Origin of the sequence: Chryseobacterium sp. S90 (assembly GCF_047444895.1) — a bacterium.
Classification (GTDB): Bacteria; Bacteroidota; Bacteroidia; order Flavobacteriales; family Weeksellaceae; genus Chryseobacterium.
Window position 1 is genome coordinate 1 of record NZ_JBLGCX010000006.1, and the last position, 115,343, is coordinate 115,343.

A 115,343-nucleotide genomic window follows, 5' to 3' on the forward strand; every position below is an offset into this window, starting at 1 on the left:
TTAAAATAGCAGAAATATAATTCACCTTAATTAAAATGCTTCGACTCAGCTCAGCATGACACTGCTAATAATAACTGATAAAAAAATCTTAAACATTATCCTGCCAGCTTACTTCTTTTAAAGGCTCTCATAAAGAAGTTTGGATTCCTGCGGAATGACACAATGGGGACAGAGGTTTATACTCACTAACCTCCTTCCATAAAAATCAGGAAGATGAAAATTCAACACCAATGTTCCTTTTCTACATAGAAAACCGAAAACCGAAAATCATCATTCATCATTCATCATTCATCATTCATAATTTATAATTTATAATTTATAATTGACCTCCCTCCCCTAGCACTGATAGGAATGGTTACCCCGCAGCATATGTAGGAGAGCCGGTGGGTGTGAGCATAGGAAAGCATCGGCGTGAGGAGTATGAATGGATAGCAGGATGAAGCTCCTGAAAAAGATTGTATATATAATAATGAATAGTAAAGGTTATATCTATATATAGTATTGAAAGATATTAAATAAAAAAAGAAATTACTGGCAGTATCCTTTGTTTCCTTTCTATAATGGGCTTTTCATTCTTATGATTTACCTTTTCAACTATCACCATAGATGTAATAGTGATAAAAAGCGGTCAACATTTTTTTTGATTTCATACATTTGTAGTGCATTCCGGATTCTAAGGAGTGAAATGAGTTTTATATGACAGACAGAAAATATAAGGAAACGGTTCATACTGATAAAAACCAATACGAATATATTACAATAACACACGACGAAAATAACGTCAGAATCTATACTTTGAAAAATGGGCTGAAAGTTTTTCTTGCTCAAAATTTCGATGCTCCGAGGATACAGACTTTTATTCCTGTAAGAACCGGAAGCAATAATGATCCGGCTGATAATACAGGACTGGCCCATTATCTAGAGCATATGATGTTTAAAGGAACTTCAAAAATCGGGACTCAAAACTGGGAAAAGGAAAAAGAACTTCTGGACCAGATCTCAGCATTGTATGAAGAGCATAAAGCAGAACAAGATCTTGAAAAGAAAAAAGAAATCTATAAAAAGATTGATGAAGTTTCTCAGGAAGCCAGTCAATACGCTATTGCGAATGAATATGACAAAGCCATTTCTTCTTTGGGAGCTACCGGAACGAATGCACATACCTGGTTTGATGAAACAGTATATAAGAACAATATCCCAAATAACGAGCTTGAAAAGTGGCTGAAAATAGAAAAGGAAAGATTTTCTGAAATTGTACTTCGTCTTTTCCATACGGAGCTGGAATCTGTATATGAAGAGTTCAACAGAGCTCAGGATAATGACACAAGGCTGGTAAGCTATGAACTGATGGATGCTCTTTTCCCTACTCACCCTAACGGCCAACAGACAACGCTGGGAAGACCAGAGCATTTGAAAAACCCTTCTATGAAGGCTATTCACAAATATTTTGATGAATATTATGTTCCTAGTAACTATGCAATGGTGCTGGTTGGTGATCTTGATTTTGAAGAGACTATTCAATTAGTTGATCAATATTTTGGCACCTTACCTTATAAAGAGCTTCCGAAAAAGACACCGATTATTGAACAACCCATTACAGAGATTGTCACAAGAACGGTGAAAAGCCCTACTACTCCACGCACTCAGCTGGCATGGAGAACGGAAAGCTATGGAACAAGAAATGCCATGCTTGCAGATGTTGTTGCGAATATCCTCAGCAACAGAGGCGAGGCAGGATTATTGGATTTACATATCAATCAGACTCAAAAAATGCTTTGGGCCCAGTCATTTTCTGTAGGGTTAAGACAATATGGATATTTTTCTATTGTAGCTGTACCTAAAGAAAATCAAACTCTGGAAGAAGCAAAGAACATGGTTCTGGAGGAAATTGAACTGATAAAGAAAGGTGATTTCCCTGACTGGATGCTGCCGGCAATCATCAATGATTTCAAAATTCAGAGAATGAAAGGCCTTGAAACGGCCGAAGGACTTGCTACGACTCTGTATGATTCTTATATAAAAGGGAGAACATGGGAGCAGGAACTGAATGAGATGGATGAGTATGCTGCTTTTACGAAGGAAGATGTAGTAAATTTTGCCAAGGATTTCTTCAAAGAAAATTATGTTGTTGTCAATAAAGAAAAAGGGGTCAATGACACGTTAATCAGAGTTGAAAATCCAGGTATAACGCCTGTTAAAATCAACAGGGATACTCAGTCTGAGTTTTTAAAAGAAATTTTAATGGATAAGACGGAGGATATTAAGCCTGAATTTATCGACTATCAGAAAGAAATTGCCACTGATCAGCTTAACGGAAAGAAATTAAGCTTCGTCAAGAATAAGTATAATGATATTGCACAGCTGCATTTCATTTTTCCTTTTGGAAGTGACAATGACAGAGATTTAGGAATTTCCACTCAACTGCTGCAATATCTGGGTACGGATACTCTTTCACCTGAGGATTTAAAAAAGGAGTTTTTTAAAATTGGGATTAGCAATGATTTCAAAACCACGAATAACCAATTGATTATCTCTCTAAGCGGACTGGAAGAAAATATAGAAAAGGGAATTGCTCTTCTGCAGCATTGGATGCATGATGTAAAGCCAGATCAGGAAGTCTACAATCAGTTTGTGGGAACTGTACTGGAAAACAGAGAGGCTATCAAGAAGGATAAAAACCGTATTATGACAGCGCTAACCAATTATACCAAATTGGGCGTTCACTCACGTTTTACGGATGTTATTTCCAAAGAGGAACTTGAAGGCAGCAATTCTGAAGTATTCACTGACAGAATGAAAAAGCTTTTCAAATATCCATATCAGGTATTCTTCTATGGTAAAAACTTTGAGAATTTCAAGGGATATATTGGTCAGTATATAGAAACTGAAAGTCTTCAGATTCCGGAAGCGAAGCAATATCCAGAGCCTGCCACCGGAGGAAATGTAAATTTCATCAATTATGATATGGTTCAGATGGAAATGAGCAAGATTGGAAAGGGAAATCTTGTGAATCCGCTTCATTTTGGAAAGATCAATGTATTTAATGAATATTTTGGACGGGGATTATCTTCAATTGTTTTCCAGGAGATGCGTGAAAGTAAGAGTCTTGCATATTCTGCTTATGTTTCTTATGCAGCCAACTCCGAACTTAACCATCCTGATTATGTAACAACTTATATCGGAACTCAGCCTGACAAACTTATGATCGCTGTAGATACTCTGAATGAACTGATGAATGAACTTCCTGAAGTGCCTATTCAGTTTGAGAACGCCAGAAATGCCGCTCTGAAACAGATTGCCTCAACAAGGGTTACCCGAAATAATATATTTTTCAACACCTTAAGATTGAAGAAACTGAATATTCATCATGATTTCAGGAAAGATATTTACAAGCAGATTCAGGATCTGAAATTTGAAGATATCAGACATTTTTATCAGACAGAAATAAAATCCATAGATTTTAATACAGCCATTATCGGTAAAAAAGAAAATCTGAATATGGAAGCCGTCGATAAAATGGGAACATTTAAAGAAGTAAGTCTTAAAGATATTTTCGGACATTAAAAAAACAAACCGCCTGATAATGCTATCGGGCGGTTTGTTTTTATAAATGATAATTGATCAATGATAATTCATCATTTATAATTTATAATTTATAATTTTATTACGTCATCATACAATCTCCGTCTCCATCCTGATAGTTAGGATCAAAATTATCGGGAAGCAACTCCAGCAGCTGTTGATGAAACAGATATTCTCTTTTAAAATCACGGTTATAGATATGGGAAAACGCTTTTGATTCCTGTATTGCTTCATTTAGTCTGGTCTGATAACTTGTAAACCCTTTCATTTTATTGGTTACGATGAAGTAATTTAAAAACTGAACTACCTCAGCTAAGTCAGAAGTTGAAAAAAGGTAAGGAATTTTTAGGTATCCATCGCGGAGCTGCAATAGTAAGCAAGCTTTGAGGTGATTATTCTGATCGAAAATCTTAATCCAAAAATATTTAAATGTACCCGCGAAACTTGAAAAGAGATATCTTTCATCTTTTTTGCCTTCCAAAACCCATGGATAGTCTACAAAAGTATTGATTTCATCTGCATTGCGTACCCCGGAAAATTCAGTCATAAAATCAGCACTTTCTTTGTCAATACGAGGAAGAACTTCATATTTGAAATCCGGTTTCTGTACTGGTAAATTTTTTATTGAGATGAATACATTGGCAGCAACATCCAAAGTCTGAAAAAGTGGTGTCAGTGGTTGTGTTCCCGGTTTTTTTTCAGGAATCATTTTAGCGGCATCAGTTCTGAAGTAATACCTCTTCCCCTCTTTAGGAAAGACATATTCAAAAACACCCATAATATTGTAAAGTGCTTCTGCTTCTTTGGTAAATTCTGTAATGGCAATTCTGCCTTCGTATTCTTCAAAAACTTTTTTGAGCAATGCCTTTGCGGGTCTTTTTTTCCGGTATTCAGGGTTTGCATACAAAGTGCTCAGCCACGCATATCGGATTTCTTTTCCATCAATGATAAAATAATCCGGGAAGCATCCTACATAACCGATCAGTTTTTCTTCAGAGAAAGCCAGAATAAGAAGGGTATCTTCCTCTGATGCTTTAGGATTCCGAATATGTGATAATGCACGATGTTTCGTAACAGGAAGAAAATCATACTGCAAAAATGCTCCGGATGATATAAAATCTTCCAGTTCTTTTCTGTTGAATGTTTTCAGCGTTATCATTTTCTCAGGATCGTATTTTTATTAATCAGCCTTTTCAGTTTGAAGTATGCCATTTCTTTTTTCAATATCTGTTCTCCGCTCTCTCCCATTTCCATTGGAATTCTTTGAAAATTCTTCTTCACACTATCCAGCTTTATTCCTGCACAGCCAAAACTGCAGTAGATTTTTTCATTTTTAAAAAGCTCATCAAAAAAATCTTTCTGAACTTCAAAATCAGTAAACGGAAATGCAAAACTTTCATAGAGGAAACCATTTTCTTTCAAATAAGCAAAAGTTTTATCCGTAGTTTCCATCTGTTCTTTCAAAGATAAGTCTCCGTATTTCGGGTGGTCCCAGCTGTGAGAAGAGATTCCGAAACCTTTTCTGGTAAGTTCTTTTAACTCTTCTGTACTTAAATAGGGTTTGAATTCTTTTGAATAGGCGTTAAAATCCACTTCAAGTTTTTCAGCAAACTGATCCAGAATATCTTTTTCCTGATAATTTACAGATAAAATTTTTTTCTTTAAAATGCTTCTATCGGCGTTCTGCAGCGATAGCATAAAATAAATTTCAGGATCAATGGTTTTCTTTTTTTCAGCAGCATCCGCAAGCAGGCTGGCCTTACATCTGAACATCATATCTTTATTGTCAATGAAAGCTGGATTTACAAAATTGCAGGCATAAATTCCCTTTCGTTCCAAAATAGGAGCCGCAACATCATAAAATTCTCTGAAACCATCATCAAAAGTTAGTAAAGCAATCTTTTTCTTAGGTTTGAAATTTCCGGATGTAAATTCTTTAAACTCCTGCCAGTCCACAAACTGAAAATTCTTTGCAAGATGATCGAGATCTTCTTCAAACTGTTTTGTATTCTTATAACGGATCACATGTTTTATATGGGGAAGCTCTCTGTCTGAAACACTGTGATAAAGCGGCAAACAGTAATCCAGCGGAAAAGATTTCCCGATATTATCAGATTCAAAAGCGGCTAAAACATTGATGATTCTGTCTTTCATCTTATCTAAAATAAAAAAGAATCTATTCAAAACTCAGTTCAAATAGATTCTTAAAGGTATAACTTTTAAAAATTATTTTATAATTTTCATTTCATCAACAAGCCACTTTGAGTCAGCGAACTTTTCAATGATGAAAAGGATATATTTTGTGTCTACCATGATGTTTCTGCTGAAACGTGGATCATAGTTGATATCACTCATTGTTCCTTCCCACTGTCTGTCGAAATTCAATCCTACAAGATTTCCGTTGGCATCAAGAGCAGGGCTTCCTGAGTTTCCTCCGGTTGTGTGGTTCGTTGCAGTGAATCCTACAGGAACGTCACCTGTTTTATCTTTATAGTTACCAAAATCTTTCTTGTTGTAAAGGTCAATCAGTTTCTTTGGAACATCAAATTCGTAATCTCCAGGAACATATTTTTCCATTACTCCTGCAAGGTGAGTCTGGTATCCGTAAGAAACTGCATCTCTAGGTGTAGATCCTTTTACTTTACCATACGTCACACGAAGCGTTGAGTTAGCATCCGGGAAGAATTTTCTGTCTTTATCCGTCTGCATCTGCTGTGCCATGAACTTTTTCTGTAAAGCATCAATTTTTGCCTGCATTGAAGTATACTGTGGATCTGCAGTTTTCATATACGTTTCTTTCATAGAAACATACAACTGATAAATAGGATCTTTCTTTAAAGTCTTGATCAGTTTATCCTGGTTAGAAAATGCTTTATCAATATCTGCAGTCAATGTTCCCCCATTCACAGCAGCTCTTCCTGTGATGATCGAATTTTTAGACATATCTTCTATTACAGGAATATTCGGGCTTTCATCTTTATATTTGCTGAAACCAGCCGGTAAAAACTGTGGTGCTGTTTTATTAACGTATAAAGCCAATAATTTTGCGGTTACTTTAGCATCAAGCTCTGCACTGTAATCTTTGTAGAAAGAGGTTAATTTTGTTTTTAACTTTGTAAGTTCCTTCTCATCCATTCTTCCGGCCTCCACAGAAGCTACGAAATCATAATAATCACCGGCAAGCTTCAATGTTTCTGCATTTTTTACGACTTCCGTGAAATAAGCATTGTTTAAAGCATAAGGAGCCTGATCATTGTATAGTTTATTCAACTGATCCAATGTATTTTTGATCTCCGGATTTTTAGCTACCAAAGAACCTTCGTACATTACTTTCTTCTCCACAGCATTGGATTTTTTCAATCCTTCTACTTCACCGATCCATTTTTTCCAGTAGTTCGCTACAGAAGCGTATTTTGAAGCGTATTTGATACGTGTTTCATTATCAACACGCATTTTTTCGTCCAATGTTTTTAAGGCAACATCACGTACAGCAATTCTTGCAGGATCAATATCCTTCATGATTTTCTCTACACCAACTGCAGGAAGATATTCTGTAGTTTTTCCCGGGAATCCGAATACAAAAGTAAAATCGTTTTCGTTTTTATCTTTTATAGAAACCGGTAAGTAATGTTTTGGAACATAAGGTACGTTGTCTTTTGAATATTCTGCAGGTCTGTTATTTTTGTCTGCATAAATTCTGAACATAGAGAAATCTCCGGTATGTCTAGGCCAAACCCAGTTGTCTGTATCACTTCCGAATTTCCCAATGCTTTGAGGCGGAGCTCCTACAAGACGGATATCTTTATAAGTTTCGATGGTGTAAGCATAGTATTTGTTTCCATAATACATAGGCTTAACCATGATCGATTGGTAAGATTCAATTTTCTGAGAGTTTTTATAAACCTCAATATTATTGTTGATCCTTTTGGTAAGCTCCGGTTCCGTCAGGTTATCTGTGGCTTCCAAAATCTGATCAGTAACTTCTTTTATATCTACAATAAAGTCTACTTTTACGCCTGGATTAGGAAGTTCTCCCTGTGTATTTTTTGCCCAGAATCCGTTTGAAAGAAGGTCATTCTGAACGGTAGAATGCGCCTGAATCTGACCGAAACCACAGTGGTGATTGGTTAAAAGCAGTCCTTTAGGCGAAATAATCTCTGCAGTACATCCGCCGTTAAACTGTACTACTGCATCCTTTATGCTTGGTTTCTGAGGGTTGAAAATATCTTTTGCAGAAATCTTCATTCCCAAATCCTTCATTTCCTTTTCATTCAGCTCAGTAGGAATCCACATTCCTCCATATTGTTGTGCAAATGCCATTGCAGCTGGCAAAAGAAATACAGATAAAAGTATCTTTTTTGTCATAATCAAAATTTTGCCCGAATTTACAAAGAAAAATAAGAATAGACCTTATAAAACAAACGGAAAAGTTGTTAAGAGTAGGTTTTTGTAAAATGTAAAGAATAAAATGTATTAATGAAGAGAAAGCAGAAAATTCATTTAATGTATAAAGTAAACCCGAACCGTATACTGACAACTATCAACCAGCAACATTAAACTTTAAACATTAAACTTTAAACATTAAACTCCCACCTCCCTCTGGCTTAGTTTTTGTTGATTGGAAGTAACTTTATTATTAAAAACATACTTAAATCAATTATTATGATGAAAAGCAAAATGCTCATGTTGGGAATGGGAGCGGTTTTATTCCTTGCTTCATGTTCTAAAAAAGAAACGACTGAAACAACAGGTACAACCTCGGACTCCACAACAGCTGTTCAACCAGCTGCTACAGACAGTATCACAAAAGCTACTCCTACAGCAGCTGGTGACACGTCTGAAAATGCACTGGACTGGGCCGGTACTTATGAAGCTACAGTTCCTTGTGCTGACTGTCCGGGAATCAAGACTTCATTAACATTGAATAACGATAAAACATTCAGTATTTCTGAAGAATATCTTGACAGAAATTCAAAGAATCAGGATAAAGGCTCTTTTGCATGGGATTCTACGGGAAGCATGATTACTTTGAAAGGAAAATCTGCCAATTATAAATATAAAGTGGGTGAAAATATGCTGATCCAACTGGATATGGAAGGAAAAGAAATTGATGGCCCCAACAAGGATCTTTATGTATTCAAGAAAAAATAAAAATAAAGGCTTCGGCCTTTATTTTTTTGCTTATATCTCATCTAAAACTGGTAGGCTTTAATTTTAGAGTCATCTACCAAACGTCTGATTACTTCTTCATGACGGGTATTTTTTCCGGTTAGCCGCCAGATAACCGTTAAACTTTCCGGTGAATACTGTTGTTTAATCATCAGGTATTTTAGGTGATGTTCTTTAAAGATATTTTCACAATATTGAATATCCGCAGAAGCCGTAACAGCAATTTTATATTCCCTTACTTTATTATAATTATCAATGAAATTCTGCAGGTAAGTCAATACACTCAAAATGATTAATACCAAAGCAGTTCCCAACATGGCAATGTATATATATCCGGAACCTACTGCCATTCCAATAGAAGCCGTTGCCCAAATAGTAGTTGCTGTGGTAATTCCTTCAATTTTATTGTCACCTTTGAAAATCACACCCGCACCCAGAAATCCGATTCCGGTAATGATATTGGCTGCGAGACGATCCGGATTTTCAACGCCAATTTTTATGGAAAGAATAGTAAATAGACAGGCCCCAAAACAAACCAATATAAAGGTTCTAAGACCCGCAGATTTATTACGGTATTCACGTTCAGCACCAATAAACAGTCCTAAAATAACAGAAATAAGAATGAGTAATAATTCATTTTTGACAGCATAATGGTCCTGAAGAAAATCCATTTTTTATAATTTAAATGTAGAATAAAATTACGATAAAAAATTTATCTTCGGGGCTATCAATGAACTTTGTTTAGGGTAAGAAGATTTTATTTGACTGAAAACTTTCGTAATATTACAGATTAAATGTAAAAGCCAAATACAGGAGTTATGGAACCTACATTTTTTTCGACAAAAGAAGCATTCAGAAAATGGCTTGAGAAGCACCATGAAGATGAGAAAGAACTTTTAACAGGATTCTACAAAACCGGAAGTGGAAAACCTTCAATGAGCTGGTCTGAATCTGTAGATCAGGCTTTGTGTTTTGGCTGGATAGACGGTGTGAGAAAATCAATAGATCACGAAAGTTATTCTATACGTTTTACACCAAGAAAACCATCCAGCATCTGGAGCAACATCAATATAAAGAAAGTTGAAGAGCTCACCAAAGCAGGACTAATGACTCCAGCAGGGCAAAAAGCATTTGACCTCAGAAAAGAGAATAAATCCGGAATTTATTCCCATGAAAAAGCAGAAGTTGCTCTTGATCCTGTTTATCAGCAACAGTTTACAGATCATCAGACTGCATGGGATTTTTTTGAAAGCCAGGCCCCTTCCTATAAAAAGGTTATCATACATTGGATTATGAGTGCCAAACAGGAAAAGACAAGACTTTCACGGCTTGAAAAAGCTATTGATATAAGTAAACAATCAAAAAGATTAGAATAAAAAGATTATTATGGATAAAGAAATTTCACACTTCTGGTTAGGGTATTTCAAAAATGAAGAAGATTTTTATAGTTTCATAGAAGAGGATGAAAATTATTATATAGAAGAGGAAACTGATGATCAGTATGTTTCAAAATTCGCAGAATCACAAAACATCAAATGGTTTGATGATGACTTTATAGAGTATGGTTTTGAAGATGAAAGGCTTAGTCTTTATGACAAGTTTGCAGAATATTCTTATGCTGACCAGTGGCTTCCAATCCTGGAAAATAAACTGAATGAGCTAAGTCTGGATACTCCCGTGAATGCTATCATTTTTGCAACAAGATTTGTAATTCCCAATCCTGTTTCTGTAGAAAATGATGATTTTTCACTGCATTATGTGGGCGAAATAGAATATGATATTTAATATCAGTGATTTTTCCCATTGATAACAAGTGACTTCATTTAGGTATGGAGTCACTTGTTGTTAATAAAAGAAATAGAAGTAATTTAGCATCTGATGAAATTATATTCTACCTTACAAATCGGGGATTATCACATTAATCATTGTGAAGATTATTTACTTATTAAAAAGATCGATTCTGATAAAATTGTATGTGCTGTAATGGACGGCTGCTCTACAGCGATGGACAGTCATTTTGCCTCGGCACTTTTTGGAAAGCTTTTACGTAAAGTGATCATTGAGACAGGTTATAAATCTTTATACGAAAAAGATATTCAACGCAGCCTGGACGAAGATCTCAAAGAAATAGTTGAAGGCTTATTCAAAGAACTTGTATTTAGTAAAAATCATATGATGCTGGATGAAAAAGAGCTGTTAACCACTCTTACAATCTTGATTTATGACAAAGTAAAGGACGAAGGAATAATCTTAGCCATTGGTGACGGCGTTATTTGCATCAATGGAAAGATCACGGAATTTGATCGTAATAATAAGCCAGATTACCTTGCCTATCATCTTCATGAAAACTTTGAAGACTGGTATTCTATCCAATCTCAGAAAATATTTTTTAATGATCTGAATGATATTTCCATTGCGACTGATGGCATTTTGAGCTTTTCAAAAATTAAAAAAACAGATTCTGATGAAATGGTCGATTGTATGGAATATTTGATGATTGACCGTCAAAATAGTGATACTGAAGAAATGCTTAACAGAAAGCTTAAACAGATGGAACATCAATATGGAGTAAAACCTACAGATGATCTGGCGATAATAAGAATGATAAAATAAAGCTATTCTTCCAATTCTTTTTACATTAAAAAAAACAAAAACTTCCGCCCCAAAAGACGGAAGTTTTTTATTTAAGATATGATTTATAGTATTGATTAATGTGCTTCCAGCCAGTTGTCTCCTACTCCAATCTCTACTAACAACGGAACTTGTGTTTTTAAAGCATTTTCCATTTCAGTTTTGATTAGTTTTGAAGCGGCTTCAATCTCGTCAGCAGGAGATTCGAATATCAATTCGTCATGTACCTGAAGCAGCATTTTTGTTTTTAACTGTTGTTCTTCAAGTTCCCTGTCTATTTTAATCATGGCAAGCTTTACAACATCTGCAGCACTTCCCTGAACCGGTGCATTTACAGCATTTCTTTCTGCATGTCCTCTCACCACGAAATTGTTGGAATTGATATCTTTCAAATGACGTTTTCTTCCTAATATAGTTTCTACAAAACCAAGCTGGCGTGCTTTATTCACCTGCTCGGCCATGTATTCCTTCAGTTTTGGATAGGTTTCAAAATACGCTTCGATCATCTGCTTGGCTTCTGTACGGGATAATCCGGTCTGTTCTGCCAATGCAAAAGCTCCCTGTCCGTAGATAATACCGAAGTTTACGGTTTTTGCCTGGCTTCTCTGGGTTTTGGAAACTTCTTCCAAAGGAATTTTAAAGAGTTTTGCTGCTGTGGAAGCATGAATATCTTCTCCATCCTGGAACGCTTTGATCATATTATCTTCTCCCGAGATTTCAGCAATTAAACGAAGTTCAATCTGTGAATAATCGGCAGAAATAATTTTCTTTCCTTCTCCTGAAACAAAGGCTCCACGGATCTGCTGTCCTCTTAAAGTTCGGATCGGGATATTCTGCAGGTTCGGATTTACACTTGCCAGACGGCCTGTAGCGGCTGTAGTCTGTGAGAAATTGGTGTGTACTCTGTTATCTTCTTTATCAATCTGTGAAGGCAGAGCATCTACATAAGTTGATTTTAATTTCTGATAGGTTCTGTATTCCAGAATATGCTTGATGATTTCATGTTTTGAACTTAACTTCTGAAGAACATCTTCTGAGGTTGCATATTGTCCCGTCTTTGTTTTTTTGGCTTTCGGATCCAGCTGCATTTTTTCAAACAGGATTTCTCCCAGCTGTTTTGGTGAATTCATATTGAATTCTTCTCCGGAAAGTTCAAAAATTATGGTTTCTAATTGCTTCAGGTCATTTTCAAGATCTACACTTTCCTGTGCCAGCCATTTTTCGTCCAGAGAAATACCTGCCAGTTCCATTTTTGCAAGAACTTCCATCAGAGGCATTTCAATATTGAAGAAAAGCTCTTCTAGGTTTTCCTTTTTCAGTTGTGGTGCAAAAAGCTCATACAACTGGAAAGTAATGTCTGCATCTTCTGCTGCATAATCTGTCTGTGTTCTCAGATCTGCATCTCTGAAGCTTCCCTGTTTCTTACCTTTTTTCCCGATGATGGTTTCTATAGATACCGGCTTGTAGTTCAGGTATACCTCTGAAAGGTAATCCATACCGTGTCTTCCGTCCGGATTCAACAGGTAATGGGCAATCATGGTATCAAACATTGCTCCTTTAACGGTAATGTCGTATTGTTTTAAAACTTTATAATCGTATTTCAGATTGTGAGCAATTTTCAGCAGGTCTTCTTTTTCAAAAAACGGTCTGAAAATCTCTAATGTCTGCAGCACTTCAGCTCTGTCTTCAGAAAGCGGAATATAATAGGCAAGTCCTTTTTTATAGGAGAAACTCATTCCCACCAATTCTGCCTCCAGTTCGTTTAATGAAGTGGTTTCCGTATCAAAGCAAACAACCTTTTGCTGTAACAGGTTGTCGACCAGTTTTTTCTGCGCTTTTGGATTATCAATAAACTGATAGAGATGATCGTTCTGCTCAATAGTCGATTTTGTAGAAGTAGCCTGTTCCAGCTCTTCAAAATTGGCAAAAAGATCAAGCTGCATCACCTGTCCTTTGATTTCTGTACCTGCCGGAGTCTGCTTCACTTCTACCTCGCTCACCACTACCGTTTCTGTTGGAGCAGGAGCAAAAGCCCTGTAAAGATTTTCGTAAAGTCTCCTGAATTCTATTTCATCAAAGACTTCTTTTACTTTTTCGAAATCCGGAGTTTCCAGGTCATATTGTTCCTGATGAAATTCTACAGGGGCATCACAGATAATGGTTGCTAATTTTTTAGATAAAATACCACGTTCTGCGGAAGCTTCCACTTTCTCCTTCAGTTTTCCTTTCAGCTTATCGGTATTGGCTAGTAAAGTTTCAATATTTCCAAATTCTTTCAGGAACTTCATCGCCGTTTTTTCTCCCACGCCTTCCAGTCCGGGAATATTATCTACTGCATCTCCCATCATGGCAAGAAAATCGATAACCTGTTTAGGATCTTCAATCTCATATTTTGCCTTTACTTCTTCTACTCCAAGAATTTCGATATCACCACCTTTTAAGCCTGGTTTATAGATCTTAATTTTATCTGTTACTAACTGAGCAAAATCCTTATCCGGTGTTACCATGAAAGTGGTATACCCTTCTTTTTCTGCTTTGCATGCAATAGTACCTATTACATCATCCGCTTCATATCCTTCCACTCCCAGGCGTGGAATATGCATAGCTTCAAGAATTCTGTGGATGTATGGAACAGCAATTTTAATAGCTTCAGGAGTTTCGCTTCTGTTGGCTTTGTAATCTGAATAGTCATCAGTTCTTACACTCGCCTGTCCTACGTCAAAAACTACTGCCAGATGGGTAGGCTTTTCTCTTCTGATCAATTCGATCAAAGAATTGGTAAAGCCAAAGATCGCAGAAGTATCCAGCCCTTTGCTGGTAAGTCTCGGATTCCTGATTAATGCGTAATATCCTCTGAAAATCATCGCATAGGCATCGATGAGAAACAGCCTTTTATCTTGTGTTGCGTCCATATTTTGAATAATGAACAAATATAAGAAAATAGGAGTAAAAGTTGGCAGTTTGAGGAAGGGTTTCGGGGATGGAGATTCGGGGTTCAGGGTGGAGGTGTATAAAAACACAAGAACAGTATACTGTTGGTATACTGTTCTTTTTTTCTTTACATTGTATTGGATTATTTACCTGTTGAAGGCCATAGTCCTGCATACTGAGAAGTACCGTAGTCAATAGTTTCAGCACTGATTACGAAGCTGATCAGCATACTGTTGCTGTCTACTGCGTCGAAATCTACTTCGTGCTGGATTACATATCCGTTTTCCCATTTCAAAGTAATCAATGTTCCTTCTTCGTGAGATTTGTTGAAAGTGATTTCTCCTACTGTTGGCTTGTATTTACCATTTAACAAGCTTTCTAGGATGTCTGACTTTTCAGTAGCTTCTACTGTAACTTTGATTAATGCGTTAGAAGGATCTGATGCTACACGTCCTGATACGTCTGTAGATCTTGATACACTGTAGTTCATTTTTAACAGTTTCTGTCCTTCACCGTTGTTGAATTTTAAGATTCCTCTTGAATTTCTTTCTGCCATGATTGTAAATTTTAGTCGTTAGTAATAAATTGTTATTCAATAATTATATAACAAAGATAACCCCCTTGGTTTTGAAAAAAAAGCATTTGAACAGAAATATGAAAAAGTGTAGTAATTATACGATTTGGTGTAGTAGTTCTACGATTTCATGTCGTAATTCTACGACAAAAGACTTAAAACAAATCATAACACATTATAAATAAATATATTAAACCTTGTCATAAAATAAGAAAATCCTACTTAATATTACACATAAAAGAGAAATAATATGTTAAAAAGACAACTTTACAGGAATCAAAACCACTCTGACCATTTACTATAAACACGCACAGGTTGAGACTTGAAAACACTCATTATTTTGTTACATTGTCATAAACGGCTTGATCTTATAAAAAAAAACAGAACAGTAAACTCGGGTGAGTATACTGTTCTGTACCAATTTTATTTTTACTAAGATGATGAATAGGCTTAATTACTACCTGTAGAAGGCCATAGTCCAGCGTATTGAGAAGTACCGTAGTCGATAGTTTCAGCGCTGATTACAAAGCTGATCAGCATACTGTTGCTGTCGATTGCATCGAAGTCTACTTCGTGCTGGATTACATATCCGTTTTCCCAGTTCAAAGTGATTAATGTTCCTTCTTCGTGAGATTTGTTGAACGTAATTTCTCCTTTTGTTGGCTTGTATTTACCGTTTAACAAGCTTTCAAGGATGTCCGATTTTTCAGTAGCTTCTACTGTTACTTTGATCAATGCGTTAGAAGGGTCTGATGCTACACGTCCTGATACGTCTGTAGATCTGGATACACTGTAATTCATTTTTAACAGCTTCTGTCCTTCTCCTCCGTTGAATTTTAAGATTCCTCTTGAATTTCTTTCTGCCATGATTGTAAATTTTGATCGTTAATATTTTGTGATTCGGTGATTGTTTAGCAAAGATAGAGGCTCTTTATTGCTAAAAAAAACTTTTCAATATAAATCTGAGAAATTGTAGTAGTTCTACGATTTCTTGTCGTAATTCTACGACAATGGATTTAAAAAACCTATTCAAAATACTACCAGCAAAGGGTTTCAACTTATTGAAAAACAATAATAAAAATAAAAATTTTCCACCTGAGTGAGAAATATTAAGATTCCTTTAATATAAAGTTGGCCTTTTTTTAACAGATAAGTTATTGCATAAAAAAAGCAACCAACTGAAAATTGATTGCTTTTTTATTTGTATTTGAGATTATTTACTGTTGGATACTTGCTCCTTCTTTGATGGAACGAACCAGTATTTTATTTTTTCTTAATAGAAAATCCGGCATCAGATCTACCGGAAGATAGAAAGGGCTTTCTCCTTTTTTCTGAAGCTCTTCAACGATACCAGGATTCCAGGTAAGGATTTTATCCATGTCTACATTAAGTTCATCAGCAACAACTTTAAGATTGAATCCGGCATTGATTTCTGTTTCTGAAAGCGCAGCAGTCATCACTCTTCTGTTTCCGTCCTCAAAGAAAATCTTGTTGATCCTTGAAGAATTGTAATTGCTTAAAACACTCTGAAGTTCTCCTGTAGCATAACATGCATTGAGGTATTTCTTCACGTGATTAATGGTTTCTCCGGGAAGATATTTAGAAAATTCGTGATATTGAGAGGAGCCTGCTGCTTCCATTGCTTTGGCAATATTTCCTTCACCGCAGTTATAGGCTGCTACAACAGTCACCCAGTTGTTATATTTTTTATAAAGGTTTGCTAATGAGATAACCGCTGTTTTCGTACTTTTATAAACATCGGTACGATTTTGTTCTGTAAGTCCGTATTGGTTGGCATGGGCAGTCATCAGCTGCCATATGCCTACGGCTCCGGCTCCGGAAGTAATATTCCTGTCGAAATGGGATTCTATCAGGGCCAGATTTCTCAAATGCTTGGGAAGTCCTTTCTGAAGGAGTAACTGTTCAATGAATTCTACAAGATCTTTATTGGCATTAATGATGCCTTTATATTTTCTCACACTGCTTTCTGAGGTATCGGAGGCAGCAAGAAACTGTCCGTTTACACTGATAACAGTTCCCAATAATAGTAAGCCTGTAAAAATATTTCTGACAATGGTTTTCATTTTTTTTGTATTTATAAGCAAAAAGGCAAATGTATTTTTTTACCTTTTTGCTTCCTAATTAATCTACTTTCCAGCTTGGTTTTTCTTCCTCTTTATTCCAATCTACATGAATGGTCTGGCCGGATTTTACTTCTTCTCTGACAATCATTTTAGAGATCGGTCTGGCAAGCTGTGCACGGATTACTCCTGAGATCTGTCTTGCTCCATATTTGCTGCTGAATCCGCCTAATGCAAGGTTTCTTACTGCATCATCACTGATCTTTAAAGTGATTCCCAATCTTGTCAATGAGGTATGCAATGATTTCAGCTGAATATTGAAGATTCTTTCTGCAATAGATTCTGTGATCGGTGCAAAAGGAATGATCTCTGTGATTCTTGCTAAAAACTCAGGTCTGAATCTTCCTGAATTTGACATAATCTGCATCAGTGAAGATGATTCAGGAACTTTTCCTTCTTCAAACTGTTTTACAATTTCTTCACTTCCGATATTGGAGGTAAACAGGATCAATGCATTGCTGAAATCTCCTTCTTTACCTAATTTATCGTGAACTTTTCCTTCGTCCATAATCTGAAGGAACACATCAAAAACTGAGTGGTGGGCCTTTTCAATTTCGTCAAATAAAACAACGGTATAGGGCTGTTGTCTGATTTTATTGACAAGCATACCTCCTTCTTCGTATCCTACATATCCCGGAGGCGCTCCGTATAATAAGGCTGCAGAATGTTCTTCTTTAAATTCTGACATATCAAAACGCACCATTGCCTTTTCATCATTGAAAAGTAATTCTGCCATTGATTTTGCCAGCTCTGTTTTACCTGTTCCTGTAGGTCCCAGAAGGAAGAATGACCCAATTGGCTGCCCTGGTTTATTCAATCCGCTTCGGTTTTCAACAATAGCATCGGAAAGGATTTTTAATGCGTGATCCTGTCCCACTACTCTGTTTAGCAGAAGAGATTCCATATTCAGGAGTTTTTCTTTTTCCTGAGCCTGGATCTTTCCGATTGGAATATTGGTTTTTGCAGCCATTACAGCGGCAAGTTCAAGTCTGTCTACTTTTTCTCTTTTCTTCGCAGCATGCTGCAGAAGCTCGGCATAAGTATCTTCTATAATCTGCTGAATCTGATCTACCGGCATCGAGTTATCAATGGCAGGCTGCTCACTCAGCGACCCCCAAAGAATTGGGCTTATTTTATCCCTCAGGAGATTATATGTCCAGATCAGTTCGTCTGCTTTATCTTTGCTGTCTGCATATTCTTCTTCTAAAATAGCATCATAGCTTTCTTTCCAGCTGCTCAATTCTTTTTCTGACAATTCATCAAGCATTTTGATGGCTGCCATTGTTCTGTCTAATAAATCAATAGCGGCATCGGGTAATTTTTTTCCTTTTGCATATCTTTTAGCCAGACGTACACATTCCGGAATCGCAGTTTTTTCGACTTCAATGCCATGGTGTTTTTTATAGCCTTCAAGAAGGACATCAATCATTTTCACGCAGGTCTTTTCATCCGGCTCATGCACGGTTAAAACCTCAAAACGACGGTTGAAAGCCTGTTCCGGTTCTATAATTTTTCTATATTCTTCCTGGGTTGTAGCTCCAATTACGGTAATTTCACCTCTGGCAAGCTCAGGTTTCAAAAGGTTGGCAACATTTCCGATGCTTCCTTTAGGGTCTAAAAGGGTATGAATCTCATCAATGAAAAGAATGGCTTTTTCAATTTTCTTACATTCATTGATGACTTTTTTCAGACGGTCTTCAATTTCACCTTTATAAGAAGTTCCGGCTAGCAATGCTCCGGTGTCCAGTTCTAAAAGGGTACCGTTTTTAAGCATTTCGGGAACATTTCCTTTGATGATTTCAGTAGCAAATCCTTCTACCAATGCTGTTTTTCCTACTCCGGGTTCCCCGATGATGATCACATTCGGTTTGCTTCTGCGGCAAAGAATTTCTACCAGCATTCTGAGTTCTTTATCTCTACCGATGATATTTTCAATTTCTCCTTTTCTCGCCTGTGCCGTTCTGTCTACACAATAGCTTTTAATGGAAGGAAAAGAAGAGTCTGAATAATCTGAACCGTTTGAAAATAATGATGAGAAATCACCATCTTCTGAAACGGTAAACGGTGTATCTTTTCTATATAGATTGAATATCTCATGTTCTCTCAACGGAAGTGATTTCAGCTGTTGAAGTGAGAATACAACCTGTGGTTTCACAATTGCTGTCAGAATACAGATAGGAGTAATCTCATCCAATCCTAATTTTAAACGGATATCGTCAGCTTCTTCAATAAGATTATCTATCGCATCATCCTGACCTACTTCATCGGGAAGATGATTTGTCTTAGGGTATTCTTCAATACGTACATCTGCCCATTCATAGAAATATCCGGGATCTTTATCTATACTTTTCAGAAATTCATTGAGTCCGATATCTTTATGCATTAAAGCCTGCAGAATATGCGGGCCACCATAGGTTCCATTATAATTTTCCTTCGCTATCGACTGAGCAATGTGAAATAGTTGCTTTACGGTTTCGTTGGTTACTAGTACTCCCATTTATAATTTTCTTATATTAATATATTTGCGTTCTGTTGTCTGTACTTCAGATTTGATGGTATTTGATCTACATTTTTCATCCCTGTCTCAAAGAGATTCAAAAGTCATTTTTTGTGTAGCTAAAATTAATTATTTTATTCTAAACGAGATAAAGATAGTTAATTCTTCAATTAGAGATGTAACAATGGCTTTTTTTTGTTTTTCAACATAGTTCTGATGGTGAAGTTTTGTGATAAATTACTAACCTAAGCCTTCTTTTTTCTTTTATATATTCAAAAAGTATAATAAAATCAAACTGAACCATTGAAGTCCGATGTAGATATAGAATAACATGGCCGAAGGTTCTGCCAGCTCATACAGTTTTTCAATCAGAGTAGTTTTTATAATTTTGGAAAAATCTGCATTATCATCTCCCAGATTCAATTCATCGAACTTTATTTTATTTAAAGCATAGCCTAAAATACGTTTGAGTATTTTGTTTTCAGAACTGTTTCTAAACTCATTCAGCAGCTTTACTTTAGCGATTGTAAAATCAGCACTTGTACGGATAACGGTTGGCTGTTTAGCTTTAAAAATACTAATCACCTTATCGACAAACGGAATTACAATTGTTTTGGAATGATCCTGAAGCAGCTTGCTGATCACTACTGACATTGCATATTTTGAAGCAAAAACAATTGTTAAAAACGGAGCAATAATCATCAACAAATAAAATATAACCGCCGAAACAGGTTTTGCTTTAATTGTGGTTATTATAAATGCAACTGCTCCTGCATGTCCTAATGATGGGCCTAAACGATCAGATAAAATATAAATCCCCAATACCAGGGTAACAATCGTAGAAATAAGTCCTATTGCATAAATTTTAAATATACTGAGGATGAATGCTGCGGATAGTTTGGAGAAATATTTCAGGTGATCCGTGATTTTGTTCATTGATGTTGAAGGTTATTTAGTTTTATGAAATGCTTATACAAGCCGTTTTATGTTGATTGTTTATAGTTAAGAGTTATTTAAATAATTGCTGAAGATATACATTTTACAGAAATTTAATAATAAAATATTTGTACTTCTGATGTGTTTTTTTGGGTATTATTAATTTCTTTCTGGGTTATTCTTCCGTTATTATCCAGTGTAAACTTGATTTTTTCACCGTTGGTAAGTTCTTTATTTACTTCTGTTTTACCATTTTTAAAGTGATTGGAAAAATTGTAAGTATTGATTTCTGTAGTAATTGCTCCTGGCTCGTATTTATATTTTTTTTCAATTCCTGACAGCGGTGTTTCAGATTCTTCTTTAAATTTTTTCCAGCCTAATGTTTTCTGTTGTTCAACAGTTATTGGAGTCCATTTTTTATCTACAAGAACCGAAGCGTTTACGATCGTATATTCATACTTTTTCTCTTCGGTAATCTGATCTTTAGTATAGCTATAGGTTGTTTTCGTAAAATGATTTACCCATTTTTTATCATCAGATTTATCCGGAGCTCCATAGTATTCAACAGCACTCATGAGTTCATTACCAGCCAGGTCATACTGAAATTCAACAATATGATTTTCATTTTCAGTATACTTCCTTGCGATTTGCCCTTTATTATTGTATTGATAAAGTAAGGTATAAACTTCATCTTTTACTACTTTTCCGTTAGGTGCTATTTCTTTTTCTTTTATGTTTTCTTTTAGAATATGATCATTTTTATCATAAGTAAATTCTCTTTCTGACTGTATATTTTTGGTAACTTTCTTTTGAGAAATAAGCCTTCCGTTTTCATCATAAGTATTCTCCAACAGGATTTTGTCAACCATTTTATCTTCAGCTATCCGCAGCAACTGCCCATATTTATTGTAGTAATATAAATATTTGTTTTTAGCATTCGGGAGATTCTTTTCGACACTTTTAATGAGTCCAAGTTCATTAAATTCTATGAGTGTAAAAAAGTCACCTCCTGCCGTTCCGCTTCTTCCAATAGGATATTTATAAAAGGTAGAATACTTTTTGGGAGAAAAATGTTTGAGATGGCTAATCTCCAGCAGGTCATCAGTATCCAGAAATTTTGAATTTTGTATATCAAAAATATGGGATTTCAGATCAACCTTCGCGTATATTTCATGCTGTTTGCCAGGTGTGTAAAACAATACAATATCTCCATTCTTTTCATAAGAAATCTTCTGATTTGGGTACAGTTCTTTAGTATTAAACTTCTCAACCTCTTTATTATATTCCTGCATATTTTGACTATTTGAATGACAACTTATTACTATGCCAATAAAAACTAACATCTTAAAGATGATTGACTTCTTATTTTTCAGTTTCATTTTTTTTCGATTTATCTATTGCTTTCATATCATCTGTATCTTTATGAATTCTATCCCACTGCCACTTCCAAAAAGTGATCAGTACATCTCCATAAATATAATCCATTACATTTTCTGTAGCCCCTTTTTTAAACAGGTGGCCTGATTTGAAGGCATCTTCAACGAAGCCTGCGAATTTATTGGATCCCATATCAGGGAAAGAATGAGCCAGACCTAACGAGTGAGCAACTTCATGAGGAATCGTTATCCAATCTTTTTTTGCCATGATTGCAGGTCCTACAATTACATTATCAGCTCCTGCAAATATACTTTCAGATTTGCCAAATAAATTATCAATATCAAAAGGAACAAAAAATACAATGGTATCTTCATAATCAGGGTTACTTTTCCTGTATATTTCTTCTAAATAGTTCTGCACATATCCCGCATCTCCTTTATCTGAAAAAATACCGTCTTCCATCAATTCCCAGCTTGCACCATTTTTTTTCAAATACAGATCATCATCCATATCATCGAAATCTACCTCCATATATTCATCCTTATCTATTTTGAAATGACTTAATGTCTGAGCAAAGGTATCTTTAATCTTTTGTTCATATGTTTTTAGAAATGAGCTGCTAAATTTAGTTTCTAAAGTATTAAATTCGTAGGTATTCAAATCCTGGTTTATTTTTAATCTCGCTTTATTCTGAATATCAATTTTAAGAATAGCTTCTTTTTTTTCTGCAATTTTCTTCAACAATGTTTCTTCGCTGCTACTGAGCCAGCCTGTTTTACCACTTTGCACCTCTGCCAATTCGGCTTCAAGTTCCGCTTTTTGTTTCTGGAGTTTCTGCTGTCTTTTAATAATATCTTTATCTTCAAAATAATCTGGTGTGGCAGTCCCGTTTCTTTTTGACAGATATATTTTCTCATCATATCCATCCACTTTGATCCATCCTTTAAAGTGAACTTTTACATAGCGGACATTCAAATCATATTCGATACTGTTGTTATACACATTAAGTATTCCCATCAATTCACCGGCAGTTATATAAATAGTTGGCATAGAGCTAACTGTTTTCCCTGCAGCCTTGTCTTCCTTCCATTGCTTTTCTTCGGCTTTTTCCTCTTCAGACTTTTTATGAAACGTAATGATTATACATGTATTTTCCGTTATATAATCTAAAAATGTTATTTTAATATTTTTACTAAACTTGTTAGGAGTACTTTCAGAAATCTCAAAACCAGAACTACTTTCATCAGTAAATTCTAATTCTATCCCTTCATTCCCACTATCTATTTCGATTCTTCCTTCAACAGGTTCTTCAATATTGAAAAAAACTTCAAGTTCATAGCTCTTGTTATTATCAGATTCATCCTTTGCAAAACCAGAAAACCAAGGAACATAATAGGGCTTTCCATTTATATTTAAACCAGATTTCCCACTATTAGAACCTGCATTAATATAACCAAATTCTCCTAAAGAAATGTATTTTAAATGAGGTGTGTATTCTTTTTTAAGACTATCAACCCCATCCAATACCAGACTTTCGTAATTAAGCGGTTCGGCATAGGCTGTCTCGTAATTTTCTCCGGCATACCAATCAAATCCAAACTCAGGTTTATTAACATAATTACTTTTTCTCCGAAAAATAGCCAGTCCTTTTATTGAGTTTTTAACTTTTCTTTCATCTCCCGGAGGGTTTGCATAAGTAACCCCTGCCTGATCTCCTTTTTGTTTAACGAATCCCGAAGCAAAATTGCTTATAAAGTTTCCGGCATTATTTTCAATCTCCTGGGTTGATAATTCAGATATCTTTCCACCTGCTATTTCTGTAATATTTCCCATGATATCAGATTAATAGTTAGCTCCTTTTTCTCCGCTATTATTTTTAACTTCTTTCTGGGCGTTATGATGAATAGTACCCTCAGCAGAAATAACTTCTATATCTTTAGTTGCATTTCTTTTCACGTTTGTTGATTCAGAAGAGATATCCCCTTTTGCTACTTTCAAAATATTAGCTGCCATTAAAGAATAATCCAACACCGCATTCTGCATCATCATCCCACCTGCGGTACTCATATGATTTACTCCTGCCCCTTCTGTAATATTTAATCCTGCAGTAGAAGTAATATTCTCTGAAGCACTTATGTTTATATTTTTTGCATTAATATTAATCGTTTCCGGTGCTGTAATATTAATATTGCTTCCTGTAGTATCCAGATGAATCTCATTACCGCTTTTATCTGTGATAATGATGCTTTCATCTTCTGTGAAAACGATTCTGTGACCGCTTCTCGTCTGAATAGACTTTACACGGTTGTCCGCACCACCTCCAAGACCTATTCCACCGTGGAACATTCCTCCCATCACGAAAGGTCTGTCGGGATGACTGTGAACAAAATTGACCATTACCTGGTCTCCTACTTCAGGAATGGCTACATACCCACGGTTTTGGGTAATCTGATCAGTTCCTCCCGCATCAGGGCTCATTACACGGACAAAGTGGGTGATATCATTCATCTGCCAGTCAAATCTCACCTGAACTCTTCCCTGCCCTTCCGGGTCAGTATTGGAGATTACTGTTGCAATCTGAGGTTGTGCGGCAGGTACAGTGAACTCAGGTTTTGGTAGAAATCCTGTATCAGCTGCTATAGATTCAAAGGTTCCTGAATAATGTCCGATTGTATCAATTTCGTGAACGGCTTCTGTTACCATCACTTTAGTAAAATAAGACGTTTCATTGCTGTCCGGCTTTCTCATGTGAATATCCACAATACATCCCGGATGTAAAAACGGAACTGTAGTAGATCCGGAAACGGAAAATACGTTTACCGCTTCGCTTCCTGATGTGCTTCTTTGAGAATGCTCAACATCCAGATGGGTTGTTGCTTTAATAGGTGCAATCTGAAGCGCCGGAGTCTTATAGATTTTATTGTTATGGCTGTATGCTGTATTGGCAAGATCACCCAAATGACTTACAGGAGTTTCTCCGGAAGTCAGCTTTTCGTTTTTACTGCTGTTATAGCCATAATATTGAGGTTTTGTATGTACAGCTTTTAACTCTACCCTAACGTTATCTGCATTGCTGCCATAGAGCAGTTTGATAGGTTTATTCTGTGGAGGAAGTTTTCCGAAGTGCAATACCTCGCCATCATAATAGAATTGTTCGCCATAAGCTTCTGCCATTCTTGCCAGATAATTGTAATGGGTTTCATTGTATTGGCTGCTGTAAATGATCTGAGAATAATCATTTGTATCAATTCTTATATCAAATCGTTCTTTATCGAGTCCCTGTTTGATTACTTCTTCAGCTATGATTCCCATATTAACGGGTTGTCCTCCGCCAAAACTCTGTATATGCGGAGCTCCATCAAGTAAAATTGTTGGACTGTATCCGGAAAGTACAATATTTCCAAGACTCATTTTTTCCTGACTGAATCCTACTTTGGTAATGATCCCGACAAAGTTTCTTTCAGGGCTTTTCTCAATATCTTTGTAAGAAATAACGGCTGTAAGACGTTTTCCCAAAAATTTATTAGCTTCTTCAAGGGTGTGGCTCTGCCTGTCTCCCAATGCGTCATGGGCTAAGATAAGACTGAATTCATGATGATGGCTAGCCTTTTGTTTAAGAGTGAAGTGTTTGTAGTACTTAATAATTTTACCTTCCACAACCAGTGATAATTTAACCAGCCGGTTGATTCCTGCATGATGATTCTCGGATATTCCGTCTGCGTTCTGTGACGGACGGAAGGAAGATCCTTTTGTCTGTGATTCAGTTTTCATATGCTTTGTGTTTGTGTTTGATTAAAGATAACAATATTTTATATAACAGAGATTATATAAGCATGTTAGAATAAAATTTCCTGGTATAAGTTTTCATCAGGCAAAAAAAGACCGCCTTAAATTAGGGACAGTCTTTTTTCTTATGAATGTTGATAATGTGTGTAAATTTTAACTTGACGGCCAAAGTCCAGCGTACTGAGAAGTACCGTAGTCAATAGTTTCTGCACTGATTACGAAGCTGATCAGCATGCTATTGCTGTCTATTGCGTCAAAATCAACCTGATGCTGAATTACATATCCGTTCTGCCAGTTCAAAGTAATCAATGTTCCTTCTTCGTGAGATTTATTGAATGTAATTTCTCCTACTGTTGGTTTGTATTTACCATTCAGTAAGCTTTCAAGAATATCAGATTTTTCAGTAGCTTCTACTGTAACCTTGATTAATGCGTTAGAAGGATCTGATGCTACACGTCCTGAAACGTCTGTAGATCTGGATACGCTGTAGTTCATTTTTAACAGCTTCTGTCCTTCACCGTTGTTGAATTTTAAGATTCCTCTTGAATTTCTTTCGGCCATGATTAGTAAATTTTAATCGTTAGTAATATTTTGTGATTCAGTGATTGTTTAGCAAATATAGAGGCTCTTTTCCGCTAAAAAAAACTTTTCAATATAAATCTGAGAAATTGTAGTAGTTCTACGATTTCTTGTCGTAATTCTACGACAATAGATTTACACACAGCCACACAACCCTCACCAATACAGCATTTTAAATTAATTCTCATTTTTAAGATAAAAATTATTTTTACACTATAAAGAGAGATAATTGGAAAATTAAAGGTGAATTATAGATGTCCAATTCGCTTTTCTGTGAATTTTGGACTCAAGGTTTAAAGTTTAAGTGTTTCAACTTTTCACTTCAGGTTTTTGAACACAAAAAAAGCAGAAGGATGTACTTCTGCTTTTGATATGATAAAAATGAATTTTTTAGTGCTTTGTGTATTCCGGTTGTTCTGTCGGAATTCTTGACGGCGTAAAGTATTCATTAAGCCAGTAGAAAGTCTGCCCGTTTTGCTGAATCTTTACCGCTGGGTTATTTCTGTTGGCAAGCATTCTGTCTGCTAAATTTTTGTAGTGATAGAAATAGTTTTTCACAGTCTCACTAGGAACAACTTTTGATTTTTTCCACCCTTTCAGTTTATACTTAGCCATCAGTTCTTCTTCGGAAAGGTCAAATCCTGTACTCATTCCAATAGCATAAGACATTGGCTGCTCATAAAGAGCTCCTTTGTCCAGGAATTTTATAGTAGGGTTATACTTTTTCAGAAGCTTCACATATTCTTTCACTGCTCTTGACTGATTAAAGTCCGGACGGTCTGCCTGAGTATTTCTGTAAACTTCGGTATAGAAAGCTTTTAAGTTGTCATATTCCGCTTCAGAAATAAGGATACCTTTTTCTATTCCCGGAGTATAATCTTTCAGATCTTTCGGAATGTATCCTTTTACAAGGAATGGGCTTCCGTAGTTGATCAGCTGTGCTGCAATTCCTGCAGATACCGGATTAGTAAGCCCCGGATACAGATATTTATATTTTACATCAACGTCTGTTTTTCCTGCTCCCACAGATGAATGGAAATATTCATTAAGTGATTTATCAATATTCTGGTTGTCTAAAGTAACCTGCGAAATAAGGCTGTCAACAGATTTTTTCAGGAACCCGGGAGTTGTAATATCCCCTTTTTTAGGGAAAATAACGAATCCCTGAGACATACTCTGTTTAGGGTATGCCAATGAGAAGAATCCTGCATCACCCTCTACCAGGCTGAAATTATTCTTGGTAAGAACATCATACTGGTTGATGATCTTTTGTTTTTTAAGTTCAGCAATATTTTTAGCCGTATTGGTAACAACATTTTCAGCCATCAATACGAAATCGTTGTAGGTATCAGATGATCTTGCACTGGTCTGGAACATGATCAGTCTTGCCTGAGCCTGAGTAAGTGAGCTGATCACACTGTACATATTTCCGCTTTGGTTGGCAGAAGTTCCTACAGTGACTACAATATTGGTTTCATCAGGTACGTTTGAAAGAAGGTTCCCCGCTGCAGTAAGAGCTTCCCCTACCGGCTGATACCCGTTATTGCTTGCACAGTTCATTTCATTTGTTTTCTGATCAATAAACGCAGTCATTTTGCTGTAGTCTGCGCTTAAGTTGGATACAGAAATATTTTCCCCACAAGGGTTATTTTTGTAAAGCACCACTCCATATTTAACATTGCTAAAATAAGATGGTTTTTCAAATCTAAGCTGAAGATCCTGTAGTAATGATTTTACGATAGGTGCATAAGGTGCATTTCCTGCACTTACGTCCAATGCAAAAACGATATTAATATTTTTATCTCTGTCCGTGATCTCTCTGTAGCGGTCAAAATAAATAGGCTCACCCAATACATTCGATACAAAGTTCTTGCTGTAATCTAAAATATTGGTGAAATATTTTGTTTTTGAATCCGGAGTTGGAGCCTGTTCCAATGGAAGATTTACAGGAAAAATATTCTCAAGCTGCGTTCTTTTGTTAACGTCTGTAAGAAGAACCGCTTTTTTATTTTCAGCATCAGATCCAGATCCCCCAGGATATCCTTCATAGATCCCTAAAGCAGAATCGTTGATTCCGGTTGTATTTTTCAGTTTGATTGCAGAGCGCTCTCCCCAGCTGGAAATCACATTAGAGCTTACCCATCCGTAAAGTCCTTTTCCTATGCTATCTATATCAATTGAAGGTTTTTTACCTACTAAAAATCGTTTGTTGTTTTCAGCCTGTTTGTAGACATAAACAATTTGGCCGTTTGGAATCTTTACATTGGCTGTTTCAATAAGACTTGGTGAATTAAACACCATAATAGAGTCATTCTTATAGTATCTTTCAGCGTTTTTGATGACTTCGCTGTTACTTGGTACTACGGCTACTCTTACAGGATATCCCGTTTTTTCGCTTTTTAAAGCATTATTCCAAAGAAGAAGATCTGATTCGGGAATCCATCCGTATGTTTTGATGGATTTTGATGAAACTTTTTTCATTAAAGCATCCGGAACATATTCCGCTACTTTTACCATTCCGTCTCTATGTTTTAAAACCATTAAAGGTTCAAGGAATTTTACTTCCTTGTAAGATTTCTCATCATCTTTATCCAGATAAGCCGTATTTCTCGATCTGTCTGAAATAACGATCCATGGAGCCGACTTTTTAGGATAACCGTTAACGACAGGGGAAGCATCCACCTGTCCGTACTGCGACGGTTCCGGGGTTTTCTTCGACGGCAGTTTTACCTGGCAACTCGTCAATAATACTGATAACCCTATATAATATGCTGCTAGAGGAAATTTATTTTTCATCCTATTTTATCTTTAATGATTGGCGCATCCGTAAACCGGATGATATTATTTGCTTTGGTTGATTTCTACTTTCGTTACACACTCCTGTTTATCATCAAGGTTCACTTTTACAGTCTGAATCACCGTGTTTTTGTCAAACTGAAGACCGGCGCAATACATATAGAAGTTGTTCACTTTGCTGTCATTTACCTTTACTACTGTATTTTCATTGTTACACAGATAAGTTTTCAGCAGGTAATTGTAATGCATATTGAAACTGTTTCCATTGGCTATCTGCTGCAGGTGATATTTGAAATCATTATCTACTCTTGCGTAAGAATCTTCTACTGAAACTTCTTCTTCAGCAAGTGCATCATAAGCCGGAAGGATCTTGATATGATGGTAAATTGGCTCCTGAGTTTCTTCAGTGTATAGCGTTACCACATAGTCCCCGGGTTTTTTATAAGAATAGATTGTAAATTTATCTTTAGAATCTGTATTTCCTGTTTCTCCGAATTTCCATGCAAACACTTTTGCATCAGAAATGGCACGGAAAGACACGCTTTCATTTTGCATAGCCTGAGCTGCAGCTTCAATAGTAGTGGCAGTTTTTGCGGTATCTTTTGCTTTCTGAACGCTTCTTGCGCTTACCATTACAGGGAAAGATTTCGTATACTTATTGTCAACGATCAAACTCACCTGATAGTATCCCGGTTTATTATAGAAGTGAATCCCACTGTTTTTATCTGAAGTTGTACCATCTCCGAAATTCCATCTTTTGGTTTTCGCAAACTGGGTTTTATCTTCGAATAAAAGTGTGTCTCCTACCGCCAATGAAGACGGATAAACCACCCCAACAATATCATCGGCTGAATGGATAACTTTTTTCTGCAGCCATAGAGCAACCAATGCCGCGATGAGCAAAGTTGCAACAACACCGATAATAATGTTTTTCTTGTTCTTTTGAAAATAATTCATAGTTAATAATTGTGATGTGTTCTATATAAAATTCCTAGTATTTATTACTTACTGTACTCTCGCTTTCAGATCCTGCTCACGCTGATAAAGCTTGTTTTGCTTATCCTTAAATCCGATTCTGCATTCATCCACCTGCTTCTGGAAAATTTTAATGTCTTCTGAAGTGGTTGAAATCACTTTTTTATCATCAAAGTACATTTTATAGAATTTTGCAATCTGAGGATAGGCATCTTTTCTGATATCAATAACATCGGTACTGCTGAAATAGCTGTTAAGGTCATTCACCCCTAACTGAATATTATTTTCTATAAAAGGCTGCGGACCGTCATTGGTAAGCTTTGTGATCATCGTATAAGTACTGTCCATGATGGGAATAACAATTTTTTGATGATGTTCAAATTCAGCTTTCTGTTCAAGATTCTGGATTCCTCTTACATCTTCATCAGAAAACGGAGATTCAAATCCTTTTAAAAATATTACACCTAAAAATAACATAGCAGTCACAAGCATCAGTATTAAATAAAAAAACTGATAATGCCTTTCTTTCTTCGATAATGTGATTTGTCCTTGCATATCTTTTCTTTTTATCTTCTTCTTTTACTTCCTGTGAAATTTCTTGTAGGGTCTTTTCTAAGCTCGTTATTGGTTACTTTTATCTTACCCATACATTCATCCAGATCCCTTAAAACGGTTTTCTTCTTATATTCTACCTCAGTGATCTTAGCCTTTAAAGTCATCATAGGCACGATCTGCTTCATCAGTATAGCATAGTGCTTAAAGCTCTGTGCACTGTCTTTGCCCATAATATTTTTGGCATCTCTCACGTTATCCATAATGCTGGTTCTGAGAAACACCTCATTGTCCACCTTATTAATACTAAGCTGGTTCATTTTGTCATAAATATCATCAATGTGATCTTTCAGCACGTCGCTTCGGAGCATCAGTTCTTTATAGGCTTCAGCTTCCCGGCTGATCCCTTCACGTTGTATGTCATAACTCTTAAAGAAGAGAAATAAGCACGCAAAAGTTACAACCGACAAAACGACAAAAGACAGAATAAACTTCCAAATGCCTATTCTGACGTCAGATTTGTTTAATTTTTTTTCCCTGTTAGAAGACATAATTTGCGATTTGTTTGGCCTGTGAAAATATAAAAAAAAAAATTCATGCACAATACGTAGTTTCCCCAGACCTGTTTCGTGAAAACCCTGATTAAATTAATATTAATTTTCACTTTGATAAGTTTTTCATAAATTAGACCTCTAAATTTTAAATATCATTCGCCAAATCGATATTAAGAATGAGTAAAATATTATCTAATACCGTACGTTTTTCTATTGCTGACAGTGATTTTTATTTTAAAAAAATAATGATCAAAACACTCATGGAGAATCCTTTCTATATGCTTCTGAATGACTGTAACAATGGGCACGAGCTGGTAAACAGAATTTACAGGAGGCAGGAAGATGTATTCATCATTGAGTTATTTATGCCTGTTTTAAGCGGAATTGAAGCAATCAAATACATCCGAAAAAACAATACAGAAACCCCTATTATTACCTATTCCGGCACCTATCAGGAAGATATGGCTGAAATTCTTTCAAAAATTCCTAATATCTATTACTGTCAGAAAAAAAGTACTATTATCAAAGATATTATCAAAGGGAGTATTGCTTCTGAAGACTTTGATTATCAAACCTATTCTAAGGAATGGGAGCAGCAGCCCCTTGCGGTACAGGAATATATGGACAGACAGAAAAAGGGCCAGGAAGAGCTTTCTCCGGCTGAAATACAGCTGATGAGATTCTGTTATGAGGGATTCAGCAATAAAGAAATTGCAGAAAAACTTAATCTGAGTACAAGAACTATTGACACTTATATCAACCGGCTTACAGAAAAGCTGGGACTGAAAACCAAGCTTCACCTTATCCGTTTCTGCGTAGAAAACGGATATTACAATTCCAGTTTATAAAAAATTCTGAGTTCAGATTTAAAATTTAAAATTCCGGCTAACTTGTGGAGACTAAGGACGGCTTATTAATGCTTATTATAAGTAAGAAACCCCTGTGGAACCTATCGCTACCGGCATTTATTAAATTTTGTTCATTATTTTTTTTGTACCTTTATACCGCTACATTATTTTATTGTTAAATTATTGCTACCCTGCCTTAATATAGTATATACATAAAAAGCTCAACGATTTGAATAAAAATATTTTGCCACTAATTTGCTAGTATTCAATTTTTTTAACTAAATTTGCACACCTAAAATTTAAAATTAAAATAAGGAAATGACAAAGGCAGAATTGGTAAACACCATCTCAAATAAGTTGGGAACAGAAAAGAATGAAACACAGAAAGTTGTAGAAGCTTTTATGCAGGAGATCAGAACTTCTATGTATAATGGGGATAACGTTTATCTAAGAGGTTTTGGATCTTTTATCATTAAAACAAGAGCTGCTAAAACAGGAAGAAATATTTCTAAAAACACTGCAATTGAGATTCCTGCTCATAACATTCCTGCTTTCAAACCTTCAAAATCTTTTGTTGAGAAAGTAAAAACTAAAGTTGCAGTAAAATAAGAACATTAACTGAATATTAACTAGTTACTAAAAAATTAAAATTATGCCAAGCGGAAAGAAAAGAAAAAGACACAAGGTTGCGACTCACAAAAGAAAGAAAAGAAGAAGAGCAAACAGACATAAGAAAAAATAATCTCCTCTTCTCGAGATTTACAATATAATAATATAGTTGGTGGATTTAAATTCTTAAAGTTCACTAACTATATTTTTGTTTGCAACTATAAGATTCCGCGGAAAACGGATGGTTTCAAATATTATTTTAATAAACATATAATGGTTTTCATCCAAAATCCTTATATTTAATAGATGAATTAATCAGAAAAAACATCCACTTCCTATAATCTTAACAATTTTATCTTATTAAAAAATGAAGAAAGAACTAATAGTTTCGCATGAAGATGATCTTACAAAGATTGCATTACTGGAAGACGGAAGACTATGTGAACTTCATGAGCAAGAGGACAAAAGCGATTTTATAGTTGGGGATCTGTTTATAGGAAAAGTAAAAAAACTGGCACCCAATCTGAATGCAGCATTCGTTAATATCGGATATGACAAGGATGCATTTCTGCATTACCAGGATCTGGGACCACAGTATCTTACATATAGAAAGTTTTTAAAAGATACTATTTCTAAAAAACAAAGCACTTCAAGCTTAAAGAATTTCGAGATACAACCCGAAATAGACAAAAATGGAACGGTAGATAAAGTGATCGCCAAAGACGATATAGTTCTGCTGCAAATCACCAAGGAGCCCATTTCTACAAAAGGCCCAAGAATTTCTACTCAAATCTCTCTGACAGGACGTTTTCTGGTTCTGATCCCTTTCGACAATAAAGTTTCTATTTCTAAAAAGATCCGAAGCTTCGAAGAAAAGGAAAGACTGAGAACCTTAATCGACAGCATCAAGCCTGAAGGTTTTGGAGTTATCATCAGAACAGTAGCCGAAGGAAAAAAAGTCGCAGACCTTCATAATGACATGAACCAGCTGGTTCAGAAATGGGAAAGCACTTTTAAAAATATCCAGAGAAATAAAATTCCGTCTAAAGTTTTAAGCGAAGAAGATAAAGCTTCAGCTATTTTAAGAGACAATTTTAATCAGGATTTCGTCAATATCATCTGCGATGATGAGCAAATGGTAAACGAAATGACAAATTACGTAGAAGTAATTGCTCCTGAAAAGAAAAATATTGTCCAGTTTTATGATTCCCATATTCCTCTTCTGGAATATTACAATGTTGAAAAACAGCTTAAACAGAGCTTCGGAAAACACGTTAACATTCCAAGTTCCAAAGGCGCTTATCTTGTTATTGAACACACAGAAGCACTTCACGTCGTTGATGTCAACTCCGGTAACAATATTACCACCGGAACTGCTGTCAATAAAGAACATGCACTGAAAGTGAACAAAATGGCTGCTACTGAGATCGCAAGACAGCTTCGCCTCCGCGATATGGGAGGTATTATCGTAATCGATTTCATAGACATGCCGAATTCTGATCACAGAAGAGATCTTTACGAGCATCTCAAAGAGGAAATGAAGCGCGACAAAGCTCGCCACAAAATACTTCCTCCAAGTAAATTTGGACTGATCCAGATTACCAGACAAAGAAACCGTCCGGAAAAACAGATCGACACCAAAGAAGAAAACCCGAACAAAGACGGAGAAATTGTAGCTCCTATTGTTATCGTGGAAAGAATGGGTGAAACCTTAAGAAACATCCTGCAGAAAGAAAAGGGAAAAATCTACCTGCATGTACACCCATTTGTGGAAGCCTACCTTACCAAAGGCATTAAAAGCATCCAGATGAAATGGTTTATCAAATACAAAAAATGGGTAACCATCGTTCCAAGAGATTCTTTTAAATATTTAGAATACAAAATCTACAATGCCAAAAAAGAAGAATTAATAGAATTCTCTAATTAAAAAATTTAGAACCTTCAGTACAACTGAAGGTTTTTTTATTTTGCATTGATAAGCATAGAATATGATGTACAATTTAAGTTTTGGCTAAAGCCAGTGAATTCTGCATTTTTTAAAGGCGGGCTAAAGCCCACCCCTATTGAATTTTAACAACAATATCATTCATCATTCATCATTCATCATTCATCATTCATCATTCATCATTCATCATTCATCATTCATCATTCATCATTCATCATTAATTATTTATCTTTAAAACATGAAAAAACACCATTACAAAATGACCATCCAATGGACAGGAAACCTGGGAACCGGAACAAGCGGATATAGAGATTACGAAAGAAGCCACACAATTTCAGCAGAAAATAAAGTTGTTATAGAGGGTTCATCTGATCCGGCATTTCGTGGTGACAGAACAAAATACAATCCGGAAGAAATGCTTTTATCTTCTCTTTCCTCCTGTCATATGCTCTGGTATCTGCATTTTTGTTCTGAAGCCGGTATTATTGTAACAGAATATACTGATGAAGCCACTGGTATAATGGAAGAAACAGCCAGCGGAAGCGGCCATTTTACGGAAGCAACCCTGCATCCCAAGGTAACAGTTGCGGAAGAATCAATGATTGAAAAAGCAGAACAGCTTCATCATAAAGCCAACGAATTTTGCTTCATTGCCAACTCGGTCAATTTTCCGGTGAAGCATATCCCTACCACGTTAGTTAAATAGTACCACACCTGGAATTAAATTCAGAAAACAATGATGAACATTACATTTTAACAGTAATAACTCTAAAAAACTCCACTGGAAGAGAATTATTTAATAAAAAATCAATAAAAATAATGTTTTACCATCAATAAAAACACAATAATTTTAAAATATTTGTCAATTTTATTCAAAATATAAAGTTTTTTTACTATTTTTATATAACTAAAACAGACCATGATGAAACCAAGATTGACCATTTTTGATGAACCCATGCTGTATACAGAGGGATTATCAAGACTGCTTACACAAAGCAAAATTTTCAGCACGATAGACATTTGTAATTCTTTAGAAACCCTCTCCAAACATTTAAAAGAAGAACCATCGGAAATGCTTGTCATGAGTTCCAATATGCTCATGCTTACAGAAATCTGTAAATTGGTAGAAAGCATTATTTCTCAACATAAAAACACCAAAATCATTGTCATAGGAAGCTCTTATGACGTGATAGATATGCGGAAGCTCTTCAACAAAGGTATCAAAGGTTATCTGGACAAAAACTGCACCTATGATGAGTTCCTGAAATCCATTAATGTTTTACTCCTTAATGAAATCTATATCTGTGATCATGCAAAGGAAAAAATGATGAATTTTATCAGCAGCGAACAGGGAAAGCAAAGCCCACACATCAAAGAACCACTCACCCGCCGTGAAATGGAAATTCTTAAACTGATCTGCGATGGTTGCAGCAGTAAAGATATCTCTGAAAAACTTTTTATCAGTATCAATACGGTAGAAACACACCGAAAAAGAATTCTTTTGAAACTCAATGCGAAAAACTCAGTCGGAATTGTAAAATATGCTATTGAGAACCATATTATCGACTGAAATTCTCCCATGAAAAACTCAAAAAATTCCAAACTTTACAGTCTGGAATTTTTTTATGCCTGAATTCATTCCTCTTACTAAAATCAGGCGCAACTTATTATTAATCCTTTTCATTGTAAGATGAGAAGTGAGACATAGAGATCAGAAACTGAGCTATGAAAAAGCTTATATAACTTTGACCTTATTGTTTATCTGTAAACAACCCAGATTTCTAATCTCCGGCTCACCACTTGGAACTTTAAACTTTAAAACCTTGAACCTTACTCATAATCCGGCATCTCCCCGTTGCTAAAAAGTGCTGTTCGGGTAAGATCTGTCAAACTACTGTTAAGATCAACTACCATTATATTTCTCTGCGAAATATTATCATTGGAAGTGTTCATAAAAATGATCTGTGCATTATTCGGTGAGAACCTTGGGTCAAGATCATTGGTTCCCATCACTTTTTCGCTTTCGGCGGAAATATCACTTATAGCATCTGTGACCAGATTGTAGATAAAAATATGTGAATCCAGCTGTCTGTAATTTCCGCTGCCATCAAGATATCCTGAGACATCACGGGTAAAGAGAAGAAGCTGTCCGTCTACGGAGAAATTCAGCCCACCGCTGGCTCCCGGAGAACCGGATAATATAGTTTTAAGGATACTTCCCGTCATGTCTATAACATACACCTTCGTGTTATAACCGTTATAATCGTTGGTTTTCAAAGCTATTTTACTTCCGTCATAACTCCAGTCGCATTCGGATATCATGCTTCCGTCCGGAGTAGTATATACAAGACTCAGACCGCTGCCATCTTTATTGATCCTGTATAGTTTATTGAAGTTAGAATAAATAAGCTCCTTACCATTTGTACTCCAGGCAAAATCCATTTCATAATTATTAAACCCTGCTACAGCAACCGTTGTTACTTTAAAAGGATTGGAACCGTCTGGATTGGCTGTATAAATATGAGTACTTCCGCCTTCCGTACGAAGGAATGCAATAAGGCCTGCATTATTGTTTTTACGTGGTCGCCAGCTGTTATAAGAAGAATTGGTAAACTGGAAATTATTCCCCTGATCATCACTGGAGATGATAACAAAGTTTCCATTCTGTTTTTGAGTATAGTGATACCTGTTGGCCGGCACCGTATTGGTGGTAAATTTACTGATAGAACTTAAAACTGGCTGGTGAATGCCGTCCGAAACAGACACCTGCCAGAAGTAACTTACACCAAACTTCAGATTTGAAAGCGTATAATGATTAGCTGTCAAATCATTAACCTGAATCACATTAGTGTCAAGATTATTTTTAATTGCCAAACTGTATTTTAAAACATCCGCTGTATCCGGATCTGTTGCGCTCCAGGTTAATTCGACGCTCAAAGGTTGATTTATTGCGTTATCTATCGGACTTAGCAACTGTGGTGTAGCGGGAGGAGAATTCAATGAGGTGTCATCATCCATCTCAAAAACTGCTGTTACCACTTGATTTTGATTCTGTATATTGACAGACTGAAAGCTGGTAATATATCCTGAAAGCTCTGCTTTTACGGAATAATTGCCTACCGGCATGCCTACGATTTCAAAAGAACCGTCTGTACCACTGAAAACCGTCTGTGTTGTAGGATTGGTAAAGATCTTCACATTGGAAAGCGGTACATTACTGCCTCTTTTTACGACTTTTCCTTTTAATGTTCCTGTTTGAGCCTGTTCTACAAGGTCTTCACTGCATGAAAACAGACAAAAAGCCAAGATGAATATGCTGAGTATTTTAATTAAAGTTTTCATAATTCGTGTTTTTATTTGTTTCCGAAGTAAAAGTTGATTCCTATACCGAAGCGTAAAGCCTGATCTTTCCTTTTTCCATTTACAAGGCCTTCCCAGTCATCTTTGAAACCCAGGTCATATTGAGCTGAAGCCCTCAGTGAAACATTCCGGCTGATCATATATTCCAACCCTCCCCCAAATTGTGCTTTATATTGAGGTTTATATTTTGAATACATCGCTCCTGCCCCACCGTATACGTATGGGCTGAATCTATATTTAGGGAAAAGTATATATTCCAGATTCACTTCGGGACCGAAATAGTTTCTCTTCACAATATTTGAATTTTCAAGAGTAAAATAACTGCCGTTCAATTCCATATTCAGGTAGGGAGTAAGAAAATATTTAAACCCTATTTTACCGCCAACATTCATTTTAGGGCCCACATAATCATCTTTCACTTTCTGCCCTTCAATATTGGCGAATATGGAAACTTTCTGTCTGTAGCTTTCCGGATATTTTCCGCCTAAAGCTCTTCCGTCATTTTGCTCCTGCTCTCTGTTATATTCATTGATTAAAGCCTGATATCCTCCATTGGGATCCACTGCTTTCCCCCATATTTTGTCTCTTATACCTTCTACGATAAGAGATTTTACAGCTTTTTCAATAGCCTCGGTTACAGCAAGCTGAACGGGTTCATTTTGGGTAAGTCCTACCTCAGCTTCCAGAAGTCTTTCTGTATCAATATATCTGAAAAAGCTTCCGTTTACGCTGGTTGAAAGAATAGTTTTAGAAGTATAAACTGTTTTAAGAATTTCTCCGTTAAGGGTAGAGACAGCACGAAGGTAAATAGTAATTCTATCCTGGCGGTATTGTGTGGAAGCACCGATTCCGAAATATCTTGCTCCAAGTCCTCCGGTAAGGATATTGCTGTCATAGGAGATTACGCCGCCTTCAAGAAGAATTCCGGCATATAAAAGAGGAGGAAGTGCCTGGCTGTTTTTATCTGCATCTTTTATATATTCCTGTCTTGTGGAACGGATGATTTGTCTTTCATTGAGAAGATTGGCAATGTTTTCCCTTTCGATAGGGATAAACCAATGACTGTCTTCCAGTGCTTTGATAAGGATGGTGGTGGTTCCCTGAGGGACTGCCGTACTCCAGTTGTTTCCGTTTTCGGAAGGTTTATACTGGCCGGTCTGGTCACGGAATTTGTAGACCCCTATTACAATTTTTTCTTTGGGAAGGGGAAGGTTTTTCAATTCTGCGGTAGAGGAAGTAACCTCACCCATTGTTGGTTTTTCGGGATCCGAAGGTAAACCAAATATTGAACTACAAGCCTGCAGAATGCATAGCAGGAAACTACAGAAAAAGATTCTGGTGTAAGTGTAGGTTGTCATGGTAAGTTTATTTTTAGTTATTTCCTATTTCGGAATTACGATCTCGGACTGATCGCCATTGCTGGTATCCAAAATATTGATTAAAAGTCCCTGATTAGTATTGGTAATCTGTAAGTAAAGCGATCCGAAAAGATAATTTCCCGGCTTTATATTTCCATCACCAAACTGTTCATCAAACAGTTTTCTTGAAAGCTCACTGAGAATCTGTCTGTTGAGACTCTGGGTAAAGCTGTCAAGAGAGTTTACACGATCCAGCAGATCGCTGAAATCATTTTTTTCGTCAAATTGGTTTTGTGCATTGGCAGAGCTTAAAAGCCACTGGTAATTAAACGTGTCACCCCCAAAAGCCGGATTGACCGGTTTGTAGACGAGCTGCTGAGATTTTCCGTAGAAAATACCCGCAATAAAGGTCAAAATAATGATAAAGGTTTTCATGGCGGACATTTTTAGTAGATAAATTCATTTTTAATAAGGTTTTTCTTAGCATTAAATTCTTTGATATATTTTAAGCTGTAAACCAGCTGTTCTTTTAAATAATCTTCTGCAGGATTGGTCATAAAACTGTAAATAATTTTATCCTCAATCTGAATATTGATCTGGCCGCTTGTTCCACGAAGTGGAAGTTCTGTAATGGTAACGGCACTGCTGCTTTTATCCGGAAGCTGGTTATATTGCATATAAAACAGATCATAAAAATCTTTTCCAACCTTGGTTTTGGTTTCATCAATGGTAAGTCCTCTCAGTTCATAAGCCGCATCCTCTTCTACTTTTGCGGTTTTCTTTTTAAAAAGATCGCTATTGAGCTCCAGACTGTCTTTGGCGACCAGTTTTTGTGTTTCTTCATCCCTGATATAAAGAAAGGCCTTCAAGGCATCTTTTGATTCAAGATTGACACTGATCTCTGATAGTATTTTGACTTCATTGGGATTAACAGAAAATTTACCACTCTGCTGATTGTTTGAAAGATTCCCGCCGTTTCCTTTTTTTATAGAAACCAAAAGATAATTCAGTTCCTTATAAACGGTGGTATTGTTCATTACAATTGCTTTCAGAATAATCTGATTTTCAAGAAGGCTGCTCTCTATTCTTGCATTTACTTTTTTATCTTCCTGCCCATACATCCATACAGACAGGAAGCTAAAAAATGTGCTCAGGCTAAGGGAATATAAAATTTTCATCATTTGTATTTTAATAGTTTCTCATGAAAACTGTTTTATTGTGTCCCTTTACATTGATCTGAATTCCATCCGAAATACTGTTGCTTCCCGTAACATCAATAATATTATTGTTTCCTTGTGCAGTAATCGCAGCTTTAGTTTCTTTATCTGTAAATGAATTCATAAAATAAAGCGTATTAAAGTCTCCCAATTGTTTTATAGCAATATTAGTTCTGGCATTAAGAGAAAGCTCGGCATTGTTATAATCGCCCATCTGAATGATATTGGAACCGAATGAAGTCTGATCAATCTGCTGCCTGGCTATAAGATTAAAGATTGTATTGCTGTTGATCTTATCCCAGTCTATTTCCTGTGCCTGTAATGGCAATACGATGAAAAGAGCAAAAACACTCCATCTTAAAGTAAACATGGCCTCTATGTATTAAAGTACTGATGCAAACCGGAGAAAATTGGAGGTAAAAAAGGAGAAACCCTGTAGTTTCTCCTTTACAATTTCTAAGATTTACAGTATGTGTTATAGGGCTTAATTGGATTGATTCACAATCATAGAGTTTCCGTTACCTACCTGAGCTCCTAAGTGAACATGGCCAGTACCGCTTTGAGCTACCCAGGTAAAGTTACCATTACCCATCTGAAGGTCAATAGCTGTGTTGGAATCTCCTATCTGGAACTGATAAAGCTGGTTGGCATTACCTATCTGTAATCCGGCAGAGGTATTATCATCTCCTACCTGAACTGAAGCGGCAATATTATTTGATCCGGCCTGAACATGAGTAGCACTGTTATCATCACCATCCTGATACTGAACAAGGACATTGTTAGCTCCTACCTGAAGTCCGCTGGCATCATTTCTTCTTCCCAGCTGAATTTGATAAGCGTCATTACCACTACCTAGCTGAATAGCTGAAGCATCATTTCTTCTTCCGTCCTGATATTGAAGAACAAAGTTCCCTAATCCTACCTGTACCGAAGAAGCATCATTTCTTCTTCCGATCTGAGTTTGTTCTGTAGAGTTAAGAACTCCAAGCTGCCATGTTGAAGCAGAGTTTCTGTTTCCCATCTGCATGACTTCGTTTGAGTTTCCGATACCCACCTGATCTACATCTATAGAGTTTCTGTTTCCGATACTTTGTGCAGTATTAACATTCAAAATACCTACCTGATCAATGTCTGCAGTATTACGATTCCCTGTCTGTGTCAAAGAGTTGATATTCAAAAGACCAGTCTGATCCACAGTAGCAACATTTAAGTTTCCTGTTTGGGTAGTTACATCAATATTAAATTGTGCAAATCCGAAACTCATGGCGAATAGTGTAAATACACCTGTAAGTAAATTTTTCATCTTAGTAAAAATTAATTGGTTAATAGTAAGGCAAAGGTAGCCTCTGAGTCAAAATGAAAAACCACCATCAAAGTGTAAATTTCAAAAGTCACTGTTTATAGTTGTAAGGGTCACCATTTGCCGTTGTATGGAAGTCATTGTTTTCAGTTACGGAAAAATACGGGAGTCATTTAAAGAATTATAAGTAGCTCATTCAGTGGTGAATATTGAATAATCTCCTGCCGTTATTTTCACTCATTTTTTTAAATTCATCATGAGCAGTAAAACTTCACAACGCTGGGTTTTAAAATATTGCGATCACCAATTATCCATCTTTCATTTGTCAAGGAAAATCCAAAGCTACTGATCTTTTCATCCTGATCTCACATGGTTAATTAATGTTAAGGCCCTTATTTCTTCAAGATATATTGTTAAATTTGAGCTATGGAAAATTTTGGAAAAGATTTATTACGAAAAATAAAAAGTGTAGAACTTCCCGGTGAACATGCACATGGGGTTTTCTCCCCTCCCTACCGTCCCGTTTTTACTTATGATGAAGTATTGGCAAAGAATCCCAAATTTGCGGCAGTCAATATCGTTTTATATCTGAAAGACAACGAGTGGTATTTTCCATTGATCCAAAGAACCATTAATGAGCACGACAGACATAGCGGGCAGATTTCACTGCCTGGAGGAAAGCGTGAGGAGATGGACAGAGATTTTGCGGAAACCGCAGTTCGGGAAACATCCGAAGAAATCGGAATAGACAAACATTATGTAAGAATTATCAGAGAAATGTCTCCTATTTATATTCCACCGAGCAATTTTTATGTATATCCCTATATTTCTTATACTAAAAAGAATCCCGCCTTCGTTCTTCAGCAGACGGAAGCGGTGGAAACCATAGAATTTCCCATCACTTCCTTTCTGAACCTGTCAGACACCCCCGAAATTATGGCACTGCCTAATGCAAGCGGACATGAGGTTCCTGTTATCAATTTCAACGGATACATTATCTGGGGTGCTACAGCGATGATATTAAGTGAATTCAGCCAGTTGCTGAAAAAAATGTAACTTTGCACTACCGTGTTTAATTGAGAGATGGCGAAGAAAAATATTTTCACCGATGCATTCGGAACACCTTATTTTTTGAAAAGGTTTATTATTTTTATTTTAGGAGTTGTATCATACAGAAGATTCAACGGCTTTAATAAGTTAAAAATAACCGGAACAGAACACCTTGTGGATCTTCCGGATTCTAACGTACTTTTTGTATCCAACCATCAGACCTATTTTGCAGATGTGGCAGCCATGTATCATGCGTTCTGTGCTGTAAATAACGGATATCTGAACACGATAAAAAACCCGATCTACCTATTGAACCCAAAGATCGATTTTTACTATGTAGCAGCAGAGGAAACCATGAATAAAGGTATTCTTCCCAAAATATTCAAAATTGCGGGTGCTGTAACGGTAAAAAGAACATGGAGAGCCGAAGGGAAAAATGTCAACAGAATGGTTGATATGAGCGAGGTAGACAATATTATGAAAGCATTGGACAATGGCTGGGTAGCGACTTTCCCTCAAGGAACTACTTCTGCTTTTGCACAGGGACGAAGAGGAACGGCCAAGTTGGTAAAGAATCAGCGTCCTATTGTAATTCCAATCAAAATAAACGGATTCAGAAGAGCTTTTGATAAAAAAGGACTCCGCGTAAAGGTAACCGGTGTAAAACCTACGATGGAATTCAAAGCTCCTTTGGATATTGATTATGATAATGAAAAAGCACCGGAAATTTTATTGAAAATAATGACTGCCATTGAGCAGACAGAAGATTTCAACTTATTACACAGTTATGATGAAGAACTTAAAGCTAAAAAATTAGAACAAAAGGACTCAAATAATTAAAGTAAATTAAAAATTATGAACAAAATACTTGGAATCTTATTCGCAATCATAGTATTAGTTTCATGCAACAGCCAAAAGGTATATTCGGATTTTGATATCAGCTATTCGAAAAGTGGAGGCTATGCTCCGGTATATGAAAATCTTCTTATAAAAGGAAATAATGTACACTACTCTTTTGAAGGGCAGGGCAAGAAATACAAGCAGGATTTTAAAATCTCTGATGAAGATTTAAAAAAACTGGATCAGGTTCTTTCTCAGAACAATTTCAGAAGAATACAGGAAGACCGTAAAAAATTGTACGACAATATTTCAACTTCCATCAATGTCAAGAAAGGTTCAAATGAAGGGAATAAATCGGATGCCAGTATGATCATTCCGAATTACCAGACCAACTGGAACAATATTCTTGAAGCTTTCCAGCAGATCATTAATACTAATGTTAAAAAACAGTAAATACAATTGAAAACCCACTTCATTGCCATTGGCGGAAGCGCCATGCATAATCTTGCGATTGCATTAAAAGACAAAGGATATCAGGTGACAGGTTCTGATGACGCTATTTTTGAGCCTTCAAAATCCCGTTTGGAAAAGAAAGGAATTCTGCCTCAGGAAATGGGCTGGTTCCCGGAAAAGATTACTCCGGATATTGATGCTGTTATTCTTGGAATGCATGCCCATCAGGATAATCCTGAATTGGCAAGAGCAAAAGAACTGGGTCTGAAAATATATTCTTATCCTGAATTCCTGTACGAGCAGTCTAAAAATAAAACCAGAGTTGTCATTGCCGGATCACATGGTAAAACAACGATTACTTCAATGATTCTTCACGTTTTGAATTTCCATCAGAAAGACGTGGATTTCATGGTTGGAGCTCAGCTTGAAGGTTTCGACTGTATGGTAAAACTGACTCAGGATAATGACTTCATGGTTCTGGAAGGTGATGAATACCTTTCTTCTCCTATTGATCTTCGTTCTAAATTTTTACTGTATCAGCCGAATATTGCTTTGATGAGTGGTATTGCCTGGGATCATATCAATGTTTTCAAAACATTTGATGATTATATAGATCAGTTCAGAAAGTTTGTAGCAAGCATTACAGCGGGAGGAGTTCTGGTTTATAACGAAGAAGATCCGGAAGTAGTAAAAGTAGTGGAAAATGCTGAAAATTATTTCAGAAAAATCCCTTACAACACTCCTGAATATGAAATCAATAATGGTAAAGTGTATTTAAAAACTGAAATGGGAGATGTTCCTCTTTCTGTTTTTGGAGCTCACAACCTGTTGAATATGGAAGGAGCAAGACATATCTGCCGACAGCTTGGTATTATGGATGAAGACTTTTATGAGGCTATCATGAGCTTCAAAGGAGCATCCAAACGTCTTGAAAAAGTAGAAAGAGAAGATAAAGGAACGCTTTATAAAGACTTTGCCCATGCACCAAGCAAGGTGAAGGCAGCTGTAAAAGCATTCACAGAACAGTTTAAAAATGATAAGAAATACGGATTTCTGGAGCTTCATACGTATTCCAGTTTAAATCCGGCTTTCCTTGAGCAATATGATCATGCCATGGACGGATTGAATGAAGCTATCGTTTTCTATTCTGAAGATGCTTTGAAGATCAAAAGAATGGAGCCTATATCACCAGAATTTATCAAAGAAAAATTCAAGAATGAGAATTTAAAGGTTTTCACGAATGCTGAAGATCTTCATTCCTATTGGAATACATTGGATAAAACAGATGGTGTTTATCTCATGATGAGTTCCGGAAATTTCGGCGGTCTTGATTTAACAAAATAAACAAAAAGCTTCAGATGATATTCTGAAGCTTTTTTATTAGGCATTATTTCTGATTATTCAATCTTTTGTTGTTGGTCAACTCAATACTTTTTATAGATCCTACCGGTGAAATTTTTATCGTTTTGTTTCCTTTTGCCAGATAGATGTAATACATGCTGTTGGATCCTATCAGATGAACCTGTTCAAACTTATCATCACCATAGTTTAATCTATAGTCGTATTTAAGTTTGTTCTCCCTTATTTTTCTGGTAAGCCCAAATCCCTCTCCCAAGCCTATTCCTACAAAGAAAGACAGTAACATCATGGCCAGAAATCTCACAAACATATTGGTAAAATGATTCTCAATAGCCTCTTTGCTCATATTTTCATGTCCTTTGAGAGATGCCATCTGGAATGCCCAACGTTTATTTTTACTGGCCTGTTTTGATAAAAAAGAGGGAAAAACAAATGAAAATACAACAATCCCAATGAGGGCAATGAGTATTACAGGATGAGCGGTTAAGGTAGCAATCGGGCTTATCAAAATATCCATTATCGTTGAATATTTCAGGATATTAATACCTATCTGATAGTAGAAGACACTCTCTTTTAATATTCCCATTACAACGAGAAAAAGATATCCGAACGGAAGTGATCTCTGAATTCCTTCTGAATATTTCATGGATGTTTTTATTGGTTTTAGTTTTATATTGGGGTCAGCTCAATGCTATTGAGATACGAAAATATAAAATTATCATCAAATTAAAACATACAGATCTATCTTTCACATTCTTTGATCAGATTTTTCAAAATTTCTTCTGTGGAAAGTTCACTGTACGGATGAATAGACTGCCCCAGCCAGATGGATACAAATTCAGGATTTTGCAGAGATTTTGCTGCTTTACGCAACGCATTCGTCAGTTTGTTCTGATAAGGATAGGGTAAAATATATTCTGAGTTTTCAACCGTTTCTATAAATTGATTTTTTATTCCTCTGGCAAACCTTCCTGAAAAGCTCTTCGTTAAAACAATCTCTTCTTCTTTCACTTTTTTCAGTCTTTCTTTTTCAAAAGGCTGTAAAGCACTTTCCCGAGAAGCCAATAAAAGATTTCCCACCTGAAAGCCCTGAGCACCTAAGTCTTTAACAGCTTTTAATGTCTTGCCACCATAAATACCCCCTGCATAAATTAAAGGAACATTCACATGATCATACACCTGTGACAGCAAAGACAACCCTCCGATCTGCGGAATATTCTCCGCGTCAAAACTTCCTCTGTGGCCCCCCGCCTCTATTCCCTGAACACAAATGATATCAATACCGGATTTTTCAAGCTCCAAAGCTTCATTCACAGACGTACAGGTTCCGATAAGGGTAACTCCGTTTCCTTTTAATTTCCGAATACTCTGATCATCCAGATTTCCGAATGTAAAGCTTAAAATTTTACAGTTCTCTTCAATGATGGCATCCACCTGCTCATGATAAGTCTTTATACTGATTGTCTCAAGTTCCGGAAGCTCTACTTCAATATTATTTTTTCTGGCTAGCTTCTCAATAAACTGTTTGGTTTTGACAAACTTTTCTTTTAAATCATCCGTCATCTCAGGAATGTGATGGACAAATATATTTACAGCGAAAGGTTTATCTGTCAGTTTTTTCGTTTCCCTGATCAATTCAACAGACTGATCCGCAGAAAGATCAGCCAGTGCCAGTGATCCCACACAATCTGCTTTTGTAGCAGCAGCCACCATCTGTACCGTACTTACTCCAAACATCGGAGCCTGAATCACAGGATATTGTATCCCTAACTTTTTACTGATTGTATCGGACCAAAACATAAGAATTATTTTTATTAAAATTTACGAAGAATGAGACAATACTTCTTATTCAATGATATGATATTGCTCAGAATAGAGTTTAAAGTTCAAGGTTTAGAGTTTAAGGTTGTTGATAAACATCTATTGTCCATTGAACAAAGCAAGATTTATTTTGATTTTCTGAGTTCTTTATAATGTAATTTTGATGCCGGATCAAGTTTTTCAGTGGCATAAGAAAATGTAACAGCAGGCATTGTTTTCACGTAAGTGGTGAGAAAATGATGTAATTTCTTTTTGTCTTTTTTTCCGGCTTCTCTTATCCAGCTCCCTACGGCTTTATTCACCAGTTCATTCGGGTCATGAACAAGGATTTCTGCAATGGCAAAAGTATCTTCTGCATCATTTTTTCTGATAAATGCATGGGTGCTTACAATAGCTGTCCTCCTTTCCCACGGACTTTCAGAATGAGCAAGCTTATATAAGATGTCCCTGGGTTTATCTATGAGATATTCCCCAATAATATTTCGGGCTGCTCTGTCCACAAAATCCCAGTTATTCAAACGGTCATGACGGTTCAGATACAGATCAAAGAGGTCTTTCTTCTGATCTTCAGTCGTTTTTTTACTTCTGGCCTGGAAATCCATGATACTCACAGCTCCCATTCTCACTTCATAGAAATCACTGTCAAGAAGTTTGTTGATCTCCTCAAGAGGCATCATCGAAAATTCTTTAGCTGTTGTAAAGACATCTCCGAATTTCACTCCGAAGCTCTTTGTAACCCCATCATTTCCTTTGAAAAATTTCTCAGCTTTATTGAGTTCTTTTTCGTTTTTAAATAATGAAAGTGTTTCTATGAATTCCTGTGCTGTCATGGATTATTATTAATTTAAAATCCCGCAGATTTCACAATAACTCAGATTCCTGATCTGTACATTCGTGAAAGCTGCGGGAGTCATTTATTTTTAATTTTACAATTAAATATCCGCTACGGAATTTAGCATTTTCTGTTCCCATTCAGGATCTTTAGGATCAAAGAATAATCTTTTTCCTGTATCTAAAGAACGAACAGTATTCATTTCATCTTCTGTCAGTTCAAAATCAAATACATTAAAGTTTTCTTCAATTCTTGACGGTGTTACAGATTTTGGAATTACTACAAATCCTTCCTGAAGGTGCCATCTTAAAATTACCTGAGCTACGGTTTTACCATATTTTTCAGCAATTGCTTTCAGATCAGGATTGCTTAAAAGATTAGCATTACCGTTTCCAAGCGGGCTCCATGGCTGTGTTATGATATTATTTTCTCTGTCGTATACCTGCAATTCTTTTTGCTGGAATACCGGATGCAGCTCAATCTGATTAATCACCGGCAGCACTGTTGAATTAGCTTTTAATTCTTCCAGTTTCTCAACGGTAAAATTACATACGCCTATAGCTTTGATCTTTCCTTCCTTGTATAATTCTTCCAAAGCCTTCCAGGTTCCCAAAAAATCTCCGTAAGGCCAGTGGATAAGATACATATCAAGATAATCCATCTGCAATCTGTCTAATGTTCTCTGAAAAGCACTCTTAGCTTTTTCATACCCATGATCCTGAACCCATACTTTCGATGTGATAAACAATGCTTCTCTGTCTACTCCGCTATTTTTCACCCCAGCTCCTACTGCTGTTTCATTCTGATAAATAGCAGCAGTGTCAATCATTCTATATCCGCTCTGAATAGCTTTAATTACTGCATTCTCACACTCTTTCAGGTCTTCCATCTGCCATACTCCAAAGCCTAAAGCCGGAATATCCACTCCGTTATTTAAAGTTACCACAGGCTGACCTGTATAGGTTTTCTTTTGCATAAGTCTTTATTTTAGTTATTAATATAAAGTGATAAGCAAATTTGCGACAAAAAATTGAAAATTCTGCCTACCAATTTTACTGTTCTTGTTAAAAAATTGTTATGTAATTGCAGTTTTGAGTTGCTAGTTGACAGTTGCTAGTTGACAGTTGCTAGTTGCTAGTTGCTAGTTGCTAGTTGCTAGTTGCTAGTTGTAAATTTACTTCTCCCTCTGGCATCCATCGTTATTTTCTCTATTTTTGCTTAAAATTTAAAAATCATGTCACAAAATATCAGATTGGCTACAGCAGAGGATTATTTGAGAATTATGGAAATCTGGGAGTCAGCAGTAAAGGCAACCCACGATTTCCTGGCTGAAGAGGATTTCAATTATTTTAAAGAAGCTATTCCAAGAGATTATCTTCCTAATCTGGAAGTTTATTTAATTAGTGAGGACAATCAAGCTAAAGGTTTTGCATCCGTAGCAGAAGGCAATCTGGAAATGCTCTTCATTCATGATGATGCCCGTGGGAAAGGATATGGAAAAACCCTTTATCAATTTATGAAAGAAAAGACCGGACTTACCAAAGTGGATGTGAATGAACAGAATCCACAAGCGATTGGATTTTATGAAAAAATGGGGTTCAGAAAGATTGGAAGATCAGAAAAAGACGGTTCAGGAAAGGATTACCCACTTATTCACATGAGTCTGTAAATGGAAAATTTTTCGTTCAGTTTATTAAATCTGGATGCGGAAATTCCTTATCATTTGTTGCTGTTAGCAGATGAAACCAAAGAAGCTATTGATCGGTATATTTTCAATGCTGATCTCTATCTTTTACATGACGTCTCTGAAAATATTGCGGTGATGGCACTATGCAAAATTAGTGATACAGAACTGGAAATTAAAAATATTGCAGTCATTGAAAGTTACAGAAGCAAAGGAATCGGAAGTATTCTGATGAATAAAGCTAAAGAAATTGCCAAAGAAAATCATTATAAAATTCTGACTGTAGGAACCTCGGATACCGGATTCCAACAGATCAGATTTTATGAGAAAAACGGTTTCATTAAAAGTGGAGTCCTGAAAGATTTTTTTATTGAAAATTACCCGGATCCGATATATGAAAATGGTTTACAAATGCGCGATATGGTTGTATTAACCCATCACCTGACGGAATAAGCCTTTAATATGCTCTATTTCAGTCTGATAATTGGTTTTCTTACGACATCCGAAATACAGCGTGTTTTCCAGTTTCTTCTTTCCTTCCCAGATCAGTTTCACTTCACCGCTTTCAATATCCTTTTTGCATAGAAAATCAGGTACAACCGCTAATCCTGTTCCACCTTTCAGACATCGGATGATTGAATTCAGATTAGGAACGATATAATTCGGACGGAAATTAGGTTTATGACCAAAATTCAGGGTCCAGAACTGGAAAAGGTGCTCCATATCTCCTGTGGTTCCGTACCACTTTTCATTCTTCAGCCATTCCTCGATCTGTTCTGCATCTTTTGTTTTCAAAACTTTATTGAAAGCCGCTGTGTCCACATCTTTTCCACCCACCAGAATGATCTGTTCTGAAGAGAAAGCTTCATGTTCTATATTGGGTGAAGACCCTTTTTTAGGAGTGATGATAAGATCAAGAATTCCTTTATCCAGCTGATCCAGCATTTCCGGATATTCTCCAAAACTGATAATCAGATTAAAAGGCAATGAAGAAACATATTGCTCCAACGTCGTCTGAAAAGTTTCAAAACACATTCCTACACTGATGGTAGGCGTATGCTTCTCTGTAGATTTCTGAAAGTTTTTTTCTACATCTTCCAGTTTGGTAATAGGTTCAGCAACGGCATTAAATAATACTTTCCCGCGTTCTGTAGGGATCATTTTTCTACCGGTCCTGTCGAATAGTTTGTATCCTACATAAGCTTCCAAAGAACTTAAATGCAGACTCACTCCCGGCTGTGATATGAATAAAGCATCAGCAGCACCCGTCAATGTCCCGGTTTTATATATCGCCTTAAAAGTACGGTACCATTCTAAATTAACCATGATTTAATTATTAATATTCTGATGCAAAATTACAAAATAATTATAATATTAATACATTTTCATTCTTAAGAAATGATGCATAATAATCCGGAATCCCACTTTCTTTTATCTGACGGACCGTTTCATCAATCGGATATGGTAACTGAATAATTTCCGGAGTAATTTTTTCTTCGTCTAAAGTGAATATGACATAAGAAGCCAGCCTGTTTTCTTCTTTAGAACGACCTACAGATCCACAATTGACAGCCCATCCATTATTTTCAAACTTTTTTTTAAAAGATAAATGAGTATGCCCCATCACCACAACATCAGCGCTGGAATCTTTTAGTATATTCTCAAAAACCTCATCATTTTCTGATTCATAGAGATAAGTATCGTTACTTTCAAGGCTGGAATGAACCAATTGAATGTTCCAGTGCTTCTTCCCTACTTTATAGTTCAATTTTAAATGAAAAGGCAGCTCTGATAAAAACGTCTTGTTCTCTTCTGTAATATGTTTTTTAGAATGATCGATCGCTATAAATCTGGCATTCGTCTCTTCTTCTGAATGCTTGGACAAAGGAACAACAGGAATATCAAAAGCAATTCTTTCATCATGGTTTCCCATCAGACAAGGAATGCTTAAACTTCTGATCTTCTCAATCACCTCGTTTCCCCAGGGTGCAAAGTCCACAAGATCTCCCAAGCAGAACTTCTGCCTGATCCCTCTCTGTTCTATATTCTTCAACACTACTTCTAATGCAGGGAGATTTCCATGCACATCACTAAAAACAGCTACCTGTATCATTGTCCTTCAATTTGTTAAACAAATTTACACGACAGTAGGGAATTTCAGTTCGGATATGATATGACATTCTACCATGAAAGGGAAATAGTCAATAGTCAATTTTTGCTGCGCAAAGTCAATAGTGAATGATTAACCATCAATTAGAAATACCTGTATATAAACAAATCGAATTGACTTTTCACCATTCACGATCAACAAACTCCGAACCACACATCCCAAACCTGTAAAAAATTCACAAGCGAAGCGAATTGACTTTTCACTATTCACGATCAACAAACCCCGAAACACGCACCCCGAAACGCGTAAAAAATCCACAAGCGAAGCAGATTGACCGCTCACTCTCAACCTTCAACTTTAAACCTAAAACATTGAACTTCACAAACTATAATTTAAATAATACTTCCCTATAATTTATATTATTTTTATTATACAAACATCCATCCTAACTTTGCAGAGTAAAATTTAAACAATCATAAAAAAATGAAAAAAGTACTAATCATCAACGGAGGACAGAATTTCGGACATTCCGGAGGAAAATATAATCAGACTATTGCAGAAAATACATTGGCGGTTCTTAAAGAATTTGACAATGTAGAAGTAAAGATCACTAATGTAAGTGAAAATTATGATAAACATGAAGAAGTGCAAAAGTTTGTCTGGGCAGATTACATTATTTACCATACTCCGATCTGGTGGTTCCAGCTTCCGAACGGATTGAAAAAATATATTGATGAAGTTTTCACAGCAGGTCATGCCAAAGGAATTTATATGAGTGACGGAAGAAAGGCTGAGAATCCTGAAATCAATTATGGTACGGGAGGAATGCTTGGAGGAAGAAAATATATGCTGACGACAAGCTGGAATGCTCCTGCAACCGCTTTCACACTTCCCGGAGAATTCTTCAGTGAAAGAAGTGTAGATGATGGACCATTATTTGGTTTCCATAGAATGAATGCTTTTGTCTCATTAGAGAAAATGGAAAGTTTCCACTTCCACGATGTAGAGAAAAATGCTAATGTAGAGCGTGATATGAAACTTTACAGAGAACATGTAAGAAACGTATTTGAAAAAGAATTAAAACCAGAATTAGTATCATGAAAAAAATACTGATTACAGGTATTACCGGCTATATAGGAGGTAGTATCGCTAAAAAACTGCTTGACAGAAATTATGAAGTAACAGGATTAGTTCGTAATGAAACTCATGTACAGGAACTTGAATCATTGGGAATCAAAACCATTGTAGGGAATATTCACAATGAAGATGTAATAAAAACAGCCGTTGCTGGTGCTGATGCAGTAATTCATAATGCAGATTCCGCAGATGATGCTTACGCTGTGGATAATTTCATCAAAGCAATGGAAGGTAGTCACAAGATATTCATATTCACTTCAGGATCTGCTATTTTCGGGGGTAAAGAAAATGGTAAAAGAAGTGATTTTGTGTATACTGAAGATTTTCCTCTGACTCCAAGACTGGAAATGGCATCAAGAGTTCTTATTAACAATTACGTTCTTCAGTCTGTTCAAAAAGATATAAGAAGTATCGTTATTGTTCCTACCATGGTTTACGGAGAAGGTCTGGGAATAAAAAAAGACAGCATCCAGATTCCTGCTTTGGTTAATTTTTCTCAGAAAAAAGGACACGGTGTTTATTTTGGAGAAGGTGAAAACATCTGGTCCAACTTGCACATTGAAGATTTGGCAGAACTGTATGTACTGGCCTTGGAAAAAGCAAAAGGAGGTTCTATCTATTATGCAGAAAATGGTGCTTCATCTTTAAAAAACATTGCAGAAGTTATCAGTAAAAAATATAATCTGGAACCGGCCAAATCTTTAAGTATACAGGATGCTGTTGACAACTTCGGTCCTGCGGGAGGCTATTTCGGTTTTGCATCCAACAGTAGATGTAACGCAGACAAAGCCAGAGCAGAACTGGAATGGAAACCCATTTATAACTCAATTGAAAATTTTATTTAATATGAAAATTCATCTTACAGCCATTATAAAAGCCAAAGAAGAACATCAGGCAGAAGTATTGGAAGTTCTTCAGAATATGGTAAAAGAAACAAGAAAAGAAGAAGCATGTGAGCTTTACAGCCTGCATCAGGGAATTGAAGACAAAAACGAATTTGTTTTCTACGAAATCTGGAAAAGTAAAGAAGGTCTGGATCAGCACAACCAACAACCTTACATTCAAGCCTTCGGGGCATTGGTGGATGAAAAGCTTCAGGAAAAACCACAGATTTATATCACCAATATCATTTAATCATGAAAAAATTAGCGTTTCTAATGCTGGCCATCTTCACAATAGGATTTGCTCAGGCACAAACTAAAAAATCTAAAAACATGAAAAAGAAAATATTATTCGTTGTTACCAGCCACGATAAAAAAGGCAGTACAGGCGAGGATACAGGATATTATTTAGGCGAAGTTTCCCATCCATGGGAAGTTCTTCACAAAGCAGGATATGAAATTGACTTTGTAAGCCCGAAAGGCGGAACTCCTCCCGTAGATGGTTTCGATTTGAAAGATCCCGTAAACAAAGAATTCTGGGAAAACAAAGAATACAAGAACAAGATTGATCATTCTATGACACCGTCACAGGTGAACCCGAAAGAATATTCAACAATCTTTTATGCAGGAGGACACGGAGCGATGTGGGATTTTGCAGACAATAAAGACCTCTCTGATATTGCTTCAAAAATCTACGAAAACGGAGGTATTGTAGCAGGAGTATGCCATGGTCCGGCAGGATTGGTGAATATCAAGCTGAATAACGGAAAATACCTTGTAGACGGAAAGAAAATCAATGCTTTCACCAATGAAGAGGAAGCTGAAGTAAAATTAACAGATGTTGTTCCTTTCTTATTAGAAAACAAACTGAAAGAAAGAGGAGCACAATTTGAAAAATCAGGGCTTTGGCAGAACCATGTAGTTGCAGATCAGAGAGTGATCACAGGACAAAATCCTCAATCTGCAAAGAGCGTTGGAGAAGCTATTTTAAAAGAATTAAATAAATAAAAGACAATTTTAAGCCACAACAAAATAATCTATAAACTGAAAATTGAGATTGTCTCAAAAGTCAAATTATTTGGACTTTGTCATTCTGACGAAGGAAGAATCTCATTAACAATCAATCACATAAGATTCTTCACTACATTGCATTTCATTCAGAATGACATTTTGCAATAATTTCTGGCAAATCTAAGGTTTGACGGGGTGGTTTACACATAACAATTTTAAAACAAAATGGAATACAGAAAATTAGGAAATACAGATTTAGAATTATCAACAATTACACACGGAGCCTTTGCTATCGGAGGAAATATGTGGGGAGGTAATGAAAAACAGGATTCTATCAACTCTATTCATGCATCATTAGATCACGGAGTGACTTCTATCGACACGGCACCTTTTTATGGCTTCGGATTGAGTGAAGAAATGATTGGTGAAGCTATCAAAGGAAAAAACCGTTCAAAAATCCAGCTTTTAACAAAATTCGGATTGGTATGGGACGGAAGCAATAATGGAAAAGGAGAATTTTTCTTTGATGCAGAAGACGAAGGAAAAACTCTTCCTGTTTATAAATTGGCTTCTAAAGAAAACATCATCAAAGAAGTTGAAGAAAGCTTACAAAGATTAGGGACAGATTATATCGACCTTTTACAACTTCACTGGCCAGACAGCACCACTCCTATCTGCGAGACAATGGAAGCTATGGAACTATTGATTCAGCAAGGGAAAATCCGTGCTGCAGGAGTAAGTAACTATAGCGTGGCTCAAATGGAAGAAGCGAACAGAACGTTAAAGCTTGCCAGCAATCAGGTTTCTTACAGTATGCTAAACCGTGCCATTGAAAGCGACCTTGTTCCTTATTCGTTGGAAAACAACTCAGGAATTATCGTATACAGCCCTATGGAAAGAGGTCTTTTAACCGGTAAATATTTCAAAGAAACCCAATTAAAAGATAACGACCACAGAAATGGATATTTCTCCCATTTTGATTTGAATAAAGTGAAAACTTTCTTAGAAAAAATTGAACCTATTGCGCAGGAAAAAGGAGCCAGCCTTTCTCAACTGGTATTAAGATGGACTACATTACAGCCGGCAATCACAGTAGTATTGGCAGGAGCAAGAAATGCACAGCAAGCCATCGAAAATGCAAAAGCTATGTCTATTGACCTTTCTCAGGAAGAATTGAGCTTTATCAACTCGGCTTTAAGCGAAATATAATATAAAGCTGGAAGAAGAGGCTGGAAGATGGAAGTTATTGATGTCGGATAATCAATAGATCGGTTTATAATTTAACTTCAACTGTCATTCCGACGAAGGAGGAATCTCTTATTAAATGCAGAATAGCGTAATAGAAACCTGCTAATTATCAACACACTAATATAACTTCCCCCTTCCCTCTTCCAGCTTCCTTTCTTTAACCTCAAACATCATAAAAAATGAAAAATAATCTGATCAAAATGTTCGGGTTAGCCACATTATTGACTATAAACAGCGTTTCATTAAATGCTCAAACCCTTGTCAATCCCGAAGACAAATCATGGTATCCTTCTGCTTATGGAGCAAAGGATGAAATCGGAGCCGCTAATTTATTGACTCCTGAAGTTGTAAAACAGGCATTAGGACTGGTGAAACAAGGTAAAACCTTAGCTCTTGCCGTTCCTATTGATAAAAACCTTCCGGCCTTCAGACACAGAAGTTTTAATTTATATAATATTCAGCCCGGAGAACAGGGAGGAAAAAGCATAGGTCCCAATAAATTTACGTTCAATGATGAACTGGTAAACGGATGGACCGGAGTGGGAACACAGCTTAACGGTATCGGACACATTGGTATTGATAATACTTACTACAACGGAAATAAAGCGACTGATTTTGTAACGGTAGAAGGTGTGAAAAAACTGGGTGTGGAAAAAGTTCCTCCTTTCGTTACCCGTGGTGTAGTTCTTGATATGACTGCCCATTATGGAAAATCAATAGTACCCGGCGGAACAGAGTTTACGGTAGAAGATATCAGATCCGTTTTAAAGAAACAGGGACTTACCCTAAGAAAAGGTGATATCATTCTTTTCAATACCGGATGGCTGGAATTGGCAGGTAAAGACAACAAACAATTCCTGGAAACAGAACCGGGAATCGGAATGGATGCTGCAAAATGGCTTGCCGATCAGGGAATTGTAGCTTTTGGCGGTGATACATGGGCTTCTGAAGTCTATCCTAATCCAAAAAGCAAAGAAGAGTTTCCCATCAACCAGTTTATGCTGGCTAAAAAAGGAATTTATAACCTGGAACTGATTGACAGCCGCCCTTTGGTCAAGCAAAAAATCTGGGAATTTTTATTTGTGCTGGGACAGCCTTTATATGTAGGCTCTACTCAGGTAAATGTAAATCCTGTAGCGATTTATTAAATTAAATGCTTACAGTATGAGGTTGTTTAAACTTTCATATTCATTATTTTAGCCACAAAAGTTTTAAACACTTAAGTTTTTTCAGAACCAAGTCTTATAAGTGCACCTAAGTTTTGTGAAAATCTTTGATTTTCATCTTGTGTGAACTTTTCTGCAGTATCATTTTAAACTTACTTAAGTGAACTCAAGTGTTTTAAAATGAACCCTTTTGTAACTTTTGTGGTTTGGTAAAATTCAAACAACTTTTATATCCGAGAAACGAAGAGGCAATGTAATTCCAGTAAAAAAAATAAAGCTAACCTTAGAATTTATTTTTAGAATTAATACCCAAACTGTGTTACACTGTTACTTTGCATCTTGCATCAAAAACGGCCTTTCAAAAATTTGAAAGGCCGTTTCTTAAAATAAAGTAAACATCCGTAGATGATGCAGTCTTCATTGCATCCAACTTCCTGCATCCATCTTCACTATTTTGCAATCGGAAGATGAGTACTTACTGCAATTCTGTTCCAGGCATTGATGGTAATGATCGCCATAATGATCTGAGCAATCTGGTTATCATCAAAGAATGATTTCGCTTTTTGATACGTTTCTTCAGTTAAACCTTTATCGCTAATCAATGTAATTTCTTCTGTCATTGCCAATAGCACTTGCTCTTCTTCAGTGAAAAATTCTTTTGCTTCAGTCCATCCGTTCAAAATAAAAATTCTTTGGGGATTTTCTCCGTATTTGATGGCATCTTTGGTATGCATATCAAGGCAGAAAGCACATTTATTGATCTGGGAAGCTCTGATCTTAATCAGCTCCTTCTGAATGTGTGTTAAAGAAATAGTCTGTAAATATCCTTCCAATCCAAGCATTGCTTTATAGGCTGCTGAATCTACTGTTGCAATATTTAATCTTGCGCTCATAATATTATTATTTTTTGATTAATTGATCTATACTTAAAGAATAATGTTGTTGTACTGCCAGTAGAAGTGCAGCAGCACTTCCCACCCACACAGAATAGTTCAGCGGAGCTTTTGGTCCTGATGCAATGGTCATGGATATAGCAAAAATCAACATTAATATACTGCTTCCATAGGCTGCAAACTTTGTTTTAAATCCAAAAATCAGCATCAAAGGAAAAAGAATTTCCAAAAAGGTAGCCGCATACGCTGAAACCGTACTCAAGGCTTCCGGCAGAAAAAATGTCAGCTGTTTTGTATACTCTTTAAAACTCTCCATGTTTCCCCATGCTGAATTTTCTTTGCTCCAAAATCCAAATCGGTCTGCCACAGCAGAAAGCATGGTTACAGCAAGAGCAAGTCTTAAAAATAGCTGTGGAAATTGATTTTTGATATCTGTCATTGTATTGGCTTTTAATAACATGACAAATTTCCGGTTTCTGATCCGTAAAAATCTTAAACTGGTTTAAGATCGTAACTTCGCCCTGATTTCACTTAAATATTCCGGAGTAAATCCTAAAAACGAAGCAATTAAATATTGAGGAATTCTCTGTATAAACCAAGGATACAACGTACTGAAATGCACATAATATTCTTCTTTTGTCATCTCATAAATATAGCGGATTCTTTTTTCAGCCGCCGCATAAGCCGTTTGGTAGACCATTCTGAAATAACGTTCCATTACCGGATGCTTTTCCAATAAAAGCTCCTGAGACTGGAAATCAATAACTAAAATTTTGGAATTCTCTACAGACTGAATATTAAAGCTTGACTTCACCTGTTTTTCAAAAGCAAAAGTATCAGACATCCACCAGTTTTCTATAGCAAATTCTGTGGTTTGCTCTACTCCTTTTTCGTTTACAAAAAACTTCCTCAGACATCCTTCCAATACGAAATATTTAAATTTACAGATATCACCTTCAAGCATCAGATTTTCTTTCTTTTTAACTTTTAAGATCTGAAAAAAAGAAATAATAGAAGTAAATTCCTCCTCAGTGATCGTAATGAATTTATCTAAATGTGCCTTGAAAGTTTCCATTATAATATTTAGTAATCAAACTTAACTTTATTTTTTTAGTTTTACAATTCCAAAAAACAATAAATCATGGACATCGTTGCAAAAATTTTGATCGCTCTAGTCGCAATAGAACATATCTACATTCTGTGGATGGAAATGTTTGCCTGGGAAACGAAAGGAAAAGAAGTTTTCAAAGCTGCTTTACCTGCAGAAATGTTTAAACCTACCAAAGGACTGGCTGCCAATCAGGGACTTTACAATGGTTTTCTGGCTGCCGGACTTATCTGGTCATTTTTGATTAAAGATCCGCAATGGCAGACCAATGTAGCTTTATTCTTTTTAGGATGCGTAGCTGTAGCGGGAATCTACGGTGCCATTTCAGCCACTAAAAAAATATTCTTCGTACAGGCACTGCCTGCCATACTAGCAATCATTGCAGTATTACTGAAGTAATTTCCCGGATCATCCTGGCCATGTCAATCTTCTCTTAGCGTTGTGATAAGAGAAAAATTGCCGTGAAATTCCAATCTAAAAATAACATTGAAAATCAACACATTACAACTCTGAAAATCCATTTAATATAAAATTCGTAAATTTGCACCGTCATAAAAAATTGATACACAGTTTTTTTATGCTGGCCTGCATTTTGATGCAAAGTAGGCGTTCAAGTTGTTCAGTACACATATCTGTAATTACCTCATCAGTAATTTAATTGTAGAATCTATGTAAAAGATTAATTTCTTTTTACATAAATGCACTCTTTTTCTAGAGTATAATCTATTGAAATATTTAAAATAAACATAAGGCCTCATGGTTCTTATGCATTATTTTTTTGTTAAAAGCTTTTATCATTAAAAGCTTAGCAAATTATTTTATCCTATCCTCATCAGCAGAACAACTAAAGCTAAACGTATATAATGAATTGGTGTACAGTTTTTTATATCATTTATTAATTCAAAAATTCTGAATATGGAAAAAAATGAAAACAGTAGAAAAGTAAAACTTAAAGTAGAAGATCTGACTATTATTTTTGGCAAAAACAAAGAAAAAGCACAGGAACTTTTAGACAAAGGCTTTTCCAAAAAGGAAATTCTTGAAAAAACAGGCTGCACCATAGGAATCAACAAAGCAAGTTTTGAGATCTATGAAGGAGAATTTTTTGTCATCATGGGATTGTCAGGAAGTGGAAAATCTACCTTACTGCGCTGCCTTAACAGACTGAATGAGCCCACCTCAGGAAAAGTATACATCAATGACGATGATATTACCAGCAAAAACAACAAGGAACTTCTTGAAGTAAGAAGAACAGAAATGAGTATGGTCTTCCAGAAATTCGGATTGCTGCCTCATCATACTATCTTAGACAATGCAGGTTTCGGGCTGGAAATCAGAGGAGAAAGCAAAGTTTCCCGCGATGAAAAAGCACAGAAAGCATTAGATATTGTTGGTTTAAATGGTTTTGAAAATCAGTATCCTTCCCAACTATCAGGAGGAATGCAGCAGAGAGTAGGATTAGCAAGAGCTTTAGCTAATGATCCTGAAGTACTGCTTATGGATGAAGCCTTCTCCGCACTGGACCCTTTGATAAAATCTGAAATGCAGGATCAGATGCTTGAACTGCAGAATACTTTACAAAAAACCATTGTTTTTATTACGCACGATTTGGACGAAGCCATTAAAATCGGAGACCGTATCGTCATTATGAAAGATGGTGTCATAGAACAGATAGGAACAGCAGAAGATATTTTAACCAATCCTGCCAGCGACTATGTAAAAGCTTTCGTAGAGAAAGTAGACCGCAAAACAATTATCACTGCCAGATCTCTGATGTTCGATAAAGCTACGGTAGTACGTTTCAGAAAAGACGGCCCGGAAGGAGCTTTAAGAAAAATGAGAGCAACAGGATTAGAAAACTTACCGGTGGTAGATTTTCAAAATAAATTTCTGGGCTTTGTGACCCTTAACGATGTGGTCCGCATTGCCAAAAAGAAAGAACCTACAGTGGAGTCAATTATCAACAGTAATGTTCCTTCAGTTTACCCTGAGGTCACTGTGGAAGAAATGCTGCCGTTAATTTCCGGAAGTAAATCAGCCATCGCTGTAATCGATGAAGACAACAAGTTTTTAGGTCTTGTTACCCAGTTATCTCTTGTCATAGAAGCGACCAAGTTTAACGAAGAAGAAATTATTGAATTAAAAGAAATCGCAAACAACCAATAAGATGAATAAAACTATAGATATAGGTCAATATGTAGAAACTGCAATCAATTGGCTCACAGAAAATGGAAAACCTGTATTTGATGTTATAAAACATGTAGGAAACTCCTCTATCATGGGGATTGAATGGGTATTAACAAACACTCCTTTTTATGTAATCATTCTCTTTTTTACCCTGCTGGCATTATGGAAAGCCGGAAAAGGTATTGCTGTGGTAACTGCAGCCGGACTAAGCTTAATATTTTTAATGGGATTATGGAAAGAAACTATGGAAACGCTGGCACTTATTTTTGTGTCCACCATTACTGCCCTTATCCTTTCTATCCCTCTGGGAATTTTGGCTGCTAAAAGCAAAATAGCCGACAAAATCATTCGTCCTTTACTGGATTTGATGCAGACAATGCCCGCATTTGTCTACCTGATTCCTGCTGTATTATTTTTCAGTATTGGTAAAGTGCCTGGTGCTTTTGCAACCATCATTTTTGCCATGCCGCCCGCGGTACGATTAACAGCATTGGGAATTGAAGCCGTTCCGAAAGACATTGTGGAAGCAGCACGAGCTTTTGGGGCAACCAACCGACAGATTCTGTTTAAAGTAGAGCTTCCTTTAGCAATGAAAACGATCTTAACAGGGATCAATCAAACCATACTGTTATCATTATCCATGGTGGTGATCGCAGGAATGATTGCTGCAGGTGGTTTAGGTGAAAAAGTACTGGAAGGAATTAATAACCTGGATATCGGATTAGGATTTGAAAGCGGATTATCCGTAGTGATTTTAGCGATTATCCTCGACAGGATTACCCAGGGATTTGTAAAGAAAAAGCAATAAGATGAAACAATTAAAATATCTGTTTTTTCCCGTTTTAATGTTACTATTTTCAGCATTAAGTTCGTGTGAAAACATAAAAAACTCTAAATATATTACTATCGGAATGGTAGACGGCTGGGCAGAAGATGTCGCCATGACGCATGTTGCAAAAGCTATTCTTGACGAACAAGGATATCACGTTATTATTCAAAAAGCCTCTACAGATATGATTTTGGCTTCGATGAATAATGAAGATACAGACCTTTTCATGGGAGTCTGGCTTCCTTACACCCATGCCAAAAAGCTTGCTAAATTTCCGGGATTAACTCATCTTGGAACCAATTATGACAACGGTCGTATAGGATTGGTAGTACCGGAATATGTTCCTGTTAACTCTATTGAAGAACTTAATCAATATAAGGATCAATTCAATCACAGAATTATAGGAATTGAAAAAGGAGCGGGATTAACCACCGGAACTGACAAAGCAATTATTGATTATAAACTGGATTATCAACAGATTAACTCCTCTACCATTGCCATGATCACCGAATTACAGAATGCGATCCAGCGAAAAGAATGGATTGTGGTAACCGGATGGCAGCCTCACTGGATGTTTGGAAAGATGAAGCTTAAGTTTCTTGATGATCCAAAAAAAATATATGGTGAAGCAGAACAGATTAAAACCTATTCCAGAAAAAGCTTTGGTAAAGACCATCCGGAACTGGCCAGATTCTTTTCTAAACTTCATTTTGATGATGAAAACATGTCTGATCTTTTAATGAAAATGGAACAGAGTAAAAATAAAGAAGCTACTGCCAAAGAATGGGTGAAAGATCATTCTGAACTTATACAGTCCTGGCTAGATAAAAATTAATAAACAATTTGGTATTATCAAAAATCCTCAGCTCCACACGGGTCTGGGGATTTTTTTTATCGACATAGATTAATTGATTTTTTCTCTATGAAGCCATATTATTAGTAATCGCAAAGACGCAAAGAAATTTAATAGCATACTGCTTTAAGGCGCAAGAAAATCAAAGATTTTCAGCAAGTTTGTTTCAGTTAAAATTCAATAGAATTAAATTTTATCAAAGATAAAATCCTTGCGCCTTAAAGCATATTTAAAAGAAAATTGTTGCGCCTTTGCGTTTTCCAATATCTCATAACTATCCCATTGATTCTTTTATTTTTTCCCGATGGATTATTCCCCAATTGACTAATGTTTCTGTCACAGGAAATACAGATTTCCCGTACTCAGTCACAGCATAGGTTACCGTGATAGGTTTCGTATCCTGAATGGTTCTTGTGATCAGAAGATTTGTTTCCAGTTCTTTTAATTCTTTGCTCAGCATTTTTGCAGATATTCCTTCAATGCTGCGTTCCAGCTTTTTAAAATGAATCATCTGATCTGGCCTGTTTGTCAGATACCGTAAAATCATCAGTTTCCATTTTCCTCCTAAAACATCCAGACTGTCCCGCATTGCGAACAATTCTTCAGTACAGCTGGCTTCTCTTTCGATGCCGTTTTCAGTAATTTTTGCCATAATAGTTTCATGAAGGTAACTAGTTACCATTAGTTAACTAGTTGCAAATATAAACTATTCCCTCTTTACATTTGTGTATCAAATTTTAAAGTATGAAAGCAGTTATTTTGAATAAAAACGGACAATTAGAGGATGGTTTTACCGAACAGCCTCAACCTAAAGACCATGAAGTTTTAATCCAGATTAAAGCCAGTGGTTTCAATCCTATCGATTACCAGATGCTGGAAAATGAACTTGAACGTAAACTGATCAGTTCCCCAATATTAGGAAGAGAATTATCAGGAATCATTGTCGGTAAAGGGTCTGAAGTTACGCAATTCAACATTGGTGATGAGGTCTATTGTGGCAGTGGCTCCATGGGAAGCAACGGTACTTATGCAGAATATGTTGCCGTACCTGAAGCTATTGTATCTTTTAAACCAAAAAATATCTCGTTTGAGCAGGCGGCTTCTATTCCTTCCGCAGGACTTACCTCCCTGCAAATCTTTAACCGTCTGAAATTAAATCCGGAAAACACAATCCTTGTTACTGGCGCAGCCGGAGGTGTTGGCTCATTTTTGGTCAAACTTTTACTGGCCCACAATATCCGGAATATCACAGCAACCGTTGGTAGTGAAGAAAATAGACAAATGCTTCTCAATTTAGGATTAAAAAGTCATCAGATCGTTAATTACAGAGATGAAAATCTTATTGAAAATATTTTAAAAGCCAACAATAACCAACCTTTTGAATATGGAATTGATCTCGTAGGAAATTATATGTCAGAAGTGACTGCTGAAGTTTTAAAAATTAATGGAACTTACGTAGACGTAACAGCTTTAGTTACTAAAGATGCTCATGAAATTCTTTTCAATAAAGGAAGTCTGATGATGAATATCTCCAATTATACTTACGGAATGATCAAAAAATATGAGTACTACAAAAACAGCTTACTTAAAATAAAAGAACTCATTGAGAATGAAACTATTCTTCCACCACAGCATAAACTCATAGGAAATCTTTCTCTGGATACTGTTCTGCAGGCACATTCTCTATTAAAAAATAATCAGACCCAGGGTCATAAACTTATCATGAAACACTAAGCTATGAACAAAATACCAAGACGAATTATAACAGGAATTAAAAACGGAAAATCGATCATTGTAGAAGACCAACAGGTAGAAAATGCAGTGGAACATTTTCCTGGACTGATCATTTCGGACGTATGGAATACGCAGACAATGCCAGCAAGCCTGGAATTTGAAACCAGAATTCCTAACACTGGATTTCCTCAAACTCCAAAAAATGGTACTTATTTCCGGTATGTAGTGGTTCCGCCTGATAAAGATTTAGGAGTTGAATGGAAAAAAAATGAACCTCATCCGATGATGCATCAGACTTCAACACTGGATTATATCATTATCCTTTCCGGTGAGCTCTATCTGATTATGGAAGAAGGAGAAACGCTTCTGAAAGCGGGAGATATCGTTATTCAAAGGGGGACAAATCATGCATGGAGCAATCGGTCTGACAAGCCTTGTATTCAGCTTGCTGTTTTGATTGATGCGGAAGGGGAAAATTAAAAAATTTAAGGATTGGATAGTTCTCACAGATTTTAAAAGCTCAACAAAAAAAAACCTGTGTATTCTGTATAATCTGCGAAAAATAAAAAGAAGTCTTTTTAAAGTTGGAAAACGCAAAGGCGCAAAGAAAATAAATATGATTCTGTTTTAAGGCGCAAGAAAATCAAAGATTTTAAGCAAGGATTAATGTATAGTATTAGAATTATACAATTTTATCGCGGATAAAATCCTTGCGCCTTACAGCATAATAATAGAAAAAACTTTGCGCCTTTGCGTTTCCAACAAAAATCTCCCAATTTACAAAGCAGAAATTTCCAACAGTTTCTCCTTCATTTTTTCAGGCGTCAGCTGCCCTTCCTGATAATACACCAGATTCTGATGTTTATCCAGAAATACCCATAAAGGATAAACGGGCTGATTTTTATTTTTTGACAAAGCAAGCGCCAATTCATGAATCCCCGAATTTCCATTCTGCAGATATTCAAATTCCTGATTCTGAAAATGAATGGTCTCCTTAGTTTTTTCCGCTTCAAAATTGATGAAATAAAATTGTTCATTCATCATTCCTACCAGTTCTTTATCTTTACTCAAACGGTAAGATTCAATTTTACAGACCGCACACCAATCTGTATAAAGATGGATTACTAGAGGTCTGGATTCTTTTTTTTGCAGAACCTCCCATTCAGAAAAAGTGCCTGTCTTCATCTGAGACAGATAAAAACAGGGCACTAACATTAAAAATAAAGCTATTTTTTTCATTTCAAAGTATATTTTACTCCCAGAAAACCTCTGAAGCGCTGCATTGGAGCGTAGCCATATGCCGTATCAAAAGTATAATGATTAGGATTGTTGACAGGATCATCAACATGTTTATCAAATGGGTCAAACGGTCTCATCAAAGGATCTTTAGGGGTAAAGTTGAATAAATTCTTAATTCCGCAGTACACCTCAAACCCTGATTTGAAACTCTTGGCCACCTGAATATTAGCCAAAGAATAGAATGGTGAATATTCCGGGCGGTAGTCATTAACTAAAACAGGAAGTCGCATCGGTCCATAAAACTGTCCTGTAAAATCTACCGTCAGATTGTTTGGAAATTTATAGGTCAGGTTATAAGTCCCACTCCACTTTGGAGCATGCAGCTGCTGTGTTTTTTGATTTTCATTATCGAATTTCTGATATACGTCCAGATAAGTCACTCCTAAATTAACACTCAAAGGAAACTGAAAACTAAAATCTACATTCAGAGAAGCTCCTCTTGAAATTCCATATCCGTGAAGATTGTCATAAATAATTTTATCAGGATCGGAATCAAAATCTCCCACAATTTTATTACTGAAATAGGTATAGAATGCAGAAGCATCAAGATTGACCATTCGGTTACCAACAGGAATTTTCCAGATATAATTCAGGTTTCCGTTCACCGATCTTTCCGGCTTAAGATCTGATTTTACCACAACTTCTCTTGAACCTGTTAATGCAGCGTGATCTTCCGTAAATAAATTAACTACTCTGAAACCTGTTCCAAAATTGAAACGCAGCGTATGATACGGATTGGGTGAAAATTTCCACGCTAACCTCGGTGAATGTACGGAATGATGTACTTTATCATAATCATACCGGTATCCCAGCAACAAGGTGTTTTTATCATTAATCTCCCACTGATCCTGGACAAAAGCTCCCCAGATCGGAGATTTCATCGGAGCATTGGTGATTCCGTCTGCATCGAGTGTTCCCGGAGTATTGTCATCGTAAAAAGTTCTTTTGAAAGTAAGTCCGGCAGTAATATCATGTTTCCCGAAACTTCTGTCCCAATACGTCTGTACAAAAGCTACTTTTTGAGTAGCATTGAAAGGATTTGACCCATAAAACGAATTCTGGTCATGGTAATTGTAAGAAAATTGAGTTACAATATGCTCCTTCATTGGCCATTCATACAATCCGAAAACCTCTGCCCTGTTGGTATAAATACTTTCTCCGTATACCTGATCACTGCCGCGGTAAGATTTGTTCCACTGCATTTCTCCTCCAAAACGGTCTTCATACAGATATCTCATTGCAAAACTCGCCTGTCTGTTTTCCTTTCTTTTAAAATTCCATTTGTTAAAAACAGAAATTCTGCTCTGTAAAGTGGCATCTGTAAAATTATCTTTATTCTGATCTATTCTTTCCTGAAAGCTGAAATAATTCAAGCTTAATAATGAAGCGGCATTCTTTCCTATGTTAAACTTGGTGGAGAGATCAAGATTATTCTCACTCCATGTGCTGGTCATCATATCAACACTCAATTTAGGAGCAGTCAAAGCATTTTTAGTGATAATATTAATTACCCCTCCCATCGCTTCAGAACCGTAAATGGATGATGCAGGACCTTTTACTACCTCTATTCTATCCACCAGACTATTCGGGATTCCACTTAATCCATATACGGTGGAAAGTGAACTTACAATCGGCATTCCGTCAATCAGAATCATGGTGTAAGGACCTTCCAATCCATTGATGTGGATATCTCCTGTATTACACACGGAACAATTCAGCTGAGGTTTTACTCCGTTCACCATAGCAATAGCTTCAAAAATACTCGGAGTTGGATTTTTCTGAAAAAATTTCTGACTGTAGATCTCTACTGCTACAGGACTTTTGGATCTGCTCATCGGTTTTATGGTTCCGGTAACCACCACATCTTCGATGTTACTTGTCTTAAATTCCCTCTTCATAATTTTTGCAGAATCCAAAGTTTTAGACTGCTGTAAACTTAAACTGTCTGTCTCCTGCGAAAAACAATAGGTTGATAAAAAGGTGATAGAAAATAGTATTCGCGTCATGAAATTAAAATTGTTAGACAAATCTAACAATTATTTTTTAAATACAAAACTTTGCTGAAAAAATATAGATTAAGCCAATTCATGAAAAATGATTAAATTTGAGAAACTACATACGAAAGTAAAATGAGATATCATCTAGCGGGAAATATCCCACCAAAAAGACATACGATCTTTAAGTCTCCGGAAGATAAATTTTACTATGAACAGCTATTCGGTACAGAAGGCTTCCATGGTATTTCTTCTCTGTTATATCATATCCACCGCCCTACGCAGATCAAATCTATCGGTGAGCCGAAAGATGTCACTCCAAAAATAGCTGTGGAAAAAAACGTTGCTCCAAGAATGTTTAAGGGAATGAATGTAACTCCTGAAGACGATTTCATGGACAGCCGAAAAATCCTTTTGATGAACAACGATCTGAAAATGGGATTGGCCAAGCCAAGAAAATCCATGGATTACTTCTACAAAAATGCGGAATGTGATGAACTTTTGTATGTTCATAACGGAACCGGAATTTTAAAAACATTTGTAGGAGATCTTGAATTTGTAACCGGAGATTATCTTATTATTCCGAGAGGAACCATTTATCAGGTAGAACTGAAGTCTGATGATACTGTGTTTTTCGTATTAGAAAGCCACTCTCCTATTTATACTCCGAAAAGATACAGAAATGAATTCGGGCAGCTTTTGGAACACTCTCCGTTCTGCGAAAGAGATATGATTGCTCCTGTTTTCAAAGAACCTGTTGACGAAAAAGGAGAATTCCTGATTAAAGTTAAAAAAGAAAACCAGATCACTGACTTTATCTATGCAACACATCCGTTTGATGTAGTAGGCTGGGACGGATATTTCTATCCTTATAAATTTAATATTAAAAACTTCGAGCCGATTACCGGAAGAATTCACCAACCGCCACCGGTTCACCAGAATTTTGAAGGTCACAATTTCGTAGTATGCTCATTCTGTGCAAGAATGTACGATTACCATCCACAGGCTATTCCGGCACCTTACAATCACTCCAATATTGATTCTGATGAGGTATTATTCTATACAGAAGGTGATTTCATGAGCCGTAATCATATTGACCTGATGGATTTCACGCTTCACCCGGGAGGAATTGTACACGGACCTCATCCAGGTGCTATGGAAAGAAGTATCGGTAAAAAATTCACGGAAGAATATGCTGTTATGGTTGACCCTTTTCGTCCTTTGAAAATTACCGAAGAAGCTTTAAAAGTAGAAGATCCTTCTTATAAAACTTCATGGTTGGAATAGTCTACTAAGAATTAAAACAATTTTAAACTTTAATATCAACCACAAAAGATCTAAACACTAAAGGTTTATAGATGAATCTTTATTAATTATAAAGAACACAAAAGTTTTGAAAATCTAAGATTTTCCTCTAATGTGAACTTTATGCAGCACTAATACTGGCTTTTCTATTAAACCAAAATGTTTACCCTAGCTTTTGTGACTTTTGTGGTTAAAAATTCAAATAGATTTATTTAACATTAAAAAAGTATTACTGAATACATACAAAAGACGCTTTAAATCCCTTATTTAAAGCGTCTTTTTTCGTAAATTTGTGAGGTATGGTTAACATATTAGCCATCATTATTTTTCATGACGCATCCTAAGTAATGGTGGTTTAAAACAAAATCAATATTACATGTTAGAAAGAATCAGATTAGAAAGTCTACACCAAAAAGTAACCACGGCAGAAAATGCTGTAAAAATCATTAAAGACGGTATGACCATCGGGTCCAGCGGCTTTACAAAAGCAGGTGACAGCAAAGCTATTTTGCCGGCACTTGCAGAAAGAGGAAAAACAGAAGACCTTAAAGTCACTTTAATGACCGGAGCTTCACTGGGGCACGGTACCGACGGAAAGCTGGCAGAAGCTAATGTTTTAAAGAAAAGAATGCCCTTCCAGGTAGATCCTATTTTAAGAAACAAAATCAACAACGGTGAAATCCTCTTTATCGACCAGCATTTAAGTGAGAGTGCCGAACTTCTCCATACCAAAAATCTTCAGAGCATTGATGTAGCTATTATCGAAGCGGCTTATATTGAAAGAGACGGAAGTATTGTTCCTACTACATCTGTGGGAAATTCAGTGACATTTGCAGCTTTGGCTAAAAAAGTGATTATTGAAATCAATACCGAAGTTCCAGAAGAGGTTTACGGAATCCATGACATCTACCAGGCTGAAGATTATCCTTACAGAAATGTCATTCCAATTGTTGCTCCATGGAACAAAATCGGGAGAAAAAGCATTCCTGTAGATCCTGAAAAAATTGAAGCCATAGTTTTTACCAACCGTAAAGACAGCCCGGCAGACATTGCAGAACCGGACGAAAAGACAACAGCCATCGCCAAACATCTTCTTGCATTTTTTGAAAATGAGGTTCTGTTAGGACGTCTTACAGACAGACTACTTCCTCTTCAGGCAGGTATCGGTAAAGTAGCTAATGCAGTTCTAACCGGATTCAAAGACAGTAATTTTTATGACCTGACCATGTTTTCCGAAGTTCTTCAGGACAGTACATTTGACCTGATAGATTCGGGTAAACTAAGCTTCGCATCAGCATCATCCATTACCGTTTCTCAGGAATGCTATGAAAGAGTTTTAGGAAATCTTTCAAAATACAAAGACAAATTTGTGTTAAGACCTCAGAATATTTCCAATACTCCAGGATTGATCAGAAGATTGGGAGTAATAGCCATCAACACAGCTATTGAATTTGATATCTATGGAAATGTAAACTCTACCCATATCGGAGGAACAAAAATCATGAACGGAATCGGAGGTTCAGGAGATTTTGCAAGAAATGCTTACTTAAGTATTTTCGTTACTCAGGCAGCTTCAAAAGGCAACAATATTTCCCATGTTCTTCCCATGGTTTCTCATACGGATCATACTGAACATGATGTAGACATTCTGGTAACGGATGTAGGATTAGCCGATCTAAGAGGATTGGCACCGAGAGAAAGAGCACAGAAAATCATAGACAACTGTGTTCACCCGGATTATAAGGAAGAATTACAATCTTACTTTGACAGAGCCTGTGAAAGAGGAGGACACACCCCTCATTTACTACAGGAAGCATTCAGCTGGCATCTGAGATTCTCCGAAACAGGAAGTATGAAGCAGAAAACAGCTGTTGAAACTGCCAATTAAGAGTTTTATAACATCAGAAATAAAAGGACTGAATGCCAACGCATTTGGTCCTTTTCCTGTTACATCATATCCGGTGGGTTCATATGACAAAAGTCTGTACAATATCCTTAAAATATTTATATGAATATAAAATTATAAAGATTATCTTTGAAAGAAGAGCAGTATTTTTATGAGATGTAAAATACGTTGAACACCCTTATTAAAAAGACAAAATATGAATAATTACATCAGTGCAGAAGAAGCAATATATACAATAAAAAGCGGAAACCGGGTATTCTTTCACGGCAGTGCATGTACTCCCAACTACCTGATTGATGAGCTGGCAAGACAGTCTCACCGATTGCAAAATGTAGAAATGGTTTCCATTACCCAACAAGGCAATGTGGAAATTGCAAAACCGGAATACAAAGACAGTTTTTTCATCAACTCTTTATTTGTTTCCACTCCTGTGCGTGATGCCGTGAATTCTGACCGCGGAGACTTTGTTCCCGTTTTCCTAAGTGAAATTCCAATTTTATTCAGAAAAAACATTCTGCCTCTTGATGTAGCGATTGTCACCGTTTCTCCACCGGACAAACATGGTTTTTGTACTTTGGGAACTTCTGTAGATATTGCAAGAGCAGCGGTAGATACTGCAAAAATCATTGTTGCTATAGTTAATCCCAGAATGCCAAGAACCCACGGAGATGGTATGATCCACATCAGCAGAATTCATAAACTGGTTTGGCATGAAGAGGAACTTCCAACAGTAGATTACGGCTCAAAAGTAGGCCCTGAAGAAATGCTTGTTGGAAAAAATGTAGCTGAACTTATTGAAGACAGATCTACTCTTCAAATGGGTATTGGGACAATTCCTGATGCGGTTTTGAAATGTCTTACCAATCACAAAGACCTTGGAATTCATACCGAAATGCTTAGTGACGGGGTTATAGATCTTATTCAGGATGATGTCATCAACAACAAATACAAAGGGTACAACGATAATAAAACCATTACGAGTTTCTGCTTCGGAACCAGAAAACTATATGATTATGTAGATGACAACACCGTATTTGCATTCAGAGATGTGAGTGAAGTAAACTTCCCGATCAACATCATGAGAAACAAAAAAATGGTTGCCATCAACTCTGCCATAGAAATAGATCTTACAGGACAGGTATGTGCAGATTCTATCGGAACAATACAATACAGTGGAATTGGAGGGCAAATGGACTTTATGCGTGGTGCCGCATTAAGTGACGACGGAAAACCTATCATAGCCATTACCGCAAGAACAAAAAAAGGAATTTCCAGAATAGTTCCTTTTCTTAAACAGGGAGCTGGTGTGGTAACCACAAGAGGACATATTCATTACGTTGTTACTGAATACGGAACAGCTTATCTGTATGGAAAAAACCTCCGCCAGAGAGCACAGGAACTCATCAGCATTGCCCATCCTGATGACAGAGAAATGCTGGAGAGAGCAGCCTTCGAGAGATTTAAACACTGATAATCAAACGATAAGGATTTCCAAATTGTTTTTTACTGAAAATCTCAAAACATATTTTGAATCTACATCCGCAGAATCATAAAAAAGCATTAATCTTTTGGCAGTATTTTTGATAAAACTCATTCAAAAACAAGCAAATTGAAAACTATATATAATTCGATAAGGGAAGAGATTATAAAGCATTCCAAGGTAAGGAATTCCGTTTTGGGGAATGTGAATGAATGGAAAAGAAGCCATTATATTATTCTTTCCGAAATTATTAAAGATGAACTCTCAGAAGCTGAAGAACTGAAAGGGGGGAAAAAATTTGAAATCGGAAATACCATTTCACATGTTACCCTGCAGCGTTTTTTTGAAAATGATTATCAGGATAAAACCCATAATGATCTCAGGTTTCTTAAAACATTAGATAAGATCTGTATTTTCTTAGGCTACAAAGACCTGAACGATTATATTTTATCTGTAAGACATAAGAAGCAGGAAGATGAGGGATCTGATAATCAGTCACAGCTTACCAAGATGGTTTATGATTATTGTGCAGCGGCTTTTGAATTTTACAAGCTGTTTCCCTCTCACAATACTGAACTTTTAAAAGGTCTTGTATTTGATGATTCCCCGTTTTTGGAGAGAGCGTCACAATTCAGTAAAGAACTGTGTGATAAGGATTTTCATCTGGTTACTAAAAACAACCGATCCAATTATGAAGTTTTTGATATTCATATCGTTACAGATGAACCGGACAAAAAAATACTCGAGACTCAGGAATTCTGGAACCTTCTCTTTAAAGTGGGAGAAACCGGAGAAGAGCATTTTGTCAACCAGCTGAGTACCCAGATCTACTTCATCCGTAAAATAAATAATACCTGGAAGATATGGGATAATTATAATCCCGATGCAGGAATGTTAAACAGAAAAATTGAAACAATATAAAAAGAAAGCCGTAGAAAATTTCTACGGCTTTCATGTTTCGAAATATTTTTTTCACTTGTCTTTTGTATTACAAATGTAAGTACCCGATTTTAAACGTAAGAAACTTAAATATACTTAAGTAAACTCTTCTTTAACTTTATGTTAAATATATTCAATGAATCCAAGGGAATATTTTCGCAATGTCTAAGATTTTTGTAATTTGCATACCAATAAAATAAAAGTAAAAGAGAAAATATGTCAACACTTACATTTGCCGAGAAAATAGCTCAAGCAGAAAATTTCTTACCGATTAACGGTACAGATTATATTGAGTTTTATGTAGGAAATGCAAAACAGGCTGCCCATTATTACAAAACCGCTTTCGGTTTTCAGTCTGTAGCTTATGCGGGTCCTGAAACAGGAGTAAGAGACCGTGCATCTTATGTGCTTCAACAGGGAAAAATCAGATTGGTATTAACTACCGGACTTAAGTCTGACTCTCTTATCAGCGAGCACGTAAAAAAACATGGTGACGGAGTAAAAATTTTGGCACTTTGGGTAGATGACGCTTATGCAGCTTTTGAAGAGACAACTAAAAGAGGTGGTAAACCGTATTTAGAGCCTGTAACTTTAACTGATGAGCATGGTGAGGTAAGAATGTCCGGTATCTACACGTATGGAGAAACCGTTCACATGTTTGTAGAAAGAAAAAATTACAACGGAGCTTTCATGCCTGGATATGAAAAGTGGGAAAGTGATTATAAGCCTGAAGAAGCAGGTTTATTATACGTAGACCACTGTGTAGGAAATGTTGACTGGAACAGAATGATCCCGACTGTAGAATGGTATGAAAAGGTAATGGGATTTGTAAACATCCTTTCTTTTGACGACAAGCAGATCAATACAGAATATTCTGCTTTGATGTCTAAAGTAATGTCTAACGGAAACGGATTCGCAAAATTCCCTATCAACGAACCTGCCGAAGGTAAAAAGAAATCTCAAGTAGAAGAATATCTTGATTTCTACGAAGGAGAAGGGGTACAGCACATTGCTGTTGCTACAAAAGATATTATCCATACCGTAACGGAATTGAAAAAACGTGGTGTAGAGTTTCTTTCTGCTCCACCAGAAGCTTATTACGATATGGTTCCTGAAAGAGTTGGTCACATTGATGAAGATCTTAAAAAACTTCAGGATTTAGGTATACTTATTGATCATGATGAAGAAGGATACTTATTACAGATTTTCACCAAACCTGTAGAAGACCGTCCTACTCTATTCTTCGAGATTATTGAAAGACACGGTGCACAGAGTTTTGGTGCCGGAAATTTCAAGGCTTTATTCGAAGCATTAGAAAGAGAGCAGGAAAGAAGAGGTAATCTTTAATTTTACATTAAAAAATATAGGTTTTGTCAGAATACAGTATTCTGGCAAAACTTTTTTATAAAACACAGTATATGAGAAAACTTTTAATTGGGATTTCCCTTTTAGGAACTTTAGGGCTTAACGCTCAATACGGTTCATTGAATGAAATCCTTAACCGACTTGAACAAAGAAAAGGCATCAATCAGCATCTTGAAAATGTAAATATTGACAACAAGAAATTTGTTTTCATCAAAGATGAGGCTGATCATACGGAACGGGACTTTATTATTATCAAAGGGGACAATGCCACTTATGTAGAAGTTTTCGATGATAAAGCTACTGGAGAAAGCAGTTCTAATGTTTTCACCGGGGATATCGTCAGGAAAAAAAATATTATTTCTTTAAGAGCAGATATGCTTGAAAATAAAAAAATCCCAATGCCTGTTACGAAAACATTATTGTTGACCCAGCAGGATAATATTTTATATCTCATCGATGTCAATACCAGAGACAGATGGATAGATGAAGCATCTTACTCAAAAAAGGCAAAATAAATGTTCTGAGAACATGCTCTCAGCAATATTTTAATCTAACTAAAATCTAAACTTATGAAATCATTTGTAGACTATTCCTCAAACTCGGATTTTTCTATACATAATATTCCTTTCGGAGTCGCAGTTTTTAACAAAGAATATATCGGATGCTGTACAAGAATCGGAGATCAGGTAGTTGATCTTGCTACCTTGTATGATCTTGGCTATTTTGAAGATATTGAAGGATTAGACGACAATGTTTTTGAAGCATATACCATCAACGAATTTATCGAGCTGGGTAAACCTGTTACCAATGCAGTTCGTACTAAAATTCAGACTTTATTACAGGAAGGATCAACTTTATCAAAGGATCAGAAAACAATAGAAGAAGCTTTCTATGATCTTGATAAAGTAAAAATGATGATGCCTGTTCACATCCCCAATTATACAGACTTTTACAGCAGCATTGAACATGCTACCAACGTAGGAAAAATGTTCCGTGATCCTGCAAATGCTTTATTACCTAACTGGAAACACTTACCGGTAGGTTACCACGGAAGAGCCTCTTCAATTGTAGTATCCGGAACAGAAATCAACCGCCCGAAAGGTCAGATGAAACCTGCTGATGCTGATAAACCTGTATTCGGACCATGTAAGCAACTGGATTTTGAATTGGAAATGGCTTTCATCATCAATAAAAATACAGAGATGGGAGAAAGTATCTCTACCAAAGAAGCAGAAGATGCCATCTTCGGAATGGTTATTTTCAATGACTGGTCTGCAAGAGATATTCAATCTTGGGAATATGTTCCGCTAGGGCCATTCCTTGCGAAAAACTTTGGTTCTTCTATTTCTCCATGGGTAGTTACTCTTGAAGCTTTAGAGCCGTTCAGAACAGCTTCACCAGTACAGGATCCTGAAGTTTTAGACTATTTAAAATTTGAAGGAGATCAAAACTATGACATCAACCTTGAAGTTTATATTCAACCTGAAAACGGAGAACAAAACCTGATCTCCGAAAGCAACTACAAACACATGTACTGGAATATGACCCAGCAGCTGGCACACCACACCGTAAACGGATGTAACGTGGAAGTGGGAGATCTATATGCCAGCGGTACCATTTCAGGAAGTGATCCAAAATCTTTCGGTTCTATGCTTGAGCTTACATGGAGAGGACAAAATCCTTTATCATTAAGCAATGGTGAAGAAAGAAAATTCATTGAAGATAATGATACCGTTACCATGAAAGCCTGGGCTGAAAAAGATGGTGTGAGAGTTGGTTTCGGTGAAGTTTCCGGTAAAATTATTCCGACACTATAATATAAAAATCAATCATTAAATGCTTCGATTTCGCTCAGCATGATATCGCTGAACTTAAACTGTAAAGCAGTTAGTATTAGAGGTGTCATGCTGAGCCATAGTCGAAGCATCTTTTTAATATCATTTGAATACTTAAGCTGAGTTAAGTATTAAAGCAAAAATATGAAAACAGTAATCCCTTCCGAGATAACTTCCGTACAACTTCAAACCATCATGCAGACGGCTGTTTCACCACGTCCGATTGCTTTGGCATCTACGGTAGATAAAGATGGTACTATCAACTTATCTCCGTTCAGTTTTTTTAATATGTTCAGTACGGTTCCTCCGATTTTGATTTTTTCACCGTCAAGGAGAGTACGTGACAATACAACGAAGCACACGCTGGAAAATGTTCTTGAAGTACCGGAAGTCGTTATTGGAACAGTCAATTTTCCGATTGTACAGCAGATTTCATTAGCTTCTACAGAATATGAAACCGGAGTCAATGAGTTTATTAAATCCGGACTTACCATGAAAGATGCTGATCTTGTACAGCCTAAACTGATTGAAGAATGCCCTGTCAACTTTGAATGTAAAGTTTTAGAGGTAAAGTCATTGGGAGATCAGGGCGGTGCCGGGAATCTTGTGATCTGTGAAGTTCAGAAAATTCATATCAGAGAAGAATACCTGAATGAAGCCGGAAATCTGGATCAGAAAAAACTGGACATGGTGGCCCGTTTAGGCAGTAACTGGTATTCCAGAAGTAATGAGAACAGCATTTTTGAAGTTCCAAAACCTTTGGTAACAAAAGGAATCGGCTTTGATCAGCTGCCTGATGCGATTAAGTACAGTAAAGTATTTACAGGGAATGATCTTGGAATGCTTGCCAATACAGAAATATTACCTGCTGGTGATTTCCATGCGGATGATGATATCCACCTTAATGCCCAGAAACTGCTCCTGGAAAGTAAAGTGGAAGAAGCGTGGGTTTTACTCACAATACAATAAAAAATCGGTCTGAAATTTCAGACCGATTTTTTATTTAGGATGGAAGTTGGAAGTTCAAAAAGTTTTCTAAATAACTTTTGTCCAAATTAATATTTTGGAAAACAGTTCTATTTTGATTTCAATAGATATAGAGCAGCGTTAATGGCTTCCAAATTCCCAACTTATATTTTACTTCGCTTTCAAAGTTTCGGAAACCGTTATTTTCCCTTTTTCAGCAAAGTCTGTTACCTTTCCGTTTTTATCAATAGAAACATTCAGATTATCATTTTTTGCATCGTAGTAGATATGTGTTGCATATCCCGGGCAGTCATGCTGCTTGCAGCCGGACAGTTTATAAATTCCGTTTTCTGATGTGACAGGACTTTCTACATTGAAATTCTTCACCATTTCATCATATTGAGTTCCTGCTAGTTTTTTTAGTCTATCTGTGATGCTTTTATCCTCAAAGAATTTGATATCATGCGGATACTTACCCACATTTTTGGTGATAATATTGTCCGGAGCCGGAGCAGAAGGAGATGGTGATGCTACAGAATCATTTTTTGTAATTACAGAATCTTTAGGCATTACTGTAGCCAAAGTATCTGTGTTTGCTGAAGATTCTGTTTTGGCTTCTTTTTTACATGAAACAACGAATAATGAGAGCGCGAATGCTCCTGCAATAATTTTTTTCATAATTATAATGATATGGTGGTTAATTTATAATAACGTAGTTTTAAACGTTTTATTTCAATTTTTGTTTGATAAAATCAATACATTTTTCGGTTACGGTATTCAGATCTTTGGGTAAATCCGTGTCTGTCCAGGGCTCTTTTGCACCGAAAGTATGGTTGGCATTTTCAATCAGGAAAAGTTCAGAATTCGGGTGAAGAATATGAAGATGTTCGGCCTGTTTTACCCCTACCGATTCATCTTCTGTCCCATGAATAATCAACATATGAGCTTTTGCCATTTCCGTTGCCCGCTCTACATCAAAACGATGAACATTCTGCTCATAATCCTCATAAAACTGATAATAATGTGGCATTTCCTGCTTGGTACGTCCGTTCAGAGCATAATAAACTCCATTCTTTTTCCAGTTTTCAAAAGCTTCTCCTGTGGGAAAGCGGTCTAAAGTATCCACACTGGCCAAAGTGATCAGTCCATTAATTCTTTCATCTTCAAAAGTTTTAATAATAGAAATTCCTCCTCCCCTGCTGTGACCTATCAGAACAATCTTTTCTTCATCTACATGCGGATCTTTACTAAAATGATCAATGACCACTCCAAGGTCAGAAAGCTCTTTAGAATAATTATTATGGCCAAATGCTTCAAGATCTCCAAAGTTATATGGATCTTCGGTCGTTGTTCCGTTATGGGAAAAATTAAACTTCACGAAGAAAAAACCTGCTTCAGCAAACTTTTCTGCCATCAGATTCCATGCTCCCCAATCTTTATAACCTTTATAACCATGAACAAACACCACCAGCGGAAGTTTTTGTTCAGTGTCTTTATAAAAAACATCAGCAAGAAAACCTTTTGTTTCTTTATTTCCTAAATATATATTCTTTTGACTAATCAAATTCATAAAATAAATGGGTTTAATTTAATATTATTTATATTTATGGGATTAATTTAAATTGAAATTTATGAAAAAAACTCTACTTTTTTTATTTTTAATTACTTTTTCTTTTATCCTGAGTCAGACGACCAAAAGGGTATTCTTTATCGGGAACAGTTATACTTACGTTAATGATTTGCCTAACCTTGTCCAAAGTATTGCTGCTTCTAACGGCGATGTACTGGAGCATCACAGCCATACACCGGGCGGGTCCACACTGCAGGATCATTCCAACAATCCGGATGTGATTTCAACCATCAATCAGGGAAACTGGGATTATGTCGTATTACAGGAACAGAGCCAGCTTCCGTCATTTCCGGATTCTCAGGTTCAAAATCAGGTATATCCTTATGCACTTCAACTTTCCAATCTGATTAAAACATCCAATCCCTGTGGAAATGTAATCTTCTATATGACCTGGGGCCGTAAAAACGGAGATACGGCGAATTGTCCGGGACTTCCTGCTGTCTGTACCTATCAGGGAATGGACACTCAGATTTATAACCGCTACATGGAAATGGCAGCAGCTAATGAAGGTATTGTTTCACCTGTAGGTAAAGTGTGGAGAACGATCAGAGAACAAAACCCTGCTATTGAATTGTATGATCAGGACGAATCACATCCTAGCTATATTGGGTCTATGGCTGCTGCGTATACCTTTTACACTATTATATTCAAGAAAGATCCTACACAGATTCCTTTTAATGGGAATCTTAGTCCGGCACAGGCTCAGTTGCTCAAGGATATCGTTAAAACAGAAGTATACAATCAGCCTGCTCAATGGTTAGTAACGAGTAATGATGTTCACAGCAGATTCACCTATCAGCTTACCGGAGCCAGTACCGTTCAGTTTACCAACACAACACAGAATGCTGCTGCATATTCATGGGATTTTGGTGACGGCACAACCTCAACTCTCGAAAATCCGGTACATATCTACCCTGCAGCAGGAAATTATAATGTAAAGCTTACAACAGCTGCCTGCGGAGTCACTACCACCAAAACAAAACTGGTTGTGGTAAGTACCTTAAGTACAGCAGAAACAGCTATTGAAGATCCGGTTCAGATTTATCCTAATCCTGCTCAACATCTTATTAACATTAGTTCTAAAAAGAGAATTGAGGTACTTTCACTTACAGATATCACAGGAAGAATAGTGCATTATCGTTTGAATAAAACAGATTCAGGATATATTCTACCGCTTCAGCATTTAAGCAGCGGAGTTTATTTTTTACAATATAAAGCTGGTGAAAAGGAATTCACTAAAAAGATTATAAAAAAATAACCTTATTTTTGTTTCATGCAGAATTTAAGAACTGTAACCGTGACGCGTTACATTCTGCCATTGAGAGAAGGAGGGTCTCTTCCTGCTCTGGCAGAAGCTGATGATGATTTCAAATATGTATTAAAATTCCGTGGCGCAGGCCATGGGGTAAAAATGCTGATCTCTGAACTTTTGGGTGGAAAGATTACCGAAGCATTGGGACTAAAAATTCCTGAACTTGTTTTTGTCAATGTTGATGCTGATTTCGGAAGAACTGAAGCTGATGAAGAAATACAGGATCTTCTGAAATTTTCCGAAGGTCTGAACCTTGGGCTGCATTATCTTTCCGGTTCCATCACTTATGATCCGGGAGTAAATGTTGATCCTCTTCTGGCTTCAAAAATAGTATGGCTGGATGCCTTCATTACCAACATTGACCGTACTTTCAGAAACACCAATATGTTGATGTGGAATAAAGAGCTATGGATCATCGATAATGGTGCTTCGTTCTACTTCCACCATTCATGGCAGAATTTTGATACAGCGGCAAAAACACCTTTCAAATATGTGAAAGACCATGTACTTCTTCCTAAGGCAAAAATGCTTGACGAAGCGGATCAATTTGCCCATGAAGTACTGAATGATACACTTTTCAGGGAGATTGTCAATACAATTCCTGAAGACTGGCTGCACTGGAATGATGCTGATGAAACTCCTGACGAAATCCGTGAGATCTATTTTCAGTTTCTGAAAACCAGATTAGAAAATTCTCAAATCTTTATAAACGAAGCTAAAAATGCAAGAGGATAAAATATATGAATATGCGGTAATACGCCTGGTGCCTAAAGTTGAAAGAGAAGAATTTTTCAATATCGGGCTGGTGATGTTTTCCAAAAGGGAAAAATTCATCAGGGTAGAATTTTATTTGTGTCCTGATAAATTTAAGCTCATGCACAGTAAGCTGGACTATGAAGATATCATCCAGAATCTTGAAAGTTTTCAGAAAATTGCTAATGGTGATAAAGATGGCGGACCTATTGCCCTGCTTGATATTCCTGAACGTTTCCGCTGGCTTACGGCCGTAAGAAGTGCTGTAGTGCAGACCTCCAGACCTCATCCTGGGAAATCCAAAGATTTGAATAGTACGTTTGGTAAACTTTTTGAGGAGTTAGTAAAATAACACACCTTCTAAAAAATTTATTATGAAATCTTCCATATACAACATATCAATCTACAGGTTTTTCACAAACCTGTTTTTTGTTTTATTTTTAAGTATTTTCACTTTAGGTTTTTCACAAAATTTTTCACAAGTACAGGTGAAAGCTCCGCCTGTAAAAAGTACATTACTTCCGGAAATAGCCAATCTGTCTGAAGATATTGTATATAAAACCAACAGAAAAGGAAATCCTGTCAAGCTGGATGTTTTCACTCCTAAAAATATAGCTGCAGGCCAGATGCTTCCTGTACTGATTTATGTTCACGGTGGTGGATGGATAGAAGGTGATAAAGTGATTCACGCGGATAATTATGTTGAAACGACCATTGCAAAGCTGATGGCAAAACAATATGCTGTAATCAGTATGAATTATACCCTTTTGAATGACAGCACTCATTTTCCATTACCTTTGGAAGATACTAAAGATGTGGTAAGATGGGTAAGAAAAAATGCAGAGCAATATCATTTTGACACCAATAATATAGGCTTATTCGGGGCTTCAGCAGGGGCCCATCTTTCCCTGATGGCGGCTTATACTCCAGACAATACTTATATGGGAAATCCGGAACTTTCGTCTTATTCTGCTAAAGTAAATTATGTAATTGATCATTATGGCCCGGCTGATCTTAATAAGCTTTTCCATACAAGATTAGGAACCATACCGGTAGCAATGATAGGATTAATGTCAAAAAAAATTGTCGGTTTACAGGAAAATCTTGTGAAAGGAATTTCAGGCTATGATATCAGAAAAGATCAGGACAGAGCCATTGATTATCTGAAAACCATATCTCCTGTTAATTTTGTTTCAGAAGGCGTGCCTACTTTAATTGTTCAGGGGAATAATGATAAAATTGTTCCTTTAAGCCAGTCTAAAAAACTTCACAGAAAATTAAACAGGGCCAAAATTCAGAACTCTTTAATCATTGTAGATGGTGGAGTCCATGGGTTTGGTACAACTGATAAGGCTTATCTGGATAAACTGACGGATGAGATGGTAGATTTCGTTCTTTCGCAAAAGAAATAATATATATTTACTTATTTAAAAACAAATCAAAACACTACAAATCAACACAATAAACAACAGATCAACAACAAATTTGCTAGATTGATATACATATTCTATTTTTTAATCGAAAATTAATTACCTTGGCTATTGTTTAAATTATTTTTAACAAAACAGCTAATAAATTAATCATTCATTAAAAAAAATACGCAATATGGATTCTTTGAATAATATCAATGCGCTTACGCTCATATTTGCATCCGTTCTTATTTTTGCGATAGCTTACCGTGTTTATGGTATTTTTATTGCCAATAAAGTTCTCAGGCTTAATGACCAGAATATGACTCCTGCTGTAGAATTTGCAGATGGTAAAGATTATGTCGCAACCAATAAAAATGTACTTTTCGGGCATCATTTTGCTGCAATTGCGGCTGCCGGGCCATTAGTAGGACCTGTTCTTGCTGCTCAGTTCGGGTATCTTCCGGGCACATTATGGATTCTGATTGGCTGTGTATTGGGAGGCGGAGTTCATGATATGGTTGTACTCTTTGCTTCTGTGAGACACAAAGGGCAAAGCCTTGCGACCATCGCTTCTAAAGAAATCGGAAAAGCAACGGGAACTGTAGCAGGTTTTGCAATCTTATTCATCCTGATTCTTACGCTGGCCGGTTTATCGCTGGCTTGTATCAATGCTATGCATGAAGCATCATGGTCTCTTTTTACAGTAGTCATTACGATGCCTATTGCCATCATCATGGGACTGATCATGCGTTATAAAAAGAACAGTGTTTTGTTTGCAAGTATTTTGGGTGGTATCCTTTTGATTGCCGGAATTATCGGAGGTCATACTTTAATGCAGAATCCAACCATGAATAACTTATTTTCCTGGGATATTAAAACAATTTCTATCGCCATTCCTCTGTATGGTTTTATTGCTTCTGTACTACCGGTATGGCTGCTTTTAGTTCCAAGGGATTATCTTTCCACTTATTTAAAAATTGGAACTATTATCATGCTGGCAATCGGGGTTATTGTGATTCACCCAACTATACAAATGCCGGCTATCACAGCTTTTGTCAATGGTGGAGGCCCTATTATTGGCGGACCTGTACTTCCTTTTATTTTTATTGTGATTGCTTGTGGTGCTATTTCCGGGTTTCATGCGGTGATTGCTACGGGAACGACTCCTAAAATGCTTAATAAAGAAAGAGAAATTCTATTTGTAGGATATGGGGCAATGCTTGTGGAAGGCTTCGTAGCATTGATGGCACTTATTGCAGCGTGTACATTGATGCCGGGTGACTATTTTGCTATTAATACTCCAAAAGAAGCTTATGATTCATTTTTAGCAACCCATCCTTCTTTACACGGAGTAGACATTGATTATTATTCTCAGAAAATAGGAATTGATCTTTATGGAAGAACCGGAGGTGCTGTATCTCTTGCTGTGGGAATGGCCCATATCTTCAACAAAATTCCTTATATGGATCAGCTGACGGCTTACTGGTATAATTTTGCGATTATGTTTGAAGCGGTATTTATTCTTACTGCTATTGATGCAGGAACAAGAGTAGGTCGTTTTTTCTTACAGGAAATGCTGGGTTCGATAGTTCCGAAATTCAATGATAAAAACTGGATTCCGGGAATTATTATCAGCAGTCTTCTTTTCACTTTTGCCTGGGGATATCTGGTGTATACCGGAAACGTAAACAGCATCTGGCCGTTATTCGGGATCAGTAATCAGCTGCTGGCTGCCTGCGGACTTATCGTCTGTACCACGATGCTGATAAGGATGAACAGAGGAAAATATGCTTTATGCTCTGCTGTTCCGGGAGTTTTCATGGCCGGAATTACATTCTGGGCCGGGTATATCCAAGTGACTGCTATCTATATTCCAAAAGGACAGTACTTACTGGCTGCATTAGCGGCAACAGCAATGATTCTGATGCTTATTGTATTTATAGGAGCTTTCAGAAAATGGTATCAACTGCTTCAGATCAACAAAACAGTGGTTGATCATTATGGAGAACCTGTGAAGGAACTGGTAGAAAGATAACATTCACATTCTATAAATTTAAAATCATTAAGAATGGATTTAAGAAATAAAGTATAGTTAAGATGAATCATTCTGATTTTTAAGCTTAAAGCTAAGCTTATCTTAATACTCTTAAACTCTTATTAAATCTTAATGGTTCAACAATAAAAGTTCATAAAAAAAAGTTCAGAAATTCTGAACTTTTTTTTTTATAAGCATTATCTGTAGTTTTTATTTAAAAATTGAAATTAAGTCTTGCGAAGACATATCTACCATTCTGCCCAAACTGTGAAGTGGAACGTGAATAGATAAACTGGTCGTTATTCGTAGAGGCAGGAAGGTTTTTTGTTGGATAAATATCAAACAAATTGTTCACTCCTAAAGTCAACCCTACATTTTTAGTAAACTGGTAAGCAGCAGATATATCGGTAATGATTTTATCTCCGATCTGCTGATGTTCATTGAAATCTATAATCCCGTCTCCGTTTACATCAATAACATCAGCACCTGTCACTTTTCCGAAGTAAGTGTTTCTCAGATAGAAAGTGGCATCCTTCCATGAAAGAGTGTGAGAAAGACTGGCTTTCACTCTAGGAACCGCTTCTTCAAGATATATTCTTGATTTTTCAGAAAAATATACTTTTTCAAGCTGTGGTGACTGTAAGAGTCCTGCTGAGTGAATATCTCCTACCTGTCTGGTTTTATTAAGGTTAATAGCAAAGTTATTATCAAGTTTTACTCCTGAAAATCTTACATTATGTGAAATCACAACATCCAATCCTTTTGTTTCTGTATCGATGGCATTCGTGAAGAACTGGGCTCCATTCACATTTAATTTATCATATTCTTTTTGTGCATCTGAAGGCACATCTTTTCTTAAGAACTGATCTGTAAGGATGATACGGTTATCAATTCTCGTAAAATATCCATCTGCTGTAAAACTAAGACCAACAGAAGGAATCTTATAGGTAAATCCTACACTTGCTGATTTGGAAGTTTCCTGCTTCAGTTTTGGCATACCCAGCAATCCTGCCAACTGTGAATCATTACTGAAAGTTCCCACCTCCAAAAGTTGATTATTCGTAAATAACGTAGACGTTACATTATAATAGATCTGGTGAATAGATGGTGCTCTGAATCCTGTAGAACCTGCAAATCTCACATTGAAATTAGGGGCAACTTTAATTCTTGAAGCTAATTTATAATTGAATGTCGATCCGAAATCAGAATAATTTTCATATCTCGCTGCCGCATCTACCAATAACCAGTTGGTAAAGTTAAATTCTACATCTGCATAGGCTGCTACCGACTGTCTGTTTTTATCTACAGCATTCTCAGGCTTAAATCCATTGAATACCTGTGATCCTCCGGGAAGTAATGCCCCGAAGAAATCTGTAGGTCTCACAGAATTTCCGTTCCATACATTTCCGGAAGCATCATAAGTTGCATACGAGGCTTGCTCTCCCTGAGTAATTTTAAAATTCTCATAGCGATGCTCAGCTCCGAAAGCAACGTTGATTCCTTCCCATACATCGTATTTTTTAGAGAAATCTAAATTGATCGTATTTTGAGAAAATCGCAGTCCTCCGGCATTAAATTCTCTTGGTGAAGCAAAACGTAAAGAAGTATTTCCTGTATTTTGAATGTTATAGGTGAATGAGTTCTGCCCGTAGGTATTACTGAAATCAATATTCCAGCCTTCCCATTTCCCTTTGATTCCTGCAGCCAGTGAAATATCCTGAATATCTGTTCCAATCTGTGGAAGGTAACCGTTAGGATATAATCCTGTAAAGGTTCTGCTTTCACTTGGTCTTCTGTAAAATCCTCCGGAAGTTCCGTGTCTTAAGCTATATCCTCCGAAAGTGTAAACCTTCCAATTGTCATTGATTGGCAGTTCGGCATTTATAAAAAGCTGATGATTATTAAGTTTAGACTGCCCTACCTGCATATTGAAGTCTTTTCTGGACTGTCCTCTGTACGCTAATTCCTGATCAGTAAAATAATTAAGCTGATCTCTTGTAAAGTTGGCAGATTTCAAAACATTTTGTAATCCTGAAATGGTATTGGCTCCCTGAATTGAATTTTGCAGATCCTGAGAAAAGTAATTTACATTCTGAGCATACTGATGAATGTAATTTACGAGCTGCTGTGAATTGGGTGTATTTCCAATATTCGTAAAAAGAGAAGAAAGATTTACTCCGTCGTTTAATGCGCGTTGCTCAATCGCGTTATAAGCATTATAGATAGGTCCATTTTCTGTTCCGGCTCTATAGGTTGGATTTCTGAACTGTGAAGACCAGGTAATATTAAAGAAACCACCTTTAGTTCCGATTTTATTACCATAGTTCAGATCCAGCTGAATATTCTGTCCGTCAAAATCTCCGGTATGATCATTAGCTGTTGGTGTTAAATTCCCTCCGTAACTGATTTGTCCTGCCAGTTTTCCTGTATCTCTTTTCAGATCAAGATTGATCACTCCGGCAATGGCATCAGATCCATATTGTGCCGCAGCTCCGTCTCTTAATACTTCTATTCTGTTTAATGCAAAAGACGGGATGGCATTTAAATCCGTTCCTACGGTACCTCTTCCCGGTGTTCCGTTTACATTCACTAATGCTGAAGTGTGCCTTCTTTTTCCATTCACCAAAACCAATACCTGATCCGGTCCCAAACCTCTCAGCTGAGCAGGATCCAAATGGTCCGTTCCATCTGAGTTGGTTTGAATGGTTGAAGTAAATGAAGGGGCTACCGCATTCAGTATTTGTCCGATATTGGTTTGTGGAAGGATTATTGAGGATTCTTTTACATTGAAAACATCTACAGGAACCGGACTGTCTGTTTTAGATCTGGCTCCGGCTCTTGAACCCAGCACCACTACTTCTTCTACATTATTGGTTTTTATACTGTCTTTATTTGTTTTTATGCTGTCTTTTTCCTGTCCGTAAGTAAATACGCCAAGAAAAAATAAAACAGAGGCCGAAAGAATAGTTTTTTTATTTCTCATATAGTTTAATTTGATTGAACATTTATGTTTTTTACAAGGTGCAAATGTAAAATATATTTATTAGTCCACAAAATCAATAGACTTTGTTTTTATAAAAAATGGTTATCGTTTCTTTCTATCCCTATTTAAAGTTATGATAATTTAAGAACATTTCAATAAAAAACGTTGTTTATAGAGTACTAGATCTAAAATAAAAACGCTATGATTTTGTAACTTTTTAGTCTGATGGTCGCAAAGGCACTTCGTTTAGCAGAGAAAATGTCCTTCGCTGAGTGGAACGCCATTGCGATCGAAAAATAAACGGTTCTTAATAACCATATTACGACCTCAGCGTTTAAACAATAAAAAAAAACGGATCCAAATTTTGAATCCGTTTTCTTTATCTTATTATTATTTTGAAATTAAATCTTAGTCAGTTTAGCATATTTCAGAATAAGGTTTTTCTCCCCTTCATGGATGAAAATAACTTTTGCTTTGATATTCTGAGGATCTGTTCCATCCAGGAAACTAACTTCTCCAATTCCGAAACGGTCATGTCTCACTTTATCTCCTACTTCAATATCCTGAGAAGAAGCTCCGCTTGGATTGATAATTTTAGCCGTACTTACAGGTTTCAGCTTTCTTACTTCCTGAGCGGGTTTTGAAGCATCACCTCTGTCGATAGTCTTCTTTTCAACCTTTTTGAAAGATTTCATTTCAGAAGGATGTTCATCAAAAATATTTGATTTTACCCCTGAATTATTGATAAACCTTTTTTCAAGAGCCGGATTAAGGAATTCAATATATTCGTCATCTATTTCACTTAAAAATCTTGAAGGTTCCGCATCAGTAATTTTTCCCCATTGAAAACGGGAAACAGCATATGAGAAAAACACTTGTTTCTCAGCTCTCGTCAATGCTACATAAAATAATCTTCTCTCTTCCTCAAGATCTTCTCTGGTGGCAGAACTCATAAAGCTTGGGAACAGGTTTTCTTCCAACCCTACCAAATGAACAACCGGGAATTCCAATCCTTTTGAAAGGTGAATGGTCATCAATGAAACCATATCATCTTCCAGGTTCTTATCCTGAGTATCTGCTGAAAGCGCAATATTTTCAAGGAAATTAGAAAGGCTCGGATCTCCGTCTTCCAGCTGCATTTGTTCTTCGATAAACCCTTGCATAGAGTTCATCAATTCCTGAACGTTTTCTACTCTGGAAATCCCTTCAGGAGTCTGATCATCTTTTAAAAACTTAATCAATCCGCTTCGTTTCGCCACTTCCATAGCAACACTGTAAGCCGTCTCTGTTTTCAGCAATACCTGAAAAGCTTTTATCATAGACCAGAAGTCGTTCAGCTTGTTTAAAACCCCGTTGTTCAGACCTAATTGAGGTGCATACATCGGAAGATTTTCCAACACTTTTGACACTGCAATATTATGAGCATCTGCAAAAACGATCAGTTTATTCTGAGTTGTTTCTCCAATTCCTCTTGCAGGATAGTTGATAATCCTCATCAATGCTTCAGAATCATTTTCATTGATCAGAAGTCGGAGATAACCGATTAAGTCTTTTACTTCTTTTCTTTGGTAGAAAGAAAGTCCTCCATAAACCTTATATGGAATATTTTTACGTCTCAGCGCATCTTCAAAAGCACGCGTCTGAGAGTTGGTTCTGTATAAAATGGCAAAATCACTGTATTTTCTCTGGTCACGGTTACGAAGTTCCCAGATGTTTCCGGCAACAAAGTTCGCTTCATCAGCATCAGAAAGAGATCGGTATATTTTAATCTTATCGCCTTCTTCATTATCACTGAATACATTTTTCTTAAACTGCTGCAGGTTTTTTGCAATAACTACATTAGCCGCATTTACAATATTCTGTGTAGAACGGTAATTCTGTTCCAGAGAGACTGTTTTAGCATCCGTATAATCTTTTTTAAAGTTTAAGATATTATAGATGTTAGCTCCACGGAAAGAGTAAATAGATTGTGCATCATCCCCTACCACACAGATATTCTCAAATTTTGAAGCTAATGCTTTTACGATAAGATACTGAGAGTGGTTGGTATCCTGGTACTCATCTACCATGATATACCTGAATCTGTCCTGGTATTTTGCCAATACTTCCGGAAAACGGGTCAATAATTCATTGGTTTTCAACAACAGGTCATCGAAATCCATGGAACCGTTTCTGAAACACTGGTCTACATACTTCTGATAAATCTGCCCAATAAATTTCATGTTCGCCTTTTCATCCGCCTCCATCAGTTCCGGATTGTTGAAGTAAGCTTTTACCGTAATCAGATTATTCTTATAAGTTGAAATCCTTGCCTGAACTTTTTTAGGTTTATAAAGATCGGCATCGATATTCATATCCTTCAGTACTTTTTTGATCACATTCAGGGCATCCTGCTGATCATAAATGGTAAAATTGGAAGGGTATCCTAGATAATGAGCCTCAATTCTTAAAATTCTTGCAAAAACAGAGTGGAAAGTTCCCATCCACAGACTTCTTGCATTGCTGTCCCCCACTACTTTTGCAATACGGTCTTTCATTTCACGGGCAGCCTTATTGGTAAAGGTAAGCGCCAGGATATTGAAAGGATCTATTCCATTGTGTATTAAATGGGCAATACGCATGGTAAGTACACGCGTTTTCCCGGAACCTGCTCCCGCAAGCACCATTAAAGGTCCCTGTAAAGAGGTAACAGCTTCATATTGTGATTCATTAAGTCCTTTCAAATAGTCCATACAGCAAAAAAATTTTGGGAACACAAAATTAAGGTATTCGGAGGAGAATTCAAACTTTCATGTAGAAGTTAGGGATTTGAAGTATTAAGATTGTATTGATAGTATTTATCAATGGCCAATTTTCTTCGCAAGTGAATTGTGAATGATTATTCATAGCCGCAAATCTCGCAACCCAAATCACGTAGCAAATTGACAAGCGAAGCGAATTCACCATTCATTACTCACATTTATATCTATTTCTATACATTCTGTAACATTTAATTCACTTTTCATACTAATTGGTAAACAATTTCTAAATTTTATGAAAAAGCGACTTCTTTCTGCTGCTGCCGTAGCTTTCTTCGGGCTAATGCTGAATGCACAGCAAATCAAATTCGAAGAGTATGACCTTCCCAATGGTCTTCACGTAATTCTTCATCAGGATAACTCGGCGCCGGTTGTAACAACGGGTGTAATGTACCACGTAGGTGCAAAGGATGAAGTAAAAGGCAGAACAGGTTTTGCTCACTTCTTTGAACACCTTTTATTTGAAGGAACTCCTAATATCAAAAGAGGAGACTGGTTCAAGATTGTTTCTTCAAACGGAGGACAGAACAATGCCAACACCACCAATGACAGAACGTACTACTATGAAACATTCCCTTCCAACAATGAACAGCTTGGACTTTGGATGGAAGCTGAAAGAATGCGCCATGCGGTGATCAACCAGATTGGGGTAGATACACAAAGAGAGGTTGTAAAAGAAGAGAAGAGATTAAGAATGGATAACCAGCCTTATGGGAACCTTTTCACGACAATTCAGAAAAATTTATTTACCAATCACCCATACAACTGGCCTACAATCGGTTCTATGGAAGATCTGAACTCTGCTAAATTAGAAGAATTCCAGGCGTTCTACAAAAAGTATTACGTTCCGAATAATGCTACTTTAGTTGTTGCAGGAGACATCAAACCTGAGCAGACTAAAAAATGGATTGAAACTTACTATGGAGGAATTCCAAAAGGGACTTTATATCCAAAAGATTTCCCTAAAGATGCTCCTATCACTCAGGAAAAGGAAGTAACAGCAACAGATCCGAACATCCAGCTTCCTGCTTATGTTTTCGCGTACAGAACTCCGGCTAACAAAGAGAAAGATGCTTATGTTTTAGATATGCTTTCTTCTTATTTAAGTAATGGAAAATCTTCTGTTTTATATAAAAAATTAGTAGATCAGGATAAAAAAGCACTTCAGGTAGCTGCTTTCAATCAGGGTCTTGAAGATTACAGTATTTTCGCATTCTTCGCGATCCCGATGGGACAGACTACAAAGCAGGCTTTACAGGCTGACATTGATGCTGAAATCAAAAAACTTCAGACTACTTTAATCTCTGAAGAAGATTATCAAAAACTTCAGAACCAATACGAAAACCAGTTTGTAAATGCTAACTCAAGCATTCAGGGAATTGCTGCTTCATTGGCAACCAACCACGTATTGATGGGTGACACGAATTTGATCAACAAAGAAATCGACATTTACAGATCTATCACAAAACAGGATCTTCAAAATGCTGCTAAAAAGTATCTTAATTCTAACCAAAGAATAATCATTAATTACGTACCTGAGAAAAAGTAATCATTTCAACTTTTTAGGTTACAATATGATTATTAAAAATTAAATTTTTACAAATGAAAAAGCAATTAACATATATAGCTGCAGCGTTTTTCTTTACAGGAATGGTTTCAGCACAAAAAATAGATCTTAATGCAATGCCGAAACCGGGACCTACTCCTGCGATTAACATTGCCAAGCCAAAAACTTTCCAGCTAAGCAACGGTCTTACAGTAATGGTGGTTGAGAACAACAAACTACCAAGAGTAAGCGCAAGCCTTTCTATGGACAGACCTCCATACAATGAAGGAGCTGTAACCGGAGTAAGCGAAATTATGGCTGAACAGTTCGAAAACGGAACTACGAATATCTCCAAAGATGATTTCAACAAAAAAGTAGACTACCTTGGAGCTAACCTTAACTTCTCTTCAGGAGGCGCTTCTGCGAACTCACTTTCAAAATATTTCCCTGAAGTTTTAGGCTTAATGGCTGATGCAATTATTAATCCTAAATTCTCTGCTGAAGAAATTCAGAACTCTAAAGAAAGAGCTGTCGAAGGATTAAAATCTGAGGAAAAAAATGCTTCTTCTATTGCATCAAGAGTTTCTAACGCTTTGATGTATGGAAAAAATACGTCAAGAGGTGAATTTGAAACCGTTGAATCTATCAATAAAATTCAGTTAGCCGACGTACAAAATACTTACAAAAAATACTACGCTCCGGATAATGCTTACTTAGTAATCGTTGGAGACGTAAAATTTGACCAGGTAAAACCATTGATCGAAAAGTCTTTCAGCAGCTGGAAAAAAGCAAACACTCCTATTGCACCGCCGGAACCGGCTTCTAATGTTGCGAAAACAGAGATTAATGTAGTGGATGTTCCTTCTGCTGTACAGTCTGTTGTTTCCCTAAACAACCTGAACACGCTGAAAATGAAAGATGCTAACTATTTCCCTGCAACTATTGCGAACTATATCCTTGGAGGTGGTGGTGAAGCGAGACTTTTCATGAACCTTAGAGAGAAGAACGGATTTACTTACGGTGCTTATTCAAGTATGGTAGCCAGCAAGTATTCTCCACAATTCTCTGCAAGCGCAAGCGTAAGAAACGAGGTTACTGACAAAGCGGTTAAGGAATTTATGAATGAACTTAATGCGATTTCTACTGTAAAACCTGAGGAATTGGCAAATGCAAAAGCAAAACTGAAAGGAGCTTTCATTATGTCTTTAGAACAGCCAGCGAATATTGCCAGATTTGCATTAAACCAGAAAGTGCAGGATTTACCAGCTGACTTCTACACCAATTACCTGAAATCTATTGATAAAGTAACTGCTGCAGATGTTGCAAATGCTGTAAAAACTACCATTTTACCAAACCAAAGCAGAATTTTCATTGCAGGTAAAGCATCTGATATTTCTGAAGGACTGGAAAAATTAGGTTACCCTGTAAAATATTTTGATAAGGAAGCAAACCCTGTTTCAAAGCCAACTGTACAAAAAGTAGATGCAAGCGTAACGGTTGCTTCTATCGCAGATAAATACATCAATGCTATCGGAGGAAAAGCTAATCTGGCTAAAATTACTTCGTATACTACGAATGCTTCAATGTCTATGCAAGGACAAAACATCGATTTCAAAATCGTTAAGGCACAAGGCGGAAAGGAGCTTACAACTGTAACAGCAATGGGACAGGTTGTTCAGAAGCAGGTATTTGACGGAAAGACTGGTTATTCTATGCAAATGGGACAGAAAGTTGACATCACCCCTGAAGAAATTGCTGAAAAACAAAAGAATCCGGAGCTTTTTGAAGAATTAGGTTTTGCAAAATCTGCTGATTATAAATTAGGAGGAATTGAGAAAATCGGAGGTGAAGATTCTTATGCAATTAAAGGTGGAGATACTACTTATTACTACAGCGTTGCAACGGGATTAAAAACCGGAGAAACCAAAAAAGTAAAAGCTAAGGGGCAGGAAATGACAATCCCGACAACATTCTCTAATTACAAAGATGTAGAAGGGGTAAAAATGCCATACACCATCTCTGTAAGCCAGATGGGAATGGATATGACCATGAATGTAAAGTCTTATGAGATCAATAAGGCTACTGATGCTGATTTTAAATAACAACATCCAATTTTTATAGAAAAAACGGCAACAATTGTTGCCGTTTTTATTTTTATCAACATTTGGCGACTTCTTTTTTTGTCATTCAGTAAAAAAAGATTAAATTTGCCCATTCAAAAAGATATCAGAATTAATGGATACTATATTTACACTATTGATGGTTCTTGTTATGGTTGCCAGCGTTTTATTGGTAATCATCGTTATGGCACAAAATCCAAAAGGAGGAGGCCTTTCCAGTACATTCGGAGGTGCATCATCTGCACAGTTTGGAGTACAGAGAACCAATGATTTCATGGAAAAAGCAACATGGACTCTAGGCGGAACTATCATTGTTCTTATCCTTATAAGCGTTGTTATCACAGGTAAGCCATCTCAGGTAGCTCCTGCACAGAAACAACCCGTGAAGAAAGAAGCTCCTGCAAAACAGTCAGCTCCTGCTTCTACAACAACTCCGGCACAAGCTCCTGCAGCACCGGCAAAATAAGAAGAATACCATCTTATATAAAACAAAAGCAACTCAATTTGAGTTGCTTTTTTATTTTAACCTGATCTTTTCAATCTGATAGCGTAGTTTTAATCCTGCTTTTAAAAATGAATATTGTACAGGCTTCAATTCTTTATAATATTTATCAATAAAGATCTGCATAGCTCCATAAAATCTCTTGAGGTATACTTCATTCCGGATTGTACTTTCCCCTTTGTGATGAAGTATAGAAACTTTACCATAATAGAAGTTTTTGTAACCGTTTCTTAAAAAGGTATAGCAAAGATCAATATCTTCCCCATACATAAAATAAGCTTCATCCAGCCCTCCTATTTTTTCGTAGATCTCTTTTTTAGTCAATAAAAACGCACCTGTCATCACTTCTACTTCAGCAACTTCATTTTCTTCAATATCATTTCTGTAATAAGACTTGGAATTATTCTTTTTAAAATTCGTAAACAGCTTTTCAAAAGAATTAAACATATCCGGTACTGAACGTTTACTTTCCGGAAGAAAATTTCCTTCTGCATCATGCATTCTTACACCCAGACATCCGAAAGAAGGCTGAGAGTCTGCAAAATCCAGTAGTTCTTTCATATAAAAGCCTTCAAACTCCGTATCAGGATTCAAAAGTAAAATATATTCTCCTTTTGCAGTCTGAATCGCCTGGTTATTCGCTTTTGAAAAACCACCGTTGATTTCAGAAGATATAAAATGTACGTTCGGAAATTCGGGAATAAGATCGCTCCAGGAACTGTCTGTAGAAGCATTATCAATGACAATCACTTCATATTCTATCTCTTGTATATATTTCTGAAGTGACAGGAGACAGCTTCTGAGCAATTGGGTAACATTATAATTAACAATAATAACAGACAGTTTCATATTAATCCTTTTCGTTATATGGCAACCTGTTGATAATAGATCTTCCCAATGAAATTTCATCAGCATATTCCAGTTCATCTCCTACCGAAATTCCTCTTGCAATGCTGGAAAAATTCACATTGAAACTTTTAAATTTCTTATAAATATAATAAGCAGTTGTATCTCCTTCCATCGTGACACTCAATGCAAAAATAAATTCCTTCACCTTTCCGTCATTCAGTTTCTTTTCAATGCTTGGAATATTCAATTGTCCAGGCCCTACTCCTTCCATTGGAGAAATTTTCCCACCAAGAATCAGATACTTTCCCGTGTATTTTCCTGTATTTTCAATGGCAATTACATCGCGTACATCTTCAACGATGCAGATGAGCTCGCCATTTCTTTTTTCATTGCTGCATATTTCGCAGATGTCAAAATCCGAAAAATTATGACATTCTTTACAGTATTTTATTTCGTTGACAAGATTAATAAGGGAATTTCCAAGACTTACAGCTCTGGAATTGGGCTGCTTCAATAAATGCAGTGCTAATCTCAAAGCCGTTTTTCTTCCAATCCCAGGCAATCCCGAAATCTCGTCTACCGCCTTTGCCAATACTTTACTTGGGTAATCCATAGGTACAAAAATAAGGATTAAAGTTGATAATTAATAGTGAATGGTGAATCGTCAATTCGCTTCGCTTGTGAATTTTTTTCGGGGTACGAGATTCGGGGTTTGGGGACTTTGGTTTGAGATTGAGGTTGAGATTAGGAATTCACCTTTCACTTTGCGAAGCAAAAATTGATAATTGATCAATAGATTAATGTCTCAATATGATATTTTAAATTTTCTCCCATATCTGAGAACTCTAAAAAAACCTTTATATTTGCGGCTTAAATTAAATATGAAAAAAATAAACTGACATGGTACTTAACAATCTTAACTATCCTCTGGATTTCAAATTCAAAATCACTACTTTAGCAAGTGATTTCAACATTACTGACAAAAACGGAAATTATGTAGCGTATGTGCGTCAGAAAATGTTCAAGTTGAAAGAAGATGTTGTCGTTTTTAATGATGAGAGCAAGTCTAAAGAACTTTTCAGAATCAGAGCTAATAAATGGATAGATTTCAATGCTTCGTATTCTTTGAATGATCTTATTGACAACAAAAACTTCGGTAGATTAGCCAGAAAAGGGATGCGTTCTATCTGGAAAGCAAGCTATGATATTCTGGATGCACACGATCAGCCTAAGTTTAAAGTTCAGGAAGACAGCGCATGGGTAAGATTCTGGGACAGCTTTGTTGGAGAACTTCCTATCATCGGAATGTTCACAGGCTATTTCCTTAATCCATCTTATACGGTAACAGGTATTGACGGTAAAGCTTATTTTAAGCTTAAAAAAATGCCTTCATTCTTCGGAAGAAGATTTCAGCTGGACAGACTGATCGATATTGATGATGAGGAAGAAAGTTTAGTGATCCTTTCTCTATTAATGATGACACTTCTTGAAAGAGCAAGAGGATAAACAAATAATAAAACCACAAACACATGAAATATTTAATCATTTTATTTTCCGCATTTCTACTGGTAGCCTGCAAAAAGGAAAAAGAAACGGTTTCAGCTTCGGCCTCTGCTGATTCTTCACATATTGCTAAAGATTCTGCTTCAACAGGTACTTCTTCAGGCAATATTCTGGTAGGGACAATTCCGTTTCCTAAAGAAATCAAAGAATGCTCATGCTATTTTGCCATAAGCAAAGCTGATTTTGAAAATGAAAGATACATCTACGCAGATGACGCCGGAAAAACAGCTTATATGATGCTGGATGGTAAAAGACTGGCTCTGAATCTTATCTCATCAAGTGATATGGAAGTAGATGAATTACTGACCAAGGAAATAGAAAATGATAATTATAAAATTTCTGTGAAAGGTAAAAAAATAAAAGGCGAAGAAGCTTTACTGTTTGAAGGTACTCTGACTATTGAAAAACCAGATGGTACTATCTTCACCACTCCGATCTACGGAGAATGTGGCTGCTAGTAAAGCAAAATCACACAAAAATGCTTCTGTGTCTCACAGAAGCATTTTTTATTTCGTAAATTTGAGAAAAATAAAATTCAATGGAATTATCTAATATAGAACCGCAGATAATCTGGAAGAACTTCTCCAAATTAAATGCTGTTCCAAGGCCTTCAAAAAAAGAGGAAAAAGTAATCGCTTTCATCAAAGGATTTGGTGAAGATCTGGGACTGGAAACTACCGTAGATGAAGTAGGAAATGTTATCATTAAAAAACCTGCCACTGCAGGAATGGAAAACCGTAAATCGATCGTGCTTCAGTCGCACCTTGATATGGTTTGCCAGAAAAACAATGATGTGAATTTTGATTTTGAAACGGAAGGAATCAAAATGGAGATTGATGGTGACTGGGTAAAGGCAAAAGGAACTACTTTAGGAGCTGACAATGGTTTGGGAGTAGCAACAATCATGTCTATCCTTGAAAGCTCAGATATTCCACACCCTGCATTGGAAGCCCTTTTCACCATTGATGAAGAGACAGGAATGACAGGTGCTTTAGGGTTAAAACCAGGACAACTGACGGGTGAAATTTTATTAAATCTTGACACTGAAGAAGATGATGAAATTGATATCGGCTGTGCAGGAGGTGTTGATGTAACCATCACTCAAAACTATGCTGCAGAAGCTCCAAAAGGACAAATTGTAAGACTTGAAGTAAAAGGTCTTCAGGGAGGGCATTCCGGAATGGATATTCATAAAGGTTTTGGAAACGCCAATATTATTTTGGGAAGACTTCTTTACACCGGATTGGAAAATCAGAATATTGAATTGGTTTCTATTGATAGCGGAGGGTTGAGAAACGCGATCCCAAGAGAAGGTGTTGCTCTGATTTCAGTAAGAAATGCTCAGGAGTTTATTGAAAATGTAACTGTTCTTAAAAAAGATATTTTAGAAGAGTTTGCCACTGTAGAACCGGGAATCCAGATCAATATTGAGAACTCTACATCTTCTGACAAAGCAATTTCAGAAGGAGATTCTAAAAAGGTAATCCTTACTCTAAAAGCTCTTCACAACGGAGTATACAGAATGAGCCCTGACGTGGCTGATCTTGTAGAAGCGTCTAACAACGTAGCCAGAGTAGAATTGAAAGGAGGAGAACTTAAAATCTTAAACCTTACAAGATCTTCTGTAGATTCTTCTAAATATTCAGTGGCAGAGCAATTGAAATCTGTAGCAGAATTAGCTGGAATGAACGTTGAATTCAGCGGTTCATACCCGGGATGGAAGCCAAAACCAGGTTCAGAGATCGTACAGCTGATGGAAAAACTTTACACAGAGAAGTTTAGTGAAAAACCTCATGTAGTAGCTTGTCACGCAGGTCTTGAATGTGGAATCATCGGAGCCAACTATCCTGAAATGGAAATGGTAAGCTTTGGACCGACGATCAGAGGAGCTCACTCACCTGATGAAAAGGCAAACATTCCTTCTACTCAGAAATTCTGGAGTTTCCTGAAAGATATTTTAGCGAATATTCCTCAGAAATAGGACATTAAAATTACTATATTGAATATCCAAAGTCTTATGATTTTGGATATTTTTAGTTTTAATTGAAATAAAAATGCTTCGACAGACTCAGCATGACACAGCTAAAAATTCATCTCTAAAAAACAGTTAGTATTAGAGATGTCATGCTGAGCTTGTCGAAGCATCCAAACCATAAAAAACCTTATACAATGAAAAGTATCACTGTATTCTGCGGCTCAAGTTTTGGTTCGCACGACATTTACAAAGAACAGGCATTCCTGCTTGGACAAACCTTGGCTAAACAAGATATACAGCTCATTTATGGCGGTGCAGATGTTGGCTTGATGGGAACGATTGCTGACGGGGCATTGAGTGAAAAAGGCAAGGTCGTTGGAGTCCTTCCCCACTTTCTGCAATCTAAAGAAATTGCTCATAAAAATCTGACCGAACTTATCATCGTGGAAACCATGCACGAAAGAAAAACCAAAATGAATGAACTTTGTGATGGTGTTATCGTTCTTCCGGGCGGTTACGGAACTTTGGAAGAATTTTTCGAGATGATCACCTGGGCACAGCTCGGACTTCACAAAAAACCCATCGGAATTCTGAATATTGACGGATTTTATGATGACCTGATCAAACTAGTTCAGACCATGGTGGATAAAGGATTTTTAAAGCAGGTAAACAGAGATATGCTATTGATCAGTGATACGATTGACGATCTGCTGGAAAAGATGAGAAATTATCAGGCTCCTACGGTTGGGAAATGGATTTCAAAAGAGGAAATTTAATAAAAAAGAGGTATTCATGAATATCTCTTTTTTATTATCGAAAAAAATCCAGATAAAATACTAATTTAGAGAAGTGTTCCAAAGGATAAAATAACCGTTAAACACTAGAAATGACTTTCTGAAGTATCAACAGCATCACAAAAAATCTGATATATGAAAACAATTACAAATATTTTTTGTCTGACATTATTTCTCAGTTTCTTTTGGAGTTTCTCACAAAATCAAAATTTACCTTCAGATGGAAAAGCTTTAAAAACGGACAATCCATTACAATCAGAACTTGATCTGGAAGTAGATAAATACGTAAAAAAATACTACGAAGATTCCAAAGCAGTAGGACTTTCAATTGGAATTACCGTAAAAGGCAAAGATTATTACTATAATTACGGACAGTTAGAATATGGAAAACAAGTGCTTCCTGATAATAAAACCATCTATGAAATAGGTTCCATTACCAAAACATTTACAGGAATTCTTACTGCCCAGGCCATTTTAGATAAAAAGATAGGAATGGAAGATGATATCCGGAAGTACCTTCCAGAGAATTATCCTAATTTACAATATAACAATCAGCCCATTAAAATAGTAAACCTGGCCAGCCATACTTCAAGAATTACCAGAATTTTTCCTAATCTTTATGAAAGACCAGATTATATAGAACTTAATCCGTTCAGCAATTATTCTAAAAAAATGTTCTATGAAGGCTTGAAAAATATGAAGATGGATACGCTGCCAGGTGTAAAATATACGTATTCTAATATGGCCGTTAATTTATTAGGATATATTCTGGAGGATGTCTATCATGAAAGCTATTTTTCACTGGTCAGAAAATACATTCTGAAACCGCTGCAAATGAACAACACAACAGTAAGCCTTGCAGATGCTGATAAAAATAATATTGCCAAAGCACATAACAGTAACAGAAAGGTAACACCGTATTGGGACTTTCCAGAACTAGTGGGCACGGGAGAATTAAGATCAAATACCAGCGATATGATTAAGTATATCAAAGCCAATATTGCCGGAAACCAATTGAATATTTCATTATCCCATAAGTATACATTTGAAGGAGAAGAAGGCTCTCTGGGACTCAATTGGTTCTTTCACACCACTAAAAACGGAAATATCATGTACGAACATACCGGCGGAACAGGCGGATCAAGAAGTTCTCTGGAATTTTTCCGGGGACTTCAGTCAGGATTTATTATATTGACCAACAGTCTTGCCAACAGAAAAATTTTAGAAAAAGACCTGTCTGAACTTATTGAAAAAGTATCTTCAAAATAAAAACAAAACCCGTCCGGAAAATCCGGACGGGTTTTTATTAAGATTAAAAAATATTTTCTAAGGATAAGGAGCAATTTCCACTTCGAGCCCTTCCATGGCATCGGCAATATGTAACTGGCATCCTAATCTGCTGTTTTCTTTCACATGGAAAGCCTCACCCAGCATAGCATCTTCTTCATCTCCCATCGGTTCCAGACCAGGATCATTGATTACATATACCTGGCATGAAGCACACATCGCCATTCCTCCGCATACACCAATAGTACCTTCTTCTGCCAATTCATAGGAACGGATAATTTCCATTAAGTTCATGGACATATCCGTAGGAGCTACGACATCGTGGGTTACCCCTTCTCTGTCGGTGATTTTAATATTAACGTCTGACATAATTCTGCAAAATTAGTCAATTTTTTTCACAACAGCCTTCTCTGCTTCTTTACGGCTTCCGTCAAATCCGTCAACTCCACTTACCGTTGTATATTTCAATACGAATTTTTTACCAGGATTCAGTCTGTTATAAACACTCTGACACATCAAAGTAGCTTCGTGGAAACCACAAAGGATCAACTTCAGTTTTCCAGGATATGTATTGATATCTCCGATAGCATAGATTCCGTCAATATTGGTCTGGTAGTCTAAAGCATTGTTTACAACGATCGCATTTTTCTCGATATTTAATCCCCAGTTTCCGATCTCTCCCAGTTTTGGAGTCAATCCGAATAATGGAATGAAATAATCCGTTTCAATATCATAAGCTTCCTCACCGTCAACCTGTACGGTAATCGCTTCTACTTTTCCGTCACCTTTAATCGCTGTAACTTCAGCTGGAGTGATTAATTTAATTTTTCCCTGATTTTTAAGATCCTGAACTTTTTCTACAGAATCCAGAGCTCCTCTAAACTCATTTCTTCTGTGAATCAATGTAACTTCACTTGCAACATTGGATAAGAAAACACTCCAGTCAAGAGCAGAGTCACCACCTCCGGCAATCACTACTTTTTTGTTTCTGAAATGTTCAGGTTCTTTCACGAAGTACTCAAGACCTTTTTCTTCGTAGTCTGCAATATTATCCATCGTAGGCTTTCTTGGCTCGAAAGTACCCAAACCACCGGCAATGGCAATTGCTTTACATCTGTGAACAGTTCCTTTGTTAGTAATCACTTCAAACCATTCATCATCTACTTTAGTATAAGAAACAGCCGTTTCTCCCAAAGTAAATCCAGGCTGAAACTGCTTGATCTGCTCCATCAAATTATCCACCAATTCTCCAGCGTTCACTGAAGGATAACCTGGGATATCGAAAATAGGTTTTTTAGGATAAAGCTCCGCCAGCTGCCCTCCCGGCTGTGGAAGCGCATCAATAATATGGCACTTCATTTTTAATAAACCAGCTTCAAAAACTGCAAAAAGTCCTGTAGGTCCCGCACCTATGATCAATATATCAGTGGTTATCATAATATTTAAGATAATTTAATTATACATGTAACTGCAAATTTACTAATTTTAATGCGAAGCATATTTAATTGATTCTAAATAAAAACCTGAGATTTGTCAAATATCTATCAATTAAGATTTTAAATTTGGCAATGTTTTTGTAAATGTCTTGTTATGAAGAAAATTTTAAACCTTTTTGCAGTATTTATATTCTTTTTAGGCTCGGCCCAGATTGATAACATCGCAGACGGCGAATCTATCACTCTCAGAATACACTATGGCTTCCTTAACGCAGGAACAGCGAACCTTACTACAAAACAGACCAATTACAAAGGGATTCCCCATCTGTATGTAAAAGGTACAGGACAGACTACCGGCGCCGTAAAAGCATTCTTCAAAGTGGAAGATTTATATGAAAGTTTCATCAATACCCAAACAGGATTACCAAGTTTTTATGTCAGAAATGTACGTGAAGGAAGCTACCGTCAGCATTTTGAAACAGTCTTTAATCACGATAACAATACATTAATTTTAACAGATAAAAAGACTCCGGCCAATGGTTCCAAGGTTTTAAAATCAGTAAAAGGAGTTCAGGATATGCTTTCATGTTTTTATTATTTAAGAAGTAAAAGTCCTGATGAACTGAAAGTGGGAACAGTCATTAATATGAATGTATGGATTGATGATGAAATGTTTCCTTTCCAGCTAAAAGTAACGGGTACAGAAAATTTAAAAACAAAATTCGGTACTATTAACTGTCTGAAAATTATTCCATCTGTAAAAAGCGGAAGAGTATTTAAAGAAAAAGAGGGGGTAACCATGTGGGTTTCCAACGATGCCAATCACGTACCTATGCTGCTGAAAGCTGAACTTGCAGTAGGTTCATTAAAAGCCAGTATAGACGATTACAAAAACGTAAAATATCCTTTAAAATTCAGTAAATAACCATCTTTATTATTAATATACAGCCTGTAAATTTTACAGGCTTTTTTATTTGATGTAATATATCCTTAACACAGGTTGTCTTACTAATAGAGGCGGCCCTACAGCTGCAGCATGTCAATACTTCTTTGAGGTACCTAGCGGATTCAAACCGAAGTATGGACATAAGAAACAGACACGTGTAAATTTTTCAATACGATCAGTTTTTAATTACGTTTTGTTTCTTAGGTCAGTAATTAAAAACAAAAACCTCCGGAGCTCCGGAGGTTTGATTTTTTATAGTGTTTTGAACTGTTCCAGTGTTCTGATATCATTTTCAAAGAACATTCTGATGTCACTCATCTGGTAAAGAAGCATTGTAATTCTTTCAATTCCCATTCCGAATGCATATCCTGAATATTTCTCAGAATCAATATTCACGTTTTTCAGTACAGCAGGGTCTACCATTCCGCATCCCATGATTTCCAGCCATCCTGTTCCTTTCGTAATTCTGTAATCTGTTTCAGAGTTTAATCCCCAATACACATCAATTTCAGCACTTGGCTCTGTGAACGGAAAGAAAGAAGGTCTCATTCTGATCTTGGATTTTCCGAAAAGCTCAGTAGTAAAGAACTGAATTGTCTGCTTTAAATCTGCAAAACTTACATTCTCATCAATATACAATCCCTCAATCTGGTGGAAGATACAGTGAGAACGTGAAGAGATCGCTTCATTTCTGAAAACTCTTCCCGGAGATAAAATTCTGATTGGCGGCTGGTTTTCTTCCATAAAACGAGTCTGTACAGAAGATGTGTGTGTTCTCAAAAGAATATCCGGATTCTGCTCAATAAAGAACGTATCCTGCATATCTCTTGCCGGGTGGTATTCCGGAAGGTTAAGCGCCGTAAAGTTATGCCAGTCATCTTCAATCTCAGGTCCGTCTGCTACAGCAAAACCGATAGATTTGAAGATTTCAATAATTCTGTTTTTTACCAGGTTAATCGGGTGTCTTGAACCCAATTCCAATGGAAATGCAGGTCTTGTAAGATCTTCTTTTTCTACCACAATAGAAGATTCAGAAGAATTTTTCAAATCTTCCAATTTTACAGCAACTGCCTGCTTCAAAGTATTGATCTTCTGTCCGAAATCTTTCTTCTGGTCGTTAGGAACTTCTTTTAATGTTTCGTAAAAATCATTAAGAACCCCTTTTTTACCGTTGTACTTGATTCGGAAGTTTTCGATATCTTCCCTAGAGGTAGCATTGAAGCCGTTTACTTCGATCAGTAGTTCTTCTATCTTTTCTATCATTATTTTACCCTTTCAAAATGTTTTGCAAAAATACGACTTTTAGTTGAATATTAAGTCCGTCAAAAAAAAATCTGCCTCTTTTTCGGGAGGCAGACTTCAATCACTTATTTCACTTAAATAAAAAAATTATTTCTTTTCTAAAGCTTTAACGCTGATCTGAAGAGTCACCTCATCCTTAATCACGCCGTTTTCAGCAGGAGCCTGGAACTTTACACCAAACTCTTCTCTCTTGATATCTTTCGGTTCAGTAGCTACACTCACCTCTCCATCTTTCACAGAAACATTAGCTTTAAACTGAACAGGTTTTGTAATTCCTTTAATTGTTAAATTACCATCCAAAAGAGTATTATAATCCCCTTCTGTAGCCGGAGTAACTTTTGTAATTTCATAAGAAGCTGTTGGGAATTTTTCAACTTCAAAGAAATCACCGCTCTTCAGGTGGCCATTTAATTTCCCTAGATCTTCCGGGCTGTCTTTCAAGTCTACAGAAGTTAATGAGCTCATATCAGCAACGAATTTTCCGCTTTCCAGTTTTCCGTCTTTCACTGTTACATCTCCGCTTTCAAACCTGATTGTTCCGAAATGACTCGTATTTTCAGATTTAAAAACTTTATATCCTTTCCATTCAACCTTACTGTTTAGCGTATCCAAAGTGAACTGGCTACCTTCTTTGGTAGTTGTCACCTCATTACTCTCACTGGTAAGCGGTTTATCTTTTTTACAAGAAACCATTACAGCAGCAACGAATAAAGCAGGAATAGCTATCGAAAACAGTTTTTTTCTCATTTTTGATTTATTTTTATTAGTTCCGCTAATATAATAAAAAAAATTATGTTTTCATAAAAACCTTACATTTGTAATATGCTATTAGAAATAAACAATTTATTTTTCTCTCACACCAAAGAAAATCCCCTGTTTCAGAACCTTAACCTAAGGTTTGATGAAAACAGAATTATAGCTCTTGCCGGAGAAAGCGGATGCGGAAAATCTACGCTTCTCAACCTTATTTATGGACTTCTCGATTGGGAAAGCGGAGAAATTATTTTTAACGGAACCCGACTTTTAGGACCGAAAGGAAATCTTGTTCCCGGAGAACCGGAAATGAAATTTGTAGCACAGAATTTTGACCTTATGCCTTATGCTACAGTGGCAGAAAATGTAGGAAAGTTTATTTCAAATATCAATTTAAAACAAAAAAAAGAAACTGTAACAGAGCTTCTTGAAGTAGTAGGGTTGCAGGAATTTGCCAATGTACTTCCCAAATATTTAAGTGGTGGACAGCAGCAAAGAGTGGCCATTGCCCGCGCATTGTCTGTACTCCCGAAACTTCTGATTTTGGATGAACCTTTCAGTAATCTGGATTTTCCGAGAAAAATTGAACTCAGAGAAAGGCTTTTCAAATACGTAAAACAGCATGGAGTTTCTTTAATCATCTCTACTCATGAGCTTCAGGATATTATGCCATGGCTGGATCAGATCATCATTTTACAGGACGGAAGACTGATTCAGAATGACAGTCCGGAAGAAACTTACAGACACCCTTACAACTCTTATGTTGCGAAGCTATTCGGGGAAGTAAATATTTTCAGCGAAACCGAGGCTGAAGATTTCCAGCTTTCAAAATTCTCCTACTATCCTAAAGAAATCAAAATCACGGAAAGCGGTCTCGAAGCCGAAGTCCTTGAAAGCAGATTTGCAGGAAACTATTTTTGGAATAAAATTAAAGCCAGGAATAAAGAACTAGTGGTTTATACGGATGAAAAATTAGAAGGATTGATCAGTATTTCTTTTATGTAAAGTAAAAGGATAAGATTGTCAATTTGTTTATGAGCCTGACTCTCTTTTTAATAATTTACTTTTTCGCTATCCATCACATAACATCTACATTTACTTACACTTACCCATAAAAAAAATACAAACATAAGAATCTGTTATAAAACTTTTTCTTACATTTGTACCTCCAAAGCATAAGGAAATTTTTGGTTATTTCTCTTTCTGCCTTCCAGACGGACATTAGCAATCTTGCAATTAAGTCTTATGAAAGATTACACTGTCCAATTTTTTCCTTTTCTTATTTTTAGGGCATAAGAAAACATTACTTTCTTACGCTTTCTTTACAAATTCAGATTTAAGAGCCATAGCTCCGAAACCATCAATCTTACAGTCAATATTATGATCACTTCCTGGTCTTAAACGGATATTTTTCACTTTCGTTCCTGCTTTTACCGGTTTTGGCGCTCCTTTTACAGGAAGATCTTTTACTACGACTACAGAATCTCCATCCTGAAGTTCGTTTCCGTTTGAATCCAATATTTTTCCTTCGTTAGCAGCTTCAGAAGCCACTTCTGCGGGGTCCCATTCGTAGAAACACTGAGAACATACCATCATATTATCGCTCGGATAGGTAAACTCGGAGCTGCATTTCGGACAAAGTACTGTATCACTCATATTTTTAATTTTTGCAAAGGTAGAGCTTTTTAGAGGTTGAAGTCAAGAGATAAAGATCAGTATAGTAGATGATAAGCACATATTGATTTTACACAACTATGTGAATTAATACGAATTAAATAAACTTGCCGCAAAGAAAATAAAGTATAATAATGAACAGTGTATATTTTGTTAACAAATATTTCTCATTAGGCAAAAACACAGGTTTATTTGTCTTAAAGTGAAAGGCTATTGTCAACAAATAAAAATTATAAATATTCGGAAAATCTTTACAAATTCAGCATTAAAATTCATTTCTACCATGTAAAAATTAATAAACAGATTGACCATTCACTACTGAATCTCAGATTGTCAATAGTCAATTTTTGCTTTGCAAAGTGAATCGTGAATGCGCCACCTTCCATTAGAAAACTGATCTGTACAATATATAATTAGTCATAACCTCTCAACCGGAAAACCCAAACACCAAAATTCACAGGCGAAGTGGATTCACTATTTACCATCCACGATCCCCTTCACTTCTCCTATTCTCAAACTCTCCCACCCAAATCTTCAACTCTCAATTAAAAGTCGTATTTTTGCAGATTCAAACAGCGAAGCAAATTTATGGAACTTATTCACAGAAACTTGGCCATCGGAATTCACGATGCCCTACAGGAGACATTTTTTGAAAAAAACAAATATGCCGATAAGGTTATTGAAAGACTTCTGAAAGCAAACAGAAAATGGGGAAGCCAGGACAGGGCCGTTGTTTCTGAGATTTTCTACAATATTATACGTTGGAAAAAACGTCTTGAATATTATATGGGGGAAGGTGTAAAGCCCAATAATATTTACAAGCTTATCATCGCCTACCTACTTTGGAGTAAGACCAATTATAAAAAATTTGAAGAATTTGACGGGATCAAAATTGCCGACATTCTTACAAAACTTAAAAAGAATACAGTTCCTACAAAAGCAATAGAACATTCTATTCCTGAATGGCTGGCTGAAACTCTTGAAAAAGAACTTGGACCCAAATGGGAAAGAGAAATGGCTGCGTTGAATGAGCAGGCACCTACTGTTTTAAGAGCAAACTCTTTAAGAACAACAACAAAAGAACTTATTTCTGACCTTTCTGATGAAGGTGTTGTTTCTTTCCCTATTAAAAATTATCCTGATGCTGTTCAGTTGGAAGAAAAGAAAAACGTTTTTCTTACCACAGCTTTCAAAGAAGGATTATTTGAAGTTCAGGATGCTTCTTCTCAGAAGATCGGTTATTTCCTTGATGTACAGGAAGGACAGAGAGTGGTAGATGCGTGTGCCGGTGCGGGAGGAAAGACACTTCACTTAGCAGCATTAATGAAAAACAAAGGTCAGATTGTTGCCCTGGATATTTTCGAGTGGAAACTTGCCGAATTGAAGCGTCGTGCTAAAAGAGCCGGAGCTCACAATATTGAAACCCGTATGATTGCCGACAATAAAGTAATTAAACGTCTTCATGAAAAAGCTGACAGACTTCTGATTGATGCACCATGTTCTGGTCTTGGGGTTTTAAAAAGAAACCCGGACAGTAAGTGGAAAATTGACCAGGATTTTATTGACAGAATTAAAAAAGAACAGCAGCAAATCCTTCAGGATTATTCTAAAATGCTTAAAAAAGGAGGAAAAATGGTGTACGCTACTTGTTCTATCCTTCCTTCTGAAAACAATCTGCAGGTAGATGAATTTATCAAAAACAATCCTGGATTCAAAATGATTAAGGATGAAAAAGTAATGCCTAGTGAAGGTTATGACGGATTCTACATGGCTTTGATTGAGAGAATTTCTTAATCTCAACCAATAAACAATACATAAAACTACTCTATTTTCTGGAGTAGTTTTTTTTATTAAAAAAATTTTCTAAAAAAATGTAACATTTTTTGTAACATTTAAAGCATATTGTCTACTAACTGTATAGATTAAACCGTTTCGATGCTGTGGAAATTTTAGAATAACTTTACAGCAAACTCATTTTTTATGCATACAAGAACTGTTTTCAATTTCCTGGCCATTTTCTTATACTGTCTGTTTTCTGCACAGACCTATGAAATTCAGTATATCAACTCATATAACGGAAAAACTACTGCTGACCAGCCCTCCACTATCGTTTGGGTTAATGAGAAAGAAAATTTCATCCTCAACAGTACAATTAAAGAACAAAAAAGCAGCTTCCCTTATGAAATCACTAAGGTAGAAAAGCCATCAAATACTATTGTTTCATACGCTTTTTTAAAACCTGAATCCATAATTTCAACATCAGATGCTGAGTCTGTAGGAAAACAGGACTTTGAACTTACCAATGAAACTAAAAAGATTTTAGGATACAACTGTAAAAAAGCGGTTACCAAAGTCAATTCAAATACCATTGAAATCTGGTATACAAATGATTTAAAGCTAAAAGGCGGACCTTCTGTTTTGGGACAGAATTTAGGTCTGGTTCTGGAAGTGGAGAGAAATAAAAATTCTTTAATTACAGCCAGCTCGATCAAAAAAATAAAAAATACCGGAATTGAAAATATTGTAAAAGGAAACATACAGACAACAGATCAGCTAGGATACAAAGATTTACTCTGGAAAAGCAGATTTACCACTCTGAATGTTTTTGAAAATGAAACGATCAATTTTTCGGACGCTTCTAAATCAGATGATAAGATAAAAAGATATGCCAACGGTACGATCATTCTTAAAAAAATAAAATTCCCGGCTATTACAGAAGGTGAAAATATTTTTGTAGAACTGAAACAGCAATCGAACGGTGATGCCTATGACAGAACAGGAACCGTATTTTTCATTCCCCAAGATAAAGAAAAGTCCTTTTTTGATGGGTTGGAAAAAGGAGCAAAAACACTTCCTGTCTACGAAAATGGAAACGGAAAGCAGTATTACGGGATAACAACTACAGACAACTATAGCCCTGCAATGGAAATGATGAGATTCTTTACCGCTTTTGGCATCCAGAAGTTCAATCATATTCAGCTTAAAGGAAAAGACTGGCAGACCATCAGCCCTTACCGACAGGATATTACAGAACTGAAACCTGCATTATCCGGAAAAGAACTTTGGGTGGGTACATTTATCGGCAACTATGACAAAGGAGGACATCAGGTGAGTCTTGATATCACCATTCACAAAAGCGATCAGGCAATTAATAAAAACAATACAGCGATACCATTATTCAATACTTTAAATATTATGGAAATGGCCGGACAGGATTATTCTACGATGTTCAATCAGGACAAAGGACTGCTTGTTAATTTCACTTTAAATAAAGATTTGAAAAATGCTCAGCTAAGATATACAACAACCGGACATGGAGGTTGGGAAAACGGCGATGAATTTGTTCCTAAAGCCAATTCTATCTTCGTTGATGGAAATCAAATATTTTCATTCGTGCCATGGAGAACAGACTGTGGTTCGTACCGTTTGTACAATCCTGCATCAGGAAATTTCCAGGACGGTCTTTCATCCTCAGACCTCAGCAGATCAAACTGGTGCCCGGGAACGGTTACCAATCCTAACTTCATTCCTCTTGGAGATTTGAAAGCAGGCAAACATACAATCCAGGTAAAAATTCCTCAGGGCGCTTCCGAAGGCACAAGTTTCAGCTCATGGAATGTTTCGGGAACGTTACTGGGAGTACAATAAAAACAAAACCTTCTTGCATGAGAATTGCAAGAAGGTAAAAACACAAATGATGAAAAAAAATTATTTCGAGCCACAAAGTAAGGGTTAAAATTCATATAATTAATTACCATAGATTAATAAATATGTCATTTTTATTTTGTATGGAAATATCACAAATTTTAGCCTGACGAAAAAAATCAATCAAAAACATGTCAAATCGAACAAATAGTTAATATTTTTAACTTTAAAGTACTAATTAATTAAAAATATTCCGTTTCAAACATTTTTCATTGTTATTTATAAACATCACCTTTACTTTTGTTTCATAAATAATAGAAATTATGTGTGGAATTGTATGTTTATTTGATGCCAAACAGAAAACTGAAGTATTAAGACCTCAGGTTTTGGAAATGTCAAAAAAAATCCGTCACAGAGGACCGGATTGGAGTGGAGTTTTTCAGGATGAAAAAGTAATTTTCTCTCACGAAAGACTTGCTATTGTAGATCCTACCTCTGGAAAACAACCTTTATTTACAAAAGACGGAAAAGTAGTATTAGCTGTGAACGGCGAAATCTACAACCATAGAGAATTAAAAGAAGAATTTCCTGATTATGAGTTTCAAACTCAGTCTGACTGCGAGGTTATCCTTGCTCTTTACAGAAAATATGGAAAAAATTTCGTTGAAAAACTGAATGGAATTTTCGCCTTCGCATTATACGACACTGAAAATGATGTCTATCTTATTGCCCGTGACCATATGGGAATCTGCCCTCTTTATCAAGGCTGGGACAAAAACGGAAACTATTATGTAGCTTCCGAATTAAAAGCCCTTGAAGGAGTATGCAAGAAAATTGAAACTTTCTTACCGGGCCATTTTGTTTACAGTCCTGACGGCACAGAGCTTCAGCAATGGTATACAAGGGACTGGGACAGCTTTGATCACGTGAAAGAAAATGAAACAGATATCGCAAAATTGAGAAAAGGCCTTGAGGATGCTGTTCACAGACAACTGATGAGTGATGTTCCTTATGGAGTACTTCTTTCCGGAGGTTTGGATTCCTCGGTTATTTCAGCAATTACTGCAAAATTTGCCCGCCAGAGAATCGAAAGCGGAGATACACAGGAAGCATGGTATCCAAGACTTCACAGTTTTGCTGTAGGACTTGTAGGTTCTCCTGATCTGGCTGCTGCACAAACTGCTGCAAAACACATCGGATCTGTTCACCATGAAGTTAACTTTACCGTACAGGAAGGGCTGGATGCTGTACGAGATGTAATTTACCATCTGGAAACGTATGATGTAACAACAATCAGAGCCTCCACCCCAATGTATCTGCTGGCAAGAGTAATCAAGTCTATGGGGATAAAAATGGTACTTTCAGGAGAAGGTTCGGATGAATTATTCGGTGGATATTTATATTTCCATAAAGCTCCCAACGCAAGGGAATTTCATGATGAAACAGTAAGAAAACTGGGTAAGCTTCACCTGTATGACTGCTTAAGAGCCAACAAGGCGCTAATGAGCTGGGGAATTGAAGGAAGAGTTCCTTTCCTTGACAAAGAATTTATGGATATTGCCATGACTCTTAACCCAAAAGATAAAATGATCAATACCGCTGAAGGAAAAATCGAAAAATGGGTATTGAGAAAAGCCTTTGAAGACATCCTTCCTGATTCTATTGTCTGGAGACAGAAAGAACAGTTCTCGGATGGTGTGGGTTATTCATGGATCGATACTTTAAAAGAGGTTGCTGAAAAAGAAGTAACGGATGAAATGATGGCAAACGCAAGATTCAGATTTCCTCTAAATACGCCTCAGAACAAAGAAGAATACAGATACAGAACTATTTTTGAAGAACATTTCCCAAGTGAAACAGCAGCAGCTACTGTACCTTCTGTTCCATCTGTTGCCTGCTCCACTCCTATCGCTTTAGAATGGGATGAAGCGTTCAAAAAAATGAATGATCCGAGCGGAAGAGCGGTAAAAGTGCACGAGACTTCGTACTAGAGGGGTTGATTAGTGAATAGTCAATGGTCAATCCGCTGCGCTTGTTAATTTGTGGCGTGGTTCGGGTTGCGAGATTCGAGATTAAGAACTATCAATACGGAGGTGTTTTCTAGTCTGCGATTAATCATTCATCATTCACTTTGTGAAGCAAAAATTGACTATTGATATTTAATGTCATCACCTTTAACACCTAACTTCCTCAGTTATAATTTATCAATCCTGTAGCAATACAGGATTTTCTTTTGAATTAACAATAACAATATGGCATAATTTAACTGACAATCCAAAATAATATCTAATAAATAATTATATTTGGAAAACGAAAATATCAATTATAAAAAAATGAGAAGAAACCTAACTGTTTTATTTGCCTTATTAGCCATAAGTTTCGCTTTTGGACAAGGAAAATATGGCAAATATCTGAATTCAAAGAAGCTTGCTTTGGCTTATAAGAGTGTAAAAGATCAGGATAAAGATGATTACTACCAACAATTCTACTGGCTTGTAAAAGCAGAGCAGCTAAAAACGTATCCTCACCTTAAAGATATAAAACCTGTTGTTTTATATGAATTTGTAAAATATGTAAATCCTCAGAATCCAACAAAAAAATTAGATGCCAGAGGTAAAGAACTGAGAGCAACTGCAGAACTATCTTTAAATCAGTATTTTAAAAATAAGAAATTTGAAAACAATTCTGTTTTAATGTATAATCTTGAAACCTATGTAGATCCTTCAAAAGGGCAATACTACACAAAGGTTGATCCTGAGAAAATCAAGGAACTTGTACCGAAAGAATTGTTTGCTTTCAACTCTTTCAACAGAAATATGGGAGAAGAAAAAACGTATTACCTTTGGATTGACAAGAAAAAAGACGATTTGAACATTGTAGATATCATTCCTAGCGAAAAAGAAGACAAAGCTTTCTACGCAAGACTGAAACAATATCTTCCAAGCTATAAGTTTTCAAAATATGTTCCTACTGTAAAAAAAGGAAACAAGTCTGATAAGACAGACATTGAATATTATTACATTATGCCTTTTGAGCAGAATACCGATAACATCGAATACAAAACAAAGGATTTCAAAACTTTCACTTTAAGCCAGTACAGAAAAGCCGGTGATGAATGGAAAGGAGTAGAAAAACCTAGAAAATAAATCAAAAAGTCCTGTGAAATTTCACAGGACTTTTTTAATTTTATATGGATTTCTTTATCTAAGGATCGAACCGCTTAAGGAAGGCGGTTCTTCACATAAAACAAGTCTGGACATTTTTCACGTTCCAGCCTATACAAAATGACAGAAGCAAACACACAACAGACGTCCATAAAGAAAATACTTCCCTTAATTCTGGCCACTGCTATTTTTATGCAGATGCTGGATTCAACCATTTTGAATACTTCCCTGCCTTCTATCGCAAAAGATCTGAACGAGTCTCCACTTAATATGCAGAACGCCATTATCAGTTATGTTCTGACACTAGCTGTTTTCATGCCTGCCAGCGGATTTTTGGCAGACCGGTTCGGAACCAAAAAAGTATTTATTTTTTCATTGGTATTGTTCAGCTTAGGTTCCTTGTTTTGTTCTTTGTCTCAGAATCTTACTCATTTGGTTATTTCAAGGGTTATCCAGGGAGTTGGAGGAAGTTTAATGACTCCTGTCGGGAAACTGGCACTCATCAAAACATTTGATAAAGGTGAACTGCTTAAAGCGATGAACTTTGCCATTATCCCTGCCCTTATTGGTCCTGTACTCGGTCCATTGGTAGGAGGTTATATGGTAGATTACCTTTCATGGCACTGGATATTTCTGATTAACATTCCGATCGGTCTTTTAGGGATTCTTTTAGGATTAAAATTCATGCCCAATTATAAGTCGGATGATGTTGATTTTGATTTAAAAGGGTTCTTAATATTTGCAGCAGCCTCTCTACTGCTTTCGGTTTCACTGGAACTTTTTGGAGACATGCAGAATATCACCCCTGTTTTGCTTGTATTCATTATGGGCTTTCTGTTTCTGTATTATTATTACAAACATG

The 115,343-nt window shown here is 36.4% G+C and carries 103 protein-coding genes (1 of these 103 running past the window's edge); 56 read left to right on the plus strand and 47 right to left on the minus strand.

Annotation, left to right across the window (positions count from 1 at the left end; all coding sequences use genetic code 11):
* Window positions 1-696 precede the first annotated feature (696 nt).
* Entirely contained in the window at window positions 697-3,564 is a 2,868-nt protein-coding gene (locus tag ACLMCG_RS15775) for a M16 family metallopeptidase (RefSeq protein ID WP_413960199.1), read from the plus strand.
* Window positions 3,565-3,664: 100 nt separating this feature from the next.
* Here ACLMCG_RS15775 and ACLMCG_RS15780 read toward each other — a convergent pair whose 3' ends face one another.
* From ACLMCG_RS15780 to ACLMCG_RS15790, 3 genes are all read right to left on the minus strand, one after another.
* Window positions 3,665-4,741 carry a GNAT family N-acetyltransferase gene (locus tag ACLMCG_RS15780; RefSeq protein WP_413960200.1) on the minus strand — a complete coding sequence of 359 codons (1,077 nt, stop codon included), beginning with the start codon at window positions 4,739-4,741 and terminating at the stop codon, window positions 3,665-3,667.
* On the minus strand, window positions 4,738-5,736 hold the full coding sequence (locus ACLMCG_RS15785; protein ID WP_413960201.1) for a polysaccharide deacetylase family protein: 999 nt from the start codon (window positions 5,734-5,736) through the stop codon (window positions 4,738-4,740). Before ACLMCG_RS15785 ends, ACLMCG_RS15780 begins: the two co-directional genes overlap by 4 nt.
* Before the next feature lie 72 nt (window positions 5,737-5,808).
* Entirely contained in the window at window positions 5,809-7,947 is a 2,139-nt protein-coding gene (locus tag ACLMCG_RS15790) for a S46 family peptidase (protein WP_413960202.1), read from the minus strand.
* Window positions 7,948-8,244: 297 nt separating this feature from the next.
* Here ACLMCG_RS15790 and ACLMCG_RS15795 point away from each other — a divergent pair, with 297 nt between their 5' ends.
* Window positions 8,245-8,733, plus strand: a complete 489-nt coding sequence (locus ACLMCG_RS15795) for a copper resistance protein NlpE (protein WP_413960203.1) — start codon at window positions 8,245-8,247, stop codon at window positions 8,731-8,733.
* 41 nt (window positions 8,734-8,774) lie between these two features.
* Here ACLMCG_RS15795 and ACLMCG_RS15800 read toward each other — a convergent pair whose 3' ends face one another.
* Window positions 8,775-9,422, minus strand: coding sequence for an MgtC/SapB family protein (locus tag ACLMCG_RS15800; RefSeq protein ID WP_413960204.1), 648 nt, complete (start codon window positions 9,420-9,422; stop codon window positions 8,775-8,777).
* Window positions 9,423-9,569: 147 nt separating this feature from the next.
* Here ACLMCG_RS15800 and ACLMCG_RS15805 point away from each other — a divergent pair, with 147 nt between their 5' ends.
* The 3 genes from ACLMCG_RS15805 to ACLMCG_RS15815 all read left to right on the plus strand — a co-directional run bounded on the left by ACLMCG_RS15805 (window position 9,570) and on the right by ACLMCG_RS15815 (window position 11,364).
* A complete protein-coding gene (locus ACLMCG_RS15805) occupies window positions 9,570-10,127 on the plus strand; it encodes a YdeI/OmpD-associated family protein (protein WP_413960205.1) in 558 nt (185 codons plus the stop codon).
* 10 nt (window positions 10,128-10,137) lie between these two features.
* Window positions 10,138-10,536 (plus strand): immunity 22 family protein, encoded by a 399-nt coding sequence (locus tag ACLMCG_RS15810; RefSeq protein ID WP_413960206.1) that lies wholly within the window; start codon window positions 10,138-10,140, stop codon window positions 10,534-10,536.
* A 93-nt stretch (window positions 10,537-10,629) separates the two neighbouring features.
* The gene (locus ACLMCG_RS15815) at window positions 10,630-11,364 is read left to right on the plus strand and encodes a protein phosphatase 2C domain-containing protein (protein ID WP_413960207.1); all 735 of its coding nucleotides are present in this window, start codon (window positions 10,630-10,632) and stop codon (window positions 11,362-11,364) included.
* Window positions 11,365-11,459: 95 nt separating this feature from the next.
* On the opposite strand, the gene polA is transcribed toward ACLMCG_RS15815, so the two are convergent.
* From polA to tssO, 14 genes are all read right to left on the minus strand, one after another.
* On the minus strand, window positions 11,460-14,294 hold the full coding sequence (polA, locus tag ACLMCG_RS15820; RefSeq protein ID WP_413960208.1) for a DNA polymerase I: 2,835 nt from the start codon (window positions 14,292-14,294) through the stop codon (window positions 11,460-11,462).
* Between the two features lie 161 nt (window positions 14,295-14,455).
* A complete protein-coding gene (tssD, locus tag ACLMCG_RS15825) occupies window positions 14,456-14,869 on the minus strand; it encodes a type VI secretion system tube protein TssD (RefSeq protein WP_047373786.1) in 414 nt (137 codons plus the stop codon).
* 468 nt (window positions 14,870-15,337) lie between these two features.
* Window positions 15,338-15,754: a type VI secretion system tube protein TssD gene (gene tssD / locus ACLMCG_RS15830; RefSeq protein WP_047424455.1), complete on the minus strand. Its 417-nt coding sequence runs from the start codon at window positions 15,752-15,754 to the stop codon at window positions 15,338-15,340.
* Between the two features lie 350 nt (window positions 15,755-16,104).
* Entirely contained in the window at window positions 16,105-16,971 is an 867-nt protein-coding gene (locus ACLMCG_RS15835) for a lytic transglycosylase domain-containing protein (RefSeq protein WP_413960209.1), read from the minus strand.
* A gap of 58 nt (window positions 16,972-17,029) precedes the next feature.
* Window positions 17,030-19,525: an ATP-dependent Clp protease ATP-binding subunit gene (locus ACLMCG_RS15840; RefSeq protein ID WP_413960210.1), complete on the minus strand. Its 2,496-nt coding sequence runs from the start codon at window positions 19,523-19,525 to the stop codon at window positions 17,030-17,032.
* A 264-nt stretch (window positions 19,526-19,789) separates the two neighbouring features.
* Window positions 19,790-20,461 (minus strand): hypothetical protein, encoded by a 672-nt coding sequence (locus tag ACLMCG_RS15845; RefSeq protein ID WP_413960211.1) that lies wholly within the window; start codon window positions 20,459-20,461, stop codon window positions 19,790-19,792.
* A gap of 113 nt (window positions 20,462-20,574) precedes the next feature.
* Window positions 20,575-21,753, minus strand: a complete 1,179-nt coding sequence (locus tag ACLMCG_RS15850) for a hypothetical protein (RefSeq protein ID WP_413960212.1) — start codon at window positions 21,751-21,753, stop codon at window positions 20,575-20,577.
* Window positions 21,754-21,823: 70 nt separating this feature from the next.
* Window positions 21,824-23,671, minus strand: a complete 1,848-nt coding sequence (locus ACLMCG_RS15855; RefSeq protein ID WP_413960213.1) for a hypothetical protein — start codon at window positions 23,669-23,671, stop codon at window positions 21,824-21,826.
* A gap of 9 nt (window positions 23,672-23,680) precedes the next feature.
* On the minus strand, window positions 23,681-25,609 hold the full coding sequence (locus ACLMCG_RS15860; RefSeq protein ID WP_413960214.1) for a type VI secretion system Vgr family protein: 1,929 nt from the start codon (window positions 25,607-25,609) through the stop codon (window positions 23,681-23,683).
* 168 nt (window positions 25,610-25,777) lie between these two features.
* A complete protein-coding gene (tssD, locus tag ACLMCG_RS15865) occupies window positions 25,778-26,185 on the minus strand; it encodes a type VI secretion system tube protein TssD (protein WP_034697144.1) in 408 nt (135 codons plus the stop codon).
* A 408-nt stretch (window positions 26,186-26,593) separates the two neighbouring features.
* Window positions 26,594-28,999 carry a type VI secretion system protein TssR domain-containing protein gene (tssR, locus tag ACLMCG_RS15870; RefSeq protein WP_413960215.1) on the minus strand — a complete coding sequence of 802 codons (2,406 nt, stop codon included), beginning with the start codon at window positions 28,997-28,999 and terminating at the stop codon, window positions 26,594-26,596.
* A gap of 45 nt (window positions 29,000-29,044) precedes the next feature.
* Window positions 29,045-29,956 carry a PKD domain-containing protein gene (locus ACLMCG_RS15875; protein ID WP_223601262.1) on the minus strand — a complete coding sequence of 304 codons (912 nt, stop codon included), beginning with the start codon at window positions 29,954-29,956 and terminating at the stop codon, window positions 29,045-29,047.
* A gap of 48 nt (window positions 29,957-30,004) precedes the next feature.
* A complete protein-coding gene (locus ACLMCG_RS15880; RefSeq protein ID WP_223601261.1) occupies window positions 30,005-30,529 on the minus strand; it encodes a type VI secretion system transmembrane protein TssO in 525 nt (174 codons plus the stop codon).
* 11 nt (window positions 30,530-30,540) lie between these two features.
* Window positions 30,541-31,077: a type VI secretion system TssO gene (gene tssO, locus ACLMCG_RS15885; RefSeq protein WP_223601260.1), complete on the minus strand. Its 537-nt coding sequence runs from the start codon at window positions 31,075-31,077 to the stop codon at window positions 30,541-30,543.
* A gap of 179 nt (window positions 31,078-31,256) precedes the next feature.
* On the opposite strand from tssO, the gene ACLMCG_RS15890 reads away from it, so the two are divergent.
* From ACLMCG_RS15890 to ACLMCG_RS15910, 5 genes are all read left to right on the plus strand, one after another.
* Window positions 31,257-31,928, plus strand: a complete 672-nt coding sequence (locus tag ACLMCG_RS15890; RefSeq protein ID WP_047373763.1) for a response regulator transcription factor — start codon at window positions 31,257-31,259, stop codon at window positions 31,926-31,928.
* A 318-nt stretch (window positions 31,929-32,246) separates the two neighbouring features.
* The gene (locus ACLMCG_RS15895) at window positions 32,247-32,537 is read left to right on the plus strand and encodes an HU family DNA-binding protein (protein WP_002984212.1); all 291 of its coding nucleotides are present in this window, start codon (window positions 32,247-32,249) and stop codon (window positions 32,535-32,537) included.
* Window positions 32,538-32,904: 367 nt separating this feature from the next.
* Window positions 32,905-34,464, plus strand: coding sequence for a ribonuclease E/G (locus ACLMCG_RS15900; RefSeq protein ID WP_223601259.1), 1,560 nt, complete (start codon window positions 32,905-32,907; stop codon window positions 34,462-34,464).
* A gap of 256 nt (window positions 34,465-34,720) precedes the next feature.
* Window positions 34,721-35,188, plus strand: a complete 468-nt coding sequence (locus ACLMCG_RS15905) for an OsmC family protein (protein ID WP_223601258.1) — start codon at window positions 34,721-34,723, stop codon at window positions 35,186-35,188.
* Between the two features lie 216 nt (window positions 35,189-35,404).
* On the plus strand, window positions 35,405-36,052 hold the full coding sequence (locus tag ACLMCG_RS15910) for a response regulator transcription factor (RefSeq protein WP_223601257.1): 648 nt from the start codon (window positions 35,405-35,407) through the stop codon (window positions 36,050-36,052).
* Window positions 36,053-36,312: 260 nt separating this feature from the next.
* Here ACLMCG_RS15910 and ACLMCG_RS15915 read toward each other — a convergent pair whose 3' ends face one another.
* From ACLMCG_RS15915 to ACLMCG_RS15940, 6 genes are all read right to left on the minus strand, one after another.
* Entirely contained in the window at window positions 36,313-37,824 is a 1,512-nt protein-coding gene (locus tag ACLMCG_RS15915) for a carboxypeptidase-like regulatory domain-containing protein (protein WP_413960216.1), read from the minus strand.
* Window positions 37,825-37,835: 11 nt separating this feature from the next.
* A complete protein-coding gene (locus ACLMCG_RS15920; protein ID WP_223601255.1) occupies window positions 37,836-39,200 on the minus strand; it encodes a CsgG/HfaB family protein in 1,365 nt (454 codons plus the stop codon).
* A gap of 24 nt (window positions 39,201-39,224) precedes the next feature.
* Complete coding sequence (locus tag ACLMCG_RS15925; protein WP_077414270.1) at window positions 39,225-39,635, minus strand: curli production assembly/transport component CsgF; 411 nt, start codon at window positions 39,633-39,635, stop codon at window positions 39,225-39,227.
* Between the two features lie 11 nt (window positions 39,636-39,646).
* Entirely contained in the window at window positions 39,647-40,381 is a 735-nt protein-coding gene (locus ACLMCG_RS15930; RefSeq protein ID WP_413960217.1) for a CsgE family curli-type amyloid fiber assembly protein, read from the minus strand.
* A gap of 7 nt (window positions 40,382-40,388) precedes the next feature.
* A complete protein-coding gene (locus ACLMCG_RS15935; protein ID WP_413960218.1) occupies window positions 40,389-40,787 on the minus strand; it encodes a hypothetical protein in 399 nt (132 codons plus the stop codon).
* 114 nt (window positions 40,788-40,901) lie between these two features.
* A complete protein-coding gene (locus ACLMCG_RS15940; RefSeq protein WP_223601252.1) occupies window positions 40,902-41,720 on the minus strand; it encodes an RIP homotypic interaction motif-containing protein in 819 nt (272 codons plus the stop codon).
* A 423-nt stretch (window positions 41,721-42,143) separates the two neighbouring features.
* On the opposite strand from ACLMCG_RS15940, the gene ACLMCG_RS15945 reads away from it, so the two are divergent.
* The 4 genes from ACLMCG_RS15945 to ACLMCG_RS15960 are packed head-to-tail and all read left to right on the plus strand — an operon-like array spanning window position 42,144 to window position 45,404.
* Window positions 42,144-42,773, plus strand: coding sequence for an NUDIX hydrolase (locus tag ACLMCG_RS15945; protein WP_149835321.1), 630 nt, complete (start codon window positions 42,144-42,146; stop codon window positions 42,771-42,773).
* A gap of 27 nt (window positions 42,774-42,800) precedes the next feature.
* The gene (locus ACLMCG_RS15950; protein WP_047373745.1) at window positions 42,801-43,607 is read left to right on the plus strand and encodes a lysophospholipid acyltransferase family protein; all 807 of its coding nucleotides are present in this window, start codon (window positions 42,801-42,803) and stop codon (window positions 43,605-43,607) included.
* A gap of 15 nt (window positions 43,608-43,622) precedes the next feature.
* Window positions 43,623-44,060, plus strand: coding sequence for a hypothetical protein (locus tag ACLMCG_RS15955; RefSeq protein ID WP_413960219.1), 438 nt, complete (start codon window positions 43,623-43,625; stop codon window positions 44,058-44,060).
* A gap of 6 nt (window positions 44,061-44,066) precedes the next feature.
* Entirely contained in the window at window positions 44,067-45,404 is a 1,338-nt protein-coding gene (locus ACLMCG_RS15960) for a UDP-N-acetylmuramate--L-alanine ligase (RefSeq protein WP_413960220.1), read from the plus strand.
* Window positions 45,405-45,447: 43 nt separating this feature from the next.
* Here the strand turns inward: ACLMCG_RS15960 and ACLMCG_RS15965 are convergent, their stop codons facing one another.
* From ACLMCG_RS15965 to ACLMCG_RS15980, 4 genes are all read right to left on the minus strand, one after another.
* On the minus strand, window positions 45,448-46,065 hold the full coding sequence (locus tag ACLMCG_RS15965; RefSeq protein ID WP_413960221.1) for a hypothetical protein: 618 nt from the start codon (window positions 46,063-46,065) through the stop codon (window positions 45,448-45,450).
* A 95-nt stretch (window positions 46,066-46,160) separates the two neighbouring features.
* Window positions 46,161-47,219, minus strand: a complete 1,059-nt coding sequence (locus ACLMCG_RS15970; protein WP_413960222.1) for an NAD(P)H-dependent flavin oxidoreductase — start codon at window positions 47,217-47,219, stop codon at window positions 46,161-46,163.
* Window positions 47,220-47,365: 146 nt separating this feature from the next.
* Complete coding sequence (locus tag ACLMCG_RS15975) at window positions 47,366-48,070, minus strand: DNA alkylation repair protein (RefSeq protein WP_413960223.1); 705 nt, start codon at window positions 48,068-48,070, stop codon at window positions 47,366-47,368.
* 102 nt (window positions 48,071-48,172) lie between these two features.
* Complete coding sequence (locus ACLMCG_RS15980; protein ID WP_413960224.1) at window positions 48,173-49,048, minus strand: aldo/keto reductase; 876 nt, start codon at window positions 49,046-49,048, stop codon at window positions 48,173-48,175.
* A 258-nt stretch (window positions 49,049-49,306) separates the two neighbouring features.
* On the opposite strand from ACLMCG_RS15980, the gene ACLMCG_RS15985 reads away from it, so the two are divergent.
* Together ACLMCG_RS15985 and ACLMCG_RS15990 are read left to right on the plus strand one after the other, a co-directional pair.
* Window positions 49,307-49,741: a GNAT family N-acetyltransferase gene (locus tag ACLMCG_RS15985; RefSeq protein WP_413960225.1), complete on the plus strand. Its 435-nt coding sequence runs from the start codon at window positions 49,307-49,309 to the stop codon at window positions 49,739-49,741.
* Window positions 49,742-50,209, plus strand: coding sequence for a GNAT family N-acetyltransferase (locus tag ACLMCG_RS15990; RefSeq protein ID WP_413960226.1), 468 nt, complete (start codon window positions 49,742-49,744; stop codon window positions 50,207-50,209).
* Here ACLMCG_RS15990 and ACLMCG_RS15995 read toward each other — a convergent pair.
* The gene (locus ACLMCG_RS15995) at window positions 50,186-51,082 is read right to left on the minus strand and encodes a LysR family transcriptional regulator (RefSeq protein WP_223601240.1); all 897 of its coding nucleotides are present in this window, start codon (window positions 51,080-51,082) and stop codon (window positions 50,186-50,188) included. The genes ACLMCG_RS15990 and ACLMCG_RS15995 overlap by 24 nt on opposite strands.
* A 40-nt stretch (window positions 51,083-51,122) precedes the next feature.
* The gene (locus ACLMCG_RS16000; protein ID WP_413960227.1) at window positions 51,123-51,869 is read right to left on the minus strand and encodes a metallophosphoesterase family protein; all 747 of its coding nucleotides are present in this window, start codon (window positions 51,867-51,869) and stop codon (window positions 51,123-51,125) included.
* A gap of 480 nt (window positions 51,870-52,349) precedes the next feature.
* Between ACLMCG_RS16000 and ACLMCG_RS16005 the strand changes: the two genes are divergently transcribed.
* The 6 genes from ACLMCG_RS16005 to ACLMCG_RS16030 all read left to right on the plus strand — a co-directional run bounded on the left by ACLMCG_RS16005 (window position 52,350) and on the right by ACLMCG_RS16030 (window position 57,291).
* Window positions 52,350-52,967, plus strand: a complete 618-nt coding sequence (locus ACLMCG_RS16005) for an NAD(P)H-dependent oxidoreductase (RefSeq protein WP_413960228.1) — start codon at window positions 52,350-52,352, stop codon at window positions 52,965-52,967.
* Complete coding sequence (locus ACLMCG_RS16010) at window positions 52,964-53,848, plus strand: NAD-dependent epimerase/dehydratase family protein (RefSeq protein WP_413960229.1); 885 nt, start codon at window positions 52,964-52,966, stop codon at window positions 53,846-53,848. The genes ACLMCG_RS16005 and ACLMCG_RS16010 overlap by 4 nt, the downstream gene beginning before the upstream one ends.
* Window position 53,849: 1 nt before the next feature.
* Window positions 53,850-54,137 (plus strand): putative quinol monooxygenase, encoded by a 288-nt coding sequence (locus ACLMCG_RS16015; RefSeq protein WP_047429398.1) that lies wholly within the window; start codon window positions 53,850-53,852, stop codon window positions 54,135-54,137.
* A gap of 2 nt (window positions 54,138-54,139) precedes the next feature.
* Window positions 54,140-54,892 carry a type 1 glutamine amidotransferase domain-containing protein gene (locus tag ACLMCG_RS16020; RefSeq protein WP_413960230.1) on the plus strand — a complete coding sequence of 251 codons (753 nt, stop codon included), beginning with the start codon at window positions 54,140-54,142 and terminating at the stop codon, window positions 54,890-54,892.
* A 228-nt stretch (window positions 54,893-55,120) separates the two neighbouring features.
* On the plus strand, window positions 55,121-56,104 hold the full coding sequence (locus ACLMCG_RS16025; protein ID WP_413960231.1) for an aldo/keto reductase: 984 nt from the start codon (window positions 55,121-55,123) through the stop codon (window positions 56,102-56,104).
* A gap of 218 nt (window positions 56,105-56,322) precedes the next feature.
* The gene (locus ACLMCG_RS16030) at window positions 56,323-57,291 is read left to right on the plus strand and encodes a cyclase family protein (protein WP_413960232.1); all 969 of its coding nucleotides are present in this window, start codon (window positions 56,323-56,325) and stop codon (window positions 57,289-57,291) included.
* A gap of 467 nt (window positions 57,292-57,758) precedes the next feature.
* Here the strand turns inward: ACLMCG_RS16030 and ACLMCG_RS16035 are convergent, their stop codons facing one another.
* The 3 genes from ACLMCG_RS16035 to ACLMCG_RS16045 form a co-directional block, all read right to left on the minus strand.
* On the minus strand, window positions 57,759-58,202 hold the full coding sequence (locus ACLMCG_RS16035; protein WP_062675364.1) for a carboxymuconolactone decarboxylase family protein: 444 nt from the start codon (window positions 58,200-58,202) through the stop codon (window positions 57,759-57,761).
* 7 nt (window positions 58,203-58,209) lie between these two features.
* Window positions 58,210-58,641, minus strand: coding sequence for a DoxX family protein (locus ACLMCG_RS16040; RefSeq protein ID WP_413960233.1), 432 nt, complete (start codon window positions 58,639-58,641; stop codon window positions 58,210-58,212).
* Between the two features lie 63 nt (window positions 58,642-58,704).
* Window positions 58,705-59,277, minus strand: a complete 573-nt coding sequence (locus ACLMCG_RS16045) for a Crp/Fnr family transcriptional regulator (protein WP_223601231.1) — start codon at window positions 59,275-59,277, stop codon at window positions 58,705-58,707.
* 66 nt (window positions 59,278-59,343) lie between these two features.
* Here ACLMCG_RS16045 and ACLMCG_RS16050 point away from each other — a divergent pair, with 66 nt between their 5' ends.
* The 4 genes from ACLMCG_RS16050 to ACLMCG_RS16065 all read left to right on the plus strand — a co-directional run bounded on the left by ACLMCG_RS16050 (window position 59,344) and on the right by ACLMCG_RS16065 (window position 63,161).
* Entirely contained in the window at window positions 59,344-59,709 is a 366-nt protein-coding gene (locus ACLMCG_RS16050) for a DUF1304 domain-containing protein (RefSeq protein ID WP_047382705.1), read from the plus strand.
* A gap of 516 nt (window positions 59,710-60,225) precedes the next feature.
* The gene (locus tag ACLMCG_RS16055) at window positions 60,226-61,476 is read left to right on the plus strand and encodes a quaternary amine ABC transporter ATP-binding protein (protein WP_413960234.1); all 1,251 of its coding nucleotides are present in this window, start codon (window positions 60,226-60,228) and stop codon (window positions 61,474-61,476) included.
* A 1-nt stretch (window position 61,477) separates the two neighbouring features.
* Window positions 61,478-62,305 carry an ABC transporter permease gene (locus ACLMCG_RS16060; RefSeq protein WP_047424380.1) on the plus strand — a complete coding sequence of 276 codons (828 nt, stop codon included), beginning with the start codon at window positions 61,478-61,480 and terminating at the stop codon, window positions 62,303-62,305.
* A gap of 1 nt (window position 62,306) precedes the next feature.
* The gene (locus tag ACLMCG_RS16065) at window positions 62,307-63,161 is read left to right on the plus strand and encodes a glycine betaine ABC transporter substrate-binding protein (protein ID WP_413960235.1); all 855 of its coding nucleotides are present in this window, start codon (window positions 62,307-62,309) and stop codon (window positions 63,159-63,161) included.
* Between the two features lie 292 nt (window positions 63,162-63,453).
* Here ACLMCG_RS16065 and ACLMCG_RS16070 read toward each other — a convergent pair whose 3' ends face one another.
* Window positions 63,454-63,831, minus strand: a complete 378-nt coding sequence (locus tag ACLMCG_RS16070; RefSeq protein WP_223601227.1) for a winged helix-turn-helix transcriptional regulator — start codon at window positions 63,829-63,831, stop codon at window positions 63,454-63,456.
* Between the two features lie 92 nt (window positions 63,832-63,923).
* Here ACLMCG_RS16070 and ACLMCG_RS16075 point away from each other — a divergent pair, with 92 nt between their 5' ends.
* Entirely contained in the window at window positions 63,924-64,913 is a 990-nt protein-coding gene (locus ACLMCG_RS16075) for a quinone oxidoreductase family protein (RefSeq protein WP_413960236.1), read from the plus strand.
* A 3-nt stretch (window positions 64,914-64,916) separates the two neighbouring features.
* Window positions 64,917-65,393, plus strand: a complete 477-nt coding sequence (locus tag ACLMCG_RS16080; RefSeq protein ID WP_413960237.1) for a cupin domain-containing protein — start codon at window positions 64,917-64,919, stop codon at window positions 65,391-65,393.
* A 297-nt stretch (window positions 65,394-65,690) separates the two neighbouring features.
* Here the strand turns inward: ACLMCG_RS16080 and ACLMCG_RS16085 are convergent, their stop codons facing one another.
* Together ACLMCG_RS16085 and ACLMCG_RS16090 are read right to left on the minus strand one after the other, a co-directional pair.
* On the minus strand, window positions 65,691-66,098 hold the full coding sequence (locus ACLMCG_RS16085; protein WP_413960238.1) for a thiol:disulfide interchange protein: 408 nt from the start codon (window positions 66,096-66,098) through the stop codon (window positions 65,691-65,693).
* 50 nt (window positions 66,099-66,148) lie between these two features.
* Entirely contained in the window at window positions 66,149-68,218 is a 2,070-nt protein-coding gene (locus tag ACLMCG_RS16090; RefSeq protein ID WP_413960239.1) for a TonB-dependent receptor plug domain-containing protein, read from the minus strand.
* Window positions 68,219-68,341: 123 nt separating this feature from the next.
* Between ACLMCG_RS16090 and ACLMCG_RS16095 the strand changes: the two genes are divergently transcribed.
* The 8 genes from ACLMCG_RS16095 to ACLMCG_RS16130 all read left to right on the plus strand — a co-directional run bounded on the left by ACLMCG_RS16095 (window position 68,342) and on the right by ACLMCG_RS16130 (window position 78,005).
* Window positions 68,342-69,493, plus strand: coding sequence for a homogentisate 1,2-dioxygenase (locus tag ACLMCG_RS16095; protein ID WP_223601222.1), 1,152 nt, complete (start codon window positions 68,342-68,344; stop codon window positions 69,491-69,493).
* Between the two features lie 394 nt (window positions 69,494-69,887).
* Window positions 69,888-71,399: a succinate CoA transferase gene (locus ACLMCG_RS16100; RefSeq protein ID WP_413960240.1), complete on the plus strand. Its 1,512-nt coding sequence runs from the start codon at window positions 69,888-69,890 to the stop codon at window positions 71,397-71,399.
* A gap of 214 nt (window positions 71,400-71,613) precedes the next feature.
* Window positions 71,614-72,888, plus strand: a complete 1,275-nt coding sequence (locus ACLMCG_RS16105) for an acetyl-CoA hydrolase/transferase family protein (protein ID WP_413960241.1) — start codon at window positions 71,614-71,616, stop codon at window positions 72,886-72,888.
* 138 nt (window positions 72,889-73,026) lie between these two features.
* Window positions 73,027-73,818 carry a hypothetical protein gene (locus ACLMCG_RS16110; RefSeq protein WP_413960242.1) on the plus strand — a complete coding sequence of 264 codons (792 nt, stop codon included), beginning with the start codon at window positions 73,027-73,029 and terminating at the stop codon, window positions 73,816-73,818.
* Window positions 73,819-74,052: 234 nt separating this feature from the next.
* On the plus strand, window positions 74,053-75,183 hold the full coding sequence (gene hppD / locus ACLMCG_RS16115; RefSeq protein WP_047424361.1) for a 4-hydroxyphenylpyruvate dioxygenase: 1,131 nt from the start codon (window positions 74,053-74,055) through the stop codon (window positions 75,181-75,183).
* Window positions 75,184-75,254: 71 nt separating this feature from the next.
* Window positions 75,255-75,716, plus strand: coding sequence for a hypothetical protein (locus ACLMCG_RS16120; RefSeq protein WP_413960243.1), 462 nt, complete (start codon window positions 75,255-75,257; stop codon window positions 75,714-75,716).
* Between the two features lie 54 nt (window positions 75,717-75,770).
* Window positions 75,771-77,018, plus strand: coding sequence for a fumarylacetoacetase (fahA, locus tag ACLMCG_RS16125; RefSeq protein WP_413960244.1), 1,248 nt, complete (start codon window positions 75,771-75,773; stop codon window positions 77,016-77,018).
* Window positions 77,019-77,180: 162 nt separating this feature from the next.
* Complete coding sequence (locus tag ACLMCG_RS16130) at window positions 77,181-78,005, plus strand: flavin reductase family protein (RefSeq protein ID WP_413960245.1); 825 nt, start codon at window positions 77,181-77,183, stop codon at window positions 78,003-78,005.
* Window positions 78,006-78,173: 168 nt separating this feature from the next.
* Here ACLMCG_RS16130 and ACLMCG_RS16135 read toward each other — a convergent pair whose 3' ends face one another.
* The gene (locus ACLMCG_RS16135) at window positions 78,174-78,680 is read right to left on the minus strand and encodes a hypothetical protein (RefSeq protein ID WP_413960246.1); all 507 of its coding nucleotides are present in this window, start codon (window positions 78,678-78,680) and stop codon (window positions 78,174-78,176) included.
* A 49-nt stretch (window positions 78,681-78,729) separates the two neighbouring features.
* Complete coding sequence (locus tag ACLMCG_RS16140) at window positions 78,730-79,572, minus strand: alpha/beta hydrolase family protein (protein WP_413960247.1); 843 nt, start codon at window positions 79,570-79,572, stop codon at window positions 78,730-78,732.
* Window positions 79,573-79,633: 61 nt separating this feature from the next.
* Here ACLMCG_RS16140 and ACLMCG_RS16145 point away from each other — a divergent pair, with 61 nt between their 5' ends.
* The 5 genes from ACLMCG_RS16145 to ACLMCG_RS16165 all read left to right on the plus strand — a co-directional run bounded on the left by ACLMCG_RS16145 (window position 79,634) and on the right by ACLMCG_RS16165 (window position 85,144).
* The gene (locus ACLMCG_RS16145) at window positions 79,634-80,890 is read left to right on the plus strand and encodes a T9SS type A sorting domain-containing protein (protein ID WP_413960248.1); all 1,257 of its coding nucleotides are present in this window, start codon (window positions 79,634-79,636) and stop codon (window positions 80,888-80,890) included.
* A 15-nt stretch (window positions 80,891-80,905) separates the two neighbouring features.
* Window positions 80,906-81,679, plus strand: a complete 774-nt coding sequence (locus ACLMCG_RS16150) for a HipA family kinase (RefSeq protein WP_413960249.1) — start codon at window positions 80,906-80,908, stop codon at window positions 81,677-81,679.
* Window positions 81,666-82,049 (plus strand): DUF3037 domain-containing protein, encoded by a 384-nt coding sequence (locus ACLMCG_RS16155; RefSeq protein ID WP_077414077.1) that lies wholly within the window; start codon window positions 81,666-81,668, stop codon window positions 82,047-82,049. The genes ACLMCG_RS16150 and ACLMCG_RS16155 overlap by 14 nt, the downstream gene beginning before the upstream one ends.
* Window positions 82,050-82,071: 22 nt before the next feature.
* On the plus strand, window positions 82,072-83,109 hold the full coding sequence (locus tag ACLMCG_RS16160) for an alpha/beta hydrolase fold domain-containing protein (RefSeq protein ID WP_413960250.1): 1,038 nt from the start codon (window positions 82,072-82,074) through the stop codon (window positions 83,107-83,109).
* A gap of 193 nt (window positions 83,110-83,302) precedes the next feature.
* Entirely contained in the window at window positions 83,303-85,144 is a 1,842-nt protein-coding gene (locus tag ACLMCG_RS16165) for a carbon starvation protein A (RefSeq protein ID WP_413960251.1), read from the plus strand.
* Window positions 85,145-85,358: 214 nt separating this feature from the next.
* On the opposite strand, the gene ACLMCG_RS16170 is transcribed toward ACLMCG_RS16165, so the two are convergent.
* Window positions 85,359-88,127, minus strand: a complete 2,769-nt coding sequence (locus ACLMCG_RS16170; RefSeq protein ID WP_413960252.1) for a TonB-dependent receptor plug domain-containing protein — start codon at window positions 88,125-88,127, stop codon at window positions 85,359-85,361.
* Window positions 88,128-88,528: 401 nt separating this feature from the next.
* Window positions 88,529-90,859 carry an ATP-dependent helicase gene (locus ACLMCG_RS16175; protein ID WP_309435803.1) on the minus strand — a complete coding sequence of 777 codons (2,331 nt, stop codon included), beginning with the start codon at window positions 90,857-90,859 and terminating at the stop codon, window positions 88,529-88,531.
* A gap of 301 nt (window positions 90,860-91,160) precedes the next feature.
* Here ACLMCG_RS16175 and ACLMCG_RS16180 point away from each other — a divergent pair, with 301 nt between their 5' ends.
* From ACLMCG_RS16180 to secG, 3 genes are all read left to right on the plus strand, one after another.
* The gene (locus ACLMCG_RS16180; protein ID WP_142719282.1) at window positions 91,161-92,474 is read left to right on the plus strand and encodes a M16 family metallopeptidase; all 1,314 of its coding nucleotides are present in this window, start codon (window positions 91,161-91,163) and stop codon (window positions 92,472-92,474) included.
* A 53-nt stretch (window positions 92,475-92,527) separates the two neighbouring features.
* Entirely contained in the window at window positions 92,528-94,573 is a 2,046-nt protein-coding gene (locus ACLMCG_RS16185; protein WP_413960253.1) for a M16 family metallopeptidase, read from the plus strand.
* Between the two features lie 133 nt (window positions 94,574-94,706).
* A complete protein-coding gene (gene secG / locus ACLMCG_RS16190; RefSeq protein ID WP_413960254.1) occupies window positions 94,707-95,057 on the plus strand; it encodes a preprotein translocase subunit SecG in 351 nt (116 codons plus the stop codon).
* 51 nt (window positions 95,058-95,108) lie between these two features.
* Here secG and ACLMCG_RS16195 read toward each other — a convergent pair whose 3' ends face one another.
* Together ACLMCG_RS16195 and recR are read right to left on the minus strand one after the other, a co-directional pair.
* The gene (locus ACLMCG_RS16195) at window positions 95,109-95,948 is read right to left on the minus strand and encodes a glycosyltransferase family 2 protein (RefSeq protein ID WP_413960435.1); all 840 of its coding nucleotides are present in this window, start codon (window positions 95,946-95,948) and stop codon (window positions 95,109-95,111) included.
* Complete coding sequence (gene recR, locus ACLMCG_RS16200) at window positions 95,944-96,555, minus strand: recombination mediator RecR (RefSeq protein WP_413960255.1); 612 nt, start codon at window positions 96,553-96,555, stop codon at window positions 95,944-95,946. Before recR ends, ACLMCG_RS16195 begins: the two co-directional genes overlap by 5 nt.
* 287 nt (window positions 96,556-96,842) lie before the next feature.
* Between recR and ACLMCG_RS16205 the strand changes: the two genes are divergently transcribed.
* The 5 genes from ACLMCG_RS16205 (at window position 96,843) to ACLMCG_RS16225 (ending at window position 101,543) form a co-directional block, all read left to right on the plus strand.
* Window positions 96,843-97,448, plus strand: a complete 606-nt coding sequence (locus tag ACLMCG_RS16205; RefSeq protein ID WP_184559331.1) for a hypothetical protein — start codon at window positions 96,843-96,845, stop codon at window positions 97,446-97,448.
* 23 nt (window positions 97,449-97,471) lie between these two features.
* The gene (locus tag ACLMCG_RS16210) at window positions 97,472-97,963 is read left to right on the plus strand and encodes a hypothetical protein (protein ID WP_413960256.1); all 492 of its coding nucleotides are present in this window, start codon (window positions 97,472-97,474) and stop codon (window positions 97,961-97,963) included.
* A gap of 80 nt (window positions 97,964-98,043) precedes the next feature.
* Complete coding sequence (locus ACLMCG_RS16215) at window positions 98,044-99,486, plus strand: aminoacyl-histidine dipeptidase (RefSeq protein ID WP_413960257.1); 1,443 nt, start codon at window positions 98,044-98,046, stop codon at window positions 99,484-99,486.
* 188 nt (window positions 99,487-99,674) lie between these two features.
* Window positions 99,675-100,256: a TIGR00730 family Rossman fold protein gene (locus tag ACLMCG_RS16220; protein ID WP_413960258.1), complete on the plus strand. Its 582-nt coding sequence runs from the start codon at window positions 99,675-99,677 to the stop codon at window positions 100,254-100,256.
* Between the two features lie 153 nt (window positions 100,257-100,409).
* Window positions 100,410-101,543: a serine hydrolase domain-containing protein gene (locus ACLMCG_RS16225; protein WP_413960259.1), complete on the plus strand. Its 1,134-nt coding sequence runs from the start codon at window positions 100,410-100,412 to the stop codon at window positions 101,541-101,543.
* Between the two features lie 57 nt (window positions 101,544-101,600).
* On the opposite strand, the gene ACLMCG_RS16230 is transcribed toward ACLMCG_RS16225, so the two are convergent.
* Together ACLMCG_RS16230 and ACLMCG_RS16235 are read right to left on the minus strand one after the other, a co-directional pair.
* Complete coding sequence (locus ACLMCG_RS16230; protein WP_047382628.1) at window positions 101,601-101,930, minus strand: 2Fe-2S iron-sulfur cluster binding domain-containing protein; 330 nt, start codon at window positions 101,928-101,930, stop codon at window positions 101,601-101,603.
* A 12-nt stretch (window positions 101,931-101,942) separates the two neighbouring features.
* Window positions 101,943-102,998: an NAD(P)/FAD-dependent oxidoreductase gene (locus ACLMCG_RS16235; RefSeq protein WP_047373677.1), complete on the minus strand. Its 1,056-nt coding sequence runs from the start codon at window positions 102,996-102,998 to the stop codon at window positions 101,943-101,945.
* A gap of 153 nt (window positions 102,999-103,151) precedes the next feature.
* On the opposite strand from ACLMCG_RS16235, the gene ACLMCG_RS16240 reads away from it, so the two are divergent.
* The gene (locus ACLMCG_RS16240; RefSeq protein WP_413960260.1) at window positions 103,152-103,922 is read left to right on the plus strand and encodes a DUF3108 domain-containing protein; all 771 of its coding nucleotides are present in this window, start codon (window positions 103,152-103,154) and stop codon (window positions 103,920-103,922) included.
* A gap of 273 nt (window positions 103,923-104,195) precedes the next feature.
* Here ACLMCG_RS16240 and pheS read toward each other — a convergent pair whose 3' ends face one another.
* Window positions 104,196-105,206: a phenylalanine--tRNA ligase subunit alpha gene (gene pheS, locus ACLMCG_RS16245; RefSeq protein WP_213278223.1), complete on the minus strand. Its 1,011-nt coding sequence runs from the start codon at window positions 105,204-105,206 to the stop codon at window positions 104,196-104,198.
* A gap of 126 nt (window positions 105,207-105,332) precedes the next feature.
* Window positions 105,333-105,992, minus strand: a complete 660-nt coding sequence (locus ACLMCG_RS16250; RefSeq protein ID WP_223601200.1) for a YceI family protein — start codon at window positions 105,990-105,992, stop codon at window positions 105,333-105,335.
* Window positions 105,993-106,067: 75 nt separating this feature from the next.
* On the opposite strand from ACLMCG_RS16250, the gene ACLMCG_RS16255 reads away from it, so the two are divergent.
* Window positions 106,068-107,003: a sulfate/molybdate ABC transporter ATP-binding protein gene (locus tag ACLMCG_RS16255; protein WP_413960261.1), complete on the plus strand. Its 936-nt coding sequence runs from the start codon at window positions 106,068-106,070 to the stop codon at window positions 107,001-107,003.
* 306 nt (window positions 107,004-107,309) lie between these two features.
* Here the strand turns inward: ACLMCG_RS16255 and ACLMCG_RS16260 are convergent, their stop codons facing one another.
* Window positions 107,310-107,654, minus strand: coding sequence for a zinc ribbon domain-containing protein YjdM (locus ACLMCG_RS16260; RefSeq protein ID WP_223601198.1), 345 nt, complete (start codon window positions 107,652-107,654; stop codon window positions 107,310-107,312).
* Between the two features lie 606 nt (window positions 107,655-108,260).
* On the opposite strand from ACLMCG_RS16260, the gene ACLMCG_RS16265 reads away from it, so the two are divergent.
* The 5 genes from ACLMCG_RS16265 to ACLMCG_RS16285 all read left to right on the plus strand — a co-directional run.
* Entirely contained in the window at window positions 108,261-109,466 is a 1,206-nt protein-coding gene (locus ACLMCG_RS16265; RefSeq protein WP_413960262.1) for an RsmB/NOP family class I SAM-dependent RNA methyltransferase, read from the plus strand.
* A gap of 186 nt (window positions 109,467-109,652) precedes the next feature.
* Window positions 109,653-111,320: a GLPGLI family protein gene (locus ACLMCG_RS16270; protein ID WP_413960263.1), complete on the plus strand. Its 1,668-nt coding sequence runs from the start codon at window positions 109,653-109,655 to the stop codon at window positions 111,318-111,320.
* 320 nt (window positions 111,321-111,640) lie between these two features.
* Window positions 111,641-113,308, plus strand: a complete 1,668-nt coding sequence (asnB, locus tag ACLMCG_RS16275) for an asparagine synthase B (RefSeq protein WP_213278218.1) — start codon at window positions 111,641-111,643, stop codon at window positions 113,306-113,308.
* 342 nt (window positions 113,309-113,650) lie between these two features.
* Window positions 113,651-114,463, plus strand: coding sequence for a hypothetical protein (locus ACLMCG_RS16280; protein ID WP_309435788.1), 813 nt, complete (start codon window positions 113,651-113,653; stop codon window positions 114,461-114,463).
* A 138-nt stretch (window positions 114,464-114,601) separates the two neighbouring features.
* Window positions 114,602-115,343, plus strand: the 5' portion of a protein-coding gene (locus ACLMCG_RS16285; RefSeq protein ID WP_413960264.1) for an MFS transporter. The gene runs 662 nt beyond the window's last position; 742 of the gene's 1,404 nt are visible here — the first part of the coding sequence; it begins with the start codon at window positions 114,602-114,604; the stop codon falls past the right edge of the window.

What these genes read in the sequence shown, in the direction of transcription:
- ACLMCG_RS15775 (WP_413960199.1), top strand. Translation starts at nt 697, where the DNA reads ATGACAGACAGAAAATATAAGGAAACGGTTCATACTGATAAAAACCAA.
- ACLMCG_RS15780 (WP_413960200.1), bottom strand. Translation starts at nt 4,741, where the DNA reads ATGATAACGCTGAAAACATTCAACAGAAAAGAACTGGAAGATTTTATA.
- ACLMCG_RS15785 (WP_413960201.1), bottom strand. Translation starts at nt 5,736, where the DNA reads ATGAAAGACAGAATCATCAATGTTTTAGCCGCTTTTGAATCTGATAAT.
- ACLMCG_RS15790 (WP_413960202.1), bottom strand. Translation starts at nt 7,947, where the DNA reads ATGACAAAAAAGATACTTTTATCTGTATTTCTTTTGCCAGCTGCAATG.
- ACLMCG_RS15795 (WP_413960203.1), top strand. Translation starts at nt 8,245, where the DNA reads ATGATGAAAAGCAAAATGCTCATGTTGGGAATGGGAGCGGTTTTATTC.
- ACLMCG_RS15800 (WP_413960204.1), bottom strand. Translation starts at nt 9,422, where the DNA reads ATGGATTTTCTTCAGGACCATTATGCTGTCAAAAATGAATTATTACTC.
- ACLMCG_RS15805 (WP_413960205.1), top strand. Translation starts at nt 9,570, where the DNA reads ATGGAACCTACATTTTTTTCGACAAAAGAAGCATTCAGAAAATGGCTT.
- ACLMCG_RS15810 (WP_413960206.1), top strand. Translation starts at nt 10,138, where the DNA reads ATGGATAAAGAAATTTCACACTTCTGGTTAGGGTATTTCAAAAATGAA.
- ACLMCG_RS15815 (WP_413960207.1), top strand. Translation starts at nt 10,630, where the DNA reads ATGAAATTATATTCTACCTTACAAATCGGGGATTATCACATTAATCAT.
- polA (WP_413960208.1), bottom strand. Translation starts at nt 14,294, where the DNA reads ATGGACGCAACACAAGATAAAAGGCTGTTTCTCATCGATGCCTATGCG.
- tssD (WP_047373786.1), bottom strand. Translation starts at nt 14,869, where the DNA reads ATGGCAGAAAGAAATTCAAGAGGAATCTTAAAATTCAACAACGGTGAA.
- tssD (WP_047424455.1), bottom strand. Translation starts at nt 15,754, where the DNA reads ATGGCAGAAAGAAATTCAAGAGGAATCTTAAAATTCAACGGAGGAGAA.
- ACLMCG_RS15835 (WP_413960209.1), bottom strand. Translation starts at nt 16,971, where the DNA reads ATGAAAACCATTGTCAGAAATATTTTTACAGGCTTACTATTATTGGGA.
- ACLMCG_RS15840 (WP_413960210.1), bottom strand. Translation starts at nt 19,525, where the DNA reads ATGGGAGTACTAGTAACCAACGAAACCGTAAAGCAACTATTTCACATT.
- ACLMCG_RS15845 (WP_413960211.1), bottom strand. Translation starts at nt 20,461, where the DNA reads ATGAACAAAATCACGGATCACCTGAAATATTTCTCCAAACTATCCGCA.
- ACLMCG_RS15850 (WP_413960212.1), bottom strand. Translation starts at nt 21,753, where the DNA reads ATGCAGGAATATAATAAAGAGGTTGAGAAGTTTAATACTAAAGAACTG.
- ACLMCG_RS15855 (WP_413960213.1), bottom strand. Translation starts at nt 23,671, where the DNA reads ATGGGAAATATTACAGAAATAGCAGGTGGAAAGATATCTGAATTATCA.
- ACLMCG_RS15860 (WP_413960214.1), bottom strand. Translation starts at nt 25,609, where the DNA reads ATGAAAACTGAATCACAGACAAAAGGATCTTCCTTCCGTCCGTCACAG.
- tssD (WP_034697144.1), bottom strand. Translation starts at nt 26,185, where the DNA reads ATGGCCGAAAGAAATTCAAGAGGAATCTTAAAATTCAACAACGGTGAA.
- tssR (WP_413960215.1), bottom strand. Translation starts at nt 28,999, where the DNA reads ATGAAAAATAAATTTCCTCTAGCAGCATATTATATAGGGTTATCAGTA.
- ACLMCG_RS15875 (WP_223601262.1), bottom strand. Translation starts at nt 29,956, where the DNA reads ATGAATTATTTTCAAAAGAACAAGAAAAACATTATTATCGGTGTTGTT.
- ACLMCG_RS15880 (WP_223601261.1), bottom strand. Translation starts at nt 30,529, where the DNA reads ATGCAAGGACAAATCACATTATCGAAGAAAGAAAGGCATTATCAGTTT.
- tssO (WP_223601260.1), bottom strand. Translation starts at nt 31,077, where the DNA reads ATGTCTTCTAACAGGGAAAAAAAATTAAACAAATCTGACGTCAGAATA.
- ACLMCG_RS15890 (WP_047373763.1), top strand. Translation starts at nt 31,257, where the DNA reads ATGAGTAAAATATTATCTAATACCGTACGTTTTTCTATTGCTGACAGT.
- ACLMCG_RS15895 (WP_002984212.1), top strand. Translation starts at nt 32,247, where the DNA reads ATGACAAAGGCAGAATTGGTAAACACCATCTCAAATAAGTTGGGAACA.
- ACLMCG_RS15900 (WP_223601259.1), top strand. Translation starts at nt 32,905, where the DNA reads ATGAAGAAAGAACTAATAGTTTCGCATGAAGATGATCTTACAAAGATT.
- ACLMCG_RS15905 (WP_223601258.1), top strand. Translation starts at nt 34,721, where the DNA reads ATGAAAAAACACCATTACAAAATGACCATCCAATGGACAGGAAACCTG.
- ACLMCG_RS15910 (WP_223601257.1), top strand. Translation starts at nt 35,405, where the DNA reads ATGAAACCAAGATTGACCATTTTTGATGAACCCATGCTGTATACAGAG.
- ACLMCG_RS15915 (WP_413960216.1), bottom strand. Translation starts at nt 37,824, where the DNA reads ATGAAAACTTTAATTAAAATACTCAGCATATTCATCTTGGCTTTTTGT.
- ACLMCG_RS15920 (WP_223601255.1), bottom strand. Translation starts at nt 39,200, where the DNA reads ATGACAACCTACACTTACACCAGAATCTTTTTCTGTAGTTTCCTGCTA.
- ACLMCG_RS15925 (WP_077414270.1), bottom strand. Translation starts at nt 39,635, where the DNA reads ATGAAAACCTTTATCATTATTTTGACCTTTATTGCGGGTATTTTCTAC.
- ACLMCG_RS15930 (WP_413960217.1), bottom strand. Translation starts at nt 40,381, where the DNA reads ATGATGAAAATTTTATATTCCCTTAGCCTGAGCACATTTTTTAGCTTC.
- ACLMCG_RS15935 (WP_413960218.1), bottom strand. Translation starts at nt 40,787, where the DNA reads ATGTTTACTTTAAGATGGAGTGTTTTTGCTCTTTTCATCGTATTGCCA.
- ACLMCG_RS15940 (WP_223601252.1), bottom strand. Translation starts at nt 41,720, where the DNA reads ATGAAAAATTTACTTACAGGTGTATTTACACTATTCGCCATGAGTTTC.
- ACLMCG_RS15945 (WP_149835321.1), top strand. Translation starts at nt 42,144, where the DNA reads ATGGAAAATTTTGGAAAAGATTTATTACGAAAAATAAAAAGTGTAGAA.
- ACLMCG_RS15950 (WP_047373745.1), top strand. Translation starts at nt 42,801, where the DNA reads ATGGCGAAGAAAAATATTTTCACCGATGCATTCGGAACACCTTATTTT.
- ACLMCG_RS15955 (WP_413960219.1), top strand. Translation starts at nt 43,623, where the DNA reads ATGAACAAAATACTTGGAATCTTATTCGCAATCATAGTATTAGTTTCA.
- ACLMCG_RS15965 (WP_413960221.1), bottom strand. Translation starts at nt 46,065, where the DNA reads ATGAAATATTCAGAAGGAATTCAGAGATCACTTCCGTTCGGATATCTT.
- ACLMCG_RS15970 (WP_413960222.1), bottom strand. Translation starts at nt 47,219, where the DNA reads ATGTTTTGGTCCGATACAATCAGTAAAAAGTTAGGGATACAATATCCT.
- ACLMCG_RS15975 (WP_413960223.1), bottom strand. Translation starts at nt 48,070, where the DNA reads ATGACAGCACAGGAATTCATAGAAACACTTTCATTATTTAAAAACGAA.
- ACLMCG_RS15980 (WP_413960224.1), bottom strand. Translation starts at nt 49,048, where the DNA reads ATGCAAAAGAAAACCTATACAGGTCAGCCTGTGGTAACTTTAAATAAC.
- ACLMCG_RS15985 (WP_413960225.1), top strand. Translation starts at nt 49,307, where the DNA reads ATGTCACAAAATATCAGATTGGCTACAGCAGAGGATTATTTGAGAATT.
- ACLMCG_RS15990 (WP_413960226.1), top strand. Translation starts at nt 49,742, where the DNA reads ATGGAAAATTTTTCGTTCAGTTTATTAAATCTGGATGCGGAAATTCCT.
- ACLMCG_RS15995 (WP_223601240.1), bottom strand. Translation starts at nt 51,082, where the DNA reads ATGGTTAATTTAGAATGGTACCGTACTTTTAAGGCGATATATAAAACC.
- ACLMCG_RS16000 (WP_413960227.1), bottom strand. Translation starts at nt 51,869, where the DNA reads ATGATACAGGTAGCTGTTTTTAGTGATGTGCATGGAAATCTCCCTGCA.
- ACLMCG_RS16005 (WP_413960228.1), top strand. Translation starts at nt 52,350, where the DNA reads ATGAAAAAAGTACTAATCATCAACGGAGGACAGAATTTCGGACATTCC.
- ACLMCG_RS16010 (WP_413960229.1), top strand. Translation starts at nt 52,964, where the DNA reads ATGAAAAAAATACTGATTACAGGTATTACCGGCTATATAGGAGGTAGT.
- ACLMCG_RS16015 (WP_047429398.1), top strand. Translation starts at nt 53,850, where the DNA reads ATGAAAATTCATCTTACAGCCATTATAAAAGCCAAAGAAGAACATCAG.
- ACLMCG_RS16020 (WP_413960230.1), top strand. Translation starts at nt 54,140, where the DNA reads ATGAAAAAATTAGCGTTTCTAATGCTGGCCATCTTCACAATAGGATTT.
- ACLMCG_RS16025 (WP_413960231.1), top strand. Translation starts at nt 55,121, where the DNA reads ATGGAATACAGAAAATTAGGAAATACAGATTTAGAATTATCAACAATT.
- ACLMCG_RS16030 (WP_413960232.1), top strand. Translation starts at nt 56,323, where the DNA reads ATGAAAAATAATCTGATCAAAATGTTCGGGTTAGCCACATTATTGACT.
- ACLMCG_RS16035 (WP_062675364.1), bottom strand. Translation starts at nt 58,202, where the DNA reads ATGAGCGCAAGATTAAATATTGCAACAGTAGATTCAGCAGCCTATAAA.
- ACLMCG_RS16040 (WP_413960233.1), bottom strand. Translation starts at nt 58,641, where the DNA reads ATGACAGATATCAAAAATCAATTTCCACAGCTATTTTTAAGACTTGCT.
- ACLMCG_RS16045 (WP_223601231.1), bottom strand. Translation starts at nt 59,277, where the DNA reads ATGGAAACTTTCAAGGCACATTTAGATAAATTCATTACGATCACTGAG.
- ACLMCG_RS16050 (WP_047382705.1), top strand. Translation starts at nt 59,344, where the DNA reads ATGGACATCGTTGCAAAAATTTTGATCGCTCTAGTCGCAATAGAACAT.
- ACLMCG_RS16055 (WP_413960234.1), top strand. Translation starts at nt 60,226, where the DNA reads ATGGAAAAAAATGAAAACAGTAGAAAAGTAAAACTTAAAGTAGAAGAT.
- ACLMCG_RS16060 (WP_047424380.1), top strand. Translation starts at nt 61,478, where the DNA reads ATGAATAAAACTATAGATATAGGTCAATATGTAGAAACTGCAATCAAT.
- ACLMCG_RS16065 (WP_413960235.1), top strand. Translation starts at nt 62,307, where the DNA reads ATGAAACAATTAAAATATCTGTTTTTTCCCGTTTTAATGTTACTATTT.
- ACLMCG_RS16070 (WP_223601227.1), bottom strand. Translation starts at nt 63,831, where the DNA reads ATGGCAAAAATTACTGAAAACGGCATCGAAAGAGAAGCCAGCTGTACT.
- ACLMCG_RS16075 (WP_413960236.1), top strand. Translation starts at nt 63,924, where the DNA reads ATGAAAGCAGTTATTTTGAATAAAAACGGACAATTAGAGGATGGTTTT.
- ACLMCG_RS16080 (WP_413960237.1), top strand. Translation starts at nt 64,917, where the DNA reads ATGAACAAAATACCAAGACGAATTATAACAGGAATTAAAAACGGAAAA.
- ACLMCG_RS16085 (WP_413960238.1), bottom strand. Translation starts at nt 66,098, where the DNA reads ATGAAGACAGGCACTTTTTCTGAATGGGAGGTTCTGCAAAAAAAAGAA.
- ACLMCG_RS16090 (WP_413960239.1), bottom strand. Translation starts at nt 68,218, where the DNA reads ATGACGCGAATACTATTTTCTATCACCTTTTTATCAACCTATTGTTTT.
- ACLMCG_RS16095 (WP_223601222.1), top strand. Translation starts at nt 68,342, where the DNA reads ATGAGATATCATCTAGCGGGAAATATCCCACCAAAAAGACATACGATC.
- ACLMCG_RS16100 (WP_413960240.1), top strand. Translation starts at nt 69,888, where the DNA reads ATGTTAGAAAGAATCAGATTAGAAAGTCTACACCAAAAAGTAACCACG.
- ACLMCG_RS16105 (WP_413960241.1), top strand. Translation starts at nt 71,614, where the DNA reads ATGAATAATTACATCAGTGCAGAAGAAGCAATATATACAATAAAAAGC.
- hppD (WP_047424361.1), top strand. Translation starts at nt 74,053, where the DNA reads ATGTCAACACTTACATTTGCCGAGAAAATAGCTCAAGCAGAAAATTTC.
- ACLMCG_RS16120 (WP_413960243.1), top strand. Translation starts at nt 75,255, where the DNA reads ATGAGAAAACTTTTAATTGGGATTTCCCTTTTAGGAACTTTAGGGCTT.
- fahA (WP_413960244.1), top strand. Translation starts at nt 75,771, where the DNA reads ATGAAATCATTTGTAGACTATTCCTCAAACTCGGATTTTTCTATACAT.
- ACLMCG_RS16130 (WP_413960245.1), top strand. Translation starts at nt 77,181, where the DNA reads ATGAAAACAGTAATCCCTTCCGAGATAACTTCCGTACAACTTCAAACC.
- ACLMCG_RS16135 (WP_413960246.1), bottom strand. Translation starts at nt 78,680, where the DNA reads ATGAAAAAAATTATTGCAGGAGCATTCGCGCTCTCATTATTCGTTGTT.
- ACLMCG_RS16140 (WP_413960247.1), bottom strand. Translation starts at nt 79,572, where the DNA reads ATGAATTTGATTAGTCAAAAGAATATATATTTAGGAAATAAAGAAACA.
- ACLMCG_RS16145 (WP_413960248.1), top strand. Translation starts at nt 79,634, where the DNA reads ATGAAAAAAACTCTACTTTTTTTATTTTTAATTACTTTTTCTTTTATC.
- ACLMCG_RS16150 (WP_413960249.1), top strand. Translation starts at nt 80,906, where the DNA reads ATGCAGAATTTAAGAACTGTAACCGTGACGCGTTACATTCTGCCATTG.
- ACLMCG_RS16155 (WP_077414077.1), top strand. Translation starts at nt 81,666, where the DNA reads ATGCAAGAGGATAAAATATATGAATATGCGGTAATACGCCTGGTGCCT.
- ACLMCG_RS16160 (WP_413960250.1), top strand. Translation starts at nt 82,072, where the DNA reads ATGAAATCTTCCATATACAACATATCAATCTACAGGTTTTTCACAAAC.
- ACLMCG_RS16165 (WP_413960251.1), top strand. Translation starts at nt 83,303, where the DNA reads ATGGATTCTTTGAATAATATCAATGCGCTTACGCTCATATTTGCATCC.
- ACLMCG_RS16170 (WP_413960252.1), bottom strand. Translation starts at nt 88,127, where the DNA reads ATGAGAAATAAAAAAACTATTCTTTCGGCCTCTGTTTTATTTTTTCTT.
- ACLMCG_RS16175 (WP_309435803.1), bottom strand. Translation starts at nt 90,859, where the DNA reads ATGGACTATTTGAAAGGACTTAATGAATCACAATATGAAGCTGTTACC.
- ACLMCG_RS16180 (WP_142719282.1), top strand. Translation starts at nt 91,161, where the DNA reads ATGAAAAAGCGACTTCTTTCTGCTGCTGCCGTAGCTTTCTTCGGGCTA.
- ACLMCG_RS16185 (WP_413960253.1), top strand. Translation starts at nt 92,528, where the DNA reads ATGAAAAAGCAATTAACATATATAGCTGCAGCGTTTTTCTTTACAGGA.
- secG (WP_413960254.1), top strand. Translation starts at nt 94,707, where the DNA reads ATGGATACTATATTTACACTATTGATGGTTCTTGTTATGGTTGCCAGC.
- recR (WP_413960255.1), bottom strand. Translation starts at nt 96,555, where the DNA reads ATGGATTACCCAAGTAAAGTATTGGCAAAGGCGGTAGACGAGATTTCG.
- ACLMCG_RS16205 (WP_184559331.1), top strand. Translation starts at nt 96,843, where the DNA reads ATGGTACTTAACAATCTTAACTATCCTCTGGATTTCAAATTCAAAATC.
- ACLMCG_RS16210 (WP_413960256.1), top strand. Translation starts at nt 97,472, where the DNA reads ATGAAATATTTAATCATTTTATTTTCCGCATTTCTACTGGTAGCCTGC.
- ACLMCG_RS16215 (WP_413960257.1), top strand. Translation starts at nt 98,044, where the DNA reads ATGGAATTATCTAATATAGAACCGCAGATAATCTGGAAGAACTTCTCC.
- ACLMCG_RS16220 (WP_413960258.1), top strand. Translation starts at nt 99,675, where the DNA reads ATGAAAAGTATCACTGTATTCTGCGGCTCAAGTTTTGGTTCGCACGAC.
- ACLMCG_RS16225 (WP_413960259.1), top strand. Translation starts at nt 100,410, where the DNA reads ATGAAAACAATTACAAATATTTTTTGTCTGACATTATTTCTCAGTTTC.
- ACLMCG_RS16230 (WP_047382628.1), bottom strand. Translation starts at nt 101,930, where the DNA reads ATGTCAGACGTTAATATTAAAATCACCGACAGAGAAGGGGTAACCCAC.
- ACLMCG_RS16235 (WP_047373677.1), bottom strand. Translation starts at nt 102,998, where the DNA reads ATGATAACCACTGATATATTGATCATAGGTGCGGGACCTACAGGACTT.
- ACLMCG_RS16240 (WP_413960260.1), top strand. Translation starts at nt 103,152, where the DNA reads ATGAAGAAAATTTTAAACCTTTTTGCAGTATTTATATTCTTTTTAGGC.
- pheS (WP_213278223.1), bottom strand. Translation starts at nt 105,206, where the DNA reads ATGATAGAAAAGATAGAAGAACTACTGATCGAAGTAAACGGCTTCAAT.
- ACLMCG_RS16250 (WP_223601200.1), bottom strand. Translation starts at nt 105,992, where the DNA reads ATGAGAAAAAAACTGTTTTCGATAGCTATTCCTGCTTTATTCGTTGCT.
- ACLMCG_RS16255 (WP_413960261.1), top strand. Translation starts at nt 106,068, where the DNA reads ATGCTATTAGAAATAAACAATTTATTTTTCTCTCACACCAAAGAAAAT.
- ACLMCG_RS16260 (WP_223601198.1), bottom strand. Translation starts at nt 107,654, where the DNA reads ATGAGTGATACAGTACTTTGTCCGAAATGCAGCTCCGAGTTTACCTAT.
- ACLMCG_RS16265 (WP_413960262.1), top strand. Translation starts at nt 108,261, where the DNA reads ATGGAACTTATTCACAGAAACTTGGCCATCGGAATTCACGATGCCCTA.
- ACLMCG_RS16270 (WP_413960263.1), top strand. Translation starts at nt 109,653, where the DNA reads ATGCATACAAGAACTGTTTTCAATTTCCTGGCCATTTTCTTATACTGT.
- asnB (WP_213278218.1), top strand. Translation starts at nt 111,641, where the DNA reads ATGTGTGGAATTGTATGTTTATTTGATGCCAAACAGAAAACTGAAGTA.
- ACLMCG_RS16280 (WP_309435788.1), top strand. Translation starts at nt 113,651, where the DNA reads ATGAGAAGAAACCTAACTGTTTTATTTGCCTTATTAGCCATAAGTTTC.